Below are 112,264 nucleotides of genomic sequence, written 5' to 3'. Positions count from 1 at the left end.
GCAATCACGGTAGCGCCCGGCGAGGACGCAGCCGACGGCCGGGCGACCCATTCCTGGCGACCCGAAAGGGCGGTGTTCGACGCGCCCAAGCGGTCTCGGTAGACTCCGAATCCGTTGCACCTTGCAACCCTTCGAGGAGTCCAATGCCACAGACCTTCGACATCGTCTTCCTCGGGACGGGGAGCCCGCTGCCGAGCATGGACCGATGCGGCGCCGGCCAGGTCGTCATCGCGGGCGATACGCACATCCTCGTCGACTGCGGTTGGGGTGCTGCCCGCCGGATCCTTCCGGCCGGGATCTCGGCCGGGCAGATCGACACCGCGATCTTCACCCACATGCATACCGACCACATCACGGACTTCCCGGACTTCCTCTTCCTGCGCTGGACCTGGGGGGCGACGAAACCGCTCCGTGTCTACGGGCCGGAGGGCACGCGCGAGATGGTGGAAGGCTTCCTGATGGCGCTTCGGCGCGACATCGGGTTCCGCCTGAAGCATCACGCAGGGAAGCTCCACCCGGACGGTATCAAGGTCGAAGTCACCGAGATCCCGACGACGCCATCTCCGACCCGCTTCCTGGAGATGGGCGGCCTCCAGATCGAAAGCTTCGAGGTCGACCACTTCCCGGTCGTCCCCGCCTTCGGATACCGGGTGTTGTGGGACGGCCGCAACGTGGTCCTTTCGGGGGACACCTCGTTCTGCGAGTCGCTCGTAGCGGCGGCTCACGGTGCCGACGTGCTTGTGTGCGAAGCGATGAACGCCGAAATGCTCCAGGCACGCATTACCGGGCTGCGCGGGATGGGCCGCGAGCTGCAGGCGTCGCTCTTTGAGGATGTGCCCAGCTACCACCTGCCCACCGCCGACGTCGCCCGTCTCGCGAAGGAGGCGGGAGTCGGCAGGCTGGTCCTTTCGCACCTCATCCCGCCTATCCCGAACGACGGCCCGATGGTGGGCCAGTTCACCGCGGGTATGGACGCCGTCTACAAGGGCGTGATCCACGTCGCGAAGGACATGGAACGCGTGACGATCGAAAGGAAGGCAACCTCATGAGCACCGAGGAGATGTTCGTCGCCTCGCTCCGGAACCGCATCCGCGCCATGAACATCCTCTGGGAGCGGGCGGCCAGCGACCTCACGCTCGCCCAGGTGAACCATCACGAACGCGAAGGCGTGTTGCCCATGGCGTTCAGCTTCAGTCACTACATCAAAGCCCAGGACCAGGCGATCAGCCGGGTCTTCCTCGGCGAAGAGCAGCTCTGGATCAGCGGCGGCTGGGCGGAGAAGGTCGGCGTGAATATCGATGTCCTCGGCCGCGAAGAGACGGTGGAGGAGATGCAGCACCTCCGCTTCGGCGACTTCGAGCAGTGGAAGGCGTACCAGTTGCGCGTGATCGCGCGGACAGCGCACGCGCTGGACGGGATAAGCGCGGGTCTCCTGGCGGAGGTGCTCATGCCGCAGCTCCCGCCGAACATGCAGAACATTTTCTGCGCGATCGTCATCGGCCCCGGAGCGCCGCTGCGCAAGCTCGAAGTGCTGGAATGCTTCGTCTACCAGCATGGTCTGCGTCACATGGGCGAGATCGAGCACGGACGCGCGCTGGTGGGCCTGCAGGGGATGACGAGCTAACCCCCGCGCCGCGCTCCGCGCTGTAGACTCCGGCGCATGCCTCTTGAACTGCCCGCCCATGGCCGCCCCTGGCCCGAACTCCGCGACGAAATGGCCGCAATGCGCGGCAACGACCTGGACTGGAAGCACGGCCGCCACGGCGCGTATGTGTGGTATGCCAGCGACGAACTCGAGGATGTCCTCCGCGAAGCGTTCGGCATGTTCCTGGTGGAAAACGGCCTGGGCATGCGCGCCTTCCCCAGCATCGCCCGGATGGAGAACGAGACGCTGGCGATGGTCCGCAGCCTGCTCCACGGAGACGACGAGACCGCGGGCATCTTCACCAGCGGCGGGACGGAAAGCATCTTCCTGGGAGTACTGGCGATGCGGGAATGGGCGCGGCACGAACGGCCGGGCATCGTCCGCCCGGAGATCGTCGCGCCGCATTCCGCCCACCCGGCGTTGAACAAGGCAGCCCACCTGCAGGGGCTGACCGTGAGGCGCGTGCCCGTGGGGCCGGACTTCCGAGCCGACCCGGCTGCCCTCGAAGCAGCAGTCAACCAGAACACCATCGGCATGTACGCATCGGCGCCAACCTACTCGCTGGGGATGGTGGACCCGATCGAGGCGCTCGGGCCAATCGCAGAGCGCCGCGGTCTCTGGCTGCACGTCGATGCCTGCGTCGGCGGCATTCTCTCGCCATTCGTGCGCGACAGCGGGTACGCGGTGCCGGCGTTCGATTTCGCCATCCCCGGCGTGTCCTCGATTTCGGCAGACCTGCACAAGAGCGGCTTCGCGGCGAAACCTGCGTCGACCGTGAGCTTCCGGACGCGGGAACTGCGGGAGTTCGCGCGCTACACGTTCGACGACTGGCCGAGCGGGGTGTACAGCTCGCTCACGTTCACCGGCACGCGACCGGGCGGGGCGATTGCGGCCGCCTGGGCGGCGATGAACTTCCTGGGCCAGGAGGGTTATCGCGAAATAGCCGCCGCGAGCATGCGGGCGAAGCAGAAGACGATTGACGGCCTGGCGGCGATCGAAGGCGTGAAGGTACATGGGGCGCCACCGCTCTACGCCTTCAGCTGGGCCGCGAGTGGCGTGGACATGGGCGCTGTCGCGGGGGCGATGGCCCGGCGAGGGTTCATGTGCGGCCAGACGACGAGCCCGGCCGGCATCCACTTCATGGCCACGCCGGTGCACGAGGCGGCTGCCGATGCCTATGCGGCCGCCGCGGCGGAATCGATCGCGGAGGCGCGTGCCGGCGGCGCCGTGGGCAAGGCTGCCGCCTACAATTAGGCACGCGCGGATGGCCCGGAGAGGGCCGTCGGCGGGGGCGATGCGGCAATCTGCGCGCGCGCATGACAAGGTGCTCGCGGCGCCCGGAATTTGCTTGACGCGACCGAACAGGAATCCCTAGCATCCGCGCGCCGCAACAAAGGAGAAACGTATGAATCAGGGAATCATCAAGGAGTTCCGCGACTTCCTCTTGCGCGGGGACCTTATCTCGTTGGCCGTCGCGTTCATCATGGCGGGCGCCTTCGGCGCGGTCGTCGCCGTGTTCACCGACGGCATCATCATGGCCTTCATCGCCGCCATCTTCGGGAAGCCGAGCTTCGACAGCATCGGTCTCGATATCGGCGACGGGCGACTCGCAATCGGCTCGTTCCTGACTGCGGTGGTGAACCTGGTGATTGTCGCCGCGGCGGTCTTCTTCTTCATCGTGAAGCCGGTCCAGGCGATCAAGGACCGCCAGAAGAAGGAAGGCGAAGTGGTCCCGGACGCGGACGACATCGCGCTCCTGAAGGAGATCCGCGACCTCCTGAAGAACCGCCCCTAACAGCCTCCACCAACGGCGCCGGAAGACAGGGACACTTCAACGGAGCGGGTGTCCCTGTGTCTCCGCGCCCGCTTGGTGAATAATCGGCCTGTGCCAAGGCCCCGCCCAAAGCCCAACTCCACCCCGGACGACCTGGCGTTCGGCATCAACGCCTGTTCGATGGCGCTCGACGCCGGCTATGCGAAGTCGTTGCTGTATTTCGCCGAGACGAAGAACGAGCGCGTCTTCGAACTCGTGGAGAAGGCGAAGGACAAAGGCATCGCGGCACAGCCCGTCGACGTCTTCCGGCTGGACCAGCTCTCGGGCGAGGGCGTCCACCAGGGGGTTCTGGTCCGCCTCCGGGATGTCGAGCCGGTGGACCTCCGCCAGGTGGCGCGCGACGCCGGGAAGGCGTCACTCATCATCATCCTGGACCGGGTGACCGACCCCCAGAACCTGGGCGCCGTGTTGCGCACGGCGGTCGCCGTCGGCGTTAGCGCGGTGGTGCTACCGCTGCGGCGAGGGGCGCTGCTGACGCCCGGGGTGCACCGCGCCAGCGCGGGCCTGAGTTTCATTGCGCCGGTAGCTGCGCCCCAGAACCTGGCGATGGCGATCAAGACGCTGAAAGAGGCGAACTTCTGGGTGGTCGCGGCGGCGGCCGGCGAGGGTTCGCAGTCAGCCACGTCATTCGATTGGCCGGGGCGTACGGCCCTGGTGATGGGGAGCGAGGGCGAGGGCGTCGGCCAGCTCCTCATGAAAGAAAGCGACTTCTCGGTGGCCCTGCCGATGGACCCGCGCGTCGAATCGCTCAACGTCGCGGTGGCGACGGGAGCGCTGGCCTACCTGTGGCGGAGGCAGTGGCCGGGGTAGTTCGGGCCCCGGACCGTCCCTTTCGGCGGAAAGTTCGGGCCCATCCGGACGTGTACGCAGTCACGCCGCGGGCATACGCTCATTAAATGAGCGAAGCCGCCATCGAAACGCGCGGGCTGACACGGTCGTTCGGCGATCAGGTCGCCCTGGATCACCTGGACCTGCGCATCGAACGCGGCGAAATCTTCGGGTTCCTCGGCCCAAACGGCGCCGGCAAGAGCACGACTATCCGGCTGCTCCTCGACTTCCTGCGGCCCACTTCCGGGAGCGCTTCGGTCCTCGGGTTCGACTGCCGGCGGGAGTCGGTGGAGGTGCGGCGGCGCACCGGCTACCTGCCCGGCGAGTTGCGCCTCTACGGCGGGCTGACCGGCAACCAGACGGTCGCGCTCTTCACCGGGCTGCGAGACGGCAGGGTGGATCCCGCGCGCGCAAAGCGAATGGCGGCCGAACTCGAACTCGACCTGACGAAGAAGGCCTCCAGCCTCTCGAAGGGCAATCGCCAGAAGCTGGGCGTGTTGCTCGCCCTGCTTGGCCAGCCGGAGGTGCTGCTGCTCGACGAGCCGACCTCCGGCCTGGATCCACTGGTGCAGCGGGTGGTCTGGGAGATGCTCCGGCGCGAGGCCGAGCACGGCACGACCGTCTTCTTCTCGTCCCACGTCATGAGCGAAGTCGAAGTCACCTGCGAACGGGTGGGCATCCTCCGCGCGGGGAAACTCGTGGCTGTCGAGCCGGTGACGACGCTGAAGGGCCGCTCCGGGCGGCACGTCGAGGTGAGTTTCGCAGGGACGGCACCACCGCCGGCGGTGTTCACCGCCGCCGGGGTGCGCGAAATCCGGCGCGAGGTATCGACGCTTGAGTTCGAGCTCGCCGGCGAGATCGACCCGCTCCTGAAGGCACTCGCACCCTACCACGTGGTCGACCTGCGGACGGAACAGGCGACCCTCGACGAGATTCTCCTGCACTACTACGAGAAGGAAGCTGTGCGATGAACCGGCTCGTCCTGGCCCGGAAGGCGTTTCGCGATTCGCGGGTGACGGCGATCGGCGGGGGCATCCTGAGCTTCGCCCTGGCGCTGATGTACGTCCTGCTCTTTCCTTCGATCCGGGAGAGCTTCGAAGAGATGGACCTCCCGGAATACATGGAAAGCTTCGCCGGGGCGGCCGGCTCCTATTCGACCCCGGCCGGGTATCTCGCGACCGAGTTCTTCTCGGCGGTGCCCATCACGTTGATCATCTTCGCGATCGTCGCCGGGACGGCGGCGACCGCTGGGGAGGAATCGGCGGGGACCATCGACCTGTTGCTCGCCCAGCCGATCCGCAGGTGGCGGATCATCGTGGAGAAGGCGCTGGGCATCGCGGCTGCGGTGAGCGTCGCGCTGCTGGCGGGCCTTCCCGGGATCTTCCTCGGCCAGCGCTTCGTCGACTTCGACATCGGCCCGCTTCGGCTGGTGGCGGCGATGCTGGCGACCCTTCCCCTGCTCTTCCTGTTCGCGGCGCTTGCGATGCTTCTCGGGGCGGCGCTGCCAACGCGGGCGATGGCGGTTGCCGTGGCTACTGCCGGAGCGGTACTCGCGTACGTCGTCCACACGCTCGGCATACTCGTGGACGAGCTTTCGGAAGTGCGGAAGCTGACCCCGTTCTACTGGTCCGATGCATCGAAAGCGCTCATCGGGGACTTCGAAGTGTGGCGCTCGCTGGTGCTACTCGCGGTCGCCGCCGGACTCGTGGCGCTCGCGGCTGTCGCGTTCGAACGGCGGGACATCGCCGGCGGAAGGGAAGGCGGCTGGTGGAAGCAGTTCCGGAGAAGGCGAAAGGGCAGGGAGCACGCGCCTGTTGAGGCGGCGGGGTGAAGTCAGGTCCGGCCGCGAAGACGGCCGGCACTCGAAATCCCGTCGTCACACCGCTTTGCCACAATAGTGCGGGCGAAGGCGCCTCCCACCGCTTCTGGCCGTAGCGGCGCCAAGACCCGTACCATCGGACGTGGCGCCCGACGGGCCGAAATGGACAATAAGTGACATGAACATCCTCGTTTGCACCGATGGCTCGACCGGTTCGCTGGCGATCCTTCCCCACGCGGCCCGGCTCGCACGCGCGCTCGGCGCCCGGATCGTGCTGTCGCGCGTCCTCGATCCACGAGTCGACGCAGGCGACACGGTGACCCCACGGCTTGAGGACGCCGTCGCTCGCGTGAAAGACGAGTGGAGTGACTGGCTGCGGCAGACACTCGCCCGGGAAGGCATCGAAGGCGAGGTCCTCATCCCGGAGCGGGAGTGGGGCAAGGAGATTGCGGACGCCATCAGCGATGCGGCCGAGGAGACATCGGCGGCCATCGTTGCGGTTTCCTCCCGCGGGGCCGGCGCCATCCGCCACGCGCTCTTCGGGAGCGTCGCCCTCGGGATCATCTCCCGGGCGGACCTGCCGGTCCTGACACTCGCCGGGTCGCACCCGGCCAAAGCGGGCGTCGGCGCGTACCACATCGTTATCACTTCGGACGGCTCGCCGGATTCGCGGAGCATCTTCGGCGGCCTGGAGAAGCTCCTCGTGCCCGGTAAGACCAGGGTCACGCTGTTGGAAGTCGTGACGATGAAGGCCCAGGAGACCGAGGCCGAGGCACAGGCCCGGGCACTGCCCTATCTCGAATCCCTCCGGAGCCGGATCCCCGGCGGTGTGGAAGTCGCGATCGTGGCGAAAGCAGCACCGGCGAGTTCCAGGGTCGATTCGGTGATTGTCCAGGCCGCCAAGGAGTTCGGCGCAGACGCCATCGCCTCATCGACGCATGGGCACAGCGCCCGGCGCCACCTGGTTGCAGGAAGCACCGCACTCGGGATGGTGGAGAAAGCCGGGATGCCGGTCATCCTGGTCAAGAGCCAGCCGGTCGATTAGCGGCGGTGAGTCACCAGGGGCGGCGCCACTTGTTCCAGTTGAACGGTTCGATCCCGGTCTCGGTGAGCTGCCAGATCGTGGCGTCAGCCTTGCCCCCGTCGATCTCGAGGAAGCCGATGGTGCCCAGCTGGGTATCGAGGTTGCGCGGGTAGGTTGGCGAACCGGGATTCACACAGAGGACGCCATCGATCGTGTCGATCGCCTCGACGTGGGTGTCGCCGTAGATGAGGACATCGAGTTCGGTGGTGCCGAAGTAGCGGATCAGGGCCCTTTCCAGGGTCAGGTTCGGCGGGTACTGCGGGATCGGCACATCGTGGGTGAGGCCGACCTTGAGGCCGTCGAGGTCCAGCAGCCACGATTCGCGCAGGCGGTGGTGGTCGGGCTGCACCGGGCGCCCGCCGGAACCCTCTTCGCCATTGCCGCGAGCGGCCCAGGTCGGGGCGATGTCGTGCAACTGGTCGATGACGACGAGGTCGTGGATATCGCCAGCGTGAAGGATGCAATCCACACCCCGGAAGGCATCGAAGACCTGGGGCCAGAGTTCGTAGCGGGCTTCGGGGATGTGAGTGTCAGAGATCAGGCCGATGCGCATAGGTGTATTCAGGCATGAGCGAGGAGCAACGAGCAACGGGGAGACGGGAGCCTCTGCCCGGCCCGACGGCCGATGGCTTCCACTTTCACGGCAAGGACCACGCCCTCATCGCCGGGCGCTCGAAGGGGTGCTACGCGGGCGGGCCTGGACCGGGACGAGTTCTGTCGAAGTTCCTACAAAGCGCGTCACCTTTCCTTTCGCCATGCCATTTGTGTGGTAATGGCCACGGAAACTCTTGACACGCGAGCCACGGCGAAACAGCCTTCCCGGACTGGTATGGCCACACCTCACCTCGTCCTCGCCGGATACGGTATCTCCGGCGCCCTCCAGATCAGCGTCGAAGCGCAACGAATCCTCGCGCGTTACGGGGCCGCCTACACGCTCGGGCTACCGGCGAACCTCGCCGCGTTCCTCAAGTCGCAACGGGTGAAAGTGACCGACATCACCTCGCGCATCGCTCCCGGGACGGATTACGCCGAGTCGTACCTCGATATCGCGAACTTCCTGATCGGGCGGACAGAGCACGAGCGGCCGGTGGTATTCCTTTCGCCGGGCCATCCGTTGATGTTCAACGCCATCGGGCGGTACCTCGCGATGGAGGGCAGGCGACTCGAGCTCGGGGTCCAGGTGGTACCGGCGGTTTCGCCGCTGGAGACGATCATCGGGGGCATCGGCCTGGACGTTTCGACCTTCGGCCTGCAGGTGTTCGATGCGACGCGGCTGGTGGCCCGGCGCATGCCGATCAGTGCGCTTGTGCCGGCCGTCATCATGCACGCGGGAGCGTTCGGGATGACCGCGGCGCCCGCGGCGGAGGGCACGACGCCGGACCTGGCCCCGCTGGCGAATTACCTTTCGATGTCCTACCCGGCGGACCACGCGGTGAGCGTGATCAACATTTCGGAGCGCGGCCTGGGCGTCGCCTCGGTGGCGCTCGCGGCCCTGCCCGGCGCCGCCGCCCAACTCCAACCCGGCTCGCACCTCTTCCTCGACCTGGTGCGGCCACAACAACCTATGGGGAACCCGGCCTGAGAAGGGCCGTCCTGACCACGCGAATTCCCGGAGGAGGGAACGGAAATGGCAATCAATCTTTCGAAACTGTTTGGGCGGGGTGGCGACAACATAGACGGCATCGACCGGGACACGAACCAGGACGGGCTACCGGAGGCGCAAAGCGCTATCTCGGTCGACGTCTGGGAGCACGCAGCGACGGGCTCCGGGCCGGGAGCCGAGGCATCTCTTGGGATGAACGTCGTCGATGCAGCCGACTACACGGTCTGGCGCGACAACCTTCGCAGCTCGACCCCTCCTCCCGGCATCCTGGCCAACATCGAGCAATCCAACCTGGTTGGCGACGGGAAGTTTACGGCGTCGGAGGACCAGATCCGGACACTGATGGGGAACCTGGAGCAGCGCGGGCTCATCGATACGAGCACCGGAGAGATCGTTTGGGCAGACGCGGCGAGCCCGAGCTTCACCGGCTCCGACGAAGAACTCGGGGCGCTCGTCGCCTGGCTGCGGACCACACAGCCAGGGGGCAACGGTTCGGGCTTGGACGCGGGATTCACGATCGCGGACGACCTCATCAACGAGGCGCGTGCTGGACGTGGGCACATCGGCGAAACCGAAAAGAACGTGCTGCCGCCGGGCGACGGCGATGACGCCGCTCGCTCGATGCAGCCGGGCGAGCAGGGCTTCACCGCCGCAGAGGGCCGGTCGATGTCTTTCGAGCTGTTTTCCGGCGGTGGGCCGGAGGCCGACCCGGGGGCCTACACCCTCCCGGAAGTCGGCGACCAAGTCATCGTCTCGATGCTGAACAACAAGAATCCGGAGTTGGCGCGGTTCGAGGCCGCCGGCGCGGAAGCGGCCAGCCACGCCAACGCCGACGGCATCTACGCCAGCAATCCGGGCGGGGGGCTGCTCGGCGTCCGGGGCGACGAGCCGACGCAGATCTCCGAAGCGAATGCGCTGTGGCAGCTCATTGAGAGCGTGAAGCCCGGGGAGGGCGCTGCGGACGGGGGCGCCGCCGCCCGTTCGATGCAGCCGGGCCACGAGGGCGATGGCTTCATGATGCAAGACGGCGAACTCTACCCGCGGGGCCTGCGCGACATGGAGATCGAACTCAGGATCGGCGGCGGAGGCGAAACGGCTAACCCCGCTGAGTCGCCGAACATCATCTCTACCGGCGACCACGGCTACACGGCCACGGACGACCTCTGGCAAGTCCGCGGCGAAGCTCGCGGCGGCGAGCACATCGGAGAAACAGAGAAGAACGCCCTCCCCGGGACGCACGGCGATGGCTTCATGATGCAAGACGGCGAACTCTACCCGCGGGGCCTCCTCCTCCCCTACATGGAACAGGACAACCTCTACAAAGGCAGCGACCAGCAGATGACCGAACTCGTCGGCCACCTGCGCGAGCGCGGGCTCATCGACACAAGCACGGGCGAGATCGTCTGGGCCCATGGTGCGGCTGCGGAAGCGAGTTCTGACAGCGAGATGGGAGCCCTCATCAGCTGGCTGCACGGGAACAACCTGATCGACACGAGCACGGGCGAAATCCTGTGGACGAGGCAACCTGCCGGGGCGCGCTGGTTCGTCCCGGATATGGACTCGGACCAGAGCGCGATGGCCACCGGCGGCGGTTCCGCCAACGCGAGGAGCGTGGGAGCACACGAATCCCGACCGAGCCCGACGGGGGACGGCACTACCGAACACTTCTTCGTTTCCAACAGCCACCAGGGCTACACGGCCACGGATGACCTCTGGAAGATCCGCGACGGAGCCCCGGGCGGAGCGGGAACCGACAGCACCAACCGCTCGATGCAGCCGGGCCGCGAGGGCCAGGGTTTCATGATGCAGGACGGCGAGCTCTACCCGCGGGGCATCAACGAACAGACGCCTGCCGACTGGACTGACGTGCAGGTTGCGCGCCGGGCTGAAGGGTGGGCCGGCGCCGGGGCCGAGGGCACGGGGCGGAGCGCGGCTCCGAACTCCGGGAAGTGGGAAGGCCCGGACTTCGACGCAGGAAAGAACGAGGTTTCGATCGAAACGCTCGAACTCCGCGGTGGCGGGCTCCACATCGGGGAAGAGACAGGCGAACGCGGGGCAGGAACGAACCTGAAGACCGAGTGGATCACCAGTCTGCGCGGAGCAGACGACGACGGCCCTTCGACGCTGCTGAACGCTCCGCATGCTGGCGACGGCGGGATAACACCGAACGAGTCGCTCTCGTTGAACTTCGAGGAATTCAAGGTCTCGTTCCGCGATGCCCACCCACACGCCGGCAGCCACGACGCTGACGGTCCGGACCTCGACTCGGTGGATGCCGACCTCGACGTGCCGGACTAGTCAGCGGCATCTGTGGAGGCAACGCCACCTCTGGACCAGGTCAGCAGCCAGGCGGTAAGCCGCCTGGCTGCTGAGCGTGGGCTGGCGGCGGCCGTTTCGCCGGCCGGCGAGGAAACGGTCCGCAAACCCGGCCGAGGCTGGAAGCGCTGGCTGCCCTACCTGTTCTTTGGGCTCAGCCTGTTCGCGCTCGGGAGCATGGCACTCGGCTTCTCCGCGTTGGCCGACGACGGCTGGAGCTGGACTGATGCTGTCGAGCTGGCGCTGATGGTGATCCTCGTCGTTGGTGTTGTCTCGCAGGCGAGGACGATGCTACGGCCGACGCGCGCAGGTCGCTGGCTTGCCGCCCGGCGGCGCTCGGTCCCTGAAACGAGCAACCCTTCCCGGCCGCACACAAGCTACGCGCTCGACGCGGTGAGTGCGGAGTACCTCTCCGCCATCGGGCCGGCCAACGCGGCCGCGATGCGCAGGGGCACAGCGCTCAAGCACGCGGGCAGCCGCTGGTTTGACCGCGCTGCCGTGGTCACGGTCGTCGCGCTGGCGACTCTGGCCTTCCTCGGCATGCTGTTCGTCCTGGGCTGGATCGTGTACACCGCCGGGCCGTCCGACCCGTCGTTGTGGCTGACGGCGCCGTTCACCGGCCTGAGCGGGTTCGCCACCTGGCAGCTTTTCGGCTCGGCCCGGATGATGTCCTTCCGCGGACGCCCTTACGCGCTTGTATCACGCGCTTTCCGGGACACCGTGCGCGTGTGGGGCAGCGGCTCGATAGCGACGAAGGTGGCGCTGACCACGACAGCCACGGCCTCGGTCGCGGGGGCAGCGGTAGCGCCATCGCTGGTGGACCGCGACACGAAGTACGACATTTTCGTGGTCGACTCCGCCAGCGCCGCCTTTTACCGCATCGACTTGCAGACGGATGTCTCCGTGCGGGCTCCCCGCGAAACGGAAGCGTTAAGTCCGGTCGCGATCGCAACGACAACGACGCCGGTGACGACGCGGGACGGGAAGAAGCTGCTCAAGGGGAGCATGATCGTCATCGTCGCCGCGAACGGTGGCGGGGTGCAGGGAATCGCCGGTCTTGGGCCGGGCGGCGCCGCACCGGTTTCGATTTCGCGCATCGAGCCAGCGATCCCGGGAGCGTGGTTCACGGGCGGGCCGGGCGTGCTTCACGCGGTGCAGCCAGATGGCGCGTTCTGGCAGGTGGACATCCGCAGCGGTGCGGCGACGAAGGTCGGCCAGCTCTCCATCCCGGCGGGCCCACTCACCTATGAGCACGCTTCGAAGTCGCTGGTCATGGTCTCTGGCGCCGGTCTCGCGTGGCTCGAACCGGCATCCGGGGCGGTGCTGGCCGTCGCCGCCGAAACGGTCCCCGCCGGGAAGCGGGTCTGCGGCATCGCCGATGGGCCGGAGGACCTCCTCTTCTTCTCGATCGAAGGGCAGCCGGACCTCCTGGTTGCGAGGACGAAATCGCGGACAACGGCGCCGCTGGTCCCCCTCGGGGAGCCTCCACCGAGCCCGTGCCAGCTGACTGTCGCCATCCGGAAGTGAGGCCGGCGGCGACACCGCGGGGCAGCGCCCGCCCACGATCCACCCAAACGTGGTACGCTCGATCTCGAGCCGCGCGGAAACCGCGCATCGTGCCCTACTCGTTTCTCCCTTCTTGTGCGTTAGTCGTTGTGCGTTTGCGGGGAAGTTCAGCCGAGATCAGGCCACACCCATTCGCTCGCACACTGAGAAACTGGAGTACCTCCTCAACTTGTCACTTACCCTGAATCGTCCTTCGACGAAGGACGCTGATAGCGCCATCGTGCGCGCCACCCCGCCCGAGATCACCGCTCCCGAAGAGTCCCCGGCCGAGGCCGGCCCGAGCTTCCGCGAACTTGGCCTGAACAAGGCGATCGTCGCGACGCTGGATAAGCTGGGGATCGCGACGCCCTTTCCGATCCAGTCGATGACCATCGCCGACGCACTCGCCGGCCGCGATGTCTGCGGCAAGGCGAAGACCGGCTCGGGCAAAACGCTCGCATTCGGGCTTCCCGTCATCCAGCGGACGACGACGGCGAAGAAGCGCCGGCCGCGCTCACTCATCCTGGTGCCCACGCGCGAGCTGGCGAACCAGGTCGCGGATGCGCTGACGCCCTTCGCGGCCGCCACCGAACTGTGGGTCACGGCCATTTACGGCGGCGCCTCCATGGTCCGCCAGATCAAGGCGCTGCATGCCGGCGTGGATATCGTGATTGCTACCCCGGGCCGCCTCAACGACCTGCTCGAACGCAAAGAGATGTCTGTCGATGACGTGACCATCGTGGTGCTCGATGAAGCCGACCAGATGGCCGACATGGGCTTCCTCCCGCAGGTACGGGAAATCCTCGACCGCATCCCCGGCGAACACCAGACACTGCTCTTTTCGGCGACTCTCGATGGTTCGATCGGTGAGCTCGTGAGCCGCTACCAGCACGACCCGGTGACCCATGAAGTCGCTTCCGAAACCAGTTCGGTCGACACCCTGGACCAACGGTTCATCGGTGTTGCGCGCCACGAACGGGTGAAAGTCGCGGCGGCGATCTGCGGCGCCTCGAAGCGGACGATCGTGTTCGTCCGGACGAAGCACGGCGCGGACAACGTGGCCCGCCAGTTGAGCCAGCAGGGCCTGGACGCACAACCGATCCATGGTGGCCTCACGCAGGGCCGCCGGGAACGGACGCTGGCAGCCTTCGCCGCCGGCCGGGCGCCAGTGCTCGTCGCGACGAACGTCGCCGCCCGCGGCATCCACGTCGATGGCATCGATACCGTCCTCCACTTCGACCTTCCTGAAGACGGGAAGACGTACCTCCATCGCTCCGGACGCACGGCACGGGCCGGGACCGACGGACTCGTCGTGACGCTCGTTTCGCCGGACGAGGCGCACGACGCGCGGACCCTGCAGCGCGAAGCTGGCATCAACCTCGCCATCGTGCCGATGGAATCGGACGATGAGCGACTGCGGGACCTGGCGGCCTTCGAACCGCCGGCCGCGCCCTCGCTCGAAGAGCAGCGGAACACGTTCCACAACAACCGTGGGTCGCTGCCCGCCGCCGGTGGACGCCCCAACGCGCGCCGCTCCTTCCGGCCGCGCGAAGTCAGCCCGGCCGAGGGTGGATCGCGCCGCCACAACCGGTCATGGAGTGGCCCGCGCACCCAGTCGGCCAAGCCAGCGCCGAACCGCCGCGGCGACCGCTCCTAGGCGGCAACTCCGAACCAGCGAAGGGCGATGGGGTAAAACACCCATCGCCCTTTTTGGCGCCCCGGCGGCCGGGCACTCCCGGGACGCGGCCTGGGGGCTCCGCCGTCTGGTAGAGTGGCCCGGCGGGCCTCGGTCCGCGAAAACCCCGGGAGCCGTCACGATGGCCCAGGCGCCGAACCTCCAGGATCCCGCATTCCTCGAAAACCCCTTTCCTTTCTACGAGATGGGCCGCCAGATGAGCCCGCTCTTCATCCCGGCCGCGGGGATGTGGATGGCCTTTCGCTATAGCGAATGCGTCGGGATCCTCAAGGACAACGAGTCGTGGCTTTCGGGCATCGGGCCGGCCGAAACGGCCGACGCGGAACCGACGATGCTGAGCTCGAATCCGCCGCGCCACACTCGCCTGCGCGGGCTCGTGAACCAGGCGTTCACTCCCCGGATGATCGAACAACTCGAACCGCGGCTTCGCCAGATCGCGGGGGAGTTGCTGGATGAGGCGGCAAAACGTGGTGAGTGCGACCTCGTGGAGGCGCTCGCCTACCCGCTTCCGGTCATCGCCATCGCCGAGATCCTCGGAGTGGACCCTGCGCGGAGGCAGCAGTTCAAGGACTGGTCGGACCGCATCGTCGCGAGCCTCGGCGGCGGAGGCGCCGAGGGACCGGCCGCCTCGGGGGAGATGCGGGAATACTTCGGCGAACTCTGCGCGGAGCGGCGCGCACGGCCGCGCAACGACCTCATCAGCGGGCTGGTGCAGGCAGAGATGGAAGGCGACCGGCTCTCGCTCGAAGAACTCCTCCAGATGCTCGTCCTGCTGCTCGTCGCCGGGAACGAAACGACAACGAACCTGATCGGCAACGCGATGCTCGAATTCATGGCCCACCCGACCGAGCTGGCGAAAGTAGAGGCGGACCGGTCGCTCATCCCCTCCGCCCTCGAAGAGGTCTTGCGCGTCAGCTCGCCGGTACAGGCGACCGTGAGGCGTGCAGCACGGGATATCGACGTCTCCGGTCAGCGGATCGACGAAGGCCAGCGGCTTGTCGTCTGGCTTGCCGCCGCCAACCGCGACCCGGAGCAGTTCCCGGACCCGCTGACCTTTGACGTGGCGCGGACACCGAACCGCCACATCTCCTTCGGGATGGGCATCCACTTCTGCCTGGGCGCACCGCTCGCCAGGCTCGAAGCGAAGATCGCATGGGAAGAACTGCTGAAACGGGCCACGAACTTCCGCCTGGTCACAGACGCGCCACTCCCGCGGGTGCCCACTTTCATCATGCGCGGTGTGACCAGCCTGCCGGTGGCGTTCGACCCGCGGTAGCTACCCGGTCCACGCGATCGCGAACGCCGGCGGGAGCGCCATCACTTTTCGCTATGCTTGTGCCATTGCTGTTCTGAGGGGCGAGAACCGGAGGACAAGCGACATGGCAACAAGCAAACTCGGGAGACTGTTCGGGAGGACCGAGACCGTCGACCACAATGAGAACCGGTCCATCCATGCAGAGAAGAACCAGGACATCGAAGTCGAGAACGACGAGACGCACGTGCTGATCGCGCCGCGGGCGGCCGCGGGGAGGTGGGACGACGCCGACATCGTCCATGTGGTCGGCGACGACGGACCATCCACTCTTCTTGAGGCCAGTCACAGCGGGGGAGGCCTCCACACCATGACGCCGGGTTATGTGGGTGGAATCGTTGGCGACTGGGATGGCGATGGCCGCGACACCGTCGGCTTCAGCGGCGGCGCCGGCGATGCGGATGCGGACGGAGACATCGACGGGACGGACTTTCTCTAAGCGGGGCACAACGAGCGGTCAGGCAGGGGGCTGTTCGCCGCCCGCGCCGCTACCGCGGCCCCGCCGGTTTCGCCGCCGGCCCGACCGCTGACCTCCATCGGCCTGTACGGGCGGGGTCTCGTTCGAGGGTGGCTGGGCCCCGCGCGGCGGGCGTGGTTCGCGGGCCGGGCGCTCGGTTGCCCCTTCGCCCGCCGGGCCGCCGGTGCGCTTGAATACGCGCCCTTCGCCGAGGTTCGCCGGCGCCGGCTGTTGTCCCTGGGGCCGGCGCTCCGGGCGTTCGCCCCGAGGCTGCTGTTCACGTTGTTGCTGTGGTTCCCGGGGGGGCCGGGGTTGGGCTGCGCGTTCCGGCCCACGCGGAGGGCGGCGGTCTTGCTGGCGCCCCTGCGGGCGCTCCGGCTGCTGTTCCCCGCGGGGTGGGCGCGCCGGGACATTCTTGCGGGGCCCGCCTCCGGGGAGGCGGCCGCGGCCCGGGCCGGGCTCGAAGGACGGCCGGGCATCGATCCAGTCAGGCTCGGCGGCGGCACGGTCTGCCGCCATCCGGTCTTCCTCGGTCTCCTCGATGAGCCCCTGGGCGATGGCGTCCACCCGCGAGATGCTCGGCGGAGGGTCGCCGCTCTTGCTGGCCGTATCCCAACGCACCACGGTGCCGAGATCCCGGTCGGAAACATCGATGCGCTGACCGTCGGCGAACAGCGTGATCGAACGGCGGAGGATGTTGATGCCGATGACCTTGCCCTCGCCGGTGGGGGTGCTGCAGCGCTGGCCAATCTTGGGCAGCGTCTTGCGCATCTCCTTGTAGCCCTCTTCTTCGTAGCTCAGGCAGCAGAGCAGGCGGCCGCAAAGGCCGCTGATCTTCTGCGGATTGAGCGGGAGCTCCTGTTCCTTGGCCATGCGGATCGAGATGGAAGGGAAGGTCGTCAGCCAGCTGGCGCAACAGAGTTCGCGTCCGCAGATGCCGTATCCGCCGGCCATCTTCGCGCGGTCACGCGCGCCCATCTGGCGCATATCGACACGGGTGCGGAAACGGTCGCCGGCGCGCTTTACGAAGTCGCGGTAATCGAGCCGCTCATCGCTGGTGAAAGCGAAGGTCAGCCGCCTTCCGTCGAGGGTGAATTCTGCCCCGTCGATGTGGGCGGGAAAGCGTAGCTCCTCGCCGAGGCGTCGAGCCTCGGGGAGCAGTTCCTCCGCCTGTTGTCGTAGCTGGTCGGCCTTCCGGATGTCGCTTTCGGTGGCAAGCCGAAGGATGGGCTTCAACTCTTCGCGGCCGAGCTCGTTCACCACCACCTGGTCCGGGGCGATGACGACTTTCGCGACTTCGGGGCCACGGACGGTTTCGACCACGACGAATTCGCCGGGGTCGAGTCGCATCCCGGCGGTATGGAAGTAGAAGATCCTTCCGGCGTTTCGAAAGCGTACGCCGGCGACGCGAGGCAATTCTTCAGGCATGGGCCACCGGTTCTTCCTCGGGGCTAACGGCCAGTGTAACGCGGGGGAAGCTCAGGAGCATGAGTTCGAAGGCGGTGCGCGGGATCACGTTGGTCTGGAGGTCCTCGCGCGCCTGGCGGATTGCCCCGAGCGCTTCGACGTAGCCGGCGAGGTCTGTGCTTCGGCCGCCTTCGGAGGCGCCGTTGCGAAGGCGCTCCTCCCAAAAGCCCTCCCACACATCGATCTCGACGAGGACGGCAGCGCGGTCCTTGCGGAAACGTTCGGCAAGGTCGCTGGCGTAGCGGAAGCGTCCTCCGGTCCCTTCGGCGGCGACGGCGGCACAACGCTGGGCAAGGCGGGCGCGGTCGCCCATCAGGTCGGGCTGGCGGGCGAACTGGATAGCGCGTCCGGGCTTTCCATGGCTGGCCTCGGCGGCGCGCGCTGCCAGTTCGGGCTCGACACCCCGGGCGATGAGGCCGGCCTGGATCTCGGCGCGGGGCACGGGCTGGACGTCGATGCGGCGGCAGCGCGAGATGATGGTCTCGAGAAGTGCTTCGGGCGCGGCGGTGATGAGTGCGAAAACGGTGTGTCCCGGCGGTTCCTCGAGCGTCTTCAGGACGGTGTGGGCCGCCTCGCGCGCGAAGCGGTCCGCCGGGTCGATGATGATCATCCGGTAGCGGGCCTCGAACGGGTAGCGAGAGGCAAGGTCGATGATGCCGCGGACCTGGCAGATGCGGATGTCGCGCGAATCGGGATGCTTCGGATGGCTGCTATCGCCATCGCGCGGCCGGCAGAGCGTATCGCCCGGCCCCAGCGTAATGATGTCGGGGTGCGCCCCTTCGTTGATGAGCCTGCAGGGTCTGCACTCTCCGCACGGAAGGAGGGAGGAGGGAGAGGCCATGAGCGAGGAGTCATCGCCGAAGAGCGAAGCGCCGGCCGTTGCAGGAGCGTGCAGGCGCTCGCAGTTGAGGAGGAGCGCATATTCGGTGGCGAGGGCGGTGCGGCCCGTTCCCTCCGGTCCGGCCAGGAGGAGCGCGTGCGGCGGCTCGTCGCTCGCGGCGAGCGCCTGCAATTCGCGAAGGATCCCGGCGTGGCCGATAAGCGGAGGCATCGGTCGATTGTCGATTGGCTATCGCCGGTTGTCGATCTGCCGCAGCCAGCGGAGGGCGGCGCCCGTTTTCACAGCCCGTGGCCGGCCGGAGTTAGAATCGCGCGCATCACCACGCGAAGAGAGACCCTTCATGCCGGATTCTGAACCCCACGTCCTCCTCGAAAAGCGCGGGCGGGTGGGCATCATCACGCTCAACCGCCCCGAACGCCTGAACGCCTGGTCACGCGATATGGCCCGGCTCGTCCGCGAACACATCACCGACTGCAACAACGATGAGGGCATCGGCGCCGTCGTCCTTACCGGCGCCGGTCGCGGCTTCTGCAGCGGCGCCGACCTGCAGCGGCCGCAAGCCGAGGGAGGGCAGCGACCGCCGCCAGAACCGGAGCAGGAGTCGTTGCCCGAGTTCCTGCAGCGCTCGAAGCCGTTGATCGCGGCGATCAACGGGGCAGCGGTCGGTGTCGGGTTCACGCTACCGCTGGCCTGCGACATCCGGATCGCCTCGGAGAACGCTCGCGTCTCGATGCGGTTCGTCCGGATCGGACTGACGCCCGAACTCGGATCGACCCAGATCCTCCCGCAGGTGGCGGGGCTCGCGAACGCCGCCGAGATGATGCTCACGGGCGCATCTACAACGCCCAGGAAGCGCTGCGTCTCGGCGTCGTGAACAAGGTAGTGGCGCACGACACACTGCTGGCCGAGGCGGTCTCCCTCGCGGAAGAAATCGCCTTCAACCCGGCCACACACGTGCGCTGGGCGAAGCGGATGCTTCACGCCAACGCGGTGAACGACAACATCCGCGCCGTCCTGCGCATGGAGGACGAGATCTTCGGCCAGGCTGCGCGAAGCCCTGCGTTCGGCGAAGCGGCACGGGCGTTCGTCGAGAAACGCGACCCCGCGTTCAACAGCTGACCCGGAGGCGGGGTCCGTCCGCTCAGGTTTGCCGGTCGTATTCCGCGACCAGCTTCTTCGGAGCGGCCCGCCGCCAGGCCGCTTCGAGCATCTCCGACAGGCGCCGGTCGGTGACGACCGGCAGCCGGACGAGGACCGCCGGCCAGCCGGCGTAGTGCGGCGTCTCGAAGTAGACGCCTGGTTCGGTGGCAATCAGGAATGCCTTCTCATCGACGCTTTCGGTGGGCACAACAAGCGTTTCGCCGTCTTCCTTGAGGCGCGCGACGAGCTTCTTCCGAACCTTCAGCGCGGGCGTGCCGTAGGAGGTTGACTCCTCGACGCCGGGGAGCGCGAGTCCGATGCGGGCAACGCGGGCGAACAGGTCTTCGGACATCGCAGGGAGGATAGCAGGTGCTCGGGGTTGCCGGCCTAATGCTGATTGGGGTAGCGGGCCCTGCGCCGCCGGGAATTGCGCCGCCGGGCCCGCTCGGCAAGGGAAGGACTGCCACCCGTTAGACCGTCAGCGCGGCGGAATCTTACACGGCCCCGCCGGCCGATCCCGGGTGCGTCACGAGCGCCGGGCGCTATACTCCCTCTCCCCGAATGTGGGCGAAGGAGCACGAACATGGCCGACTTTCTCGTGATCTATCACGGTTCCGGCAACCAGGGCGCGACGCACGAAGAGCAGCTCGCCCGGATGGAAGCATGGTTGAAATGGATGGGAGGAGTTGGGGGCAACGTGAAAGACGCGGGCCACCCCGCGGCCCGTGCGTGGACCGTCAGCAAGGATGGGACCAGCGAAGATGCGGGCGCCAACCCGGTTTCGGGCTACACGGTGCTGACTGCCGGCAGCATGCAGGCAGCGCTCGAAATGGTGACCGGTTGCCCGCACCTCGCTGAAGGCGGAAGCATCGAGCTCGTGGAACTGATGCCGGAAGGGCACGCTTCGATCCGCTGACGAGACTGGTGAGGAGTGGCTGGGGCGTGGTGGGACCGCTCCCATAGCCGCAGCCTATGACTCTCCCGCCTGCCATCCACTGGCACCGCCTTCTTCCCATCCGTACAATGGCGAGACTGTGCCGCCACCGCGGCCGCCGATCGGCGCCCGGGCATTCACGCACTACAGGATTGAACACATGGAAGATGTCGTCATTACCAGTGGCGTCCGGACTGCCATCGGCAAGTTCCAGGGCTCCTTCGCGGATGTCCCGGCCTCGGACCTCGGCGCCCACGTCATCCGCGAGGCCGTCGCCCGAGCGGGGATCGCCCCCGAGAGCGTAGACCAGGTCATCATGGGCATCGTCGGCCAGGCGGCGGAAGATGCTTACCTTTCGCGTCATTCGACGGTGAAGGCCGGCCTTCCGATTGGCACCCCGGCGATGAACGTCAACCGCATCTGCGGCTCGGGACTGGAAGCGATCAACACGGCTTCGCGCATCATCCAGAGCGGTGACGCCGATGTCGTCGTCGCGGGCGGCGCCGAAAACATGACACGCATGCCGTTCTACCTGCGCAAGGCCCGGGGCGGCTACCGCCTCGGCCACGACAGCATCGAAGACGGAATCATCCACATGCTCAGCGACCCCTTCAAGGGCTATCACATGGGCATCACCGCGGAAAACCTCGCCGAGCAGTTCGAAGTCAGCCGCGTCGCCCAGGATGAGTTCTCCGCCGAGAGCCAGCGCCGGGCCATCGCCGCCATCGAGGCGGGCCGTTTCGTTGACCAGATCGCCCCGATGACGGTGAAGATCGGCCGCGAAGACAAAGTCTTCGATGTTGACGAATATCCCCGCGCTACGACACCGGATGCCCTCGGCAAATTGCGCCCGGCCTTCAAGGAGGGCGGTGTGGTCACGGCCGGCAACGCCAGCGGGATCAACGATGGCGCCGCAGCCGTGACCGTTATGAGCGCCTCGAAGGCGAAGGAACTCGGCGCCACGCCACGCCTGCGCATCGTCGCGCGGGCTGAGGCGGGCGTGGACCCGTCGATCATGGGCAGCGGCCCGATCCCTGCAATCCGGAAGGCACTGGCCAAGGCCAGCATGAACCTCGACCAGATCGACTGCATCGAACTGAACGAGGCCTTCGCCAGCGTCTCCTGCGCCTGCAGCAGCGAACTCTCGCTGGACCCGGCGAAGGTGAACCCGAACGGCGGCGCGATCGCGCTGGGTCACCCCCTCGGCGCGACGGGTGCGATCCTCACCGTGAAGCTCATGTACGAGCTCGAGCGCACGGGAGGCCGCTTCGGCATCGTCAGCCTGTGCATCGGCGGCGGCCAGGGGATCGCGACGATCTTCGAGCGCGTCAGTTAGGTCGTTCGCGCAGACAAACCCAGGGGAAGGGGAGCCGAAAGGCTCCCCTTCTTTGTTGACCCGCAGCCCGGCCCGAACCGCTAGACTGGCCCGGTGACGCGGCCCCCGAACCCCTGGCTCGCGACGCGTTCGCGCGATGGCGACGCCTACGACGAACCCTATGAACGACGGGCCGCCGCGGGCGAGGACGTCCACGGCGAGGCGAACTTCGTCTCGTCCTACGGCGTCCGTTCGGTGCTCGACGCGGGCTGCGGCACCGGACGGGTTGGACGCGAACTTGCAAGGCGCGGCATCGACGTCGTCGGCGTGGACCTCGATCCCACGATGCTCGCCACCGCCCGGCGGAAGGCGCCCGGCATCGCGTGGCACAACGAGGACCTGGAAACGATCGACCTCGGCCGGACGTTCGAGGCCGTCGCGATGGCCGGAAACGTGATGATCTTCCTCACGCCGGGGAGCGAGGGCCGGGTAGTCGCGAACATGGCGAACCACCTCCAGCCCGGCGGGTTGCTCATCGCCGGCTTCCAGCTCGCGGCTGGCAAGCTCACGCTCGCGCGGTACGACGAACTGACGGCGGCGGCGGGATTCGAACTCGCCGAGCGCTTCGCGACCTGGGAGCGGGAACCGTGGGTGGGAGGCGCCAGCTACGCCGTCTCGGTCCACCGGAAAGGCAGGACGAACCAATGACGCGCGTGACGCGGACCGTGAGCACCGAGAGTCTTCGCAGGCTGCTCGACCATCCTCCCAGGGCGACGCTCGCGTTCGTCAGGGACGGCGCTATCGAAGTGCTGCCCGTGGCGTTCCGTCTCGTCGATGGCCGTTACCTGTTCGGGGCCGACACCGCGGGCGGGCCACTCCCGGCGAAGGCGAAGCTGCTGATCGACGATGGCCCATGGTACTTCGACCTTCGCGGCACCTGGATGCGCGGTGGCATCGGCCGCTGCGAGCCCCCGTCCGGTGGGGACCCGGCGCTGGACTGGTACGAACTCGCCCCGGAAAAGACCGTCGCCTGGCACTACGGCGAACTGAGGGACTCATGATCCGGCAGCCAGACGACCGTGCGGTCCAGCTCTTCATCAAGCGATCGATGATCGTCCGGATCGCGTCGCTCTCACCGAAAGGCAACGCGGACGTCATTCCGCTCTGGTTCCTCGCGGATCGCGGACGCATCTACATGGCGACGCGCTCCGAGAACCCGGTGGCGCGCGACATCATGACCAACCCGGAGGCGGTGCTGCTGTTCCACGGCGAGCGCGGACCGCGGAAGGACCGGGTACTGCGCATTCGCGGGAGTGCGGCGTGGCGCACCGATCCGGCGCTCCTTCGCCGCATCCAGATACGGGCTGCGGCGCGCTACTACCTCACGCCCGGCGGGATGTGGGACACGATCAAGAACATCCGCAAGCTCCCGGTCTGGAACCGGTATCACCAGGAACGCGGCGGCGGCGGGCTCATCGAAGTCACTCCCGAGACGGCCGAGTTCCTGCGCGCACCCTGAAGGCGCCGTCATCCTCTCCGGCGCTTCGCCTGGAAGGCGGCTTTCGCCCTCTCACCGGCATGGGCTTCCGATGCGGTCGCTATCACCGGCGGCGCGTTCACCTGTTCCAGGTAATTGCTGTAGCCGCCCGCGAAGCTGCGGATGCGGCCGTCGCGGACCTCGATCACCCGGTCGACGAGCCGGTCCAGCAGGTAACGGTCGTGAGAGACGACGATAACCGTACCGGGGAAGCTTTCGAGTGCTTCTTCCAGGACTTCGGCGGCAGGGATGTCCAGGTTGTTGGTGGGTTCATCCAGCACGAGGCAGTTGGCGCCGAGCTGCATGAGGCGGGCCAGCTGCACACGAGATTTCTCGCCGCCGCTGAGCTTCGCGATGGGCTGGGAAGTGGCCGCGTAAGGGAGGAGGAAGCGCTGCAACTGCGCGACCGCCTCGCCTTCGTACATGGGCTTCACTTCCCGGATAGCTTCCACCGGTGTCTGGCGCATGTTCAGGGTCTCGTGCTCCTGCGCGTAGTAGCCGGTGCGTACGCTGGGGCCGACCCAGACCTCGCCAGAATCGGCAGGCAGCTGCCCGAGGATCAGTTTGAGCAGGACCGACTTCCCCGCGCCGTTCGGCCCGACGATGCCGATGCGCTCGCCGTTGAGCACGACTTCGTCGGCATCGCGCAGGATGGTTTTCGCGCCGAATGCTTTCGCCAGGTGGCGCAGTTCGAGCGTCTTGGCGCCGCCGCGGTTGGACGGCCGGAACGAAAGCCGCATCTTCCGCCGCTCCAGCACCGGCCGCTCGACCTTGTCCATGGAGTCGATCTGTCGCTGCTTGTTGCGCGCCTGCTTGATGTGACGCTCATCGATGACGATGGATGCCCAGAGTTTGAAGCGCGCGATCGCTGCTTCGAGGCGTTCGATCTCTTTCTGCTGGGCGACGAACTGCTGTTGCTGGCGGAGGAGGGCGAGCTCTTTCTGGCTGACGTAGCTGGTGTAGTTGCCTTCCCAGCGGCGAAGGACGATGCCTTCTTCGCGTGAGTAGTCAAGCTCGCAGATGACATTCGCCACCTCGTCGAGCAGGTAGCGGTCGTGCGATATGACGACGGCGCAGCCGGGGAACTGGCGGATGACCTTTTCGAGCATCGTCTTGCGTTCGAGGTCCAGGTGGTTATCCGGTTCGTCGAGCAGGAGCAGGTCTGGCTCGGCGAGCAGGCAGCGGGCGATGCCGATGAGCTTGCGCTGGCCGCCGGAGAGCAGCTCCATCGGGCGGGCCCAGGCATCCTCATCGAAACCGAGCGAACGGAGGAGCGCCTCGGCGCGGTTACGCACGGCGCCGCCGCCGGCCTTCTCGTACCGTTCGAGCAAGTCGGCATGTTCGTGGAGCACGCGGTCGAAGGTGTCGGGATCTTCCAGGGTGGCGGGGTCGGCGAGCTGCTGTTCGGCGGCAGTGCAGGCCGCTTCCAGCTCGGCGATGTCGGCCGATGAGGCGAGCAGTTCTTCGAATGCGGTGCGCCCGGGTTGCCCGGCGAAGTCCTGGGGAAGGTAGGCGACCCTCGCGCCGCGACGGAGCGTGACGGCGCCGGCGTCGGGTGCATCCTCGCCGGCCAGCAACTTGATAAGCGTGGTCTTGCCCCAGCCACTGGGGCCAACGAGGCCGATCTTCTCACCATCCTGGAGCGACCAGGAGAGGCCCCTGAAGATGGTGCGGCCGCCATGGACACGCGAAACCGAGGCAAGGTCGGCGACGATCATGCCAACGATTGTGCGCGATTGCGGCGTTTCCGTGGATCTGACCGCAAAGGAGACAGCGCACGACCTACGGCGGTATCGCCGAGGGCACTGCCCTGAACCGCGTTTCCCTGGCGCGGGTCGCCGCTTCCAACTCGTCGATCCGTTCATCAAGGTCGAGTGCGTCGGAGAGCGGAAGTTGCTCGTCGAGCGCCGGCGCCAGGGTGGCGAAGGGGATAATGGTGGACTCCCGGAGGAATCGGACGCCATCGCGGTACAGGCGCCACGTCCGGTAGGTGAAGCCGTCGGCCGAAAGGGCGGCTTTGAGTGCATCCGCGTTCGGGACGACGACAAGATTCGCGTAAGGCCCCGAGGCAGTCCCATCGCTCCAAACAATCGTGGGCGGCAGCTCCCAGCCAGCGACCGGCCGGCCCGGAACAGCCACCGTCCCGGAGACCTGGCCCGAAGCCGAGGTAAAGTCATCGACATCGCCGGGGATATTGTTGATGACGATGCTGCCCTGCAGGCCGGGGGACCAGACCTCAGAGCCGGGCACGGCGAACTGGAACGGTGGGCTACCCGGCTTGCCCAGGACAAACGAGTAAGTGGAGGGCCTTCCGGGGACGGTGTTGGTGTTGATGACGTTGGCGGCGAGCCTGAAGGCGCCAGGCGCCGTCTGATCGAGAGACAGGTCATCCAGGAACACGGTGTTCTTCGGGCCGCCGATCGCTGCCTCCATCCAGAGATCATCAATCGCAGGCCCGACTATCGAGGGCCGTTCGGGCTGGCAGTCGAGCCAGCTCGTGAACCCCTCGAAAACCGTCTCCGCCGGGTTGTAGCCGTAGCCGTCGGGGAAGAAACGACCGATACCGAGGGTCCCATCGGCACACGTGCCGGTAAGCCAGAGATAGGGAGGCCAGGCCGGCGGCTTCCCACCGGTATGCGCCACCACGCTCCACCTGTTGCCGGCTCCGGACGGGAGGATGCTGCCCGCATCGAACTCAGGGGAGTTTGCATCGTTCCCATTCGCGTCGACCGTCAGGGCGCGGGCCCCGGCGATGAGATCGTCCCAGACCTTACCGGGAGCACCGGCCACTTCGACCGTCGGGTCCGGCAGGACAGTGAGCGATGGCGTGTACCACATCGCGGTGAGGAATCCCCTCTGGCCGGGGCCGATCACGCTCGGGAAGCCCCCGGCGGTCGCGTCGATGACTTGCCCGCCTCCCGAAATGGACAGGTCGAGAACCGGCGGGACAATGGGGGAATCACAGGGGTTGGTGAACTCGAACACGACGAGCCCGGTCTTTGTCCCCGCGATGATGCTGTTTCGGACCACCCTCAGCGCGCCCTGCTGACCCAGGTAGCTGGGGACGTCGCCCTCGCAGAAGCTGGCGAAAGCCGGATCCGCGCTGTCGCTTGCGACACCGGGAACAAACTGGCGAAACAAGGGCGCATCGCCGTGAGCGCGCCGGGCCGGGCCGCCGCCCCCGATGAGCGCCGCCGCCACGGCGAACATGACGAGCAGGCCGCCAAGGAAGAACGGCGACTCGCGGCTACGAATGGGCATCGCGGCACCTCCCAACTCGTGAAGCCGGGATTGTAGTGATTCCGCGATGTCGTTGCCCAGCCCTCTTTACCGGCAGGCCGTGCCCGGGCCGGGGAGCCTACCGGACCGTGATCGCCGCGTTGGAGATGACTGCGGTGCCGCGTTCCTTCGACTTCGACTCGACCAGGATGGTGTTGCCGTCTTTCCAGTACGAGGTGACCATCGTCTCGCCCGGGAAGAACACGCCGGCGAAGCGTGCCTGGTAGCGGGCGACCTTCGAGGTGTCGCCGCCGAGCGCGTTGTCGACGACGGCCTTGCAGACAATGCCGAAGGAGCAGAGCCCGTGGAGGATGGGCGTATCAAAGCCGCCCATCTTGGCGAAGCCCGGGTCGGCGTGGAGCGGGTTCTTGTCGCCGCTCAGGCGGTAAAGGAGGGCCTGTTGGGGGATGGTCGGCGACTCGACGACATTGTCGGGGGCACGGTCGGGAGCGGCATTGCCCGCAGCCGGACCGCTATCGCCGCCGAAGCCACCTTCGCCGCGAAGGAACAGGGAGAAGCGGTTCACGAAGAGCGGGTCGCTCTCGCCTTTCACCTTCGTCTCGGTCTCGATGACGACGAGGGCGGCCTTGCCCTTGTCGTAGATGCCGGCGACCCGGCCGTTGGTCTCGACTTCGGCCTCGACCGGGATAGCCTTCTTGATCTCGAGGTCCTGTTCGCCGTGCAGAAGCATCATCGGGTTGAACGAGAGGCCGGGGACAGCTCCGAGGCCGCCCATCGAGGCGAATGCAGGGATGACGCCGAAGCTGGGGAGGACCTTCAGGTCCTTCTCATAGGTGTAGGCGAGTTCGTTCGGGTCCGTCTGGGGGACGCCGGCGCCGACACCGAGGTGATAGAGGATGACCTTGTCGCGGTCCCATTTCGCGGTCCCGCCGGAGATCGCGGCGCCGAGGGCTTTCGAGGGGTCGATGGGCACGGGAGGGCCTCCTGGTTTTCGTTTTGGGGGTATGGATTGAGCCCGAATGGGGTTCGGAGTTTCGGATGTAGGGTACGGGATTCGCCCTCATCCCCCAACCCCTTCTCCCAGGCTTGGGAGAAGGGGCAGAAGGGCCAGGCGCTGTGAAGTCTGACCCGATGTCCGGATCGGTTCGCGACTGAGGGTGAGACATGTCTGGGGCTGGCCAGAGCTTCGCCAGGACGAGCGTCGGAGCCGTACTCCCTCATCCCCCAACCCCTTCTCCCAAGTCTGGGAGAAGGGGAGTAGCAGGGCCAGGCGCTGTGAAGCCTGACCCGATGTCCGGATCGGTTCGCGACTGAGGGCGAGACATGTCGGGGGCTGGCCAGAGCTTCGCCAGGACGAGCGTGGGCCGTCTCCTTCCACCCCTCTCCCAAGTTTGGGAGAAGGGGGAGTAGCAGGCTCGCTTCGGGTTGATGTGCGGGGACCTGACTCGCCAAGTCTCGAATCCAGCTTCGGTCAGCCACCCAGCCGCTGGTGCCGCTTCGTCGTTTCCTGCTGCTCTTCGGAGCCGGTGGAAAGGTGCGTGGGGTCGGGCGGGCGGATGGTGCGCGCCTGCTCGGCCTGGGCATCGCGTTCCCTGCGCCAGTCATCGAGAGAGTCATCGCGCCAGGTGGGGGTTTCAGGCTTCGTCGAATCGCTTTTCGACATGCGCCATGCGGCGATGCCTCCAATCACCATGAGCAGGGGGAAGGCGACAGCGGAGACGAGCTGGAGGTCCACGCCTCCAGTGTTGCCTCCCGCGGGAGAACGGGGAAGATGCGCGTCCTTTCCGTCCTGGAGCCGTATAGTCCGGACCTGCCAGGTTGGCACGGTGATGCGTTCGCTGGTGCGGTGGCGCTTCTCGGGGTGCTCCTGCGGCCGGCGCCCGCCTGCAGATACCGGCGGGAGGGGCGGCCGACTTCGTCACGCTCGCCACGCGGCGTATCGCGGCCAACGGCGACCTGTACCTGGAACCTCGGCCGCTCCACGAGTTCACGCGCTACCTGGTCCGCGAGCATGCGGTGCTGCTGCATGGTTCGCCACGAGCGCTGGACACCATCGAGCCTGCCCGGCAGACCGATTCCAGTGGCACGCCGGTGACGGCGGTGTTCGCCACCGACGACGGGATCTGGCCGTTGTTCTTCGCGACGCTCTGACCCAGTGTACCGTACGACTGGCCGGCGGCGACCTGCGCGAATCGCGGTGATTCGCGAGGGGTCCAGGGGGATGGCGCTACCTGGTTGTTCCACAAGCCTGACGTGCCTGACTTAACCCTCGACCGGGACTCCAGCCAGGCCAACCGCTTTGGTGCCGGGTCGTTTCCTGCATGCTCTTCCGCCGGTGGAGAGGTCCAAGGTCCAGCCAGGGGATCGTCGCGCTTGCTCGGCGTGGGGAGCGACAGTTCCCTGCGCCAGTCATCGAGAGAGTCATCGCGCCAGGTGGGGGTTTCAAGCTTCGTCGAATCGCTTTTCGACATGCGCCATGCGGCGATGCCCCCAATCACCATGAGCAGGGGGAAGGCGACAGCGGGGAGCTGGTTCCCGCCCTCGTGTGCCTCCCGCAGAGGGGGCGGACGCGGCGGGATTCCCTCTGGGCGAATTCTCAGGATATTCCCGATCCCGATTAACCTTTCCCTTCTGAACCCGTTATCTCTAGTACAGAACGCACATCCGTGCTTATGGTGAAAGGAGGACGGTCGGCCCGCAGGTTCCGGCACGGCCCAGGGGGCTGGTTTGGGGAATACTACGGTAGGCGAGCTGGCGCCGGATTTCGACGAACAAGCTGTCGTCGATGCGGCGCAACAGGGGGATCATACGGCGCTGAGCGCGCTGTACGATCACTACTTCCCTCGCGTCTACCGCTATGTCTCCGTCCGGCTTTCCTCGACGGAAGACGCAGAGGATGTGACCACGGAGATCTTTCTCCGGATCATCGAAAACCTCCGCTCCTTCTCCTGGCGAGGGCTCCCCTTCGGTGCATGGGTCTTCCGCATCGCACGTAACGAGGTTGTCTCGCACGTGCGCCGCCAGAAGGTCCGGACCACTACCGCGCAACTCACGGAATCTATCCAGGACCCGACGCCAGACCACGTGGACACCATCGTGACGGCCTTCACCGTCGCAACCGTCCGCGAGGCCGCGGAGAGGCTCCCCGAAGCGCAACGGCAGGTCATCGCCCTCCGCTTCGGTGCAGGCCTTTCAGTAGCGGAAACGGCGAAAGCCCTGGGCAAGACCGAAAACAACGTGAAAGTCCTCCAACACAAAGCCATCGCCAAACTCCAGGTCATGGTGCGCCACGAGTGATCACCAGGCTTTTCGAACGTAAGGCAAGCTACCAGGCGGAAGTCCTCGCAGAGGCGCAGGCCCTCGTTGATGACGGCCTCGAGCTGGATTTCGTCCTGGACCTGTTCCCGGATGACGCTGAGTGGCTCACGCCGTTGCTCGATACCACCAGCGGGATCACCGCTGCCCTGGACGGTGAATCCGCCAGCTACTACTTCGAGGCATCGCTGAAATCGAAGTTCCTCGGAGCGACGCGGGAAACGAAACCCGTCGTGCCCGTTGTCATCCCGGCTCCGGCTTTCTCGCCCCTGCGCACGGCTGTCGCCACGATGTCGGTGGCGAGCGTGGCGGCGGCCGTCGGCGTCCTCTCGCTCGGATTCATCACCGCCGGCGATTCGGTCCCCGGCGATTGGAACTACACCTTCAAGCTCGCAAACGAACGCTTCGAATACTCCATGTCGCGAGGCGACCACCGCATCGACCTCCAGGTCCAGCAGGTCCAGGCACGCGTGGTGGAGCTGAACAAACTGAGCGAGCGGGGCGATGTCTCGCAAGCGCAGCTCGAACGCATCCAGCGCGAGTTCGAGGACTTGCGCCAGGTGATCCGCAACCAGGAACTCGATTCCATGCGCAAGGCGCAGATCGATTCGGTTGGCCGGAGCGCAGTCGCCGTGATCAACGACGTGACAACGAGGCAGCCAGACCTGGCGCCACCTGCGGAAGCGGCCGCCGCTACCATCGGCGACACCGTCACCGCACTTGCGCCGCCGCCCGCGACCCCCACGGCTACACCGTCCGCCACGGAGACGGCCACTTCCACCCCGCCAGCGACGCAGACGCCAACGTCCACCGCCACTCCGCCCGCCACACCGACGGGTACCCCGACTCCACCGCCAACCGCGAGCGCCACGCCTGATCCGAGCGCGACCAGCACAGAGCAGCCCGCCCAGGCCGAAACCACCACGCCGAGCGTCACGCCCGCCCCCTGAACCACCGGTTAACCCGCCGGTTTGCCCTGTACTACGCCGCTGCCTACCCTCAGATCTGCCCCCTCCCTGGAGAGAACTGATGAGACGACTCTTGTTGGCCTCCGTCCCGCTTGCGATCCTGTTTGGAGCGGCCGCATGCGGCGACGGTGCAGACGAAGACCCTGGCGTGGAGCCAACCGCGACCGTCTTCGCGACGCCGACGACCGGTTCGAACGAACAGCCCCAGGTGCCGGACACTCCAGTCGCGCAACCGACGCCCATCCCGGACCATCTGCCGATCATCCAGGTCGCCTTCGCGGGCAAGCTTTACGCCCCCCTGCGAAGCGAGTTCCTGGCCCTGCCGAAAGAGAAGATCACGGTAGGTGGCAAGACCTATGAAGGCGTGAGCCTGGCAACGCTCGGCGAGAAGGCGGGCGCGAGGGCGGGGGCGATCGCGACGATCAACGGCACCCGGATGGATAACCTCCGGCTGGGCGCAGTGCGCTTCACGCTCACGGAGATCGGCGCTTCGACGGTCTTCGTGATGGATGACACCGGCCGGATCACCCTCGCGAGCAGCACCATCCCCACGGATCAGTGGCTCAAAGACATCACGGGAATCGGCCTGAACTAACTCGTCCGAGGCCGCGCTGGCGCGGCCTCTCCGGCCCGCCAACGGCAACCACAGGCGCAGTATTCGCCGGGCGGATGGCCGAACCATCCCTCGATCGGTGTCCAGTGGCGCAAGTCCTCGAGCGTCTTCTCGTCGAAGTGCTGTTCGGCCACGGTCCAACCGGCGCCGTCGCGCGGGGCGATACCGTGAAGGATGCCGCCCAGGACAGCGGATTCAGCGATCGCGGCGGCGCGGTCTCCCGGTTCGTCGCCGAGCGCGAGGATGACCCGCATCATCGATGCCGCCGGGGCGGCGAGCTTGACGAAGTCGGCACTGTGGCGGAGTTCGGAGAGGTATGCCCAGACGGCGCGGCGCAGGTCGTGCTGTTCATAGGCCTGCTCTTCTTCCGGCGAGAGCACGAGCCGCGCGGATGCATCGTCTGGTCCTGGCATCCTTCCACGGTTGCCGGGCGGAACCGCCGCAAGCGAGCCGCCGATGGCACCGCGTCAGGCCCTGGCGCGGGCCCGCGCTGCCGATGGCCAACCGCTGTCGACATTTGCGCGACGGGTTGTTGCGCTGTTGAAACTGTAGAACATTCGTTCTATTCTCCTCGTCACAACAGACCGTGATCGGAGATCCGCCAGATGGAAGTCCTGGAACTGCCCGCCCGCAGCGATGCGCTGCCGGAACACGTCGACTACCGGGATAAGGGATGCGACCTGTATGCATCCTGCCTGCGCTGTCCGTTGCCGCGCTGCCGTTACGAGATCAACGGCGGCGCGACGACCATGCTTCGCGTCGGGCGCGATGCCAGCATCCTGGCGGCAGCGAAGCGCGACGGCACGACCGTTGACGACCTGGCGAAGATGTTTGGGCTTTCGCGGCGCACGATCTTCCGCGTGCTGGAGCGGCACCGGGGAAAGCGCGGCGGGAGAGGCTGCTGAGAGGTGCTTCAGCCGCCTACTGGTCCCAGTCTTCCGGCAGATGGAGCGGCCCCCATCCAGCGTCGGGACGCCAGTCCGGCCAGGACTCCCCAAAGGGCGCGGCGCCGGAGCGAGCCTGTTCGAGTACGCCAAGGCCGTACGCTTTCATCTGCTCCAGTTGTTCGCCGGTGTACCAGCCGAAGGCGATGCCGTTCTCGAATTCGTCTTCGTCTTTCCATTGCCAGGCCTGGCGGTCGGGCGCGATGAGCATGTCGAGGGTGAGGTCCATCGTTTCGAAGCCGCGCGCTGTGCGCCGGAGCGGCTCCTGGAAGTTGATATACCAGCACCGGAACTCCCACGTGGCTTCGCGCCAGAAGAGCACCGTCGCATGGGCGTCGCCGAAGCGGATGAGCTGGAGCGAGTGGTGTTCCACCCAGGTGCTCGGGACGACGCGGGTCGAAGCAAAGAAGTCCCGCGTCGGCCGGCCGTTCGCATCGCCCATGTGGACGTAGGTGTCACCCGGCCGGGTATACAGAGCGACGAAGTCGCCGCGATCCTCGACGACACGCATCGGCGCGGCCCAGCGATAGGCATCCCGGCGGTGCCGCATCAGGACGGGCTCGCCGGGGGAGAAGAGGTGCTCCGGCATCGGGACACTGTAGCGCGCGTATACAACCCGGCCAGGGCATTGCCTTAACCTTCGGAAGTTCTTTACTATCCGCAGCGCCATCGGCAGAGGGGGATTTACCAGTTGGACACGCATGCCGCGCGACCCGTCCTGTGGCCCGAGATCCGGGCACTCTTGTTGGCGGCGATGGCCGTCTTCACTTACACCATCACCATCGGGATCCTGAACGGGATCGACGCTATCGAATTCGACCAGCGCCGAATCCTTGGCCACGTCCACGGCGGAACCCTGGGCTGGCTCACGCTGGCCGTGTTCGCCGCTTCGCTCTGGCTGTTCGGCGAAGGCAAACCACTCACGCAGCGCGAGCGCATGTTCGCCCGCTGGCTGGCCGTAGGGGCAATCGTCGCCTTCGCCGCATATGTGCTCGCATTCTCGCTCACATATGGCAACTGGCGCCCGGTGCTTGGCACCATCTCCACGATCGTGATCGCCGGCCAGTTCCTCTGGGTGCTTGCACGGGCCCGCGGCGTCGAACTCGGTGTGCCCCACTGGGGGTTCCTGGCGGCCCTGGGAACGTCCATCGTTGGGGGCATTCTTGGCATCCTCTGGGGCCTGCAGCTCGCCACGGGCGATAAGTACCTGCCGACCGATGGCGAAGGAGCTCATCCCGCAACGATGGTCGTCGGCTTCCTGGTCCCGGTCGGGTTAGCGATGAGCGAGTGGGCGTTTTCCTTCCCGCACCCGCCGAGGGCGACCCGCCTGGGGATCATCCAGATGGTGTTCCCTTTCGCCGGCGGGGTGTGCCTGATGCTCTCGATCCTGCTCGACATCATCCCGCTCGCGCCGGTCGCGATCCTTCTCCAGATCGCCGGAATGGGGATCTTCATCAAGCGCATGTGGCCGCACTTCCGAAGCGTCGACTTGATGCAGCCGAGCCCGGGGCGGCATGCACTCATGGCCGCCATCGGCCTGCTCTTCGTCATCGGCCTCGCTCAGTACATCGTCATCAAGTACGAAGGCGACTTCGACCTGGCCCCTGAGAACCAGCTGCTCGCCCTGGACCATTCGCAGTTCATCGGCCTCATGACGAACTCGATCTTCGCCATGCTGATGGCGGCCACCATCGGCAAGCGCGGGAACCGGCTGGACCAGGTGATCTTCGTGGCGGTGAACCTCGGAATCATCGGCTTCGCCGCGGGCCTGCTCTCCGACGCTACGTTCCTGAAACGCCTCTCGACGCCGGTGATGGGCGCGGGCCTCTACCTTGGGCTGGCGGTGTATGCGCTTCGGCTGCTCGAAATCCAGGTGGCGGGAGTCCTCGACAGACCGGCAGCGCAGGGAGCACCCGGCAAGTAGGCCATCGTAAATTTCCGATGATCTGCTAGACTGCGGCGGTGGCCATCACCGTCTCGCGCAGCCTGGAAGCCGCGTTTTCGCGCCGCTGGCTCCAGGTCTTCGCCGCGGCGATGCTCATCAATACCAGCTACGGCACGCTCTCCTACGCCTTTAGCGTGCTCGTCACGGAATCAGGCCCCGGCGGCGAATTCGGCGCCGGGACGGTATCGCTCGGTGTCGGCCTCGCCCGGCTCGTCTCCGGAGTCGCCGGCATCTTCGCCGGCACCGTGGCGGACATCCTCGGGAGCCGCCGACTGTTGGCGGGGGGCGCCATCCTTGGCTGCGCCGGCCTCTCCCTGCTCGGCGCGGTGCAGTCCGACTGGCAGCTCATCCTGGTGCTGGGATTCGTCTGTGGCCCGGCCATGGCAGCGACCTTCTACGAACCCGTCTACGTCCTCATGAACCGCTGGTTCCCGGCCATCGACCGGCCGCACGCCTACGGTGTGCTGACGCTCATGAGCGGGTTCTCGATCACGATCTACACGCCGCTGACGCGCTACCTGGTGGACGAATTCGGATGGCGCCAGGCCGTGGTTATCCTCGGCCTGCTCCTGGCTGCCGTGGGGACGCTCGTGCCGGCGCTCCTGCACGAGCCGTTCGAGGCGCGCGAGGCAGGGCCGCGCCTGACGCCGCGGCGGTTCCTCAGCGAGACGCGCGAGGGCCTCGGCCACGCCGACACGCGCTTCTGGATGTTCACCCTGGCGTTCTTCGGCGCTTCCATGGCGATCAGCGGCTTCTCCTTCCATATGATCTCCCAGCTGGAGACGCGCGGTTTCGATGAAGGGGCAGTCGCCAGCGCCATCGCGGTCACCGGCATCGTCAGCCTCCCGGGGAGGCTCATCCTGCCGATGCTTTCGGGCCGAGCCCCGAGTGCGACGCTGCTGGCGGTGTGCTTCGGCCTCCTCGCGGTGGCGGCGTGGCTCGCGAGCAGCGCGGGCGAGTGGTGGCAGGTCTGGGTGTACATCGCGGTCTTTGGGGCCGTCTTCGGGGCCGTCTTCCCGCTCCGCGCGCTGGTGAACTCCGAGCGATTCGCCGGCCCCTACTTCGGCCGGATCATGGGGTTGCAGGCGCTGTTCCTCGCGCTGGCGGGCGCTTCGGGGCCGATCGTCATCGGCATGATTGGCACGAGCCAGGCGGGATACGAGGCGGGTTTCCGCGTGGCCGCCGCTGTCCTCGCGGCGATGGCGGTGCTCACCTGGTGGACGATGCGCGAGCGGCACGCCTAGCGGTAGGCATCCAGCACGGCGAGCATCGGCGCGTTGAGGGCCGGGTTCGAGGCGAGGACGTAGCCCTCTTCGAACGTGTACCCGTGGAAGCCGCGAGTGACGGCGCCGGCCTCCCGCGCGATGATCCCGCCCGCGGCGATGTCCCACGCGTTCAGCTGGAACTCCCAGTAGCCATCGAGTTGCCCGGAAGCCACGCGGCAAAGGTCGAGCGCGGCCGAACCCATGCGGCGGACATCGCGGATGTGCGTCATCACGCGGTCGTAGAACTTCGCCTGTTCCCCGCGCCGGTGCGGGTCGTAGGCGAAGCCGATGCCCCAGAGCGAGGCCGAAAGGTCGGCCCTGGCGGAGACATGGATCGGCAGGCCGTTGAGGTGGGCGCCACCGCCAAGCGAAGCCGTGTAGGCCTCTTTCAACGCGACATCGTGGACGACGCCTGCAATCACCTGGCCGTCTCGTTCGACGCCGATGGAGACGCTGTAGGCCGGGATGCCGTAGACGAAGTTCGTTGTGCCGTCGATCGGGTCGATCACCCAGCGGATGCCGGAGGCGCCTTCGCGGCTGGCGCCTTCTTCGCCGAGGAGGCCGTCGTGCGGGCGCGCCGCGAGGATGGCGCGGACGATGAGCGCTTCGGATTCGCGGTCCGCCTCGGTGACAAGGTCGGTGGGCGAGGACTTTGTCTCGATGGCGTAGGTGCGTTCAGCCGCGTACTTGGCGACGATGACCGCGGCCTCGGCGGCGATTTCGACGGCGAGCGCGAGCAGGTCCCGGCCCTGGGGATCGGCGCTCACCGGAGCTGCCGCCCGCCATCGACGACGACGATGCTGCCGGTGACGTAGCGCGCGGCATCCGAGGCGAGCCAGACGGCGGTACCGCCGATGTCATCCGGGGTGGCGGCGCGGCCCATCGGGATATCGGCGAGCAGCCCTTCGCCGTGGCGGCTTTCGAGCAGGCTGCCGGTCAGTTCGGTGTTCACCCAGCCCGGGGCGATGGCGTTGACGCGCACGTTGCTGTCGGCCCATTCGAGCGCCATCACCTTGGTCAGCTGGTGGACGGCCGCTTTCGTGGCCGCGTACACGCCCTGGCGTTCGACCGGGACGATGCCGGTGACAGAGGTGACGTTCACGATGCAGCCGCCGCCGGTTTCGAACATCCGCTTCGCCGCTTCGACCGAGGCGAAGTAGGTGCCGCGCATGTTGACATCGACGACCGCATCGAAGTCTTCGACGGTGACGTGTTCGACACGCTTGAAGTAGGGGCTGATGCCGGCGTTGTTGACGAGGATATCGATGGGCGCGAGGGCGGCGACACGCTCGACCATGGCGGCGATGGCGGCCGGGTCGGCATTGTCGCAGCGTTGGCCGATGCAGTTCGGGCCGAGGCTGCCGGCGGCTTCGTGGAGCTGGGTTTCGCTGCGGGCCGTGATGACGACGCGCGCGCCGGCATCGATGTAGGCGCGGGCGATTGCGTAGCCGATGCCGCGCGAGCCGCCGGTCACGACTGCGGTCTTGCCTGCCAGCGAGAACGGGTCTGCCACAGTGGGAGCGTAGCGGGAACGGGGAACAGGGAACAGGCGGGCCTCGTGCGCGGGTTTCCGCGGGCCGTCCGTGTGCTTCCGGCCACGCGGGCCATGACTGGCCCGCCTCCCCAACGCACCCACCGAGGCGAGGCAGTCATGCCTCGCGTGCGTGGCACCCCGACACCCCCGCCCCCCCCCCCCCCCCCCGGCCCCCCCCCCCCCCTCCCCGGGCGGCCGCCCGCGCGTGGCATACCACGACCCCCGCGAGGGCCCGCCCGCCCCGGCACCCCGGCCACGCGGGCCATGACTGGCCCGCCTCCCCAACGCATTCATCGAGGCGAGGCAGTCATGCCTCGCGTGCGTGGCATACCGCGACACCCCCGGGCGCGGGGCGTGCACGGGTTTCCGCGGGCTATCCGTGTGCTTCCGGCCACGCGGGCCATGACTGGCCCGCCTCCCCAACGCATTCATCGAGGCGAGGCAGTTATGCCTCGCGTGCGTGGCATACCACGACCCCCCCGGGCGAGAGCGCGCACGGGCTTCCGCGGGCTATCCGTGCGCTTCCGACCACGCGGGCCATGACTGGCCCGCCTCCCCAACGCATCCACCGAGGCGCCCCCCCCCCCCCCCCCCGGGCCCCCCCCCCCCCCCCGCGCGGCCGCCCGCCCCCCCCCCCCGCCCCCCCCGCTCCCCCACCCCCCCGGCCACGCCGGCCGCCTCAAAGGGGCCGGGTTGGGGGACAAGACGAAGGCCCCGGTTTCCCGGGGCCTTCGTGGTGGTTGGCGGTACCGCTAGCGGTTAGCGGCGGCTCTTGCGGCCGAGAGCGACGAAGCTCAGGCCACTGGTGAGGGCCAGGATGCCCGCGATGATGAGGACGAGGTTCGTGCCGCCCGTGGCGCCACCGATGATGCCGCCACCGGTGCTCGGGGCGATCGGGGTCGCCGAGGCGCCCGGCGTCTTTTCACCGGCGACCTGCGTCACCGGAGGAATGACCGGCGGGATCGGGGTGGTCGTCGGCGGGACGACGGTCGTCGGAGGCGTCGTCGGGGTGGTCGGCGTCGCCGTGCTCGGGCCGCAGTTCACCGTGCAGCGCGGGTCCTCCGCGTCCTTGCGGTTCTTGAAGGTGATGGTCTGGCCGTTCGGCGTCTGGCCGCTGACCGAGACCGGGCTTACCGGGTTGAAGCCAGGCGAGGACGCGTTGACCGGGTTCTCGCTGACGACGTAGTCGGTGCAGAGCGGCAGGCCCGCGAAGACCGCGTTGCCGTTCGCATCCGTCTGCTTGCTGATGTTGATGCCGCACTGGGCCGAGGAGACGGTGATGGTCCAGCCATCGTCGTCGTTCGGGGCATCCGTCTCAGGACCGAAGCCCTGCCGGGTCACCGCCACCTTGTGGACGATGATCGAGCCCTGCGGCTTGTTGTAGAAGCGGACGATGGTGAAGCCGCCGTTCGGGACGGCCGCGCCGGCGAAGGTGGAGGCGCCGATGGTGACGCCGTTCACGGTGGCATTGGTGACGGTGTAACCCGCGACCGTTGCCTCGGTGAGCATGTAGACGTCGCCGGTTTCGAGGCCGAGCCAGCTGTAGGTGCCATCGGCCAGGTCGAAGGTGCCATTCACAACGGGGCCGGCAATCGTGACGTCCCAGCCGGGGATGAGGCCTTCGCCGGTGTCGTTGGCATCGCCGTCGCCGTTGATGTCGAGGTACTTCTCGACGCGGATGGCGCCGGTCGGTTCGTTGTTCTGGTCGTCATGGTTGCGGAAGGTGACGGTGCAAATCGGGTCGCCTTCCGTGACAACGGTCACGACGCTGATTGCCTGGCGGACGAGGCCGACGAGCGTGCCAACGAGCCGCTCCTCGGTGTCGAAGCAGCCGTCCGAGCTCAGTTCGAACTCGACGGTGCCGCCGGAACCGCTGGAGGCCGGGTTGTTAATCGTCCAGCCCTCGGCGGTGAAGCCCGCGGTGAGCTGTTCGGTGATGTTCACCAGGCCGTTCGTCACCTGGAGGAGGATGCAGGCAGGGGTGAGGTTGCCCTCGGTGATGTTGTTGATGTTCACGAACGTGCCGTTGACGCTGAACGTGAAGTTCGCGTTGCCATCCGAGATCTCATTGAGCGTATCGAACGCCCAGACCTTGCAGAGGCGGATGACGCTGTTGCAGAGCGCCGGGTCGCCCTTCTCGGTGTAGGTGCCCGTGCGGCTGTTGCCGGTCGTCCGGGACGCGTCCTATCTGATATCAGGCGCACGACGGTGTTGGAAACGGTCTGGTCCTTCGCACTTGACGTCCGGCCGGTCCGTGTGGAGCGTCACCGTGGTGTTGCCGTTCGCGACCGCGACTTGCAGTCCTCGCGGCACGCTGCCGAGCAGCGCCGCAGGTCAGGCCCGGGTTGTCGAGGTTGGTGCCGGAGCCGGCGTCCGGTAGCCGTCGCTCATGGCGACCGTCGCGGGGGGCCGCTGTTGTGGAACGTGACAGTCCAGTCAACCTTGTTGCCGTTCGCGACGCCCTTCGACTTCTCGACAGTGATGCAACCGCCATCCGCGGTGGCCGGGATGGAGATGTGGTCGAGGTCTGGAGCCCCGCCCGGCGTTTGGGAGAGCTGGGCGCCAGCGGCCGTAACCACGGTGGCTGCGTTATCCAGTTCGCGGCCCGTGCAGAGGGAGCCAGGAGTCGATGAGAGCGGCACGCGCAACCGAAGGGTGGTGGTGCCACCTGCGGTGACGCTGCACGTCCAGGGGCCGGTGCCGGTGCTGGGAGCGCAGGAACCGGGAGGCGAAACCGCATGGACGTAGGCGTTCGCGTACGTCGTGTCTGTCACAACGAGGCCTGTCTGCGCGACCGCGCCGGGCTGGTTGTTGTGGATTGCGATCGCCCAGTAGGCGTAGGTCGCGTCGTAGCTCGTGTTTTCCTTCACCTTGACGAAGGTGGGGTCGGGAACCACGGGCGGCGTGTAGGTATTCTTGAAGCAGACCGTGACGGCGTCGCCGTTGTCGATGTTGTTCAAGAACACTGGGCCGGGCGGTGTCCCAGGTGGCAGCGGTCGAGGTCATCAGGCCGTTGGTGCACCGGAGCGGATCGTCGGGCCATCGGCTGGCCCAGGTTGGGCGGCAGGGTGATCCTTCGTCACGGCGGAAGGCGGCCCCGTCCTCATCCCAGGTCTGGCGTTACGGGGGCGACTGGCTGATGTTCGTCGGGCTATTCTCAAGGTTGGAACCGTCCAGGTTCTCGCTGCTGGCGGTTGAACGAGTCGCGCCGCTGGGATACCGGCGCCCGCCGCCGGGAAGGACCTTCTTCACTCAGAGCTGGGCCTTGACGCCCATTTGCCGGAAGCATCCTCGGTGACGGCGTCCTCGTCGTCAACGTCGGAGGTCGCGGGTCGCCGGCGAGCCGAGGTGAAGCCGTTCGTCTGGTTGCCGCAGCCGGCGTTCCCGATGCTCTGGTTGTCGACCGGCAGGAACTGCGTCTCGGCCCCGTGGCAGCGGCTTCAACTACCTGAGAAGTCGTGAGATTGCCGTCGCTGGGGCGTCGCCGGTCGTGACGTCGAGGATCGTGTTCGGGGGCCTTCAAGGCCGCCTCCGAGAAGGAGCCGCGTGTTGCTCGAGTGGTTGGCCGGTCTTCTTGACGTCGCCGTGGCCGCGTCGCGGTCCAGTGATCTTGCCGTCGGCGTCTTCAGGCGATGATCTTGCGCTCAGTCCCGGAGAGGCACCTGGTCGGCGCTGTTGTTGGAATCCACGAAACCGCAGGCCAGGTCGACGAACGATAGCGAGTTGTTGATATCCGGGAAGCGTCGGGTCCAGCAGGCGCGGTTGATTGCTTAACGTTCAACTCGACGCCGGGGACGGTGCCGGATGGAAGTCGGATGGTCGCCCATCGGGCCGTTGTCGAGTACGCCGAGACCTCAGGTTGACGCTAGTGGCGTGCGCGGTGGTGCCGCTTAGCATTCTGGAGCGACTTCCCGGATCGTCCAAGCACCATCCGGTCGTTCTGGCAGGTGGGAAGTCCTGTCGTATTCGGTTGTTGTGCGAAAGCCGTGCCGATCATGGCGAACGCCGCCGATGGCAGCGACCATGATGGCCATGAACGCCGAGAAGATGAGTCCTCCCTGGCGTTTCCGGCTCTTTCCGTAAAGGGCTAGAGTCATATGGGTCTCCGTCCTGTGTGGGGCCTGCATTCCCGATGCCGGCCATTGCGAAGATTCGAGCTCCAGTTCCTCCCCGAGCTCTCTTCCCCAGTGGTCATGTGTTCCGCTACTTCCCTAACCCTCCGCTACTCCGAGTGCTCCATCTCCCGGTATCCGACAGGTGGCTCCAGGGTTTCTTACAAACCGGCCGGGCATTCCGGTTTGCTAACGCGCTGGCCACGGAGCATCCACTTTCGACGCCCTTTGGGGGACGTACAGTGAACATCAAGGGAAGGATAGGGGAAAACCCTACTTCCCGTCCGTAGAAACTCTGTATGAGCACCAGAAGTTAACGGTGGACATGCAGTGGATCGACGGTGACGGAGGATAGTGCTTTACATAGAGCGATAGCAAGGCGTTAAGGGCGAGAAAATGTGGCCGATCGCACATTTACCGGGCGGGGCGACGGGGGTGGCGGTGGTCGGAGGCGCGTCCGGGAGGGCGCGCTCGTGCCGGGAGGGCACGGGTGGTTGGCGTGAGCGTGTGTGGTGGTGGTGGTCGGACGCCGTGGTGGTGTGGGCGTGAGCGCGCCCTGCCGGACGCGCCCTGATGGTGGTGGTGGTGGATGATGCCTGGCTGGTGTGTGGCGAGCGCGCCCTGCCGGACGCGCCTCGGATGGTGGTGGTGGTGGTGGCCGGGCGCCGTGGTGGTGTGGGCATGGGCGCGCCCTGCCGGACGCGCCTCGGATGGTGGTGGTGGTGGATGATGCCGTGCGCCGTGGTGGTGTGGGCGTGGGCGCGCCCTGCCGGACGCGCCTCGGATGGTGGTGGTGGTGATGGTCGGAGGCCGTGGTGGTGTGGTCGTGAGCGCGCCCTGCCGGACGCGCCTCGGATGGTGGTGGTGGTGGTGATGGCCGTGCGCCGTGGTGGTGTGGGCGTGGGCGCGCCCTGCCGGACGCGCCTCGGATGGTGGTGGTGGTGAGGAGGGTATACTGGCGGGCATGCCGCCTGCCGCCGCGATGTCTGCCCAGATCATGTGCCAGTTCGGTGCGGCGCCGGGTGTGCTTGTGGTGGTGCCGAAGGGCGCGCCGGTGAACCTGGAGAACAAGTTCGCGGCGACGATCATGGATTTCGTGCCGATGACGAACATCATGCCGTTCGGGATCTGCAATTCGCCGATGAACCCGGCTGCGGTGGCGGCCAAGGCGGTCGGGGCGACGGCGCCGTGCATCCCGATCACCACGCCGTGGACCCCGGGGGCATCGAAGACGATGATCAACAACTTCCCGGCGCTGACGGCCACCAGCAAGTGCAGCTGCACCTGGGCGCCGATGGGGATCTCGATCGTGAACCCGGGCACCACGAAAGAAATGGCGAACTAACCCCACCCGATCCGCCCCAGGGGGGCCGGAGCGGCTTAGCGGTCCTCGTTGTCCGCGCGCAGGCCGTCGACCAGGGGTTGGCGCGCGGCTTCGAGGAGCTTGCGGGCGGAGACATCGCGGATGATGGTGAGCATGCGGACGGGGACGCCACGGTCATCGAGCACGAATGCGGTCTGTGATTCGGCCCAGAAGCTGGAGCCATCCTTGCGGCGGAGGAGGTGTTCGAAGATCTCGACGACGCCGCTGCGGGTGTACGGGGCGCCGGTCGCGCGGCTTTCGGAAACGTAGCGCTGGAGAAGCTGGATGGCGCCGGGCAAGGCATCGGCGGCGACCAGTGCGCTGCCGCTCAGGCCGCCAGCAACATCGCCGGCCGAGTAGCCGAACATGAGTTCCGCCTGGCGGTTGAGGTAGAGCACCTGGAACGAATCGAGGTTGACCTCGACCAGGGCATCCGGCAGGAAGTAGCGGAAGTCGTTGTATTCCCGGCGCAAGGCTTCGAACTCCGGGTGGTACCCACGCGACGGATGCGACATATACGGGAGTATTCGGCAGGCGGTGGCTGGCCGCACAGCCAGTCGCCCCCGGGACAGGCGCCCGTCAGCGGCCGGGGCGGCCCCGGGCGAGGCGGGCAGGCCCTGTGCCCCGGGCGGCGCGAAGGCAGAGGGCGAGCGAAGCGACGCAGTCATCGTGAAGGCCGGGAGGAGCGCCCCAGGAGAGCTGGCCGCCGGGTTCGGGGTCCGCGCGGCAGGCCCGAAGTTCGTCCCAGAGCGTCTGCAGGCCGGGTGTCAACGGCGGGGCGATGCGGAGCGCACCGGTCGATGCCGCGGCGATGAGGTCGAACCCGAGGGCGGATTTCTCCGGGCGGCTGAAGGTGAGCGATTCGACACGCGGGCCGAGCGCTCGCCGCAGGCCCGCGGCGAGCGGTGCGCCCATGCCGGTGGCATCGCAGACGAGCCGCTCGAGCCGCCACTGGCGGGCAAGTGCCTGGACTTCGGCGGCGAGGAGTTCGAACGGCTCGCCACGCCACACCGTCACGGCGACGACTTCGGCCCCCTCATCGCCGATGCGGGCGATGGTCAGGACGGTGGCGTCGCCGCCGGGGCCTTCGCCGGCGAAATCGAGGCCGCCGGTGTAACGCTCGCCGGGGAGCGGCGCCGCCAGCGGGCCGAAGGCGCCTTCGAGCGACCAGACCTGGGCCAGGCTGAAGAGCCGCCGTTCGGCCTGGGCTGCAACGAGTTCGTACTGGCTGAGGAAGACGGGGTGGTCCGCGCCGAGGCGGTCGCGTTCCTGGTGCACGTAGCGGCCATAGGCGGGGAGGTGCCCGGCCACGTCTCGCCAGCTCGCCTGGTTGTGCCACGGGTGGAATGCGGCGCGGGGGTCCGTGGCGGCGTCATCGTGGCGGCGGTTGGCGGCGACGGCCTTTTCGAGCAGCGAATCGCCCTGCCAGGGTGTCCCGAAGAGGACGGTGGCAGCACCGGTCGATGCGGTCATCGGGCGGAACTGGCGGTTGAACCAGTCCTCGTCGAGGTCCTGCGCTTCGTCTCCTATTAAGAGGATGGAGGCGGTGTGGCCGGCGACGTTGGCGGTGGGCGAGCCGCTGAGGAAGACGGCCGAGGCCGAGCCGCAGCGCAGCGTGTGCCCTTCGATGGCGAAGGCGAGGCCGAAACGCTTCGCACCAGCGCGGAGGTGGGCGGCGGTGCGCTCGAAGCTGATGCTCGCCTGGGGATAGAGGGTAGGGGCGCAGACGACGATGCTGCCGCCCTCGGCCTGGCGCGAAACCAGGAGGTTGGAGACGAGCGCGGCCGAGACTTCGTTCTTGCCGGCTTGCCTGGGGAGCATCACGGTAAAGGTTTCGCCCGGGGAATCGCGGATGTTCCAGAGCAACGAGAAGAGGATGCGGGCCTGGTAGCCGCGGAGCGTGCCGGTGTGCTGCATCGCCCCAGCGTCGGGATGATCCCGGGCGAACGGCGATGCCTCGATGTCAGCCGCGGCGCCAGGCGAGGGACTACGCGCGGGTAAGCGGTCCCCCCGGGACGGGAAGGACGATGAAGAACGAAGCGCCGGCGTCCGGTTCCGTCGCCACGGCGATGGAACCGCCGTGGCTGCGGACGGCGCCGAGGACTGACGCCAGCCCGAGGCCGTGTCCCGAAGGCTTCGTCGTGAAGAACGGGTCGAAGATCCTGGCGATGGTTTCCTTGTCCATGCCGGGGCCATCGTCGCTCACCTCGAGGACGACGTAGGAAGCCGCCGGGCGGGGTTCGAGGAGGAGGTCATCCGGGAGGTCGATCGGGTCGAAGACGGTGAAGGCGCGGACGTGGATGGAAGAGCCATGCTCGCGGGTGGCATCGAGGGCATTGACGAGGAGGTTGAGGACGAGCTGGCGCAGCTGGGTGGCGTCGGCCACCAGCGCGGGCAGCGGGAGCGGGATGGAGGTCTGGATCGGGGTGTGGTGGCCGGGGATCTTGCCGGCAAAGCGCGCCATCTCGAGGACGAGATCGGCGAAATCCACCGGGCCGGTGGCGCTGTCCTGGCGGCCGGAGAAAGCGAGGAGCTTGCCAACCAGCTCGGCCGCCCGCCCCGCGGCATCGCGAGCGTCGCCGAGTTCTGCCGCAACGTCCGGGTCGCTCACGGCCAGCTGGGCGAGTTCGATATTTCCGACGATTGCGGCGAGCAAGTTGTTGAAGTCGTGGGCGATGCCGCCCGCGAGCAAGCCCATGGACTCCAGGCGGAGGGACCGCATGCGCACCTCTTCGAGGCGCTTCTGCTCGGTGATGTCCCGGACGGTGATGGCCGCCCCCAGGACCTCGCCGGCCGGGCCGCGAACGGCCGAGTAGGAAAACTCCCACCATGCGATGCCGTCACGCGCCGCTATCGCGCGTGGCGGAACGCCTGCTTCGCCGGCGAGCGTGCGGGCGACATCGGCCATCACTGGCCGGTCGGGATAGAAGGCGGGAACGTTCTGGATGGACTCGCCTTCGACGAGTTCGTAGGCGCCCAGGCGCCTGACGAGCCTCAACGCAGCGGCGTTCGCCCGGATCAACGTGAGATCCGGGGCCACGACCGCAAGCCCGTCGGTGGAGCTGCGGAAGACCGCATCGAGCTCGGCGTGGGACTCGGCGAGGCTGGCCTCCGAGCGTTTCAGTTCGGTGATGTCGTTGTAGACGCCCAGCATCCGCAGCGGCGCGCCATCGGCGGCCCGTGCCGTCACCTTCCCGCGCGAGAGCAGCCAGTGCAGCTCGCCCGATGGCGAGACCACCCGCCAGACCGCCTGGTAAAACGGGGTCTCCCCGGCGAGGTGAGCGCCGAAGGCGCTCGACATGGCCCGCCTGTCGTCGGGGTGGACCACCTTCAACATGTCCCTGGTGTTCGCGAGGGACGCGGTACTGTAGCCGTACTGTTCCCAGAAACCGTCCTGGTAGACGGTCACGTCAGTCGTAAGGTCAGTCTCCCAGAGGCACACGCCGCCGCATTCGAGCATCTCCCGCAGCACCGGGTTGTTCGTCAGCGCTCTCTCGGGGAGAGTCTCGGCCATCGGGTTCCTTCCCTGGCAGGTGCGTGGGAGTTATACGCCCCGGGGTGCCGGGAGTGTACAGATCTTTCTCTCGTCTGCAGATCAGGAAGAACCCCGACCTGTGGCGACTCGGCAACGGATCCGCGCGCATCCGGTTGAGCCCTTGGAGCCGCCCGGCACAGCCGCTACGCTCGTCCGATGATTGGCAAAGAGGACCTGATTAAGTACGCCACGAACGTCCATGCGCGCACCTACGAAGCGGTCGAGCGGCTGCGCGATGAAGATGTGGACTGGCGCCCCGCCCCGGGCGAGTTCAGCGTGGGCGAGCTTGTGACGCACATCGCGAACACACGCTTGATGAACCTCGGCGGCATCCAGACGGGCGAGATTCACTACCGGGGACACGTCGTGAGGCCGGGGACCGATGCGCTCGCGCTTCGGCGGCTCATCCTGCGGACGGGGAAGAAGGTCATCGCCGGGCTGGTGGATGCGGACCTGGAGAAGTACATCCCGCAGACGATCGGGGAGCCGTTCCCGGCCTGGCGCCGGGTGATGGGCGGCCTCATCGAGCACGAGACGCACCATCGAAGCCAGCTTTGCGAATACCTGCGCCAGCTGGGCCTGGAACCGCCACCGCTCTTCGGGCTGCACGCGGAACAGCTTCCCCGCTGATCCACGCGGTCCGCGGCCGACTGGCACCGAGGAGTGGCCGACCCTACTATCGCAACTCATGCCTCACCAGATGCGAGACGCCCTTTCGCACATCGAAGTGACCGTGAGCGGCGTTGTCCCCGGCGCCGAAATGCTCTCCCCGGAGGAGTGGGCGGCGGTCTTCAAGCGGCGGCGCCTCCTGGTGGACTTTTCCGGCGTGACGAAGTGGGAGATACCGCCGGAAAGGCTCGTCCCTCACCACCGCGAAATCGTCAGCCGGAAGGTGCGGCTCGCTGCCTACGCCCCGGAGGACTGGCAGTTCGGCGTGGTCCGGCAGGCATGGCTCACGGCCGGGGTCCCGGAGGACGAGATTGCCTGCGTCTTCCGCGACCGCGATGAGGCACTTGCGTGGCTCCTCCGGCGCAGAGCGTCAGCGTGAGACGGACGGCAGGGAATCTGCGGCGCTGGTGGGCGTAGAATCGCGCAGCATGACCTGGTTCGATAGTGCGCGATTCGGCATGTTCATCCACTGGGGGCACTCCTCGCAGCAGGGCGTCGAGCTCTCGTGGCCGATGGTCGGTGGGAACGCGGCCCTCCCCGAATCCGACATGACTGTCGCCGCCTACCAGTCTTCGGCGGCGACCTTCAACCCCGGACACTGGGACCCTGCCGCCCTCGCGCGAACGGCGAAGGCACTTGGCATGCAGTACGCCGTCTTCACGACCAAGCACCACGACGGATACGCGATGTTCCACACGAAGACCTCGGACTTCGGCGTCGAACACTCGCCCTTTGGCCGCGACATCGTGAGGGAGTTCGTCGACGCGTTCCGGGCCGAGGGCCTCCGTATCGGCCTCTACTTCTCATTGATCGACTGGCGCCACGCCGACTACCCGGCGTTCATCGACGAGGACAAGCCTTACCGTTTCGGCCGGTCCCGGCCGCCTACCCCGGAGCAGTGGGAACGGTTCCTTGCGGACATGTTCGAGCAGGTGCGGGAACTCCTGACGAACTACGGCAAGATCGATGTCATCTGGTTCGATGGCGGCTGGGAACGAGCTCCCGAGCAGTGGAAGGCGGTCGAGCTGGAGGCACTCATCCGCGGGCTCCAGCCGGAGATATTGATCAACGACCGACTGCCGACGGTGGGCGACTTCGAGACACCGGAACAGTTCGTCCCCGCCCAGGCCCCGGCGCGCACGTGGGAAACCTGCATGACCTTGAACGAAAGCTGGGGCTACAACCCGTCGGACACGGCATGGAAGTCTCCGCGCCAGGTAGTGCACACGCTGTGCGAAGTCGCGGGACGGGGCGGCAACCTTCTCCTGAACGTAAGCCCCATGGGAGATGGCAGCATCATGCCCGAACAACGCGCCATCCTCGGGGCGATGCAGCGCTGGCTCAGCGGCAACGGTGAGAGCATCGCCGGCACCGAGCCAGGCCTGGAGCCGTGGCAGTTTTACGGCCCGAGCACGAAGCGAGGGAACACCACCTACCTCCACCTGCTGATGCGGCCCTACGAATCCGTCACCGTTCGCGGGGTGCCAATCAAGCGGGTGAAGCGCGTGACGGTGCTCGCCAGCGGCCAGGAACTCACGTTCACCACGCGCTGCTCCATCGTCGATTCGTGGTTCAACAGAGACCCCAAGGGCGAGGTGACTATCGCCCTGCCGGAAGATGCCATTGACTCGCTGGCGACCGTGCTGGCGCTGGAGATGAGCTAGGCTGAACAACCGAGCGCGTCGCGTCCAAACCGGGACTACGCGCCCGCTATCGCTGGCAACAGTGCACGCGGCAGCACCAGGTGCTTTTCACCAAGCTCGCCGTGGTCCTCGAAGGTCCAGAGCGCACTGAGGACACCCTGCGCGAAGGCCCAGCGCTTCAGCCGCTCCCGGTCGACCCCCAGGATCTCGGAGAGCTGGGCGATGCGCCGCAGCGTCAGCTGGAGCACGTCCTCTCCAGCGTCGAGCCTGTTTCGGAGCAGCGCCCCCACCTCGTAAGCGGGTTCGCCGGCGAGGCCCTTCGGGTCGATCGCCAGCCACGGCTCGCGTTCTGCCCGGAGGATATTCCAGTGGTGCAGGTCGCCGTGGAGGAGCATCGGTTCGTCCTGGCCCGCGCCGAGTTCGAAGTAGATGCGCTCGGCGGGGTCGAAGAGCTCGGGCGGAAAACGGCCGCTGCCGCCGTCGTTCGCGGCGCGGACGCGCGCAAAGGCCTGCCCCCAGCGCTCGATCGTTGGGAAGGAGTGTCCTGCCGGGAGCGGACGGAAGAGCCTCGTGAACGACTGGCCGGCGATCTCAGTCGCCAGGATGTCGTCGTTGAGTTCGGCGAGGGTTGTTCCAGGTTCCAGTCGCTCGAGCAGGAGTGCCGTGGCAGCGGGGTCCGAGGCGAGGAGTTTCGCCGCGCCGCGCCCAGCATAGATTCCCAGTGCACCGATCTCGCTGGCGAACTCCTTGTCGGGGGGCGCGAGCTTGAGCACGGCTTTGCCGCCGTTCGCGAGGGTGACCGGCGCGACCCAGGCGTAGCCCACATACGGGAACGTCGCCCCGATACCGGCGAGGTCCCACTCGCTGCGAATTCGGTTGAGGAGTGCGGGAAATCCGGCTATCCAATCCCGCCCCGAGTCTCCGTAAACGCTGGTTAAGCGCTCGCTGAGGATTGGAGAAATCTCATGTTGTTCCAATTTGGGCCAAACCCCCCGGGCGCATCCTCCGCAGTGTGCACCGCATCACAGTTTCCGACTTTCGGGGGAGCCCGCGTCACCCGGTGGTCGGGAGTGGCGATGTAAGGGTGTACCTACTATCTGGTCAACACAGAGAGCACCCCGGGCGGACCACCCGGGCAACCAGGAGACACCTGAAATGGAAGCTACGATCCACGAAATCACTCCCCGCGCCGAGCACGCGCACCACTGGCTGATTGAAGAAGCCGCGGGCCCGGTCTCGATGGGCCGCTGCAAGCGCTGCGGCGCGACGAAGGCGTTCAAGAACTGGCTGGAAGACACGGACTTCATCACGAACGAAGAACACCGGACCGCTGCCTGACGGCTGGCCGGTTCGGCCACCGAATTCGGCTCTTCCGGCCACCCGGTAGTGCCCGTTTGGACCACTACGGTCGTCATCACATTGCCGAATACTGCCGTGCGACCACAACAAGGAGTTTTCACATGCATGCCAGGACGCCCGAACAGCCTTCTACCCGGGCAACCGGGGAACAGCACATGCATCACTGGATGATCGAGGAGGCGAACGGCCCCCAGAGCCCCGCTGTCTGCAAGACGTGCGGCGAGTACCGGCTGTTCAAGAACTCCCTGGCCGACGGCGACTTCCTGACGAACGAGGAGCGCCGCTCCGCCGCCTGACCCGCCTTCCAGCCAGGCCCCATCGCCCGAGGCACGGAGTCCGCTCCGTGCCTCGCTGCATCCCGGCAACCGGAGGGAGCGTGCTTCGTTTGCCGCTACAGCGCCGTTAGCGCCCAACCAGCCCAGGCCGCTACCAGCACCAGCAGCAGTCCGGGCCAGACCTGGAAGGCGTACCCCCGGCCACCGGCCGTCCAGGCGAGGACCGCCTTCGTGAGGGAGTTGGTGGTGAACGCGGCGAGGATTGGGATGACCGCGTCCTTCGCTTCGAGGTTGCCGGACGCGACCAGCGAGGCCACTGAAATTGCCGCCGAATGCGTATCGGCGAACCCCGCGGCTGCCGCCGAAATCGTGGCCCCGGCCGTCCCGAAGACATCGTTCAGGAACGCTGAGGCGAAGAGGATCGCGCCCACGGCGAGAGCGAAGAGCACGGCGGTCCTGGGTTCGAAGGCCCGGCCCCTGGCGATGGCGTTCTCGCCGTCGTGGCGGAGGGCGCGAAGCCCGAAGACGAGGCCATAGCCAGCGGCCGCGACCCCCGCCACGGCCATGGAGGGGCCGATTTCGCGGAGGGCGTGGCGGTCCGTCGCGCCGACGACCAGGACCAACTGGACGACCGTCGCCAGCGTGGAGAGCACCGCTCCAGCGACCGCCGGACGCCTGATTGACGGGTCTTTGCGAGCGCGTGCACCCATCGCCCCGATCGTGGCCGAGCTCGAAATGAAGCCCGAGGCGAACCCGGAAACGGGCAGCCCCAGGCGGGCGCCGAGCAGCCGCACCGCGATATAGCCCACCGCCCCGACGGCCATTACGAGGACCACCAGCCTCCAGATCGTGAACGGGTTGAAGGCGTCATACGGCCCGATAGCTTCATCCGGGACGAGAGGCAGGATCACGAGCGCTGCCGCGCCGAGCAGCAGCCCGTCGTACAACTCCTGCTCGCTCAACACACTCGCGACGAACCGCTGGAGGTATTCGCGCGCCGCGAGCAAGATGGCGACGACGACTCCGAAACCGGCCGCGAGCGACGGCTCTTCCTGGGCGAGCGCCCCGAGCAGAAACGCGACCCCCAGCGCCACCTCCGTGGTCACCCCCGGGTCTGAGCGGTCGCCGAGGGCGTAGGCAACGACCGCGATAGCGGCGACGAAGCCGAGGCCCACGGCAAGGACAGCGACACCCCCGATGGCCATGGAGATCCCGCCAAACAGCGCAACAAGGGCAAAAGTCCGGATCCCTGCGGGAGCACGCGACGGACCGCTACCCTTGCGCCGTTCGCGTTCGAGGCCAAGCAGGAGCCCGATGCCGAGTGCGACGGCAAGCCGCCAGCCCTCGGTATCGGCCGCGAAAGCCCCGAGGTCCACGGTTAGAACCAGCCGCGGCGGTGGAAGAACCAGGCCATGCTGCCCGCGGCGCCGAAGATGCCAGTCATCATGAGGGCGAAGCCCCAGTTGCTGTGGAGGCCTGGGACGTTATCGAAGTTCGTCCCAAAGACGCCGGTGATGAGCGTCCCCGGCAGCGCCAGGGCGGAGACCACGGCGATCACCTTCATGACCTCGCTCAGGCGGTTGTTGAGCGAGCTGAGGTACATGCTGAGGGCGACCTCGGTGTCCTCGCGCAACTCCTCGAGCGCAAGGTCCACCCGCAGGAGGTGGTCGTAGACATCGCGGAAGTAGGGGATTTCGGTGCGATCGACGACGGAGGCCTCGCCGCGCCCCAGGCGAAGGAGGAACTGTAGCTCCGGCGTGAGCAAGCGGCGGAGGTTCCCTGCCAGCGCTCTCCGGGCAAGCACCCGCCTGTGGTTTTCGCGGACGTCGCTCCCGGTGAAGATGCGATCCTCGATGTCGTCCAGTTCGGCCGCCATGGCAGTAACGCGCGGGATCATCGCATCGACCGTCCGATCGGCTACCTCGTAGAACAGCCCCGAGACCCCCGGCCGCACCGAGATCCCCTGCTTGATGGCGCTGTAGAGCGCCTCTATCGCGGGCGGGGTTTCGGGCCGGTCGTGGTAGGTGATGAGGAAATCGCTACCGACGAAGACATCGAGCTCCTCAACCAGCGGACCATCCGGGCCGTCCGCCATATCGGCCAAGACGGCGAAGAGGTAGCCGTCGAAGTCCTCCAGCTTGGGCGTGTGGACGTACGGCGAGAGGCAGTCGTCGATGGCCAGGTGGTGCAGGGCGAAGCGCCGGGCGAGGTCGCGGAGGGCCTGTTCGTCCGCGCGGTGCAGGTCGAACCAGAGCGGCGTGCCCGCGTGTTCGCCTTCGTTCCAACGCCCTTCGGCGAATGACCAGACTCGCATGTGGGGATGGTAGAGCCTCGCTCCCGCGGAAGGCGAACGACCGAACCGGGAGCGATGGCAGACTGCTCTACTTCAGCAGGCTGTCCAGCAGCTTCTTCCACGCTGCGAAGTCCTCTGGCGTGGGCGTCACCTGGCCGTTGATGACGAACGAGGGCGTTCCCGGAAGGCCGAGTTCGTTCGCCTTCTTGAGGTCGGCCTGGACGGCGTTCAGGGCCGTATCACCGACAACGCAGGTCTCGAAGCTTGCAGGATCAAGGCCCGCGTCGGCGGCGATCTTCTTGAGATTCGCCAGCGCGAAGGCCTCCGTGAGGCTTGGCCCGGTCCTCTCGGCTGCCTCGGCCTGGGCGATGAAGAGCGCCCGGTGGAAGGGCCAGAACTTGTTCTGTGCCGAGGCGCACTCCGCCGCGATGGCGGCCCCCGCGGTGAGCTGCCGGAGGGGGAAATACCGGTACTCGAACGCCACCTTGCCCGAAGTCACATACTCCTGGAGGATCCGGGGCTCGATGTTCGCGGTGAAATCGAGGCAGTGCGGGCAGCCGAAGTCCTCATAGGCTTCGATGACGACCTTCGCATCGGCGGCGCCCAGGCGGCGCCCGTTCGCCATGGACTCGGGCACCGCGGTCTCGTTGATCTTCTTTCCGAGGGCGCTCTGGGCAGCCACATTGCCCTTCACGGAGGTGGCCGTTGCGGTCGCTTTCGAAGGGGACCCATCCGCCGTATCGCCGTCGTCATCGTCGCCGCAGGCGGCAAGGCCGAGCACGGCTGTACCGAAGACCAGGGACGTCGCGACGAATCGCAGGAGGGGAGCTTGAAGGGACAAGGGCGGCCTACTCATTGAGGAATGCGTTCACGTGCTCCATGAACACGTCGAACTGGTCGTGGTGGACCCAGTGGCCCGCGTTGGCGACTTCTACCGAGCGGTAATCGTGGAACGAACTGAGATCGAGCACGCCCGAACGATTCCCCCAGCTCTCCTTGCCCCAGAGGATCAGCATCGGGCAACGGATCTGGTTCCAGAGGTCGCGAGCATCCTCCATGTTGAACTCGTAGGGCGAGCCGGCCCGCGTGTAGTTGTCGAACTTCCAGGTGTAACCCTCGTCCGTCCGGCGGACACCGTGTTCAGTCAGGTGGCGGGCGAGTTCGGGCGTCAGGTGGCGGTTCGCCGAGACCATGCGTTCCGTAGCCTCCTCCAGCGAGGAGTAGACATGCAGGCTGCGGCCTTCCAGGCGGTGCATGCTTTCGACCCAATCGCGCATGCGCATGTGGGCGGGCCGGCGTTCGCGGCCCCAACCCAGGCCGCCAAGGCCCTCGATGGTGATCACCCGGCTCACCTTCTCCGGGAAGGTGCCCGCGTATTGCAGGGTCACGCCGCCACCCAGCGAGTGGCCGACCACCGTGTAGGGGCCGCGACCGATGGCCTCGCCGAGAGCGTGGAGGTCGAGTGCGTAATCGATGATCGAGTAGTTCCCGCCGAGCGCCCAGGCGGAATCGCCGTGGCCCCGCAGGTCCGGGGCATAGACGCAGTAGCGGTCGACTAGCGCCTCGGCGACGCGGTCCCACGAGCGGGCATGGTCGCGCGTCCCATGGACGAGGATCAGCGGCGGTTTGGACTCGTCGCCCCAGACTGCGTAGTGCATCTCCAGGCGCTGGGAGGAATAGAAGCGGGAGTGCGGATGCATGGAGGCACAGGGTACAGGAGGTTGGATGCAGAGGGGAGGAAGGTGCGCGGGCACGGATGGCATGCTGGCCCCTATGCGGGAGTTCCCTCATAGGCGAGCATTCGCACTGAGGGCGAAACTCAGTGAATGGCGATGGAACCGCGATCGCATGGACCTTTCTGACCAGCTCTCGGCCGAACACCGCGACCTCCTCCTCGATCTCTCGCTGCAGATCAGCGAACGGCGCGGCGTCGATGAACTCTTCATGCCTTTCGCACGCCACATCAGCGCGAGCATCACGTTCGACTACGCAACCCTGCTCGTCGCGACGGCCGACCCCGAGTTCCTCCTCTCCGTCGGGAGCGTCCCCTCGCTCTGGCGCGAGACCACGGCGGGATCGCTCATCCGCAGCGAGGCCGTCGGCCTCGAAGGGATGAAGGCTTTCCGGGAGGGTTCCGAATACATCCCTGCGCGGCTCGAATTCGAAGGCCCGAAGCAGATGGCCGAGTATGGGTTCGAGCGCGCGTGGACGGCGCCCCTGCTCGACGGAGACTCGGTCTACGGGTTGCTCACCGTCGCGAAGTTCGCAAAGGGCCCGTTCCCGCCCGAGCATCTCGCGTTCCTCCGGGCGGCGGCGCGCCTGCTGGCGCAGGCAGTACGCCAGGGCATCGAGCTCGAACGGGCGCACCTCAATGCCGCCCGCTCGAGAGCCGCCAGCACACTGCTCTCGGCTCTCCAGGCCAACGAGCCGCTCGATTCCATCTTCGAACGGCTCCCGGCGATCCTCCAGGGCTGCCTCCTCGTCGACTACATTGGCCTGGTCGCGGACAACGAGGGCGACTTCAGAGTCCAGGCCGAAGTGCCGGCGAACACCCACATAGGCGTCACCGCATCCGCGGAATCGGACGCCTGGGTCCGCGACCTCGCGACCGGCGAGGACTTCATCCAGATCCGGCCCGATGAAAGCCGGGGGGCAACGCTCAGCCAGCATGGATACCACCGGGCAGCGCTCTCGTTCCTGCGTGATGGCCCGTTGCTCTTTGGCATGCTCGTCTTCGCTCGCCGAAACGGCCGCAAGTTCGATGACGACGAACAGGCGTTCATCGCGGTCCTGCGGTCCATCCTCTCCCAGTCGATCACGAGCCAACGCGGCCGGGAACGCACCGAAGTCGCAGCTGCGCGCGCGCGGACGCTGAACGAAGTCGCCGTCCTCCTCAACGCGGGTGAACGCATCGAGGGGATCTTCCAGAGGTTGCTGAACCTGCTGGAACGCGCACTCCGCGTCGACTATGCCGCACTGCTGGAACGAGCGGATGAGCCGGAGACGCTTCGGGTGGTGGGGTCGTGGCCGGAATTCGCGAGCCTGACTGGCTCGACGGTCACGTTCCGCGATGCCGGCGGGCCGGACCAGCTGGCAGCAGAGAGCCCGGTCGTGCAGTTCAGGCCCGGGTCTCTTCCAGAGTCGACGCCGTTCATCGGCCTGGTGCGCGAGGCCGGGATCGGGCGCCTGGTTTCGACAGTCCTCCAGCAAGACGGAGAAGTGCAGGGGCTCATCGCTTTCGGGCGCAAGGCCGAGGCGCGGTTCAGCGACGACGAAGAGAGCTTCCTGCGGACGCTGAGCCTGATGCTCGCGCAGGCGATCGCGAACCGGAGACGGCTCGCACGGAGCGAGGCCGAAGCCGAGGAGCAGGCGATCATCGCCGAAGCGGCGGCGGCCGTTGCCCGGAAGACCGACGCGAACGGGATCTCCCGGAGCCTCCGCGACGCGCTCGAAGGCTTCATCCCCGCTCCGTTCGTGAGCTTCGGGTATATCGAAGGCGACAGTGTCGTCTTCGCCGACGCTGCCGACTCCGTGGTTACCCTGCCCATCACGCCGGTCTTCCGCTCTGCCATCGAGACCGGGCAGCGGGCCGTCGGGAGCGACCATCGTCCGGCGGTCCCCGAGGCGCGCCGCGAAGCCGAACGCTATGGCCTCCGGGCCTTCGTGGTCACGCTTGCGAAGTCCGGGGGTATGCCCGTGGGTCTCCTCCTGGTTGGCTCGCGCGACGAGCAGTTCGTTGCCGGCGAGCGGGAGTTACGACTGTGGCGCCAGATTGCCGGCATTGTGGGGCCGGCAATGGCGAACGCCCGCGCCGCGGCACGGGAACGGCAGGAATCCGAGGACCAGGCGATCATCGCGGCCGCAGCCGCCGCTGTCGCGCGCGAAGGGAGCCCGTCCGCGATCGCCGTCAGCCTGGGAGAAGCGGTCGCCCGCTTCGTCCCCGAACCATTCGTCCGCTTCGGGCATTACGAAGATGGCAAGGTCGTCTTTCGGGAGAACGACGGCTCGCGCGACCGGCAGGCAGTGGGGCCGCACTACCGTGCCGCGCTTGAGTCTGGGCAGTCGGTCGTCCCCGGCCTCGAGGCGCGCGAGGCGGCGGGAGAAGTGGGAGAACGCATCTCATCCGCCCGCCGCGCCCGGCTCCAGGGCCATGTCCTCTCCAGGGCCGACTCGGCGAGCACCGTCGTCGGCTTCCTGCTCATCGGTTCGCGCGACCCCTCATGGTCGCCCGGCGAGCGCGTCTTGCGGCTCTGCCGCCTCTTCGCCGACATCATCGGCCCGGCGATGGCCAACGCCCGGGCAGCAGAGCGCGAGCGCGAAGAAGCAGAAGACCAGGCGATCATCGCCATAGCGGCTGCGGCGGCCGCACGCGAGATCGAGCCTCTTCGAATCGTGCTCGCACTGCGCGAGGCCGTGGCCCGGTTCGTCCCGCGGCCATTCGTCAACTTCGGATACCTCGAAGGCGACGCCTGTCTCTACCCATCGCGCACGGGACAGCAGGAACGCGTGCCGAACGGCCCGCGATTCTTGCGCGCGCTGGAGGATGGCCAGGCCGTCGTCCCCGCACAGGAACATCGCAGCGGGGAGTGGGCGCTGCGGCCGGACGGCCTTGGCATCGAAGCGCACATTGTCACCCGCGCGACTTCCGGCGGTGCAGTGGTCGGCATGCTCATCGTCGGTTCACGGGATGCCGCGTTTTCGCCGGGCGAACGCGACCTGCGGCTGTGCCGGCTCATCGCCGATATCCTCGGCCCGGCCATGGAGAACGCTCGGACGGCGTTCCGTGCCCGGCTTGATGCGGAAGAGCAACGAATCCTGGCGGAAGCCGCCGCCGCCCTCGCCAGTGGAACGAGCGAACAAGCGATCATAGAGGCATTGCACGCGCCCATCCGGCGTTTCATATCCGACGCCCTGGTGGACGCGTTCTTCCTGGCGGCTCCGGGCGCAGAAGAAGTCCATTCGCCCGAAGGCGTAGGGGGCCGGTTCGGGCCGCAACTGCGGAGGGCGATGGAAGAAGGCCAGGTGGCCATTGCGCGGCCATGGCCAGACCTTGGGCCGGCCGGCAGGGAGATGCTCGAAGCCGCCGGCGCGGAACGACTCGCCCTTACCTCGCTCAGCGCGGCGGGCGAAAGCCGCGGCATGCTGGCAGTGGCCACGCGCGGCGAGGTGATTGATGCTCGGGAACTGCGGCTGCTGCGACTCATCGCCGACATGGCCGGCCCCGCCTTCGCGAACGCCCGAGAAAGCCGGAGACGCCAGGAGGACGCAGACGAGCAGCGCGTGCTCGCGGAGGCCGCCGCGGCGCTCGCCACCGGGTCGACCGAAGGCGACCTCCTGAAACGGCTGGCGAAGCCGATCCGCAGGTTCGTCCCGCAGGCACGAGTCGGGTTCAGCTACATCGAAGGCGACGAGGTCGTGCTCTGGGACGGGCGCAACCGCCGCCCGATTCACCCGCTTACCCGGCATTCGATCGAACAGGGACAAACGGAGGGCGACCTCGATTCACCCGTCACGGAGGCGACGCTCCAAATCATCAAGTCCGTGGGCGTGGTCCGCTACACCGACACCGTCGCGACCTCCGGTGGTGTGCCTGTCGGCCTCCTCTTCGTTGGTACTCCCGTAGCGGATCACGTGTTCTCCGACCGCGACAAGCGCATGCTCCGGCTCATCGCGGACATCACCGGCCCGGCGATGTCCAACGCCCGCGAAAACCGGCGGCGGCGCGAAGAGGCCGACGACGACCGCATCCTCAGCGAGGTCGCGGCGGTAGCAGCGCGGGCGGCATCGAGCTTCGACATCACCGATGCGATCCCTGCCGCGATCGCCGCAGTCGTGCCCAGCGCGTTCGCGAACTACGGCCTGATCGAGGGCGACGCGTTCGTCTTCCCGGTGAAGAGCGACCGGGCGAAGCGCGCACTGGGCACGGACACCGTCGCTCTGCCGATGACCGACGCCGGCCTCCAGGCACAGCGCGAGGGCCAGGGAGTGGGCCGCCCCGAGAACCTCCCCGATATGAACAGGACCGCCCACGGGAGCCTGCAGGAGTACGTCCTCACCACCTACCATGCGGCCGGAGTCCCGGCGGGCGCGCTGTTCATCAGCACCTGGGATCGGGATTACCACTTCGGCGAGCGCGCCCTGGCGCTCTTGAGGCGCATGGTCCAGTTCGTCGGGCCTGCCGTGGAAGCCGCCCGGGCCGAGGCCGAGCTGGTGCAACAGGCGGCCGTCTACAGCCTCATCCTTGGCAGTCTCTCCGAGGGCGTCATCGTCTCGGACGGCGAGGGACGAGTCCTCTTCGCCAACGGACTGGGGCGAAAGATTCTCAAGACCGTCGACCCTGCTCAGCGCGCGACGACCTGGCGCGAAATCACCGGAAGCCTTCCGGAATCGGCGCAGGAAGGCTTCCGCGCCGTGTTCGAAGAGGGGACGGGTTCGCGCGGGCGCGCATCGATTCCGATCGACGGGAGGCCGGTCTGGTTGGACTACGAAGTGGTCCCCCTCAACGACCCGGTCATGAAGGTGCTCCTCGTCGTGACCGACGTCTCGGCCGATGTCGCGCGGGAGGCGGAGCAGGCCCGCCACCGCCAGGAGATCGAACAGGCTTCCCGGCTGGCGGCCCTCGGTGAACTTGTCGGTGGCGTTGCTCACGAACTCAACAACCCGCTTACCGCCATCCTCGGTTTCACCGAAGTCATGACCCTTTCGTCCCACGCTGCACCGCTTTCAGAGGAACTCGCGATCGTCCAGAAGGAGGCCCTGCGGGCGCGGAACATCGTCCGCGACCTGCTTTTCGTGGTGAAGCCGGGCGACACCACGCGCACGGTCATCCCTGTCGCAGACCTCGTCGCCCACATCGAGCGCTTGCGGCGTGCCGCCTGGACGCAACAGGGCATCCGCTGGGACATCGCCATCGAGCAGCCGTGCATGGCGTGGGGCAACGAACAGCAGCTCACCCAGGTGCTCCTCAACCTGGTTACGAACGCCGAACAGGCGCTCACCGGCCGGCCTGAGCGGCACATCCGCATCCGCGCCACCAGCCGCGACGGCCGTACGCAGATCAGCGTCTCCGACACAGGGTCGGGGATGGACGAGGCCACCCGGAGCCGCGTCTTCGAACCGTTCTTCACCACCAAGCAAGGGCAGGGGACGGGCCTCGGGCTTTCGCTCTCCCACTCCATCGTCCAGTCACACAACGGCGAGCTTCGCGTCGAATCTTCTCCCGGCGTTGGAACGACCTTCACGTTCACCCTGCCGGCCGCGGCGGATGAGCCCGCGCGCCCGCGCCTGGACTCCGCGCCCGCGGCGGCCGGGACGATCCGCGTCCTCGTCGTCGACGACGAGCCGAGCCTGCGGAAGGTCTGCCAGCGCCTCATCGCGAGCATGGGCCACGAATGCGCCACGGCGGATACCAGCGCGTCCGCGGTCGAACTGGCGGCTCACTCGGAATTCGACATGGTCCTCTGCGACTACCGCCTCGGAAGCGAGACGGCCGGCGATGTCGTCGCCGGCTTGGAACGCGTCGCGCCGCAGCTCATCTCGCGCATGGTCATCGCCACGGGAGCGACGACCGACGCGGGCGTCATCGAGCTGACGGAGAAGCACGGGCTGCGCCTGATGGCCAAGCCGTACGGCGTGAACGAGTTATCCGCGATAATCCGGGAAGTCGGCGGGGCCGCCCGGTAGGCGACCTCGTCGCGGCAGCCTCACTTCAACACTTGGTTGAGAACTTGAGTTTGAGCGGCTTCGCGGGGGCGGCCGGATCCATCACGTCGCCATCGAACGTCACGGACTTCCCATCGATTTTCAGCTTGACGCCCGCGGCTATGTAGCCTTTATCGCCTTTTGTCACCGCGATCGCAACGAGATCCTCGATCCCGGAAGCGCTGAAGTCCGTCAGCGCGTCACCGCCCTTCAGTTTGCCAGCGAGGACCGTGAGCTTCGAGGCACCGTCGCTGATGAGGCACGTCTCCATGTCCATCGTGTATTGCTTACCATCGAACGCGAGGGTGCCGGTAGCGTTGCTGCTATCCGTGCGGCCGTCGTCTGTGTCGTTGGTCGAACCACCGCCGTCGTCGTCGTCGTCGTCATCATCGCCACCGCCGCAGGCCACGATGCCAAGGAGCATCACCGGGAGTAGAAGTACTGCAAACCAGCGTTTCATGACGACACTCCTTGCGCGTTATGCCCGCGCGCGAAATCGCGCGGATACTAGCAGGTTGCGGGGGAAGCGATAGCGGGCCGCTTTGAAGACCGAACACCGGCCCTCAGGCCGGCATTTCCGGCTGGCAGGCGCGGCAGAAGCTCGTGATCCGCTGGTTCGCCGTGATCTCGCTGATCGTCGTGCCGCAGCGTGGGCACGGCTTGCCGCCCAGCCGGTGGACGCGCATGAAATCGCGCCGTTCTTCGTAGTCGAGCACGCCGTCCTTCACCATCGCCCCGGCCACCAGCGGCGTCGCCCAGGCCATCACTGCCAGCGCCGCCCGGTACAGCGTGCGCAAGTCGTCCTCGGTCAGCCTGGTGCGAGGGATGTACGGGTTGATCCGGGCTTCCCACAGGATCTCGTCGCTGTAGGCGTTACCGATGCCCTGCACGAACTCGGCGTTGGTGAGCACGCTCTTGATCTGGCCACGGTACTTCTTCGTGCGCGCCACCCACTCGTTTTCGGTCAGCGCCGGATCGAGAAGGTCCGGGCCGTTGGTCGCCCAGTTCGGGATCGAGGCCATCTGTGCGAGCGGGACGAGGTAGACCTTGCCCATCACGCGCTCGTCCGAGTAGCGGAGCGAACGCCCCCCTTCGATGCCGAGGACCAGGCAGGTCTTCGCGCGCAATTTGGTCTTGGGGTCCACGTACTGGAAGCGCCCGGTGAGCATGGGGTTGATCGCGAGCACCCGCTCCGAAGCCAGCGGAAACAGGAGGAACTTCCCGTGGCGCTGCACCGGCCCGAAGGTATCGCCCACCAGCGTCTCGCGGATCTCCTGGGCCGGTGTGCGGAACACGAACGGAATGCGGGCCTCGGCCGAAGCGATCGACTTACCCGCGATCTGCCCGGTGAAGTAGCTCCGGATGGCTTCGAGTTCGGGGATCTCGGGCATGGGACGCGCAGGGTACCACGGCCCCGGGGCCGAAGGGGTAGCCCCGTTACACTCTCCGCACTTCGACCCGTGAGCCGGTCCCGCCCGGTCAGCTGCAGAGCCCCGACGACGTGACCAGGAAGTTCGTGGAAAGCTGCCGCGTCGCTGTCCAGACCGTCGCACTCGCCGTCGAGCCGGTGGTGATGGGGGCAAACGGGATGACCGCAACGCCGACATTCCCGTTGAAGACGAAGTTGGCCGCCACATTCAGGTAGGTGGCGGTCCCGGAGAGCGTTTCACCGTTCGCGTTAAGCACGGTCACCGTCACCCGGAGGTTGCCGTTGGGGAAGACCCAGCATCGCTGGGTGAGCCCCGAGAATTGCAGCGGGACGGGCGTCGCGGTGGCGGTCGGGCTCGGGGTGGCCGTCGGGCTGGGGGTTGAGGTCGGGCTGGACGTGGCTGTCGCCGTTGGGCTGGGGGTGGCGTCGCGGTAGCCGTCGGCGACGGCGTGGAGGTGCTTGTCGCGGTGGCGGCCGGCGTGGGCGCCGGGGTTAGGGTGGAAGCCGGCTCCTGGGTCGCGGCCGGGTTCGTCGCGGCCCCAGTCGTTGCGACGGCAGACGGCGAGCCGGCGGCCGTGGGGGATGGGGACCCGGCCGGGTCTCCGGCCGGCGTTCCCGTCGAGCCGGCGCCGCTGCCCGTGGCCGGGGAGGGCGTGGGTGTTGACGCCGTCGTCTCTGCGGTGGGCGGTTCGATCGGCGGCGAATTGTCGTCGTCATCGAGGACGCGGAGGGTTGCAACACCCGACAGCGTCGCCAGCAGCAGCCCCCCGAGGGCGGCAACTGCGAACAACGCGACCTTTCGGGCCGGGCCACCACCGGCACCCCCGTCCCGCCGGCGTCGGGAGGCAGGCCGCCGGGCCACTCCACGAGGCTGGTTCGGATGCGTTCGCGCAGGCCCTCCGGCGGCGCGGCGAGCGCCAGCCCGCTGAACATCGCCAGCGGCATAGGCAACCGCTTCTTCTTCTCGCCACATCGCGGGCAGTGCTTCAGGTGGCGTTCGATGGCCTTCCGCGCCTCTGGCGAGAATGCCTTGATGTTCGCCCGGGCCAGTTCCTCGCGCAGGCCCGGGCAGTTCTGGACGCCATCCCGGTAGATGAAGTAGTCGCCCGCCGACTCGCTGAAGGCAGCCTTCGTGCGATTCACCATGACGTAGGCGTTGTTGCGGGTGACGCCGAGGACCTCCGCCATCTCGGCGGCGTCGAGTTCCTGGCGGACCGAAAGATCAAGCACCGTGTACTGGCGGGCATCGAGTCCCGCTGCCACGGCCCAGACCATCGCCGCCAATTCCGATCGCTCGGCCGCCTCCTCGGGGGCGCCGGCGATGTCTGTATCCGGTACGAGTTCGGAGAGCGTGGCTTCTGGCTCATCCGTCTCGGCGTAATCGAGGCTCAGCACCTGGCGGGCGCCGCGAATGCGCGAGATGGAGAGGTTACGGGCGACCGTGAACAACCAGGACTTGAAGACTCCTGGATTCGACAGCGTGGAAATCGATGCCATGGCCTTGATGAACACCTCCTGCGTCACGTCGGCCGCATCGGCCTCGTTGCGGAGGGTCCTGCGCACAAAGTCGTAGATCCGCTCGAAATAGCGGTCGTAGAGCTGCGCAAAGGCTTCGCGGTCGCCGCCCTGTGCCTGTCGCACAAGTGTGGCTTCATCGAAGAGGCTGGCTGCGGGAGCAGTCATGCGTCGGTACCTCCGATGGCGTCCTTCCCTGGGGGATGAGTATCGCCATGCCAGTCAAGACGCGTCCCGCGCGCGAACTCTTACATCGCGGGCGGGACCGCTCTCGCCCGCGACCTCCCTCGACGCGAAACCACCCGTCCCTGGCCCCGGGCGGCGGGCGAAAAGATCTTTGGTAAAGACGTGTAAGACCGTCCCGCCCCGGTGCGTCTGGGAGGGCAGCAAGGAAAGAGGAGTCCACGACAATGTCCAGCAACACCAACAACAACACCACCCGCACCATCGCCATTGGAGCCATCATCGGCTTCGCCGTCTCAGGGGCACTCGTTGCCGGTCTCATGGTCGGCACTCGGTCCGGCCCCACCACGAACACCAGCGCCGACAGCGCCGGCAGCATCCCATCTATGAACGCTGCTGCCGCACCGCAGTCCACGGGCCCGGGCGAAGACGCCGGCAAGCCCGCCAGCGACACCCCGTCCACGAACCAGGCAAGCGCGCCTGCCCCGAGCGTCGACCAGGCGAGCGTCCCGCCGAAGACCGACACGACCGCACCGGAGCCGGCTCCCTCTTCGAGCAGCAGCACGGCTCCCGCTCCGGCGCCGGCCGGATCGACTGCGCCAACGGCTCCCTCGGTTCCGACTCCGGCCGGCGCCGGCAGGCAGCAGCACAGGCACTGGCAGCGGCAGCGGCTCGACCGGCACTGGCAGCGGCAGTGGTTCGACGGGCACGGGCACGGGCAGCGGCACCGGCGTGACTCCCGGTACGGGCACCGGTCCGGTCCTCCCCGGCATCACCATCCCGCCGTGTGTCATCATCAAGTGCATCAATCCGCTTCCCACCATCCCCGGCCTGACCCTCCCGCTCACGCCGGTCCCCGCTCTCCCGAGCCTTCCCGTCCATCCCGGCCCGATCGTCGCCCCCGTGCCGACAATCGTCCCTGCCGCTCCCGCCACCTGCGTCCTCCCTCCGCTGCTCTGCGCGATAACTGGCGCCATCGGCTCCGGTGGCCTCCACCCATAAACCCATAGCCCCGGGCAGAACCAGCCCAAGCGAAAGCGCCCCACTCGTTGAGTGGGGCGCTTTCTCACGTCTGCGGAACCGGACCAGACGGTCAGGCGGCGCGCACGCCGGTCAGCCTTGCCAGCTTCACGGTGTTAAAGAGCGCCAGGCCGGCGTACCACTTCACCCGGATGCGGCTCGCGTCCTTGGCCTCGAGGCTGCCGACCCGTTCGACGGTAAGTCCTCCCGGCGCCGTCAACCCGCTGAGGGCCCCTTCGCCGAACTGCATCGCGTAGACCGAGCTGCAGTCCGAACTGGTGCCCACCGTCTTCGCGTCATCGATGTAGTCGCAGATGCCGATAGCGATGCCATCGTAGAACTGCAGCATCTGCCCGAACTCGTCGCGGTCCGCTTCGAGGAATCCTCCCGAGCTCCGTGCGAGTTCGTTGAGCGTCCGGCGGGTGCGGCGGCTCATCAGGAGCATGTCGGGCTTGCCGCCGCGCACCTTGTCGATCATCTCGTCGAGCTTCGCGAGCGTCAGAGTCGCACCGTTGGTGCCCATGCTGACGGACTGACCGGCGGCACAGAGCACGTCGATCCCGTCGAAGCTCTTGGTGTCGACGCTGTCGTCGCCGTTCACGAACGTGTCATCGAAGAGCGACTGGACGGCACGAGCCTTGAGTTGGACGACGGCCGCCTCCAGGTCCTGGATGTTCGAGCGGGTGGACTTGAGGAAGTTGTCGACATCGGCGTCGCCGCCGAGGATGCGGAGGGTCGCAGTCGCCTGGGTGAAGGTCGGGGTGCTTTCGTCCCAGTCGTCGCCGACATCGTAGAAGCCGGCGGTGGGGGCGGCGTTTTCGCGGTTGTAGGTCAGGCCGTTGCCCACAATTTCGATGAACGGCAGCCGTTGAAGGACGGGGCTTTCCTGCGCGATCGTTTCGATCACGCCAGAAAGCAGGGTGTCGTTGCTGAGCTTCGCAGCCTCGACAAGAGTGAGGGCCATACGTTGCCTCCATTGGTGGATTGGCACCGATGGTCTCGGGGCGCACGGAGAGAGCGAAGGGGCGAATGACATCGCCGGCCAGGGAAGCGGTCCCGGGGGCGGCTATTGCTGCGGGACCCTCAAAGCGAGACCATCGAGCAGGCAATCCAGCCCGAACTCGAACCAGTCTTCTGGCGACGGCTTCGTGCCGCCCCGCAACCGGGAAACGTTGGGGTAGCGGCCGGTGGCGAAAATCTCGCTGAGCAGGCCGGCCTGTTCGCCCCACCACTGCTGCGGCGCCAACCCCGATCGCCGCCTGTCTCGCGCTTCCGTGGCGAACTGTCCCGCTGCACCGTGCACGTAAGCGGCGATGACGAGGTACATCCGGACTTTGTCGACATCTGGAATGCGGACGTCGCGAAAACCTTCGAATGCCCACTCCATTTCGCTGATGCCATTCGGGCCAAGGCTGGGGCGCACCAGGGAAATGGCCGAGGCGATCCACGGGTGACGCAGGTAACAGCGCCACTGGCGTCGCGCGGACTCGTGGAGTCGCGCTCGCCAGTCATCCGCAGGGAGTTCCTCGAACGCTTCTTCGGCGAACACCGCGTCTGTCGCAAGTGCCAGGAGCCGGTCCTTGTCCTGAACATGCCGGTAGAGCGACATGACCGGTCGACCCAGCCTGTCGGCGACCCGGCGCATCGATACCGCCCCGAGGCCATCTTCATCGGCGATGGCGATGGCGGCGTTCACGATTGCGTCGAGGTTCAGGCCGCGCCGTCCCGCGGGACCGGCAGCAGACGTATCCGCGGGTTCTTGCTGCATGGCATGCAGCATACGAGTTGCGTGCACTGTACGCAGATAGCCCGCGAGGCGTACACTGTACGCAGGCTCCAAAACGGCACCGGATACGCGACTATGTCCGCCTCACGCACCACCGGCGAAACCCCGGACTACGGGACATGGATCCGGACACGGCCGCTCGTCGTGTTCGCGATCCTGACCGCGTCGTTCCTCGGCCTGTCGCTGCTAATGGTCATCACGCCCTGGGCGTTGCTGCTGCTGCTACCCGCGGGCGCCTTCGGCTACATCACGCTCATCCTCGCGCTGGCACGCCACCGCTTTTCGAACACCGGCGGGCAGTACCAGCGCCTTATTCACGAACTCATCCGATCGCATGCCAGGGGAGAACGCGTCCTCGATATCGGCTGCGGGAACGGCCACCTCGCCATTGCGGTCGCGAAAGAGAACCCCCAACGCCTGGTTACCGGCCTGGATTACTGGGGTTCGGCCTGGGAATACTCGAAGCAGGTCTGTGAGCGGAATGCCCAACTCGAGGGCGTAGCCGGACGAGTCGCGTTCATGAAGGGCTCCGCGGCCGCGATGCCGTTCTCTGATGCCGAGTTCGACTGCGTCGTGAGTTGTCTCACCTTCCACGAAGTGCGCGAGCTCCAGGACAAAACCGAAGCCGTGAGCGAAGCGCTCCGCATCCTCCGCCCGGGCGGCAGCTTCGTGTTCCTCGACCTGTTCTCTGACCCCGGCGCATACTCGCGGCAACAACTCCTCCGCCAACGACTCGAAGAGGGCGGCGCGGTAGACATCTCGGATGTGCCGTTGGCTTCGCTCATGAGCCTGCCATTTCCGCTGAACGGTAAGCGCGTCTTGAAGCATGCCCGTCTCGTCTCGGGCCGCAAGCAAGCCGGCTGAACCGGCCGCTGGCCCAATTGGCCGAAGATTCCGGCGCGATCGGCCCTCGCAGCGCGGAGCTGCGCAGTCCACAATCCCAGCCGAACCAGCGGGGAGGAGCCCTGTGACCGACGAATCTCCGGCCCAGGCGACCGCCAACCAGGCCAATCTCGAACGGGCAGCCGCCGACCGTGCCGTAGCTGTCGATGGGCTCACGAAGATCTACGACCGCGTCCGCGCGGTCGATGGGGTCTCGTTCGACGTCCGGGCCGGCGAAATCTTCGGGATTATCGGTTCCAACGGCTCCGGGAAAACGACCACCGTCGAGTGTCTCCAGGGTCTCCGGCGCCGCGACGGAGGGGCCGTCAGCGTTCTGGGGCTTGATCCCGGCGCCCAGCGAGACGCCCTCCGCCACCGCATCGGCAGCCAGTTGCAGGAGTCGGCGCTCCCGGAGCGGCTGAAGGTTTGGGAAGCGCTGGATCTGTTCGCGGCACTCTCTCCGCGAGCGCGAGATTGGCGCCGGCTCGTCGAGGAGTGGGGGCTTCACGAGAAGCGCCAGGCGGCCTTCTCCGACCTCTCCGGGGGCCAACGCCAGCGGCTCTTCGTGGCGCTCGCACTCGTCAATGACCCGGAGGTGGTGTTCCTCGATGAGATGACGACCGGGCTGGACCCATCGGCGCGCCACGCCGCCTGGGACCTCGTGCGCCAGGTGAGGGAGCGCGGAACGACAGTCGTGCTCGTCACCCACTTCATGGACGAGGCCGAAGCGCTCTGCGACCGCATCGCGGTTTTCGAATCCGGGAAGATCGCCGCCATCGATAGCCCGGCGGCGCTTGTTGCCCGGTTTGCCGACCAGAGCATCGTCCACTTCAGCCACGATGGGGACGACCTCCCGTGGCTCGACGGCTGCCCGGGCGTCCAGTCCGTTGCCCGGCATGGCACGCGATACACGGTCACCGGCGAGGGCCCACTGCTCGCGTACGTCGGGGCGGCCCTCGTTGCCCACGGCATCGCGCCGCTCGACCTCCGCGGCGAGCGCGCCACCCTCGAAGAAGCATTCCTGCGCATCACGGCGAAGAAAGCGGGCGCCGCATGAGGGGAGTGCAGAAACTGGCCTGGGTGGAAGTCAAACTCTTCATCCGCGAGCCGATCGCGCTGGTGTTCGCGTTCGCCTTCCCATTCTTCATGCTCTTCGTGCTGGCGGGGGTCTTCGGGAACGATGTCGATCCGGCGGATGAGGAGAACCTCCGCGTGTGGCGTGGCGTCGGCCCGTCCGACTACTACGTCTCAACGTACGTCGGGCTCGTGATGGCCTCGGCGGGGCTCGTGACTCTCCCGCTGCGGCTGGCTGCCTATCGCGATGCAGGGGTCCTGCGGAGGTACCGTGCGGCGGGCGTTTCGGTACCGGTGGTCCTCGGCGCGCAGGTCCTGGTGTCGCTGGGCATGTCGGTGCTGGCGGCGGCGGGCATCATCGTCGGTTCGACGCTCGTCTGCGGACGGCCTCCCGGAGAGCTGGCCGCTGGTTATCGCCGGCATTGGCCTTGGCCTGCTCACCTTCTCATGCATCGGCGTGCTGCTGGGGGCGATCCTTCCATCCGCCAGGGCGGTGCAGGGGCGGGCCTCACGCTCTTCTTCGTCATGATGATGATCTCCGGTTCGGGCCCTCCTCTGGAGGTGCTCACCAGCGCCATGCGCGCCGTCAGCAACGCGATGCCGCTCACGCACCTCAACCTGGTCGTGCAGGATGCGTGGCTGGGCTTCGGATGGTCGTGGGCGGAGTCGCTCATCACGCTGGCATTCGGGGCGGCGAGCGGGATCCTCGCCGTCCGCTTCTTCCGCTGGGAGTAGCCCCGGGCTTGAAAGGCATGGCGGGAACGGCGAGAGTGGCCGCACGGCAATCGCATCCAGGGAGTATCACGATGGGAGAGAACACCGCCTGGGACGAAGTCATCATCCCCGGTCGCTTCGAAGGGCAGACCGTGATCGTCACCGGCGCCGGGTCGGGGATCGGCAAGGCAACCGCGCTCCGAATCGCGAAGGAGGGCGGGCGCGTCATCGCGTCTGACATCAGCCGGCCGCGTCTTGAGGAGCTCGTGGCCAGGAACCAGGACCTGGACCTCGTCCCGGTCGCGGGCGATGTCAGTCAAGAAGCGGACGTCGCCGCGATCGTGGCGGCCGCCGGCCCAACGATTCACGCGCTCGCGAACGTGGCGGGCATCATGGACGACTTCACTCCGATCCACGAAGTGAGCGACGCCGTCTGGGAGCGAGTGTTCCGCATCAACGTGGAGGGCATCATGCGTCTGACGCGCGCGGTCGTCCCCCGGATGCTGGACGCTGGATACGGATCGATCGTGAACATCACCTCGGAGGCTGGCCTGCGTGGCTCCGCAGCGGGCGTCGCCTACACCGCATCCAAGCATGCGGTCATCGGCATCACGAAGAGCTCGGCCGTCATGTACGGGCCGCTCGGCATCCGCGTGAACGCCGTCGCTCCGGGTGCGACGATCACGAACATCGAAGCGAAGTTCGCTTCCCAGCTCGCGATGCAGCGGCTCGGGCCGCTGATGCAGGCGGTGATCCCGAAGCCGGCCCAGGCGAGCCAACTCGCCGCGTCGATCACCTTCCTCTTGAGCCGGGACGGCACGAACGTCAACGGCGTAGTGCTGCCATCCGACGCCGGTTGGTCAGCGATCTGAGACGACACCGGTTCGAGGCGAGGCAGTCATGCCTCGCGTGTGCGGCGGACCGATTGGGCCAGCGGTAGCCATTCAGGCGTACGCCTGGCGCCCCGCGTGATTCACCCACGCGCGGGCCATCGATGATCTGCCTCGGTCGTGCGGCGGACCGATTGGGCCAGCGGTATTCAGGCTTACGCCCGGCGCCCCGTGTGATTCACCCGCGCGGGCCGTGACTGGCCCGCCTCGGTGTGCGGTGGGTGCCGGCAGCGGGCTATTCAGGCTACGCCTGGCGCCCCGTGTGATTCACCCACCCGGGCCATGACTGGCCCGCCTCGGCACGCGTATGGTTCGCCAATGGCCGAACCGCTGGCGTACTTCATCACCGCCTCGGCGTATGGCAACCGTCTTCATGGCGACGAACGCGGGACCGTCGATCGCGATCACAACACCGTCGGTACCCCGTTCCGCCAGCCCGAGCCAGGCCTGGCGGCGTGGAGCGCGAACGCATGGTCGGTGATTCAGTCCATTTCGACGCCGCTCGCCGAGCCTGCGTTGAAGGTTCGTTCCTGGCTACCTGTATGCATCGTGGATGGACGCTACGCGGTTCACTGCCGCACCAACCACACTCATGTCGTTCTGACGAGCGATGCCTCGATCGAACGAACAGCGCACAGCTTGAAGTCCTACGCAACGCGGGCGCTTCGGCAGGCGGGTCTCGTGGGGCCGCGCCAGCCGGTTTGGGCACGATCTGCGAGCATGAAGACGCTCACTTCGGACCACGCGGTCGCCTCGGCTGTCAACTACACGCTCAACGCACAGGGCGCGACCTCGGCGGCACGTACGCGAAGCGCACGCGCGACCTCTGGGAGGACGATACGAGCGCCGAGGCGGGGCAGTCATGCTCGCGTGTGCGGCGGACTGATTGGGTCAGCGGCAGCCATTCAGGCTGACGCCTGGCGCCTCGTGTGATTCACCCAAGGGCCATCGACTGGCCCGCCTCGGTCGTGCGGCGGACCGATTGGGCCAGCGGAGCCGGCTACGCCCCGATGCACCCAGCGGGCGACTGGCACGCCGTGCCGGACCGATTGGGCCAGCGGCAGCTATTCAGGCTACGCCCGGCGCCCCGTGTGATTCACCCACGCGGGCCACTGACTGGCCCGCCTCGGTAGTGCGGCGGACCGGTTGGGGCCAGCGACAGCTATTCAGGCTTACGCCCGGCGCCCCGTGTGATTCACCCGCGCGGGCCAGGGACTGGCCCGCCTCGGTAGCGCTACGACAACCAGGCGTTGAACTTCGGTTCGCGCCGCTCCCGGAAACGCGGCCACGCCCTCCGCGCGTCCGGGTGATGGTCGCTGATCGCCGTCTTTGCCGCGATATCGTCGAGCGCGTGGGCCCAGGTCATCTCGGCGGCGTTGTAGATGGTCCGCTTCAGCAGCCGCATCGAGACTTGCGGGCCGTTCGCCAAGCCCGTGGCGAGCGCCATCGTCCGCTCCATCAACTCCGCGCCTCGACCACCTCATGCACGAGGCCGAGGATAGTGCTTCCTCCGCGGACACGATCTTCTTCCGCATCAGGAAGTCCATCGTCTTCGCGACGCCCATCAGCTGGACGAGGAGGTACTGGCCGCCTTCGTCCGGCAGGAGGCCGAAGCGCAGCGTCGCGCTCCCCAGGCGCGCCTCCTTCGAGGCGATCCGGAAGTCGCAGGAGAGCGCGAGCGACAGCCCGGTCTGGATGGCGATGCCGTTGACGGCGGCGATGCTGAGCTTGTCCAGGTTGCGGATGGCCGAGTTCACCGTCTGGCTGTGGACGCGCAGGCCCTCATAGGTGCCGATCGCCTCGCGGTGCCCCGGAAAGATGTCGGGCATGAGCTGCGGCCCGCCTGGGAGCGGTCTGCCGGTGACATCGTCGCCGGCAGAGAACGCTCGCCCCTGGCCCGTGAAGACCACGACCCTCACCCGGTCGTCCATCTGCGCCTGGGTCAACAGTTCGATGAGGTCGCGCTTGATCACCTGGTGGCCGGTCTGGAATGCCAAGGGGTCGCTCCAGGGGATGAGGTGGCGGGATTATAGGGCGAGGCGATCGCTTCGCGTGGCGCACGCACGTGGCGGAACAAGGCACTTGCCCGGCTATACTTCCCTTTCATAAGCTACTACGCTAGAGTAGCAGCATTAGCTCTGAACCCGGAGGTTCACCCCCAGGATGACAACCACACCTTTCGAGATCGGTGTCTCTTCTTTCGCCGATACGATGGCGGACCCCAAGACCGGCGCGACCATCTCCAGCGAGCAGCGCATCGCGAACCTGATGGAGGAGGTCGAACTGGCCGACCGCGTCGGGCTCGATGTCTTCGGCATTGGCGAGCACCACCGGCCGGACTTTGCGGCTTCGACGCCTGCCGTCCTCCTCGCCGCCGCCGCCATGCGCACGAAGCAGATCAGGCTGACCAGCGCGGTCACGGTGCTCAGCACGGACGACCCGGTGCGCGTCTTCGAGGAGTTCGCGACCGTCGACCTGCTCTCACGCGGGCGCGCCGAACTGACCGCCGGGCGCGGTTCGTTCACGGAGAGCTACCCGCTTTTCGGCTACGAGCTTGAAGACTACGACGAGTTGGCCCAGGAGAAGCTCGAGCTCCTCCTAAAGGTCCGCGACGGCGAGAAGGTCACCCTGGTCCGGAAGTTCCGTGCGCCGATCCACAACCGCGGGGGCTATGCGCGGCCGGCCCAGGAGAAGCTCCCGGTCTGGGTGGGTGTCGGCGGGAACCCGGCGTCCGTCGAACGGGCCGGGCGGCTCGGCCTGCCGCTGATCATCGCCATCATCGGCGGCGGGCCTGCCCGCTTCGTCCCGCTTGTCGAGCACTATCGCGAATCGGCGGCCGCGGCCGGGCAGGACCCGTCGAAGCTGAAGGTGGCTATCAACTCGCACACGCACCTCGCCGAGACCTCGCGCCAGGCCGCCGACGAGTTCTTCACCCCTTACGCAACCCTGATGAACACCGTCGGCCGCGAACGCGGCTGGGCGCCGATGACGCGCAACCAGTACGAGGCACTTCGCTCGCCCACCGGCGCGCTTCACGTCGGCTCGGCCGATGAGGTCATCGAGAAGCTGCTCTACGAGTACGAACTCTTCGGTCACGACCGCTACGTCGCCCAGATGAGCGTCGGCCCACAGCCTCACGAGCAGACCCTCAAAGCGATCGAGCTGCTCGGCACGAAGGTCGCACCTGTCGTGCGCGAAGAGATCGAGAAACGGAAGGCGAGGATCGCGGTCACCGCAGGCGTTTAGCCTGGGCCACCCTTGAGCAAAGTCTCGATCTGGGCGAGGTGCGGCAGTTCGTGAGCCACCAGGTACTTCGCGCAGTCGAGCACTGTCTCGGTGCGGCTGCCCGTGAGGTCCAGCGCCCTCATCCACTGTCCCGCGCTCAGGCTGCGAAGGAGTTGGACGAACCCGGCGCGGTCCGCGGCGAACGTGGTTAGCGATTGCTGGAACGGGAGGTCGGGGTAGTTCGTCTTGCGGATGTAGGTCCGGGGCGAGACGTAGCGGGCAACCGGGTGGTTGCGCGTGAGCATCTCGTTCACCAGCGTGCCGCGGACATCCTGGCAGGCTCGGAGGTGAGCGAGGACGTCGTTCGCCGACCAGGGTTCGGCGACGGAGCGCCGGCTCAGCACCTCATTGGGGACACCGGCCGTAACCGCCGCAATGCGCCCAGGCGCGACCTCGAGCAGGTCGCCCAGGCGCCTCGCTTCGGCTGCGATCTCCACGAGGAAAGCATAGACCAGCCTGACCGGCGGCATCCCCCTTGGCGCCGGGATGACTAGAACCCGAACGAGCGCTCCATCGGCGTAGGCTCCTCGTATGCAGACCGCCCGATGTCGGCGATGGCGGCGGTGACGTCGAGCCGCGGCACTGCCTGGGGCTCCGTGCAGTACACGAACGCCGTCGCGCAGTAGTCGTCCACCCGCTCGGCGATGCCGCGCGCAAGCATCCCCGGCGAGGGGTTCATCGCCCAACCGGGACCGGCCGCGGGGTTGGTCCGGCTGTATTCCGCGAACCGTTCTTCGTGGCCTTCGCGGAAGGAAGCGAAACCGATCTGCTGGATGGTCACCCGGCAGTCCTCCCGGAAGACGATCGGGTCTGGAATGTGCCACCGGTAGAAGGTGAGGAAGTCCGGAACGCCGCGCCGCTGCACGGGGTTCCGCACCTCCAGCGGCGAACCGGCGTACTGGGCGAAGTGTGCACCCATGCCCCAGGCGCTCCCGGCGTAATCTTCGAGGCCGGTCCCGCAGATTGTCGGCAAGTCCGTATCTCCGTCCAGGAAGACTTTCACCTCGCCCTCGCCGTACCAGTCCGCCCGGTCGATCGTGCGGATGCCGACGGCGCATCCGAGGAACCGGCCAGGGCCGCGCAGGCCATCGGCGATGACGAAGTCTCGCCGCAACACGGTCGGATTTTCGCGGCGAAAGGTCACGTGCAAGTAGCCCGCCTCGAAAGGCAGCTCCCGCTGCAGGGTGTAGTCAACCTGGAAGTAAAACGGCAGCACCCGGCTCGAGCTGTTCGTCACCACGAGGCGGGCCGATCGGCGGAACGGCATCGGGTAGTAGCTGTTGAACCCGCGCCCCTCCTGGGCGGAGGCCATGGCCGAGTGATAGGCAACCGGACGCCCGAGCGGCATCCCGAAGAAATCGAGACAGGACACGGAAATCGAGGGTTCGCTGGAGCCGTCGTAGAAGACCTCCATCCAGAGCGCACGCATCGTCTCGGGCGGCGCCGGCGGAAGGTCATCCAGATGTGGCGGATGGTGCCCGGGCCTTCGATGTTTGCCAGTTCGAGCGTTTCGCCGGGCGCGAGGTTCCGTGACGGCGCTCCCTTGCGTCCCCCGTGCGCTCTCCCGCCCGCACCCCGCTCGCCGGAGAGGTTCTCGAAGGTGATGGCGCGGGAGTCCAGGGAGAGGTCAATTCGGGAGGGATCGTCGTGCATCGGCGGTTTGTAGCCGATGTGGCAGGGCTTGTCGAGTCAGGGCGCTGCCCCCAGCACCGGCTCTTCGTTCGGTGCCAGGCCCCAGGCGCTGCGCGGCCACCAGCTGGCCATCGCTTTGCCCACGATGTCCTTTTCGTCGACGAGGCCGAAGGAGCGGCTGTCGTGGCTCCCGTTCCGGTTGTCGCCCATCACGAAGTACTTCCCGGCGGGGATCCGGATCGGCGCCAGGTCCGATGACCAGGGCGACTGGATGTATGGCTCTTTCAGTTCGCGGCCGTCGATGAGTACCGTCCCTCGCTGGATTTCCAGGACGTCGCCAGGGATGCCGATGATCCGTTTGACCAGGTCCCGTTCGACTCCCACCCGCTGGTGCAGGATGACGATGTCGCCACGCTCGGGCCCGTGGAAGACGTGGCGGACGCCGGGTTCGCCGGGATCCCAGAAGGGCACCCACTTACCCACCTTCTCCAGGTCCACTTCGGAGTAGACCAGTGAGTTCACGAGCAGGAACTCGCCGTCTTCGAGCGTTGGGTCCATGGACAGGCCTTCGACGCGGTAGTGCTGGACACTCGCGCGGACCGAGAGGAAGACCAGGATGGCGAGCAGGCCGGTCTCGACGAGTTCGCGCAGGAGCGTGCTCGTCCGGTGGCGAGACGCCGCCATGGCCGGGGCCGCTTCCACCGCCTGGTCCTCTGCGTCATCGACGGGTACGGCGGGGATGTGAGGTTCAGGGAACAGGAACGCGCCAGGCAACGCCGAGTCGCTGCGCCCCTCAAGGCCATGTTGTGGCGCCCAGCGCCGCTCGTCCCGAAATACCGAGTCAAACGTGAGCGGGTCAAATTCAGGAGCGGGTTCGCCATTGTCGGGAAGCCAGTGGCCCTCCGGGTCGACCACATCCCCGGGCTCCTCTTCGAGTCCGTTCTCGTTCCACGGCCATTCGAGCCGCCTGGGGGGTTCGGGAGCATCGCTCATAGGCGAATTAGCGCACACCTGTAGTAATCGGTCATCTCAATCGTAAGGAACACGGAGGAAGTACGTGCCGCCCCGCGCCACGGCGGCAGGGGCGCCGAAGAAGCACTGGACGGGACTAACATTCTTTACCTCCGAGTTTTCGAGATTTCCAGAAAGGCGAAGCTGATGGGGGTTGGTAGCCGATCCTGCACCGGCTAGGATGGAAAAGCGAGGACGCAGTGTCGTACACGTTTCTCCTGCACGAACAGTTTGCGGAAGCCCACCTTACGGGTGTCATGGAAGCACCGGAGCGGCTTCCTGCCAGAAGAGCTTGCGGAAGTCCTCCGCCTCGGCGCGATGCTCTACGACTACACGGACGTCGAGCGCCTCGCGTTCGACGCCTGGGCAGTGGGCGATGCGGCTCGACGGCTCGCCGAGCGCGGCGTGCGCATTGCGGCCTGTGCGCCGCGGGCGGAGTGGTTCGGAGTCGGGCGGCAGGCAGCCCAGATGGGGAACCTCGAAGGCCCGAATTTCCGCCTCTTCCGCACGCGAGGAGAAGCTGTGGCGTGGCTCATCCACCCTGAGTGGAGCGCGGCCAAGTAGCCGGAGCGGAGGGTTTCGGCCCGGCGGCGCCGCGGCGCCCACCTGCCCCCGGACCGTCCGTTGGCGCAGAATGTCCTCCCGGACACATTCCCTCTTACAATCTTTACCATCGGGTAGGGCTGTTTCGCCCGTGGTTTCCTACGGTAAAGTTCATGACTGTGACATCCCAATCGCCGATGCGCACCACCCGTGAGCCCGAGTGGACGCCTCGACAGCGCGAAGTTCTCGACCTCCTCGTGCGGGGAAGGACCAACAGCCAGATTGGCGACCAACTGGGCATCAGCCTGGACGGCGCCAAGTGGCACGTCTCCGAGATCATCACCCGCCTCGGTGTCGAATCGCGCGATGAGGCAGCCGAATACTGGCGCCACCACAACGGCCTCCGCTTGCGCTTCAGCCGCCTGTCCGGCGGGTTCTTCGGCTGGAGCGCCCTCAAGTGGGGTGCCGGCGCCGCGCTCGTTGGCGCAATCGGGATCGCCGCCGCGGTGGTGCTCCTTGTCCTGCGCGAAGGCAGCGGCGGCGATCCCGACCAGGGGCCGGCCCCTGGCCACAGAAACACCCACCCCGGACGCCTCACCTTCGGCCACGGCAACTCCGCCGCCGGGCTTGACTCCGCTCCTTCCGGCGAGACCGTCGCCGGAGTGCCCGTGGGCGCCATGTCATTTGGGAAGCCCGGGTCACTCCCGGTGCCGCTTTCGGTCATCGTCGAACGAGGCTGCTACCAGTGCGACGGGCCGGCGGAATCGTTCGACCGCGTCACCCTCGATGTCAACGGCCAGCTCAAGGTCGAGACGCTCTTCAAGCCCTCCTCGGGCTACATTTCGGCAAGCTACTGGGACCCCGCAGGCCGCGAGCATTACCTCTCGATCTGCTCGCGCGGCTATTGTGGCGGGGTCGGACCGATCTCCACGGATGCCCAGACCACGATCCACCGCTCGAAAGACGGTGGTGTAACGTGGCAGCCGCTCACGACGCTCGATGGATTCGTCTCGGTTGCCGGCTACACGGCGCAAGGCCCGGTCCTGAACCTGAGCAGCTACACCGCGCCAGGCGTCACCGACTGGAAATTCCAGGTGCTCGGCCAATCCCAGGTCATCCGGCCGCCGGCAGGCGCCGAACCCGTCTTCAGCGACAACCGTCTCATCGGATGGCGGAAGACCGGTTCGCGCGACGTGCTGAACATCGACGGCACTCCCCTCGTCACACTCCCGGACGTCCCCACCGTGAACGGGCGGCCGGTCCAGATCGAAGGCTTGCTGGGCAACGGCACGATCCTCATCTCGTGGCTCGCCGGGCCGGACTCACGCAGCTACAGCACCTACCTGGGCCTGATGAAGAACGGCGCACTGGTGAGCGTCCTCAAGGGCGACTCGTCGCTCAACATCGGCAGCGTCCTCACCCAGGCTGCCGCCTTCGGGAATGTCTCCGCCTCCCCGGCCGACATCGACCCCACGAGTCCGGACAAGAACGAAAAGTACCTGCCCGCCTACGTTGCGCTGGACACCGGCCAGATCACACTGCTCGAACTCGACGGGCCGGTATTCAGCAGTGCCTATGACTTCCAGCGCAACATCATCCGGCTGGTGGAACCCGGCCCCTTCGTCCGCGTGAAGGGCGCCGGGGACTGCCTGAACGTCCGCCAGTCTCCCTCGACGACGGGCGCCCTTCTCGGATGCTTCGCCGATAACGTCCTTCTCAAGAACCTCGGTGAAACCCAGCAATCCGGCGGCATCACCTGGTGGAAAGTTCAGACCCCAGACGGCACGCCCGGCTGGGCAAGCGCGGAATTCCTGGAAGGCTCGCAGCCGCGCCAATAAGGCGCGACCGGCACGCGGGCGAGGTCGCGGCGCCGCTGCGGCCCAGTGGCGCTCCCCGGCGTAGAATCCCGCCCACACCATTGAGGGGTCAGCCACATGCCCACCGTCCGCGAACTCTCCGAACAACTCTGGACCGGCCAGATCACCACCCAGGAGTACCACCCGGTCGCCTTCAGCACGCGAGCCGGCGAAGAGATCGCGGATGGTGTCCTCTTCTACAAGGGGATCGCCAGCGCCAACACCATCGACACCGGCGATGGCCTCGTCATGCTCGATACCGGCCATGTCATCGACACCAGCGCGCTCCACGAAGAGGTCCGGAAGTGGCGTCCCGGCGCGCCCCTTCGCGCCGCCGTCTTTTCCCACCACCACGTAGACCACATCTTCGGCGTCGGCCCGTTCGAAGCGGAGGCGCAACAGCAGGGCTGGGCTCGCCCGCTCGTCTACGGCCACGAGGGGCTCGGCTGGAACTTCGACCGGTACAAGCGGACGCTCGGCTGGAACGCGGCCATCAACCGGCGCCAGTTCGCCATCGACGCTCCCCAGTTCAAATGGCAGGAGCAGTACCGCTACCCGGATGTGACCTACCAGAAGCGTATGCGCTTCACTTCCGGCGACCTCTCCTTCGAACTGCGCCACACGCGTGGTGAGACGGACGACGCGACCTGGACGTGGGTGCCGGAGAAGAAATTGCTGGCGCCCGGGGACCTCTTCATCTGGGCCGTGCCGAATGCCGGGAACCCCCAGAAGGTCCAGCGCTACTGTGGCGAATGGGCCGCCGGGCTTCGCGAGATGGCCGCGCTGGGCGCCGAAATCATGCTGCCCGGCCACGGACTCCCGATTTTCGGGGCAGACCGCATCGCCGCAGCCCTCGACGATACCGCCGAGTTGCTCGAATCGATCGAGGCTCAGGTCGTCGCCCTCATGAATACCGGCACCACCCTGGACCACGTCATCCACGAAGTGAAGTTCCCTCCCCACCTGCTCGAGAAGCCGTACCTTCGCGGCGTGTACGACGACCCCCAGTTCCTGGTCCGGAATGTCTGGCGCCTTTACGGCGGCTGGTACGACGGAGAGCCGGATAATCTCCTGCCCGCCCCCCGCGCCGAACAGGCCCGCGAGTGGATCGCTCTCGGCGGTGGCCTCGACCGCATCCTTGATCGCGTCCAGGAACTGCGCGCGGCGGGCAACCTGCGGCTTGCCTGCCACCTCGTCGAATACGCCGTCATCGCCGAGCCTGCTTCGAAGCCGGCGCACGCCCTTCGAGCGGAGGTTTACGCTGCGCGCGCCCAGCTGCAGGAGTCCTCGATGGCCCGGAACATCCTCAATCACGCCGCCCTCGCCAGCGCGCAGGGGAAGCGAGACCTGGCCGGCGATTACTAAGGGGTTGCCCTGATCTTGGCTGGCCGCGCAGGTTCAACATTGGTGCAAACCAGTGAAGATTCCGAAGCTGACGGCCCGCGAAGGTGGCAGCTTCGAGCGCGAAGGGGCATGATCGATGGCATGGCAGGGAAAGCGCCTCTCCTGCTGGCCTCGGTACTGTTCGCAGTCGGTGCCGTTGGTCTCGCACTCACCTCGGCTGATCAGGCGAGTTGGGGGCCTTTCGAGCCCCGTCCGCCGCAGGCGGAACAACGCGTGATCATCGTCGACGTTGGAGGGCCCGCGCCCGAGATACCGTCTCTGGTCGACCTCCTGTTGCCTCCTCCCACTGCACCCGCGGTTGCGGAACCGGAGACGGCGCCCCAGGCGAGCGCGGCGCAGCCCGCTCCACAGCCCACCGCGACGCCGGTCCCGCCGCTCAAGATCTTCGGGATCTCCTCCGATGACGGCGGAGTGTCCGCGGCCGCCGCCACCCCGGCGACACCACCACCGCTCCGCATCGTCAATGTCGCCAGCGATGACGACGGCGAGCCCGAGGCCGCGGGAACGCCGGCGCCGGAAGCTTCGCCCGCCGCGGAGGATTGAGCGGGGACGCTGTGCGGGGTGCACCAGCCTTTGCTTCGCGCCGCTTGCAACGCCCGCGTGCAATCATCACACTCTGCCATCGCCGGGGGTCTCGACCACATTCATCCCGGCTGGAGTGACCACACCATGATTACCGAACGCCTGACTTTCCGCGCCCGCTACGGGCAGGGCGACACGCTCTCAACGCTGCTCAAAGAGTCCGTGAACGTCATGCCCACCGAGGGCATCGTGGGGGCGCGCTCCTACACCGACTTCACGGGGACCTTCTTCACTTGCGCCTTCGAGTTCGACTACGCCGACCTCAACGCCTGGGCGGCCGCATCGCAGCGGGACATCGCGGAGTACGGAACGCCGGACTTCCAGGAATGGTTCGCCAAGATGGTGGCCTGCACCGAGACCGGCGAACGCCAGCTGTTCAACTCTGAGAAGGTCATCTAAGAACGGGGCCGGCCCCGCCAGGCCGGCCACCTCGGCGCAGGGTTCAAGCGGGGAGCACCTTCGCCCCCGGCCCGAAGATGCGAAGTTCGACACCCGTCGCGGCGGCGTTCGCGTTTGCCCTTTTTCGGCGGAGCACCGGCGCACGGAGCATCCGGCCAGGCCACTACAGGCCCGCGTCTCCTTTCGACCACGTTGTCAGGTCCGGGACGCCGCGCCCAGTCTCATGGTGGTCAAATATTCGTTGCCTACAGTGCAGGGAGATTCCCACCCCGGAGGCAGTCCCGTGATGAAGCCCCTCGCCCTTGCCGCGCTCGCCGGAGCGCTGCTCCTCGGCGCCTGCAGCGACAAGTCGGATTCAGACTCCGGCGCCGCGACCACCGCTCCGACCTCCGCCGTCTCGGCGACAACCGGGGCCAGCTCCGCTGCCAGCGCTGCGGCGACGGCGACGGCGACGAAGCCGGCCGCCAGCGCGACCGCCGCGGCCACGGCCGCGGCGACCCAGGCAACCACGAAGGTTTCGGCGAACAACGCCACCCGCGCCCAACTCCAGGCAGCCTTCGAAGCGGCGGGAATCCCGAACGCCTCCCAGTGGGCGCGCGAAGTCGAAGAATACCGGCCCTACGCCACCACTGATACGAACATGACCAAGCTGCGCGGCGAACTCGCGAAGTACAACCCCGCCGCCGGCGTCGTCGACAAAATCGTCGCCACCCTCTCGCTCCCGTGACCACCGGCACTATTCCGGGCGAGGAAGTGGGCATCGCGCGCCGGCTCCTGCTGGCGCTCGCCGCCCTTGCCATGGCCGGCACGAGCGTGGAGCTTGCGCTCGAACGCCACTGGGACGACTTCGTGAAGCTCATCCCCTGGTTCGCTCTTGGCGTCCTTGCCGTCGCGCTCGCGCTCGTTGCCTACCGCCCGGCAGCCCGGCGGATTGCCATCGCCCGCCTGCTCTGCGTGCTGGTCATCGCTGCCTCAGCGATTGGCGTCTACAAGCACATCGAAGAGAACCACAAGGCCGGCCCCCTCGACTACCGCTACTCCGAAACCTGGGAGTCGATGTCCTCGGCCGAGCAATGGTGGAAGGCGGCTACGAAGGCAGTCGGCCCGGCGCCGGTGCTCGCCTCGGGCGTCCTTGCCCAGGCGGCTCTCGGCATCATTGCGGCAACCGTTGGCCACCCGGCTGTACGACGGCGTTGAGCGGCCTTATCCCAGGTCCTTGACCATCAGGATCCGCCCGGCCACACCGGTAACCCGCTCGAACCCCGGGTCCGTCCGCGACTCCATCACGCGGAACCCGTGCCGCTCGTAGAGACGCCGCGCAGGGTTGCTCGTCGTTGTCGTCAGCGACATCTGCCGAGCACCCGCCGCCCGCGCCATGCGCTCAGCCTCGTCCATCAGCGCTCCACCGGCGCCCAGGCCGCGGGAGTACTCGGCCACGTGGATCTCGGCGATGTGGTACGTGTTCGGCGGCGCCGGGATGGTAACCCGCCCGCGGAGGCGATCCCGGCGCAGGAACCCGATGATACCCGGGAACCCGAACACGCGAAGGACCTGCCAGGCGAGCCGGGGCGTGATCGCGGCGGCCTCTTCCGTTCCGCTCTGCACGAAGCCCACGACCCTTCCCTCGCTGAGGGCGACGGTCATGCGACGCAGGCCGGCGGGCGCCCAGAGCCCGCTCATCGCGATCGCACGGAACCGGCGCGCACGGAGCGTGTCGCCGCCAGCCAGCCCCACCTGCTCGTCGGAAGGCTGTGCGTCCAGGACAGCGCGGACAGCATCGGCATCCGCTTCGGTCGCAGGGCGAAAGGTGATGTCCACTTCGCGAATCCCCCACAAGTAGCGGCCTCCGGGCGGACGAAGCACCTCCCCGCCCGTCCCGGACATGTCGGGATTATCACCCTGCCGCGACCGTGCCCGGAAGCCCCCTCCACCCTCGCCTACGGTTTCACGATCGGTCCGGTATCCACCACTTCGAATGCTGAACCGGGGACGTTCTTGAGCTGGTTCAGGTCGTCATCGTCCCAGCGGCTGTCGGTCGCCCCGGTGATAAACCAGTTCGATCCGTTGTCCGCCACGATCAGCCCGTACTTCTTCAACGCCTCCAGGATGACCCGTGAGTCACCCGTGTATCCCGAGGTGTCGAAGTCGGCGCGCAGGCGAAGGCGGGCGCCCATCGGCAAGAGGTTCCCGTCGGTATAACTGCTCGCCCAGTGTGTGGCCGGCAGCACGTAGCCCTTCTGCGTCCGCGAAACGGTAAAGCGGAGTGCGTGGGTAATCTTGCCGCTCTTCACTTCGTCATAGCGAACGAGGCCCGGGAGGATCGGCAGGCCGGCGGCATCGGCCGAAGTCCAGCCCGCGGGGCGAAGCGCGCCCGTGTTCAGGTTCCAGACGGCCCCGGAATCGGCGTTCCAGCCGCTGCCGTTGAAGAACGACCGGTACAGTTCGTACAGCTTGCAGGTCCCCTGTTGGAGGACGAGCACGTGGCGGTCACCCGTCGAGGCCGCACCGCCCTCGATTGGCGCGTTCGCGGGGACGGGGTACGGGCCGGGGTCGCTCTCATCTCCGTAAGCTGTGAAGGTGATGGGGACCGCCGGCTGGGTAGACGGCACGACCACGTAGGGGATGCCGTAGGTGGGGTCGGAACCGAAGTCGGCGTGCAGCTTCTGGTTCCCGCCGAGCGCCGCGATACGGCTGATGTAGTTCGCCGAGTTCGCGTGGAGTGGCGCCGCCGAGACATCCTGGTTCCACGCATTGTCCTGCGGGAACACCTGGCACCCGCCGATCATCGGCGCGGTCACGGAGCCCGTGGGCGTCGTTGGTGTGGCCGTCGGGGGAATCGCCGTCGGCGTCGCGGTGGCTGGGCGAGGGGTGCTGGTTGGGATCGGGGTCGCGGGGCTGGGCGTCGTCGTCCCTGCGGCCGTGGGCGCGGTCGTCGTGGGGGTGTTCGTGGGGTTCGAAATCGTGCCGCACTTCGCGACGACCTCGGAGTTCGAAACGCGGGACGTAGTCAGACGCGCCCCGTTGCACTTCAGGCGCACCTGGTCGCCCGGTTGTAGCGTCGTTGAAGAAGTGGCGGCGAACGCCGCGACCACCCCCAGGGCGAGGATGAGCGCGGCGCCGATGGCGCCCGGAAGGAGTTGCCGGCGCATGTGCCATGCTCCTGGTCTGAATTCCCCCGGGGCGGGGAGTCACTGGCACATTCGACCCTCTCGGGGAGACGTACGAGCGCGTTTCGGTAACCCGTGCGTAAAGAGTTCGGTGCCAAGGCGGGAGCAGGGAGGCTGGCGCAGGGAGAAGCGGTGACAGCGTGGGTGTTTTCCGCCCCGGTGCCAGAGCCTACGAGGAGCGTGCTTAGGCGCGACGGCGCGCCGCGCCGTCTACTTGGCGCACTGGCCCGCACCCTGGCATTCCTCGGGCGGCTCGTCCGGCTTGATTCGCGCGATGCACAGTTCCGAAAGGATGCAGGCTTCGTCGGTCATCTGCGTCCATTGTTGGCTTATCACCTGCTCGACGGTTTCCGGACCGTAGCTGAAGAGGACACGCGACAGGTCGCTAATGTTGACGTTCGACATCCCGTCGACCTGCACGCCGTTGGCGATGAACTTCCAGGTTTCGGTCGCGGTGTTGCAGAGCTTCTGCTTGTCCGGCAGCGTCAGGCAGGTCCGCGGAGAGTCGATCCCCGGGAACGACGGGTCGGTGAGCGTGAAGCCGATCGAGGTGAAGAACTCGTCCCAGGTCGTGAGTGTCGTATGCACGTGGACGACGGTGTAACGGAAGTCGTGGATGTGGACGTTGCCGCTCTGCACTTCTGCTTCGGCGTGCGAAACGAGGCCCGGCTGGTTGAAATCGAACTTCTGGCCACGAATGAACAGCAGGAAATCGGCGTGTTCGTGGGTAGGCACACGGCCGTTTCCGCTGCTCGCCGCCGGGTTTCCGCCGCTGTCGTCGCTGAGGTTCAGGGCGAGCAGTACGGAGAGCCCGATGATCGCGAGCGAGAGCACAGCGGCAAGCGGGAGCCACTGCTTCGGGCCCAGGCGGCCGTCCCAGCGCGACGCTTCGGCCATCGGCCTTTAGGGGGCCTTCGTCGCGGTCGCGGTCGCCGTCGTGGCAGCGCCCGCGGTGGCCGAAGGCGTGCCGGCGTTGGCCGTCGCCGTGGCGATAGCGTTCTCCACGTTCGTCACGATCTGCCGCCAGTCCTCGATTCCCGAGGGCGTGCCCGCCCCGAGCGGTGTGCCGTTCACGAGGAAGCCGGGCGTCCCGGTGATGCCGAACTGGTTCGCCTCGCGCTGCTGGTTCGTCACCAGTTCGAGGTGCTCGTTGCTGTCGAAGCAGGTGTTGAACTTCGCCGTATCGAGGCCGAGCTCAGAGGCATACTTCTTCAAGTTGTCGTCGCTGAACCGCCCGACGTTGAGCTTCTCCGAGGTCGCCTGGCCAGCCTCGGCCTGGACGATGAAGAGCTTGTGGTGGTACTGCCAGAACTTCTCCTGGTCCGCGGCGCACTGGCTGGCCGTGGCCGCGCGGACGGATTCGTTCTTCAGGATCGGGAGATGCCGGTACTCGATCTGGACTTTCCCCGATTTCACCAGCTCGGCGACGATCTGGGATTCCTGTTGAGCTGTGTATTGCAGGCAGAACGGGCACTGGAAGTCTTCGTACGAGACGATCTTCACCGGGGCTTCGTCCTTGCCGATCTTCGTGCCCTTGATGAGGTCCAACGGGAGTTCCGCAGTCGCCTTCTCCAACTCCGATGCGAGATCCGCACTCTCGTCGTCACCGCCCGCAAAGGCGACCACGACGGCGATCACGACCACCGCCACGACGGCAAATCCGGCCATTGCAAGCAGGAAGCCGCGGGAGAAGATATCGGAGCCGCCACCGGTGTTGCTCGGGCGCTTCGATGGTCCGGCGGAAGGGCGGGTGGTGCGGGGCGCGCGGCTGGTGCGCGCTTGCTCTCGGCGGGCCTGGCGGTTCGACATGCTCGGTGCGGTTCCTGGTGGTGAGTTTGGGGCGCGGCCTTCGGTCCCGGCCGGCGGAATTACGTGCGCCTGAGCATAGCACCGCGCCGCCTACGAGACAGATGAAGGTTATCCCGCTTTTCCTATCGGACAGTGGGCTCCCATCGCCGGGCGCGCCGGCTGCCGGTCACTGGCCCGTGTCGCCGAAGAGGGCGTCGGTCCCCCCGGACTGGGCGCACTGGGGGATATTCGCGGCCGCTTCGGCAAGCCGGTCACGCACGGTACCCGGTGGCAACGGTGCGCCCTTCGAGATGCCGGCCAGCTCCTCCGGCGTAACGACCATCCCGCCCTTTGCCTTCGTCGCGATGGTCTTCACCCGCTCGACGAGGGCGTCGTGGAAGTTCGCCATGTCCTTTGGCGGCTTCGCTTTATCCAGGTCCTTCGCGAACGAGTCGAGGATTGGCGCCGCCGTCTTCAAGAGCCGAGCCTGGTCCGAGAACAGGCTCGGGTCCCGCTGGGTCGCACTGTTGAACGAGCTGAGGTAGCGCGAAAATGCGCTGCAAACCGAGCCGATATAGGCGCGATCGACTTCCGAGACGGCCCCCCGCGTCGGCGTCGGGCCGGGGGTCGGCGCTTTCGCCATCCCTCCGCCACCCGTACAACCCACCAGCAGGACCGCAAGCACCGGCAACCAGAGCAGTCTCATCCCTGTAGCCTACGGTGCGCCGCGCCCTGGGCGAACCTGCTTTTCGCTTCTCGCTCCGTGTAGACTCCGCGCCGCGGAGGTACGGCAATGCAGGCACGACGCAGCTTTTGGGCATGGGGTCTGGAAACCGACGAACCAACGGAGGCACAGCGCCAGGAGACGGCCGCGAGGCTCTCCCAGCGGTGGGGCCGCGAAATCAGCGCACCGCCTCTGCCGAAAATCGAGGACATCCAGCTCCGCCCCCCGCGCGTATCCCCGCCAGGTCCACTCGCCGCCATCTGCACGACGGAAACGCACGACCGCGCCGCCCATAGCTACGGCAAGAGCTACCGCGACACCATCCGCGCCGTCCGTGGACAGTTCCCAAACCCGCCCGATGTGGTCGCCTACCCGCGTACCGAGGCGGAAGTCGTCGCGGTCATGGAGTGGTGCGATTCGGGCAACATCGTCGCCATCCCGTTCGGCGGCGGCTCGTCCGTTGTCGCCGGTGTCGAACCGCCCGGCGGGGACCGGCCCTGCGTCAGCATCGACCTGCGAGAGCTGAACCAGGTCCTCGAAGTCGATGCCACCTCGCGCGCCGCCCGCATCCAGGGCGGCGTGCTTGGGCCTCACCTGGAAGACCAGCTGCGCCCCCACGGGTTCACCCTCCGCCATTACCCCCAGAGCTTCGAGTGGTCGACGCTCGGGGGCTGGATCGTCACCCGCAGCGGGGGGCACTACGCGACGAACCACACCCACATCGATGACTTCGTCGAATCGACCCGGATGGTGACCCCGAAGGGCATCATGGAGTCGCGGCGCCTGCCCGGCAGCGGCGCCGGGCCCAGCCCCGACCGTCTCGTCCTCGGCAGCGAAGGCGCCCTCGGCATCCTCACCGAAGCGTGGATGCGGATCCAGGCCCGCCCGGTTTTCCGAGCCAGCGCCGGCCTCACCTTCGATAGCTGGCAGGCCGGTTACGAGGCCGCCCGCCAGGTCGTCCAGGCGAAACTGTGGCCGGCCAACCTCCGCCTCCTGGACCCGACCGAGGCAGGCTCGGCCGCGGGCCTCAAAGGCGACGAGGCGCTCCTCATCATCGGCTTCGAATCCGCCGAGGTCCCCCAGGACTGGCCCATCCGCCAGGCCGTCAGGCTCGCCCGCGAAGCCGGTGGCCGCATCGAGGACGAGGCGATCCGGATCTCCGACGGCTCCGACGGCTCCGACGAGGAAGTCGGCCGCCAGGGCGCCGTCGGGGCGTGGCGCAACTCGTTTGTGCGCGCTCCTTACCAGCGCAATCTCACTGCGGGTATGGGTGTCGTCGGCGACACCTTCGAGACATCGATCACGTGGGACCGGTGGCCCAGTTTCGATGCGAACGTCCGCGCCGCGATGACCGGAGCACTCCAGCGCGTGTGCGGCGGCGGCACGCTCAGCTGCCGCTTCACCCACGTCTACACTGATGGCCCGGCGCCCTACTACTCGTTCAGCGGTATGGGCCGCCAGGGCGCTGAAATCGAGATGTGGACAGAGCTGAAGAAGGCGGCGAGCGATGCCGTCATCGCCAACGGCGGTACCATCACCCACCACCACGCAGTCGGCCGCGACCACATGCCCTGGTACCGCCAGCAGCGCCCGGAACTGTTCCATTCCGCGCTCAAGGCGGCGAAATCAGCCCTCGACCCGAAGGGCATCCTGAACCCGGGCATCCTCGTCGACTGAGACCAGTCCCGCTCTTCTCGCAGCCGGCTACCGGCTCGCCAGGAAGGTATCGACCTGCGCGCGCAGCGCCGCTTCATCCGCGACTGCTCCAAACCGTCCGAGTTCATTGCCTTCGGCGTCCAGCCAGACGAAACCGGGTGCGCTTTCTACTCCCAGCCGCGCCGCTGCGGGCTCGCGGCCCATCTCTTTCTCCATGAACACGAAGTCCTTGCGGAAGTCTTTCATCACGGCGTGCGCGAAGCTTTCCTGTTCGCATTCGGCGCAGGAAGTCGTGGTGAACCAGACCAGCGTCGTGCGGCCGTCTTCGCGATGCGCCTTTGCTTCCGGCAGCGGGTCGTTCGCGTGGTAGACCGTGTGCTCGGGCCCCGTGATCGCGGTGACGAAGCCACGCGCGTTCGCACCGGCGAGGGCGAGCGTCTCCGGGTCGATAGTGGTCTGGCCGCCAGCCTCGCCCCGGGTCCAGAACACCGCGGCGAAGGCCAGGAGGAAGACGGCGGTGACGGCCGCGCCGAGCTTCCAGTTCCAGCCGCGGCGCCACGACGCAGCCGTGGCAGACGGAGTCATCGAGATGTTCACACGAGTAGTTTCGGCACGAACAGGACCGATCGAAAGCGCCTACTGGACCGCTTCTGCACGGCGGGCAAGCACGGCGAGCTGGAACCTCGGGTGCCACATCAACAGCCAGGTGACGGCGCAGAGTGCGCCCAGCGCGCCCAAAGTCGAGCGCGCTCCGAGGAGTTCGGCGGCCACGCCGGCGAAGAGGAGGGGAAATACGACCAGCGCATCCGCCACCGTTGCCTGCACGGCGAACACCCGCGACTGGATGCCCAGCGGTGCGGCCGCCGTGAGGGCCGAGCGCGAGCTCACCATCGAGACGCTCAGGGTGGCGCCGATGAGGAACGCGACCGGCATCGCGATGACGACCGTCATGTTCATCGCCGCCTCGAAGCGGACCAGCGGGGGAACCTGGCTATAGGCGAAGGCGAAGTTGACGCCGTAATCCAGCGCGGCCAGGGCGAAGACGGCGACGGCCATTCCCAGGATAGAGAGGCGCATCGCCCGGACTGTGCCATCGAGGGTGAGCCCCGTGGCCGCCCAGAGGAGGCCTACCGCGGCGCCGGCAATCCCCGGGACGAGCAGGACAGCGGCCCCCTGTGCCCCAAGGCTAAGGTCGTGTTCAACATAGAGCGGGAACGCGACAAGGATGACCTGGGCCACTAACGACTTCAGTGCCTGGACGGCAAGGGCATCGCGCGCCGGCTCCGACCGCGCGAAGACCGAGAGCGTCTCGCGAAAGCCTGATCGCTGGCAGCCGCCCGAAGCCGGGTCGGCATCTCGCCGCAGCCGGACAGCGAGGACGTTGGAAAGGATGAGTTGCCCGCCGACGATGAGCAGCGCCCCCGCGAGCGCGGCTTCGGTGCCGCCCAGGAAGTACAGCGAAGGGGCGAGCACCAGGAACCCGAGCGCCTGGCCGCCGTACTGCATCGCGACGAGGAGCGAGTGCATGCGGCCGGCAGTCCGGTCTCCCAGGACTTTCACGAGCGCCATCTCGGACGGGTTGTGGATTTGCGAAACGGCCGCGTAGGCGAATCCGATGACGACGACGGCGGCCGGCGATGTAGCCCATACCAGCGCGAAGCCGATAGCGAGCACGCGAAGGCTGCTCCCCAGGGCGAAGCCGCGTCCCGGACCGAGCCGGTCGGCCACTGCGCCGCCGGGGATACCGAAGACCATGGCCGAGATCGTGGTGGCCGCCATCACCGAGCCAAGGCCCACGGCAGCGTGGTCACCCGTCCCGGCGATGAAGAACAGCGTGGCGATGAAAAGGTTGTGTCCAACCTGCCCGAACGCACGGGCGCCAAGGTAGAGAGCCAGGTCCGATCGCATTGCCGAACGCCTTCCCAAACCCCCCGCGCCTCCCGAGTTCCTCATACCTTGATTAACGGACGGCCTCGCGCTCCGGCCACCCTCTGTGAAGAACCTAACACCCGAAAACTGGGGATCACCCGTTTCTTGCGAAAAGCTTCACAAACTTTGGCAAAGATGCGGGAAACCCCTGACGCCCGGCCCTCAGCGCCTCCGGCCGGTTTCGATATCGAGCCGGTGCCCCGAGAACAGGGTCACCGTGCCATCGGGCTCCGCGATCGAGGCGAGGTATGCCTTCGGGAGTTTTCGCAGCATCGCCAGGGCACACTCGACACAGATCCCGTGCGAGACGGCACCCTCAACGCACGCGGCCGGGCCCGCGCACCAGGCGCACACGATGTTCATCTCCGCGCTCATCTCTCGAATCTAGCACCGCCAGCGATGGAGAGCGGCGGCTGTAACGGAGATGTCACCCGATTGCCACCGGGAGCGTCCTTGCCATCGCGCCGCCAACCGGGCCGTGACCCGTGCCAGGCAGGGCACTCCCCGCCACTGCGGACCGGACGCCCCGGACCCGCATCGGCGCGGCCGTCCAGACGGCATCCCATCCGGGAAGATTCCCGAATGGGACCATTCCCGGCGGGGTTCCCAAATGAGACGTTTCCCCTTCACCTATCGGGAGAGTCCCCGATGCAGCCGCGGACGGGTCCCTGCGAACCTTCGCCTATGAACGACGACTTCCCGATCCTCGCGGCGGTGGCGGCGAACCCCACTCACCCGTACGCGCTGCTGGAACACCTCCAGGCGCTGGGCCTCCACGTCAGCCGGAGCACCCTCTACCGGCGCGTCGAGGCCCTCGCCGCCCAGGGATGGCTCGATGCTGATGACATCCGCGGCGAGAGCGGCCACTACCGCAGGGCGCTCACGCTCTCCCGGGAAGGCCTCACGCGCATTAATGCCGAAGCGGCGGCTATCCTCCGCTCCGAACCGCTCGAGAGTCCGTTGTTTTCTCTTGCTGTGGCCGTGGCCGAACGCCTGGACGCCCGTTCGCTGACTGCAGCCCTCAAGCCGCGGATGTCCGTCGCGGCCCGCCAGCTGACCGAAGAAGAGCGCTTGCTCCGCCCCGGCGGCGCCGAACCGTGGTCGCGGGCAGCGCGCGATCGCCGGATCGCCCACCTCCAGGCCGACATCGCCTGGCTGCAGGGACTAATGGGCCGGCGCAACGTCGCTGGGGGCGCCTTCAGGCAGAGCGCCTGAAGCGCGCGCCAGGCCCGCAGCGACCGAACGTCAACCGCGCGGCAGGCCCAGCCCCCGCATCGAGATGATGTTCCGCTGTACCTCGCTCGTCCCGCCGCCGATAGGGCTGGTAGTGCTGTGCATGTAGAAGCGAGCGAACTTGCCGCCCATCGCGCTCGCGTCATCACGGTCCATGATCTGGCTGAAGAGCCCGCCGAGGTGCATCGCCGTCGACGCCAGCCGTACATCGAGTTCGCTCGAGTACAACTTGGCGATCGAGCTTTCCTTGTTCGGGATTTCGCCGCGTTCCTGCATCGAGATGATGCGGTAGCAGATGAGCGCCTCAACCTGTGCTTCGATCGTCCGGTCTGCGAGTTCATTTCTCACTGCTCGGCTGGTAGCCACCGAGTGGCTACCTACCTCGGATTCCTTCGCGTACTTCACCAGGTCCCGTGCGATCAGCTGGTGCGCGACGCTGGTTGCGATGCCGCTGCGCTCAAAGTCGAGTGTCGTCGTCGCCAGGTACCAGCCGCGGTTTTCCTCGCCGAGCAGGCTGGTCGCGGGTATTCGGACATCTTCGAAATAGACCTCATTGAACTCGTGACTGTTCAGCATGTTGATCAGTGGCCGCACCTGGATGCCTGGTGTCTTCATGTCGACGAGGAAGTAGCTGATACCCCGGTGCTTTGGAGCATCGGGGTTGGTCCGGGCGATGAGGATGCCCATATGGGCGTGCTGCGCGCCCGAAGTCCAGATCTTCTGGCCGTTCACTACGTAGTCGTCGCCGTCGCGGATCGCGCGGGTCTGCAACGAAGCGAGATCCGAGCCTGCGCCGGGCTCACTGAAGAGCTGGCACCAGATGTGCTCGCCCGAGATGATCTTCGGGAGGTACTCGGCCTTCTGCTCCTCGGTGCCGTAGACCATCATGGTCGGCCCGGCCCAGCCGTGGCCGATGCCGCCTGAGCGGGGCGCCCGCCGCCAGGCGAACTCTTCGCTGAGGATGAACTGCTCCTTCACGCTCAATCCGCCGCCACCGTGTTCTTTTGGCCACGCCGGCGCGCCCCATCCTCGTTCATTCAACTTCGTGTTCCAGCTCCTCATGAACTGGACGAAGCCTGCTTGTGCACGCCCGGCGCCATTGAAGAGACCCCATTCGGAGGGCCGTTCTCCAAGTTCGGGCGGGAACTCGGCATCGAGGAATCCCCGCACCGCCTGGCGGAACTCGGTTTCCTTCGGGCTATCGCGGAACTCCATGGCATACCTCCGGGGCTAGTCGGCGGGAGGATTGTGGATTTTGGGTTCCGGATTGTCCAACACGACGGTTCGAGCGCGACGTGCCACCGGGCCGGTCCGCCGCGGATTCAGTTGCTACGAAGTAGCCACTTTCTTCCAGAACACCGTCGTGCTGCACGGCCTCCCATCCGGGAAGAGCGCGTAGTCCGGGATCACGCCGCAGACGTTCCATCCGCCCCGCAGGTACAACCGCTCGGCATCGCTCCCGGTCACCGTGTCGAGGACGAGCAATCTGCGGCCAGCGCGGGCGGCCGCGGCCTCGACCTCGCGCAACAGCGCTTCGCCGATACCCTGCCGGCGCGCCCGCCGGTGGACCAGCATCTTCGTGACGTCCGCACGATACGGCTGGTTCTCGGGCACGGCTGTGGAGAGGTGGACCGTCCCGCAGATCCCCTCTGCATCGCGGGCCGCCAACAGGATCGCCTCGCCGCGGGCGGCTTTCGCGGCAACCCCCTCCCAGAAGGCGACCGCCTTCTCGCGGGCAAAGGGCCACATGAAGTTCACGGAGGCGCCGCCCTCTACGCAGTCGACGAGGATGTCCGCCAGGCCTTCCACACACTTCGTGGCCTCGCCGGCACCAAGGGTTTCGATGACGTAGTTGCTCATCCTGGCTCCTGGATCACGAGATACTCCGCAGGGGACGTCCCCGGGACTTCGAACCGGGTGGGCCGGTCAACGATCGCAAACAGCGAATCCCCCGGGCCCAGCTCCGTCGTCTCGCCGCCGATGGTGAAGACGAGCTGGCCGGAAAGCATCACGATGTGCTGCCGGATCCCGCGAGCCGGTGCAAGGCTGTACTCGACCACCGTGCCGACCGGGAGCTTCAGCCGCGCGATCTCCACCTGGCTGAATGGCGAGGCGGCCGCCACGAGTGTCCGTTCGAGGCCGGTGGCCGGGTCGCGCCACGTTGGCTGGCGCGCCGCCGGCTGGTGGCTCACTTCCGACGCCTCCGCCTCGATCATCAACGTTGAGAGAGTCACTCCCAGCCCCGCGCAAAGCCGGCCGAGCAGGCCCGCCGTCGGCGATGAAAGGCCGGACTCCACCTTCGCGATCATTGCCTTGCTCACACCGGAGCGGGCGGCCAGCTGCGCGAGGGAGAGGCCAAGTTCTTCCCGCCGCCTGCGCAGGTTCGCTGCAATCCGGCCCTCGATGGGATCATCGGTAGGCATTCGTCCACTATAGTAGACGCCTCCGTACTCCGCTACCGGTCGTCTCCTCAGCCAAGGGCGTGAACTCGCGCTCCGTCGAGGGACGCGGAAACTTCCGCGCGGAACCGGGAATTCTGAATTGCGCCCAGGTGGCCTTGGTGCAGGAGCGAGATGAAACTGGCTGCTCGCCCTTGACCATAGAAATGCAATTCCGGTATTCTGACAGCAGTCATGGGGGAGTAACCACCGCGCCATCCCCGGCGCACGCGCATGGTCGTCAGTACGCGCTGACGCGCCGGCCATGCGGGCGAGGCACCTCTCGCCTGGTGAGACCCTGGCACATCCATTTGTGGATGCGGCCAGGCGTGCTCGATGCCAGGACCGCGGAGGAGGTACTCATCATGGATCTCTTCGAGCTCTTCGAACCCGAAAACGAACGCCGGAACCAGCGGCAGCCTGAGGACGCGCCACGCCAACGGGGCCTGCGCGGGTTCTTCCGGCGCTGGATGGACGCCGTCCAGGAAGATGACGACCGGCGCACGCCTCGCGATAGCTCCCGTCGCCGCTCGGGCGACGACTGGGATTAGCCACCAGGCCCCCCAATCCGCTTCACCATCGCCGAGGCGAGGCACGGTTTCCTGGTAGGTAACCGTGTCGCCGCGCGCCCTTCCCCTCTCTGGAGCTATCCGTGTTTCTTGAACTTCTTCCCTGGGCTCTCTTCATGCTGTTCGTCTGCGCGATGCTTGCGCTGGACCTCGGGGTGTTCCACAAGGACGCGCACCAGGTCGAACGCCGCGAGGCGCTCGCATGGAGTGCCGTCTGGATCGGCCTCGCCATCGCCTTCAACATCGGGATCTATATCTTCCGCGGCACCGAAGACGGCCTCGAGTGGACGACCGGCTACCTCGTAGAGAAGACGCTCAGTGTCGACAACATCTTCATCATCCTGCTGATCTTTTCCGCCTTCGCCGTCCCCCAGGCGTACCAACACCGGGTGCTCTTCTGGGGAATTGTGGGAGCGCTCGTCATGCGCGCCGCGCTCATCGCGGTCGCAGGAGTCCTGCTCAGCACTCTCCACTTCGTGATCTACATTTTCGGCGCCTTCCTTATCTTCACGGGCATCAAGTTCCTGCGAGAACAGGATCATCAGCCCGACCTCGAACGCCACCCGGTGGTGCGGTTCGCCAACCGCATCTTCCGCACCAGCCACGAATACGACGGGCAGAAGTTCTTCACGCGAAAGAACGGCCTGCTCTATGCAACGCCGCTGTTCGTCACGCTCCTCCTGATCGAGGCGACCGATCTCGTCTTCGCTGTGGACTCCATCCCGGCGATCTACGCCATCACCGATGACCCATTCATCGTCTTCACATCCAACATCTTCGCCATACTCGGCCTCCGCTCGCTCTACTTCGTCCTCGCCGGCTACCTCAGCGGCCTCGCCTACCTGAAGCCGGCGCTCGCCGCCATCCTCGTCTTTGTCGGCGCGAAGATGCTTGTCATCGACTTCTACAAGGTGCCGGCGCTGGCGAGCCTCGCCGTTATCGCCACCATTCTTACCGTCGCCATTGCGGCTTCGCTCATCGTCGCCCGGCGCCGCGCCGCGGTCCTCGAAAAGGCCCCGGCGCTCGCACCCGAAAGCGGCCACTAAGCGCCGTTCCCAGCCGGGGCCGGCTGTTCCTTCCCCGTTGCGGCCGGCCCTGGCGACCCCACTCACCCCCAGAGAAAGGACTCTGAACGTGTTGAAACGGCTCTCCGCCATCTTCCAGGCCAAGGCAAACAAGGCCATCGACCACATTGAGGACCCGCGCGAAATGCTCGACCTGAGCTACGAGAAGCAGGTTGCCATGCTCCGCGACGTGAAGCGCGGCATCGTCGAAGTCACCGCCGCCCGGAAGCGCCTCGAACTCCAGGCGCACGAACTCCGGGAGTCCCTCCCGAAGTTCGATGCCCAGGCACTCCACGCCATCCAGGCCGGCCGCGAAGACCTCGCCCGCCTCGCCCTCGAGCGCAAGGCTCAATCCCAGGCCGAGATCGATGGCTTCGATGCCCAGGTCGAGCGGCTCAAGGCGGAGCAGGACAAGCTCGTCCAGGCCGAAGCCCGGCTCGCCGCCAAGGTCAACGCCTTCCGCACCAGGAAGGAAGTGATGAAGGCCGAATACACCGCTGCCAAAGCCACGGTCCGGATCGGCGAAGCCGTGACCGGCCTCTCCGAGGAGATGACTGACGTCGGCCTCGCCATCCAGCGCGCCGAGGACCGGACCGCCCAGCTCAAGAGCAAGGGCGCCGCCATCCACGACCTCATCGAGAGCGGCGTCCTCGAAGACCATCTCGGCGGCGGCAGTCAGCTCGATCGCGAGCTGGAGGCGCTTGGGCGGTCCGCTTCCGTTGAGTCTGACCTCGAACGGTTGCGGGCCCAGGCAGCCATGACCACCGCCTCCCAGGAGGTGAAAGCGTGATCGTCCGAATCATGGGAGAGGGCCAGTGGCGCATCGATGACGCCCTGACCAGCGACCTCAACGTCATCGATGCCCTGCTCGACGCCGACCTGACGGTGGGGACTGAATCGACCCTGGCCGCCCACATCCAGGCCATCCAGGCGCTGATCAAGGAGCGCGGCACGCCGGTCGGCATCGAGGAATTGCTTCCTTCCGATGCGGTCGTGCCGTTCTCCGGGATCTCGGTGGCGGAACTCCGCGAGTTCATCGGCCAGGAAGGATTGATACCGGGCTGATGGTCGATGAACTCTTTGAGGTGTTCGAAGACCTCTTCGAACGCCGCGGCAAGAAGAAGAAGGACAAGAAGGCGCAGGGGAACGAGGCGGCGGTCGCCGCCCCGCCTCCGGCGCCGCCAATTCACTGCATCTCCTGCGGCGCGCGAAACGAAGGGGCGGCCAAGTTCTGCCTCGAATGCGGCGAACTCCTCCCCTCTCCCGGCGAGGAGTTCCGCTGCGTGAAGTGCGAGACCACCCTCCCGCTGAAGGCGAAGTTCTGCCCGCGATGCGGGGCTCGCGCCGGCTAGGGAGCCCCCTCCACCGGGATACGGGGTTGGCCTCCCGCGTGGACGATCGAGAGCAGCACCCGGATCTCCGTCTCCCGTTCCAGCGGATGGCGCAGATGGAGCTCCGGGTGCACGACATACACGTTCCGGCGCCCGTTGCGGACCTTCGAGAGGTACCCCGCCTCCACCAGGTCCGAGACGATCCCGAAAACGGTCCGCTCCTTCACGCCCACGCGTTCGGCAATCTCGCTCAGCCGGACCTGCGGGTTCTGGGCGATGCACAGCAAGACGTGCGAGTGGTTGGTGAGGAATGTCCAATCGCTCATGGCCGCAGTCTGAAAGGGCGGTCCCACTCGCTCAAGCGCCCCTGAGCCGGTCGCTGGAGATTGGAGGCGGGTTAAGGCGCGCGCCCCGTTCCTTTCCCGGGCGGCCGGCCCTTTCTTCCGCCATACGGGGCTGCTTGATACATTCCGGTTACATTCGCCCCCGGGGAGCCACCAATGCCAAGACGGCTATTACTGGCCGCTTGCGCCCTTGCCGCCGTGCCCGTCTTCGCCGCCTGCGGCGATGACGACGATGCGGATGCCGGCGCGGGCCCCGGAACTTCCACCGCTTCGGCCCAAACCGCCGGGGCGACGAACTCGAACGACTCGCCAACCCTTGCCACGCCGGCCAGCAAGTACTCCGTCAGCATCGACGACATCGGTATCGCCTGGCTCACCGACATCGCGAACACCTACATCATCGATGCTACGGCCTACGGCAAGCAGCCGATGCTCTTCGGCAACGAGGCCGAAGGCAAGAAGCTCCTCACCGACTGGGGCTATCTCGAGGGCTACGAGACCGCGTATATACCCGAAGGCCGCGACACTTCGGTCCTCAAGGGCGCGTATTACATCAAGGTCGAAACTCACCTCTTTAAGGACGAGGAAGGCGCCAACAAGGCCTTCAAGTACTTCGCTGACTACGCCGCCACGAGCGGCGCCTCGCCCGTGAACATCCAGCCTGTCGGTAACGTTTCCGTGGCGTTCGCCACGTCGTACGGCACAATCGGCAGCACGAATGTCAAAGCGCTCTACCACCAGGTGGTCTTTCGGCGAGGCAACGTCATCACGATTCTCCTGACCAAAGGCGCCCAGGGGTTCATGACGGTCGAACCCGCACGGGAACTCGCCCTCATCGCCGATGAGAAGATCCTCGGCGAACGGCCGGCCGTCGAACCGACGCCAACCAGCAGCTACAAGACCCCGACGCCGGCGCCCAAGCCATGAACAAGCGGAACAACCAGCCCCTGCTCATCCTCGCCGCCGGGCTCGTCCTGATCGCGATGGGCGCTGTCGCGGCCTTCCTCTTCCTCGGCGGCGGCGATGACGACGGGGGGACCTCCGCGCCCTCGGGCGCCCTCCGCGAGAAGACACCTTCGGCCAGCACGCGCGGCACTACCGGCGGCCCCGAGCCCGTGGTCACGATGACGCCTTCGAAGGCGAGCCTGCTCCTCGGCGAACTGCCCGACAACTACGAAGTCGATGTCAGTTCGACCTTCACGATGACGGTCTCCACCTTCACCAGCTCCTACTGGTTCCGAAGCAACAAGGAAGGCGAAGAGAAGTCCGCCGAGTGGAAGATCGTCGACGGCTACCAGGTGTACTTCCAGCCCAAAGGCCTCGCGGCCGAGGTGCTGCAGGGCTCCCCCTACATCCACGTCGAGACCTACCAGTTCGCGACGATCGACGGGGCGAAAGCCGCCTGGGACTACTTCGATGGCTTCCTCTCGCGCACACCGGGGAGCGAGGCAGTCGAGGCGAAGCCGCTGGCCAACGAGTCCAGCGCCTACCGTTTCATCGAAGGCACCGTCAGCGTCTCCGAAGACCTGGCCGTCTACCACCGCTTCAGCTACCGCCGGGGCAACATCATCGTGACGGTTGTAACGTGGGGCGCGGATAAGTCGATGAATATCGATCCAGCGCGCAACGTTGCCGCTACTATTGACGACAAACTCCTCGGTACTCGCCCAGCTGTGGAGCCAACACCGATCCCAACACCGAGCTTTCCTGGGCTCGGTAACTGATGAGCGACTGATCGCGGGGAGGTAGCGTGCGCAGACGATGGCTGGGCCTTGTCGCCATAGTCGTGGCACTCGGCGCGGGAGCGGTCTCGGAAGTGCAAGACCACCCCGCCGCCGCCGAGGCGCCTTCCGGCTACGTCGATGTTCAGTTCGACACCGGCGTAACGATCCAGTCGCTGAACGCCGACGGGACGACCCCCACTCTCGCCCAACAGGGCTTCCAGACGTTGCCCATCCCTCCCGGGAAGACCAGCGGCGAGTTCCTCGATGAACTCCGCGCCAGGCCGGACATTCTCACCGCTGAAGCCGCGACCCGCGTCCACGCCGCGCAGCTCCCGAACGACCCGTACTACGACTACGACGGCGTGAACCAGGCTCAGTACCTGGCGCAGATTGGCGCGCCGGCCGCGTGGGACCTCTCGACTGGCTCGAGCCAGGTCATCGTCGCCGTCCTCGACTCCGGCATTGATTTGGGCCACCCGGACCTCGGCGGAAGGCTCTGGGAGAACCCCATCGACAACCTGAGCGACGGGATTGACCGGGACAACAACGGCTACCCGAACGACCGTTACGGCTACCGCTTCGTCGACCTTACAGCGAAGAACATCGCGCTTTGCGGCTACACCGCCACGCGCGGCCCGAATGTCCAGGACGACATGGGCAGCACCGGCGACCCGCGCGCCCACGGCACCCTCGTATCCGGGATCATCGCCGCCGCCGGGAACAACGGCCAGGGCGTCGCCGGCGTCGCCTGGAACACCCGCCTGATGACGGTGAAGGTCCTCGATTGCGAAGGCAAAGGCTGGATGGCAAACGTTGCCCAGGGGATCGAGTACGCCGTCAAGAACGGCGCGCGCATCATCAACATCAGCGTCGCGTCCGATGGCAGCATCACTGCGAACGAATCGTCAGTCCTCCGGGCCGCACTCCAAATGGCCCAGAACGCGGGCGTCATCGTCGTGGCGGCGGCAGGCAACGAAGCGCGCACCGGCGATGTCGGGACGCGGTATCCAGCCGCCTACACCGATTTCCCCAACTTGATCGGCGTTGGCGCTTCGAACAACCTGAACGGGAACGAGTGGGCGACCTACAGCAATTACGGGCCGGCCGTCGATTTCGCGGCGCCGGGGAACCGCATTGTCAGCACCACCCGCTCGGACCTCGGGCTCACCGCACCCTACGCCGAGGTTGGCACGGAGGGCGGTACGAGCTTCTCCACGGCGCTCACCTCGGGAATGTTCGCCCTGATGATGGCGCGAAACACGCGCCTGAGTGCCGCCGACTACATCCAGATCGCGCGCGATGCGGCCACGCCCGCCACGCCCGCCGCGCATGGCCAGAACTGGGCCGGCGCGGGAATCATCAACATCGGCGCGGCCGTGGCCCGCGTCCCCATGTCTATCGAAGGCGCACCGCTCAAGGACTGGCGGGATGTACCCGCCGGCACACTCATCGAGGCTGTCATCGATGGCAACACGTGTGGCAGCACGACATCCCAGTCGTTCGGGTTCCTGGGGCGGTACTCCATCCGCGTCAAGAGCACCGCCGACCAGGCGAACTGCGGCCAGCCGGGCAAAACGGTCCAGCTCTACGTCGGCGGGCTTCCGGCCCTGCCGACATTCACCTGGGGTGCGCCAAACCAGGACCTCGGCCTGCGCGATAAGGAAGTCAGCAGCGTCTCCCCTCCGCCGGGGAGCCTGGTCGTCCAAACGCTCACGGGCAGCTGGGCGAACATCGCCCATCTCGAACCAACCGGGCAGCTTCCAGGGGCCGCTTCGGGACTGCCGACACCCTGGACGGCGATCTTCAAGTGGGATGCCGTGAAAGCCACCCTCGGCAACAATGGCGCTTACCGGCGGTTCTTCCGCGGGCTGCCAAGCTACACCAGCGACTACCCGGTCATCACCCAGTACGACGCCTACTGGGTCGATGCCCCGGCGCCCAATGTCGCCAGTCCGAATCCCTACCCTCCCGCCGGCCGGGCCGTTTCGCTCCAGGCGGGCTGGAACAACTTCACCTACACGGGGACCAGCCGTTCAGTCGACGATGCATTGAGATCGATAGGCGGCCAGTGGCTCCAGGTGCTGGAGTACGACAATGCCAGCGGGCAGTGGCGTTCCCACCTTCCCGTGACGGCGACTCACCCGCGCGTCCTCAACGACTTCGGCGGGCTCTTCACACTCAAGGTCTACTGGGTGCTGATGAAGGATGATGCGTCGCTCGTGATGGACTGACGCCGGCGCCCCGCCGAGCTTCCGCGATGCGATGGACCTACCCTGGCGATACCGCCGGCTCGATGATGGCCGACATGCTGCCCTTCGATTCGGGCATCGCCGGATCCGCGCCATAGCCGTGGACCTGGTCCTGCTTCAGCTTCACCCGGTCGAGGCCGCCAGTCATCAAGATCGCCCGTCCTTCGCTATCGACCACGCAGGCAATGGCGAAGCCCTTCTCCGGCGCGTAGCCGAAGACGCTCCCCAGCATCGCGATCACGTACTGGTAGGTGTGTTCGTTGTCATCCAGGAGGATGAGGTGGTACGGCGGCTCGACGGCCGAGCCGGTCTCTTCGATCACGCGTGTCGCGGGTGTGGGCAGCGTCATGGACGTTCGATTCTACCGGCGGACCCGAACCTGCGAACAGCGGCCCGGAATGCAGCCATCGGGCTATCTCTTAGGGGATTCGCTTAGTGCCGGAGGGGGAGGCCGGGGGTACGATCCGGTGGCCGCCAGAGCCCGCCTCGCCAGAGGGTCCCCCGTGATTCGAGACACAGCATCATCGAGCCCGGCCGCCGACGCGGAAGAGACTGCGGCGCTGCGTGCTGAGTTGAAAAAGGCGCGCGCGGAACTCGAGCAGTTTCGGCTGCATCTCCCAGAGGCGTTCGTCGAGGTTGCTTTCCCGTCGTTCCAGGTTTCCTACATGAACCAGCTGGCGCGAAGCCTGCTCGGCTACACCGCAGAAGACGTCGCAGCGGGCATCCACAGCTATGTCCTGCTCGATGAACCCAGCCTGATCGAGGTGGTGGATGTCGCGACCCGCCACATGGCTGTATCTACCTGGATCGGCCAACCCTACGAGCGCGAGGGCCAGCGCGTCTTCCAGTTCTGCCTCGTGCGCAAGGATGGCTCGCACTTTCCGGCCGATGTCCAGGGCTCCTACATCCTCGATGAACAGGACAACCCGTGCGGCGTCCGCTACATGTTTCGCGACACTACCGCCCGCCGGGAAGCGGAACTCGAGCGAGCCCGGCTCGCGGCCATCGTCGAATCCAGCGACGATGCGATAGTGAGCCGCGCACCAGACGGCAGGGTCCTGAGCTGGAACCGCGGCGCCGAGAAGTTGTACGGCTGGACGGCGGAGGAGATGGCCGGCCAGCCGCTCGAAACCATGGAGCTCCCGCACGCTTCCGGCGAGATGGCGGACACCAACCGCCGGATCCTGGAGGGTACGCAGGGAGTCATCGAGACCAGGCGACCGACGAAGGATGGCCGGGTCATCGAAGTCTCCATCGCCCTTTTCCCGGTACGCGATGCCAACGGAGAGGTCTTCGCCACGGCCGGCATCAGCAGGGACATCGGCGACCGCAGCGCGACCGACCGGGCTCTCCGCCGCTCGAACGACCTCCTCAGCGCCCTGACTTCCGCCCAGACGGACTTCATCCGCGAGCGCGACGCCCGCGCTGTCTTCGAGGGCCTCCTGCCCAGCCTGCTCACCCTCACCGGGAGCGAATACGGCTTCATCGGCGAAGTCCTCTATCGCAACGGCGCGCCGTACCTGAAGACACACGCCGTCTCGGACATCGCATGGGACGAGTGGAGCCGGAAGTTCTACGACGAGAACATCGACGAAGGCATCGAGTTCGTGAACCTGAAGTCGCTCTTCGGCGAGGTTCTCGTCACCGGAGAAACGCTCATCGCGAACGACCCCGCCAGCGACCCCCGGCGGGGCGGCCTTCCACCGGGCCATCCCGCGCTCAACGCCTTCATGGGCATGCCGATCCACCGGGGGGACCGTCTCGTGGGGATGATCGGCATCGCGAACCGCCCCGGCGGATACGACGACGAAGTCGGCGAGTTCCTGCAACCGTTCGCCACGACCTGTGGCACGCTCCTCGAAGCGATCCGCATCGAGAAGGCGCGACTCGCCGCTGAGAACCGCCTGGACCTTGCCATGCGCGGCGCGAACCTCGCGCTCTGGGAATGGGATGTGCGCAAGCGCGAGATGACCGTCCAGATTCCCGAGGGCGGGGACCACGGATTCGACCAGGGTGACGCCCAGGACTCCGACTGGCTGATGACGCGGGTACACCCCGACGACCGGGAACTCGTCTCGGCAACTTTCAACGCCCACTTCTCCGGCGAGACCGCCTTCGTCGAGTGCGAACACCGCGTGATCGACGGCCGCGGAGACTACCGCTGGCTGCTCACTCGCGGCACCACGGTCTTGCGAGATGGTGCCGGGCGGCCCCTCCGCGCCGCCGGGACATTTCTCGACATCACCGACCGGAAAGCCGCCGACGACGAGCGCGAACGGCTCGAGCAACAGATCCGCCAGAGCCAGAAGCTCGAAAGTCTCGGGGTGTTCGCGGGCGGAATCGCCCACGACTTCAACAACCTCCTCACGGCGATCCTCGGGAACCTCTACCTCCTCAACCAGGAAATGCAGGACGGCCCCCAGACCGAACTGCTGAACGAAGCGAGGCATGCCGCCGAGCGAGGCGCGGAACTCGTCCGCAGGCTGCTCACGTTCGCGCGGCCGGAAGTCGAACGGGCCGAACTCGTCGACCTCGACCGACTGATAGATGAAACAGCCGCCCTCGCCCGCTCGGTGCTGACGCCGAGCGTCCGCCTCGTCGTCCGGCGCGGCGCGGGCCACACTGAAGTGCTCGGCTCGCCGATCTCCCTCCAGCAGATTCTGATTAACCTCATGGTGAACGCTCGCGACGCTATGCCCGGCGGCGGCACGATCACCGTCTCCCACAGGGTCGTCACCGTCGGCCCCCGCCACCGCTGGGCGCCGCCCGAACTTCCCCGAGGCCGCTACCACGTCGTCTCTGTCGCGGACACCGGCCAGGGCATGCCCGCCGGCCTGGTCGAACGCATCTTCGACCCGTTCTTCACGACAAAAGGGCACGGCCGGGGCTCGGGCCTGGGTTTGCCCACCGCCCTGGGTATCGCCCGCGCCCACGGTGGCTGGCTCGCGGCCGAAAGCACCTCCGGCCAGGGAAGCACCTTCCGGCTTCTCCTCCCGGCAAGCTGAGGCAGCCCGCGCGGCCCCTCACACAAATCCGGCAATTCGTGCGGCGAGATTGGCCCGGTCGACCCTGACCCGCACTCTGGCGTACAACCTACCGTTATGGCCGGCGGCGGCTCCGCGGCCGCCAAGGAGAGTGGAGCGTGGCAGACCGGTTCGAGATACCCCGCTACTGCGGGCGCTGCGGTGAGATCTTCGATGGCAGGGCCACCACCTGCCCCGAATGCGGCGGCATCTGGCCCGAAGAGCTCCCGCGGGACCTGATCGCGGTCTACGCGCTCCTGCTCACGGAAATCCACAACCTCCGCCGGAATGGCGCCATCTCTGAAGCGACCTTCGCCCAGATGCGGCGCGTGTACGAAGAGCGCCTCCTCGCCGTCCGGCCGGCGCGAAGGCGGGCACCCGAACCCGAGCCGGTGGCGCCCCTGGCAAACGTTGTACCGGTCCCCGACGCTGCGGTCGTGCCTGTTTCTGATGTACCGGCTCCCCCGGTCGCGCCAGCTCCGCCGCCGTTCAGGCCGCCGCGGCCGGCTGCCCCGCCGAAGCCCCCGGGCCATGTCAGGCTCGATCTTCGCAACTGGGCCGCCCGCCGCCAGGCCGACCTTGTGCTTTACCTGGGAGCGTTCTTGCTCTCCATTTCCGCGCTGATCTTCGTGAGCTACACCGGCAGCGGCGGTGGGGCGAAGAGCGCCCTCTTCGGCCTCTACACCCTCCTCTTCCTGGTCCTCGGCATCCAGCTGCGGAAGTGGGAGCGTGTGCAGGAGGCGGGGCCGGTCTTCCTCGGGCTCGGCGCCGTCCTCGTACCCCTCAACTTCGTCGCCATCTACACCAACGTGCTTCGCCACGAAGACGTCTCCCGGGAGTACGTCTGGCTTGCCGGAAGCCTCTCGACCGCCTGGCTCTACTCGCTCCTCGCGTGGCGGGACTTCGGAAAGTTCTACTGGCTCCCCGCCGCAGGCGCCTACCTCGCCGCCTACGCCTCGCTTGGCGCCTGCCTGCACTTCGCATCGGAGTGGTACGGCCCGTGGTTCGTCGCCCTTGGCGCGGCTGGCGTGGCCGCTGCCCCGCGCCTCCCGGTCCCGCCACGCGCTCGCGGCTTCGTCGAGGGCGGCTCCTACGCGCTCGTCTCCGCCGCCCTGCTCTATACGCACCAGGCCGTCGCGTTCGAAGAGGGCGCACACGCAGCCATCCCCGTCGCCTATGCGTTCACGGCCGCGGCGATCGCGCGCTCCGCGTTCCCTTCCCGCCGGCCCATCTTCCTCGGTCTCCTTCCCCCGGTTTCGGTCATGACCCTCGCTTCCGCGGGATGGGCAATCGACCCGTGGGCAAAAACCGTCGTCACATGGTCACCGGTCTCACTCCTGGCCGTTGCCGCGGGGTACCTCGCTGTCGCAAAGTTCCAGCCGCGCCATGGTCCGGCATGGCGATCTCTCGCGCTGGCCTTCGGCATCGTCGCCCTGGTCCTCGCCCACGGCCGCGCCGCCGAAGGCGATAGCCGATGGCTGCTGCCCGTCGCCTATGCCCTCTCCTCGCTCATTGCCGCAGGCTGGTACGGCGCTGGCCGGTATGTCCCGGCGCTGGCGTTCCTCCCGCCACTCCTCGCAGCTGCCGCCGCCTCGACGTTCTGGGCGGCCGACGCGCTCGCCTACGAGTGGCTGGGGACGTTCGCTGTCTTCGCAGCGGTCGGCTATGCCCTCATCGCGCGGCGCCGGCCAGCGGAGGCGGAGGTATGGGGCATGCTCGCGGCCTCCAGTGGCGCCACCGCCATCGCCATCTCTCACGCCGCAACGGCCTTCTCGGGGATAAACCGCTGGGAACTCCCCGCGGTCTACGGCCTCGCCGCCGGTGGCGCCGCCTTCGATGCGTTCCGCTTCCGGCCGTCCGCCCTGCTCGGCGCCTTCGCCCTCGCGATCGGCGGCGCGGCAGCGCTCTGGGCGTTCGAAGTCGACCGGGCATACTGGGCGTTCCCTGCCATCGGGATCAGCCTTGTTATCCTGGCATCGGAACGAGCGTGGGTCCGCGATGCGGGGCTCGCAACGCTCGCCTGGCCCGGCGCCCTCATCCTCGCTGCCACCCCCGTCCTCCTGGTCGACGCGTACACCGATGAAGCGTGGGTGGGCGCCGCTGCATTCGCCGCTGCGGCCATCGCCATCTTTGGGTTGGCGCTCCGCACGAACGGCGCGTTTGCCGCGCTCGCCGGGCACACCTCGGACAGGGCCTCGCGAATCGAACAGCAGATGCTGGCGCGCGGCGGCGCCTGGGCGCTCTTCGCCTCCGGCGGGATGGTGGACGTCGCGCTCGAACTCTCGGCGATTGAGAGCGCCTGGACCTTCGCCATCGCGGGCATCGCCCTCTGGCTTGCCGTCGCGGGGCTCGGCAAGTGGTTAAGGTCGCTCGATGAGGTCCTTGGCCCGGTCGGGCTGAGCGCCTTCGCCCTCGCCGTCCTCCTCGGCCACGAAGGGCCGGGGCACGTCTCGATGATGCTCGGGCTCGGCACGGTTGCCGCCTCGCTGGCGGTCCGGGGCCGCTTCGCGATGGCGTGGCGGGCGGCCTATGCCGGCGGCGCGTGCCTCGCGCTGCTCTTCGCCCATCTCCACGCCGCCGAGGCAGGCGCCGATGCCTGGCAACTGCCCGCGGCGTACGGGCTCACCATCGTCGCCCTTCTCTGGGACGGCGCCTGGAATCGCTACCAGCCCGCCATGCTCTTCGTCCCCGCCGTCGCCACCGTCGGGGCCGGGACCGCCGTCTGGTGGCGAGGGTGGCCCGACCAGCACATGGCCTGGACACCTCTCGCCTTCGCCCTGGGCATCGCCGCGACCGAACGCCTCTGGATGCGCGGCAGCGTCCTCCGGCCCGCTGCCTGGCCGTACGTGCTCGCGCTCGCCCTTGCTCCGCTGACTCTCACCAGTTCGTACGAGGCAGCGCCCTGGTACGGGGTCGCGGGATTCGCATTGGCCGGAATCGCGTGGTTCGCCACCGTCGTCCGCAGCAATGGCGCCCTGCGCATCGGCGCCAGGTTCGGCCTCACCCGCGAGCGGCAGGCATTGGCGTTCGGGGGCTTCAGCCTGAGCCTGGCCACCGTGGGCTACCTCGTCTTCGCGCTCGAACAGCCGCGGACCACCTCGGCATGGGCGTTCGCCGGCCTCACGATCACGGCGTGGGCAGTGGCCGGGGGCTTGCGCCGCCGCCTGCCCGCGTTCGAGGAGGTCATCGGGCCGGCCAGCCTCACGGGCATCATCGTCGCGGTTTTCGCCGCCGCCCCGCACGAAGACCACACCTCGATGCTCCTCGGCCTCACAGCCGTGGCGGCGGCACTCGCTGTCGGCGGGCGCTTCCCGATGCCCTGGCGGATCGTCTATGGCGGGGCCGCGGCGGGCTCCATCGTCTTCGCCCACAACCACGCCGAGCTCGCCAGCACGGGGGCCTGGCAGTTGCCCGCAGCCTATGGGCTCGTCCTCATCGCGCTGCTCTGGGACAGCGCCTGGAACCGCTGGCAGCCGGCGATGCTCTGCGTCCCGGCGGCCGCGGCGGCCACCGCCACCGCGTTTGCCTGGTGGCGGGAGTGGCCCCTGTACCACATGGCGTGGGCTCCGCTCGCCATCGCCCTTGCGATTGCCGCATCCGAGCGGCTCTGGTCCCGCGGCGATTTGGTCCGCCGGGGAGCCTGGTGGTACGTCCTCGGGCTTAGCCTGGCACCATTGGCCGCCCTCGAGGAGTACGAGTCCGAGGCATGGGCGGGCGCCGTCGCCTTCGTCCTCTCCGCCCTGGCCTGGGCTATCGGGTCCTGGCGAAGCAAAGGCTCGCTCGGCGAACTCTTCGACCTGAAGGCATCCGTGCCGCCGCGCACCGAACGGCACGGCGTCGCCCTCGGCGCCTTCGGCCTCGCCATGATCTCCCTCGGCTTCTTCAACCGGACGATCGAACTATCGCTGGCCGCCGCCGGATGGACGTACGCTGCCACCGGCGCGGCCGCAATCTTCACGACCTGCCGGACTCACGTGCGCGTTCGAGATTGGCTGGGCCCCCTCACCGTGGCCGGCCTCACCGCGTTTGTGATCGGGGCGGACGCCGCCGGGCACCACACCGGCGAACTCTCGGCGATGTTCGGAGTAGCAGCCGCAGCTTTCGTCGCCAGCGGCCTGGCGAATCGCTCCGACAACCGGGTGATCGGCGGCTTCGTCTCGGCGGTGGCTTCGGCTGCGCTCGCCTGGGCGTGGCAGGATTGGCCTGCCTGGTCGCTCTCACTGGTCTATGGAGCGACGGCCGCTATCCTCTTTTTCGCCCTGGCGCCGTCGCGGAAGGAGCCCGGCGTCGTCCCCAGGGCGGTAACGTTCCTCTCGGTCGCGCCGGTGCTCCTGGCGATTGCGGGTTCGGTCTTCGCGCTCAGCGCGCTCAATGGCACAACTCCATTCGACGGTAGTCCGGGCTCGAGCGGCGACCCGCTCGTCCGGACGCCCGAGTGGCTCTCGGCCGTCATCAACATCGCCATCGCGGGGGCGATGCTCGTTTTCGAAGGCATGTACCGGAAAGGCCGGCTGGCGGTTGTCGCCGGAGGAGCGGTGCTCTTGCTCTCGCTCGAAATGGCGATCGCGACGTTCGAATTCGAGAACATCCAGGTCTACACGGCGCCGGTCGCGATCTGCCTGATCGGACTCGGGCTCTCCATCCGCCGCTCGGAGCCCTTGTTGGGCCACCACATGCTCCTGCACGAAGGGCTCTTCATTCTCGGCGCGGCCGTGCTCGTGCTCCCGCCCGCGGAACAGAGCTTCGAACCCGGCGGGGCGAACTGGGGTTTGCTCGTGATTCTCGAGGGCATGGCCCTGCTCGCCGTGGGGCTCACCCTCTTCCAGCGCTGGCTCGCCGTCGCCGGGGTTGTGACCCTGGTGGCCGTCGCGGCCCGCTATGTGGTCGACAACACGGCGAACGGGAACATCCCGTACTGGGCGATGCTCGGGGTCGCCGGGCTCCTCCTGCTCGGAGTCGGCGTGCTGATGCTCCTCGAGCGCGAGTGGTGGGACCGCACCAAAGCCCGGATGGCCCGCTGGTGGCTCGAACAGGAAGACTCCGGGCCCGGCGACGAGCCGCCGGATGCTGAGCCGGCGCCGCAACCGTGAGACGTCAGTCCTCGATCCGCCGCCACTTCCGCAGGCTCGTCATTTCGCGGGCCGGGTCCTGGCGGCTGCCGACCTCGGTGTAGGAGACTTCCGCCACGTAGACATCGCCCCGTGAATCCACGGCAATGCTGTGCGGCCAGAGGAATTGTTCCGCCCGCTCGCCCGGCAGAGGGGCGCCGAAGCGGCCCTGCAACTCGCCCGAACGGTTGTAGATCGACACGCGGTGCCCCAGGTTCGGGACGCCGTGCTGCACCGGGGGCGGCCCTTGTTCGGCGACGTACACGTTGGAATCCGTGCCCCGCCCACCGACGACCGCGACGGCGTGGTGCACGTGCCACTGGGTGCGAAACTCGCCCTCCAGCGAGAACACCTGGACACGATGGTTCTCGCGGTCGGCGACGATCACCCCGTCCGCGCCGAACATCGCGATGTTGTGCGGCAGGCTGAACTGGCCGGGGTCGGAGCCGGCCTCTCCCCACGATTGCAGGAGCCGGCCTTCCCGGTCGAAGCGGTGGATCCGCGAGTTCCGGTATCCGTCCGAGACGTAGATATCACCGTTCGCCGGGTTCACCGCCACATCCGTCGGGCGGTTGAACGGTTCGCCACTCTGGGCCGGGGCTGCTTCGCCGTTTCCCAGCCGCAGAAGCTCGCGACCGGACCGGTCGGTCTTCGTGATCGTGTGTCCCAGCACATCGACCAGCCAGAGGTTGTCTTCGTGATCGGTTCGGATCGAGTGGGCGCGCAGCCAACGGTTCCCCGGCCACGTCTGCAAGGCGTTCCCATAGGCATCAGTGATGAGCCGGGTACCCGATCCAGGGTCGTCGTTGCCCCACATGTCGATGACGTTGCCGTCGCGGTCGAAGACCAGCACCGGCATATTCCCACGGTTGAAAACGTAGACCCGGTCGGCCGAGTCCACCGCCACGGCGGTCGCTTCCTGCAACCAGATGCCGTGGGGTACTTTCGCCCAAAACGGGACGGGTTCGAAGCGGGTGGACATCGATAGGGCCTCCGCGGTGCCGTGGCGCGCTGGTCTCGCGCGCCCGTTGGCGCTGCCGGCCGTATTCTCGCACGCGCGCCGGGAGGCGCCGGGGGGAGTGTGGAATCGACGGTAATCCTCGTGCCCACGAAGGGACGGCCGCATCACCTGGAGCGCTGCCTGCGTTCCATCGAGGAATGCACCCCCAACCCCCGGATCGTGGTCATCGACCAGGACCCGGATGCGGGCGCGGAGCGGCTCTGCCAGGGCTTCGCCGGTCTCGCGCTCGACTATCTCCACCATCCCGCGGGCGGAAAGAGCGCGGCCTTGAACGCCGGCATCCGGGCGAGCGGCTCCACCTTCATCGCGTTCACCGACGACGACTGCACGGTCCCCGGGGATTGGATCGGGGCCGGGACCCGCGCCTTCGCGGGCGCCCCCCGCCTTGCGATCGTCTCGGGTGGCGCGGTCGCCTGCCCGCATGACCCACGCAGGGAGTTCGTCCCCGCCCACATTCCAGGCAGGCGCGAGGTCCGCCGGGGAGGTCGCGCGGTCGCGCGGATCGGTGCGCTCGGCGGCAACATGTTCGCGCGTCGCGACGCGTTGGAGCGGCTCGGCGGGTTCGACGAGGCCCTCGGGCCCGGTTGCCACTTCCCAAGCGGCGAAGACCAGGACCTCAACAACCGCGCGCTCCGGGCCGGGTACGACGTCCTCTGCGATCCCTCCATCCTGGTCACGCATTGGGGCGGACGCGCCTACGGCGACGAAGCCACCCGGCTCCTCCGCGGCTATTCCCGCGGCATTGGGGCGCTCGCCGCCAAAGACGTGCGGCTGGGGTCCGTCACCGGGGTGTACCCGCTCATCCGCGAACTCAGCGTCGAGCTTCGCTTCGCCGCCGCGGCTGTCGTGCGTCCCGCCGCGGCCCCATTTGTGTTCCGGAGCCCGTGGCTCATCCAGGGTCTCTGGCAGGGCATGAGAGCGCCCCTGGACCGGCGGGCCGCCTTGTTCGGCCCGGAACGAGCGACCTGACGGCGCCCCCGCCGATTCGCTGTTAGGCGCTCCCGGCGGATCATCCGGAACTGAGCTTCGAGAGGTCCTGGTTGTCTCTTCGCCACATCTATCGCGACTTTCTGGTCCGGCGGTGCCTTCGACGAGGCACGGCCTTCGACGAGGCGGCCCTCAGGCGCCCCGCCTTCATCCTCGCACCACATCCGGACGACGAGACGTTCGGCTGCGGGGGCACGATCGTCCGCAAGCTGGCGGCCGGGGCGACGATCCATGTCATCGTGATGACCGACGGAAGTCGCGCGCCGGCTTCGGCTGCCCCGGCCGACCTTGCGGAAGTGCGGTGGGCCGAGACCCTGGAAGCCGCCCGCGAGTTGGGCCTCGACGCAACCTACTGCCACTTCCTCGACTCCCCTGATGGCGCGCTCGCAGCCCACCTGGGAAACGCCGTTGAACAGCTCGTGGCCCTCTTCGAGGAGTGGCCGGCCGAACAACTCTTCTTGCCCTACCGCGCCGACGGCCACCCGGACCACATCGCCACCGCTGAGGCTGGCTTCCGCGCGGCACGCCTCGCCGGGCGCAGGTTCGAAGTCTACGAGTACCCCGTCTGGGCCTGGCGGCACTGGCCGTGGGTGGGTTTGCGACTCCCATACGGACACGAATTCTCCCCCTGGCGAACATCTGTGAGGTTCGCCTTTGGGCTCCGCTTCACGAGCAGCTTCACCACGGTCAGCGACGTCCGCGCCGTCGCAAGTGCCAAGTCCGCCGCAGCCCTCGCCCACGGATCCCAGATGCGTGAAGGGGTCCCGGCGGGTGGATGGTCAATGCGAATCGTCAGCCGCGGCGACCTGCTCGAGACGCTCCTCGGCCCGATCGAGGTGTTCAAGCGGTCCACCGTTGGCGATGACGCCTGATGGGGCGGCGGGCTAGTCCACCTTCGCCTCGGCCCTGATGACCTTCAAGATGGCGCGGGCCGCCCTGTCGCCGCCTTCGCGGACGAAGTGGACGCCGTCGGGGTTGCGCATCAGCCTTGTTTCGCCATCGTCATCCGCGATGTACGCGTTGTAATCCCCTTCTGAATCCACGAACAGCGGCCAGAGGTCCACGAACCGAACCCACGGGCGACTGGCCGCTTCTTCGCGATACACCTGGTTCATCATCGCCATATCGTCCGAGAGTCCGTCGGACCGCATGACCGGCTGGCCCACCCAGACGACCAGGCGGCTATCCGCCCGCAGCAGGTCCATTACGCCCGCCACTCTCCGCCGGTACTCGGCCACCCAGCCCGCCGACCCCTCGACCTGGTGGATCGTCCCGTTCGGTTCGATGATCCCCTGTGCGTCGTTCGCCCCGAACATCACGACAAACACGTCGTACCGGGGCTGCACCGAAGCCAGGCGGTTCAGTTCCCGCGGCCAGTCGAAGAAATCCGGTCTCGTCAGGCCCGATTCGAGCTGCGGCTCATGGACCGGGTCGAACAAGCCCGAACCGCCGGCCTCACGCACAAACGATTCGCCCAGAACTTTCATCATCGAGTCGCCGCCGATCCAGATCCGCAACGGCTCTTCCGCGCTGGGCGTCCGGACGAGTTGCGCCGGC

Annotated in this window: 113 protein-coding genes (1 of these 113 only partly in view); 65 read left to right on the top strand and 48 right to left on the bottom strand. The window is 67.2% G+C overall.

The window, feature by feature from the left end; genetic code table 11:
- Positions 1-143 precede the first annotated feature (143 nt).
- From IPG14_RS15725 to IPG14_RS15690, 8 genes are all read left to right on the top strand, one after another.
- A complete protein-coding gene (locus tag IPG14_RS15725; protein ID WP_343392451.1) occupies positions 144-1,049 on the top strand; it encodes an MBL fold metallo-hydrolase in 906 nt (301 codons plus the stop codon).
- Positions 1,046-1,624 (top strand): hypothetical protein, encoded by a 579-nt coding sequence (locus IPG14_RS15720; RefSeq protein WP_343387113.1) that lies wholly within the window; start codon positions 1,046-1,048, stop codon positions 1,622-1,624. Before IPG14_RS15725 ends, IPG14_RS15720 begins: the two co-directional genes overlap by 4 nt.
- Before the next feature lie 36 nt (positions 1,625-1,660).
- Complete coding sequence (locus IPG14_RS15715) at positions 1,661-2,899, top strand: aminotransferase class V-fold PLP-dependent enzyme (RefSeq protein WP_343392450.1); 1,239 nt, start codon at positions 1,661-1,663, stop codon at positions 2,897-2,899.
- Between the two features lie 151 nt (positions 2,900-3,050).
- Positions 3,051-3,440, top strand: a complete 390-nt coding sequence (gene mscL, locus IPG14_RS15710; RefSeq protein WP_343387115.1) for a large conductance mechanosensitive channel protein MscL — start codon at positions 3,051-3,053, stop codon at positions 3,438-3,440.
- Positions 3,441-3,530: 90 nt separating this feature from the next.
- Positions 3,531-4,289 carry a 23S rRNA (guanosine(2251)-2'-O)-methyltransferase RlmB gene (gene rlmB / locus IPG14_RS15705; RefSeq protein ID WP_343387116.1) on the top strand — a complete coding sequence of 253 codons (759 nt, stop codon included), beginning with the start codon at positions 3,531-3,533 and terminating at the stop codon, positions 4,287-4,289.
- An 86-nt stretch (positions 4,290-4,375) separates the two neighbouring features.
- Positions 4,376-5,278, top strand: coding sequence for an ABC transporter ATP-binding protein (locus tag IPG14_RS15700; RefSeq protein WP_343389226.1), 903 nt, complete (start codon positions 4,376-4,378; stop codon positions 5,276-5,278).
- Positions 5,275-6,138: an ABC transporter permease subunit gene (locus IPG14_RS15695; RefSeq protein WP_343392449.1), complete on the top strand. Its 864-nt coding sequence runs from the start codon at positions 5,275-5,277 to the stop codon at positions 6,136-6,138. The genes IPG14_RS15700 and IPG14_RS15695 overlap by 4 nt, the downstream gene beginning before the upstream one ends.
- 166 nt (positions 6,139-6,304) lie before the next feature.
- Positions 6,305-7,171, top strand: coding sequence for a universal stress protein (locus IPG14_RS15690; RefSeq protein ID WP_343392448.1), 867 nt, complete (start codon positions 6,305-6,307; stop codon positions 7,169-7,171).
- 10 nt (positions 7,172-7,181) lie between these two features.
- Here the strand turns inward: IPG14_RS15690 and IPG14_RS15685 are convergent, their stop codons facing one another.
- Positions 7,182-7,763 (bottom strand): metallophosphoesterase family protein, encoded by a 582-nt coding sequence (locus IPG14_RS15685; protein ID WP_343389223.1) that lies wholly within the window; start codon positions 7,761-7,763, stop codon positions 7,182-7,184.
- Between the two features lie 276 nt (positions 7,764-8,039).
- Here IPG14_RS15685 and IPG14_RS15680 point away from each other — a divergent pair, with 276 nt between their 5' ends.
- From IPG14_RS15680 to IPG14_RS15655, 6 genes are all read left to right on the top strand, one after another.
- The gene (locus IPG14_RS15680; RefSeq protein WP_343392447.1) at positions 8,040-8,792 is read left to right on the top strand and encodes an SAM-dependent methyltransferase; all 753 of its coding nucleotides are present in this window, start codon (positions 8,040-8,042) and stop codon (positions 8,790-8,792) included.
- A gap of 45 nt (positions 8,793-8,837) precedes the next feature.
- Positions 8,838-11,111: a hypothetical protein gene (locus tag IPG14_RS15675; protein WP_343392446.1), complete on the top strand. Its 2,274-nt coding sequence runs from the start codon at positions 8,838-8,840 to the stop codon at positions 11,109-11,111.
- A 12-nt stretch (positions 11,112-11,123) separates the two neighbouring features.
- A complete protein-coding gene (locus tag IPG14_RS15670; protein ID WP_343392445.1) occupies positions 11,124-12,656 on the top strand; it encodes a hypothetical protein in 1,533 nt (510 codons plus the stop codon).
- Between the two features lie 208 nt (positions 12,657-12,864).
- On the top strand, positions 12,865-14,331 hold the full coding sequence (locus tag IPG14_RS15665) for a DEAD/DEAH box helicase (protein ID WP_343392444.1): 1,467 nt from the start codon (positions 12,865-12,867) through the stop codon (positions 14,329-14,331).
- Positions 14,332-14,491: 160 nt separating this feature from the next.
- Positions 14,492-15,646: a cytochrome P450 gene (locus IPG14_RS15660; protein WP_343392443.1), complete on the top strand. Its 1,155-nt coding sequence runs from the start codon at positions 14,492-14,494 to the stop codon at positions 15,644-15,646.
- A 103-nt stretch (positions 15,647-15,749) separates the two neighbouring features.
- The gene (locus IPG14_RS15655) at positions 15,750-16,121 is read left to right on the top strand and encodes a hypothetical protein (protein WP_343387127.1); all 372 of its coding nucleotides are present in this window, start codon (positions 15,750-15,752) and stop codon (positions 16,119-16,121) included.
- 18 nt (positions 16,122-16,139) lie between these two features.
- On the opposite strand, the gene ricT is transcribed toward IPG14_RS15655, so the two are convergent.
- Together ricT and IPG14_RS15645 are read right to left on the bottom strand one after the other, a co-directional pair.
- The gene (gene ricT, locus IPG14_RS15650; protein ID WP_343389216.1) at positions 16,140-17,567 is read right to left on the bottom strand and encodes a regulatory iron-sulfur-containing complex subunit RicT; all 1,428 of its coding nucleotides are present in this window, start codon (positions 17,565-17,567) and stop codon (positions 16,140-16,142) included.
- Entirely contained in the window at positions 17,560-18,657 is a 1,098-nt protein-coding gene (locus tag IPG14_RS15645; protein WP_343387129.1) for a hypothetical protein, read from the bottom strand. Before IPG14_RS15645 ends, ricT begins: the two co-directional genes overlap by 8 nt.
- 130 nt (positions 18,658-18,787) lie before the next feature.
- Here IPG14_RS15645 and IPG14_RS15640 point away from each other — a divergent pair, with 130 nt between their 5' ends.
- Positions 18,788-19,321, top strand: coding sequence for an enoyl-CoA hydratase/isomerase family protein (locus IPG14_RS15640; RefSeq protein WP_343392442.1), 534 nt, complete (start codon positions 18,788-18,790; stop codon positions 19,319-19,321).
- Between the two features lie 8 nt (positions 19,322-19,329).
- Positions 19,330-19,566, top strand: a complete 237-nt coding sequence (locus IPG14_RS15635; RefSeq protein WP_343392441.1) for an enoyl-CoA hydratase-related protein — start codon at positions 19,330-19,332, stop codon at positions 19,564-19,566.
- Between the two features lie 22 nt (positions 19,567-19,588).
- Here the strand turns inward: IPG14_RS15635 and IPG14_RS15630 are convergent, their stop codons facing one another.
- On the bottom strand, positions 19,589-19,939 hold the full coding sequence (locus IPG14_RS15630; protein WP_343387131.1) for an MmcQ/YjbR family DNA-binding protein: 351 nt from the start codon (positions 19,937-19,939) through the stop codon (positions 19,589-19,591).
- A gap of 231 nt (positions 19,940-20,170) precedes the next feature.
- Between IPG14_RS15630 and IPG14_RS15625 the strand changes: the two genes are divergently transcribed.
- From IPG14_RS15625 to IPG14_RS15605, 5 genes are all read left to right on the top strand, one after another.
- Entirely contained in the window at positions 20,171-20,503 is a 333-nt protein-coding gene (locus IPG14_RS15625) for a hypothetical protein (RefSeq protein ID WP_343387132.1), read from the top strand.
- Between the two features lie 178 nt (positions 20,504-20,681).
- Positions 20,682-21,857, top strand: coding sequence for a thiolase family protein (locus tag IPG14_RS15620; protein ID WP_343392589.1), 1,176 nt, complete (start codon positions 20,682-20,684; stop codon positions 21,855-21,857).
- Between the two features lie 93 nt (positions 21,858-21,950).
- Positions 21,951-22,544, top strand: coding sequence for a class I SAM-dependent methyltransferase (locus IPG14_RS15615; protein ID WP_343392440.1), 594 nt, complete (start codon positions 21,951-21,953; stop codon positions 22,542-22,544).
- Complete coding sequence (locus IPG14_RS15610; protein WP_343392439.1) at positions 22,541-22,897, top strand: hypothetical protein; 357 nt, start codon at positions 22,541-22,543, stop codon at positions 22,895-22,897. The genes IPG14_RS15615 and IPG14_RS15610 overlap by 4 nt, the downstream gene beginning before the upstream one ends.
- Positions 22,894-23,355, top strand: coding sequence for a pyridoxamine 5'-phosphate oxidase family protein (locus tag IPG14_RS15605; RefSeq protein WP_343387135.1), 462 nt, complete (start codon positions 22,894-22,896; stop codon positions 23,353-23,355). Before IPG14_RS15610 ends, IPG14_RS15605 begins: the two co-directional genes overlap by 4 nt.
- An 8-nt stretch (positions 23,356-23,363) precedes the next feature.
- On the opposite strand, the gene abc-f is transcribed toward IPG14_RS15605, so the two are convergent.
- The 4 genes from abc-f to IPG14_RS15585 all read right to left on the bottom strand — a co-directional run bounded on the left by abc-f (position 23,364) and on the right by IPG14_RS15585 (position 28,348).
- Positions 23,364-25,091, bottom strand: coding sequence for a ribosomal protection-like ABC-F family protein (gene abc-f / locus IPG14_RS15600; protein WP_343392438.1), 1,728 nt, complete (start codon positions 25,089-25,091; stop codon positions 23,364-23,366).
- A 64-nt stretch (positions 25,092-25,155) separates the two neighbouring features.
- Positions 25,156-26,634: a hypothetical protein gene (locus tag IPG14_RS15595; RefSeq protein WP_343392437.1), complete on the bottom strand. Its 1,479-nt coding sequence runs from the start codon at positions 26,632-26,634 to the stop codon at positions 25,156-25,158.
- 97 nt (positions 26,635-26,731) lie between these two features.
- Entirely contained in the window at positions 26,732-27,586 is an 855-nt protein-coding gene (locus tag IPG14_RS15590; protein ID WP_343387138.1) for a MaoC/PaaZ C-terminal domain-containing protein, read from the bottom strand.
- A 498-nt stretch (positions 27,587-28,084) separates the two neighbouring features.
- A complete protein-coding gene (locus IPG14_RS15585) occupies positions 28,085-28,348 on the bottom strand; it encodes a hypothetical protein (RefSeq protein WP_343392436.1) in 264 nt (87 codons plus the stop codon).
- 281 nt (positions 28,349-28,629) lie between these two features.
- Here IPG14_RS15585 and IPG14_RS15580 point away from each other — a divergent pair, with 281 nt between their 5' ends.
- The 4 genes from IPG14_RS15580 to IPG14_RS15565 all read left to right on the top strand — a co-directional run bounded on the left by IPG14_RS15580 (position 28,630) and on the right by IPG14_RS15565 (position 31,491).
- On the top strand, positions 28,630-28,764 hold the full coding sequence (locus tag IPG14_RS15580) for a hypothetical protein (protein WP_343392435.1): 135 nt from the start codon (positions 28,630-28,632) through the stop codon (positions 28,762-28,764).
- A gap of 576 nt (positions 28,765-29,340) precedes the next feature.
- Positions 29,341-29,910 (top strand): sigma-70 family RNA polymerase sigma factor, encoded by a 570-nt coding sequence (locus tag IPG14_RS15575; protein ID WP_343387141.1) that lies wholly within the window; start codon positions 29,341-29,343, stop codon positions 29,908-29,910.
- Positions 29,907-30,878 (top strand): hypothetical protein, encoded by a 972-nt coding sequence (locus tag IPG14_RS15570; RefSeq protein ID WP_343389206.1) that lies wholly within the window; start codon positions 29,907-29,909, stop codon positions 30,876-30,878. Before IPG14_RS15575 ends, IPG14_RS15570 begins: the two co-directional genes overlap by 4 nt.
- A gap of 79 nt (positions 30,879-30,957) precedes the next feature.
- Positions 30,958-31,491, top strand: a complete 534-nt coding sequence (locus IPG14_RS15565; protein WP_343392434.1) for a hypothetical protein — start codon at positions 30,958-30,960, stop codon at positions 31,489-31,491.
- Here the strand turns inward: IPG14_RS15565 and IPG14_RS15560 are convergent.
- Positions 31,488-31,922: a hypothetical protein gene (locus tag IPG14_RS15560; RefSeq protein WP_343392433.1), complete on the bottom strand. Its 435-nt coding sequence runs from the start codon at positions 31,920-31,922 to the stop codon at positions 31,488-31,490. The genes IPG14_RS15565 and IPG14_RS15560 overlap by 4 nt on opposite strands.
- 192 nt (positions 31,923-32,114) lie before the next feature.
- Here IPG14_RS15560 and IPG14_RS15555 point away from each other — a divergent pair, with 192 nt between their 5' ends.
- Positions 32,115-32,414, top strand: coding sequence for a hypothetical protein (locus IPG14_RS15555; RefSeq protein ID WP_343387145.1), 300 nt, complete (start codon positions 32,115-32,117; stop codon positions 32,412-32,414).
- Between the two features lie 16 nt (positions 32,415-32,430).
- On the opposite strand, the gene IPG14_RS15550 is transcribed toward IPG14_RS15555, so the two are convergent.
- On the bottom strand, positions 32,431-33,042 hold the full coding sequence (locus IPG14_RS15550; RefSeq protein WP_343387146.1) for a DUF402 domain-containing protein: 612 nt from the start codon (positions 33,040-33,042) through the stop codon (positions 32,431-32,433).
- 102 nt (positions 33,043-33,144) lie between these two features.
- Here IPG14_RS15550 and IPG14_RS15545 point away from each other — a divergent pair, with 102 nt between their 5' ends.
- Both IPG14_RS15545 and IPG14_RS15540 read left to right on the top strand, forming a co-directional pair.
- Positions 33,145-34,377: a hypothetical protein gene (locus IPG14_RS15545; RefSeq protein ID WP_343392432.1), complete on the top strand. Its 1,233-nt coding sequence runs from the start codon at positions 33,145-33,147 to the stop codon at positions 34,375-34,377.
- A 38-nt stretch (positions 34,378-34,415) separates the two neighbouring features.
- A complete protein-coding gene (locus tag IPG14_RS15540) occupies positions 34,416-35,642 on the top strand; it encodes an MFS transporter (RefSeq protein ID WP_343392431.1) in 1,227 nt (408 codons plus the stop codon).
- Here IPG14_RS15540 and IPG14_RS15535 read toward each other — a convergent pair.
- The 5 genes from IPG14_RS15535 to IPG14_RS15515 form a co-directional block, all read right to left on the bottom strand.
- Positions 35,639-36,430, bottom strand: coding sequence for an inositol monophosphatase family protein (locus IPG14_RS15535; protein WP_343392430.1), 792 nt, complete (start codon positions 36,428-36,430; stop codon positions 35,639-35,641). The genes IPG14_RS15540 and IPG14_RS15535 overlap by 4 nt on opposite strands.
- Complete coding sequence (locus IPG14_RS15530; RefSeq protein ID WP_343392429.1) at positions 36,427-37,176, bottom strand: SDR family oxidoreductase; 750 nt, start codon at positions 37,174-37,176, stop codon at positions 36,427-36,429. Before IPG14_RS15530 ends, IPG14_RS15535 begins: the two co-directional genes overlap by 4 nt.
- 780 nt (positions 37,177-37,956) lie before the next feature.
- Entirely contained in the window at positions 37,957-39,213 is a 1,257-nt protein-coding gene (locus IPG14_RS15525) for a hypothetical protein (protein ID WP_343392428.1), read from the bottom strand.
- A 371-nt stretch (positions 39,214-39,584) separates the two neighbouring features.
- Positions 39,585-40,163, bottom strand: a complete 579-nt coding sequence (locus IPG14_RS15520) for a hypothetical protein (protein ID WP_343392427.1) — start codon at positions 40,161-40,163, stop codon at positions 39,585-39,587.
- A 924-nt stretch (positions 40,164-41,087) separates the two neighbouring features.
- Positions 41,088-41,294 (bottom strand): hypothetical protein, encoded by a 207-nt coding sequence (locus tag IPG14_RS15515; RefSeq protein ID WP_343392426.1) that lies wholly within the window; start codon positions 41,292-41,294, stop codon positions 41,088-41,090.
- A gap of 588 nt (positions 41,295-41,882) precedes the next feature.
- Between IPG14_RS15515 and IPG14_RS15510 the strand changes: the two genes are divergently transcribed.
- Together IPG14_RS15510 and IPG14_RS15505 are read left to right on the top strand one after the other, a co-directional pair.
- Positions 41,883-42,254 carry a hypothetical protein gene (locus IPG14_RS15510; RefSeq protein WP_343392425.1) on the top strand — a complete coding sequence of 124 codons (372 nt, stop codon included), beginning with the start codon at positions 41,883-41,885 and terminating at the stop codon, positions 42,252-42,254.
- A gap of 19 nt (positions 42,255-42,273) precedes the next feature.
- Entirely contained in the window at positions 42,274-42,654 is a 381-nt protein-coding gene (locus IPG14_RS15505; protein WP_343392424.1) for a DUF4280 domain-containing protein, read from the top strand.
- 35 nt (positions 42,655-42,689) lie between these two features.
- Here IPG14_RS15505 and IPG14_RS15500 read toward each other — a convergent pair whose 3' ends face one another.
- The 3 genes from IPG14_RS15500 to IPG14_RS15490 form a co-directional block, all read right to left on the bottom strand.
- Complete coding sequence (locus tag IPG14_RS15500; protein WP_343392423.1) at positions 42,690-43,187, bottom strand: PAS domain-containing protein; 498 nt, start codon at positions 43,185-43,187, stop codon at positions 42,690-42,692.
- A gap of 64 nt (positions 43,188-43,251) precedes the next feature.
- Positions 43,252-44,589: a hypothetical protein gene (locus tag IPG14_RS15495; RefSeq protein WP_343392422.1), complete on the bottom strand. Its 1,338-nt coding sequence runs from the start codon at positions 44,587-44,589 to the stop codon at positions 43,252-43,254.
- A 70-nt stretch (positions 44,590-44,659) separates the two neighbouring features.
- Positions 44,660-46,186: an ATP-binding protein gene (locus tag IPG14_RS15490; protein WP_343392421.1), complete on the bottom strand. Its 1,527-nt coding sequence runs from the start codon at positions 46,184-46,186 to the stop codon at positions 44,660-44,662.
- Positions 46,187-46,363: 177 nt separating this feature from the next.
- On the opposite strand from IPG14_RS15490, the gene IPG14_RS15485 reads away from it, so the two are divergent.
- Genes IPG14_RS15485 through IPG14_RS15475 form a run of 3 tightly spaced genes read left to right on the top strand, consistent with a single transcriptional unit; the run spans position 46,364 to position 48,540 of the window.
- Positions 46,364-46,837 (top strand): DinB family protein, encoded by a 474-nt coding sequence (locus IPG14_RS15485; protein ID WP_343392420.1) that lies wholly within the window; start codon positions 46,364-46,366, stop codon positions 46,835-46,837.
- A gap of 58 nt (positions 46,838-46,895) precedes the next feature.
- The gene (locus IPG14_RS15480; RefSeq protein ID WP_343386441.1) at positions 46,896-47,255 is read left to right on the top strand and encodes a hypothetical protein; all 360 of its coding nucleotides are present in this window, start codon (positions 46,896-46,898) and stop codon (positions 47,253-47,255) included.
- A 49-nt stretch (positions 47,256-47,304) separates the two neighbouring features.
- A complete protein-coding gene (locus tag IPG14_RS15475) occupies positions 47,305-48,540 on the top strand; it encodes an alpha-L-fucosidase (protein ID WP_343392419.1) in 1,236 nt (411 codons plus the stop codon).
- Between the two features lie 35 nt (positions 48,541-48,575).
- Here IPG14_RS15475 and IPG14_RS15470 read toward each other — a convergent pair whose 3' ends face one another.
- Positions 48,576-49,496: an aminoglycoside phosphotransferase family protein gene (locus tag IPG14_RS15470; RefSeq protein WP_343392418.1), complete on the bottom strand. Its 921-nt coding sequence runs from the start codon at positions 49,494-49,496 to the stop codon at positions 48,576-48,578.
- Positions 49,497-49,674: 178 nt separating this feature from the next.
- Between IPG14_RS15470 and IPG14_RS15465 the strand changes: the two genes are divergently transcribed.
- Both IPG14_RS15465 and IPG14_RS15460 read left to right on the top strand, forming a co-directional pair.
- A complete protein-coding gene (locus IPG14_RS15465) occupies positions 49,675-49,857 on the top strand; it encodes a hypothetical protein (RefSeq protein ID WP_343386438.1) in 183 nt (60 codons plus the stop codon).
- A gap of 122 nt (positions 49,858-49,979) precedes the next feature.
- Complete coding sequence (locus tag IPG14_RS15460; protein ID WP_343386437.1) at positions 49,980-50,174, top strand: hypothetical protein; 195 nt, start codon at positions 49,980-49,982, stop codon at positions 50,172-50,174.
- Positions 50,175-50,269: 95 nt separating this feature from the next.
- Here the strand turns inward: IPG14_RS15460 and IPG14_RS15455 are convergent, their stop codons facing one another.
- The 4 genes from IPG14_RS15455 to IPG14_RS15440 all read right to left on the bottom strand — a co-directional run bounded on the left by IPG14_RS15455 (position 50,270) and on the right by IPG14_RS15440 (position 54,146).
- Complete coding sequence (locus IPG14_RS15455) at positions 50,270-51,529, bottom strand: DUF4010 domain-containing protein (protein ID WP_343386436.1); 1,260 nt, start codon at positions 51,527-51,529, stop codon at positions 50,270-50,272.
- 2 nt (positions 51,530-51,531) lie between these two features.
- Positions 51,532-52,467: a magnesium transporter CorA family protein gene (locus IPG14_RS15450; protein WP_343392417.1), complete on the bottom strand. Its 936-nt coding sequence runs from the start codon at positions 52,465-52,467 to the stop codon at positions 51,532-51,534.
- Between the two features lie 67 nt (positions 52,468-52,534).
- Positions 52,535-53,287, bottom strand: a complete 753-nt coding sequence (locus tag IPG14_RS15445) for a thioredoxin domain-containing protein (RefSeq protein WP_343392416.1) — start codon at positions 53,285-53,287, stop codon at positions 52,535-52,537.
- A 7-nt stretch (positions 53,288-53,294) separates the two neighbouring features.
- A complete protein-coding gene (locus tag IPG14_RS15440) occupies positions 53,295-54,146 on the bottom strand; it encodes an alpha/beta hydrolase (protein ID WP_343392415.1) in 852 nt (283 codons plus the stop codon).
- A 148-nt stretch (positions 54,147-54,294) separates the two neighbouring features.
- Between IPG14_RS15440 and IPG14_RS15435 the strand changes: the two genes are divergently transcribed.
- Positions 54,295-60,129, top strand: a complete 5,835-nt coding sequence (locus IPG14_RS15435) for an ATP-binding protein (RefSeq protein WP_343392414.1) — start codon at positions 54,295-54,297, stop codon at positions 60,127-60,129.
- A gap of 25 nt (positions 60,130-60,154) precedes the next feature.
- On the opposite strand, the gene IPG14_RS15430 is transcribed toward IPG14_RS15435, so the two are convergent.
- The 3 genes from IPG14_RS15430 to IPG14_RS15420 form a co-directional block, all read right to left on the bottom strand.
- Positions 60,155-60,607 (bottom strand): hypothetical protein, encoded by a 453-nt coding sequence (locus IPG14_RS15430; protein WP_343392413.1) that lies wholly within the window; start codon positions 60,605-60,607, stop codon positions 60,155-60,157.
- Between the two features lie 103 nt (positions 60,608-60,710).
- Positions 60,711-61,538: a DNA-formamidopyrimidine glycosylase family protein gene (locus IPG14_RS15425; protein ID WP_343386428.1), complete on the bottom strand. Its 828-nt coding sequence runs from the start codon at positions 61,536-61,538 to the stop codon at positions 60,711-60,713.
- An 88-nt stretch (positions 61,539-61,626) separates the two neighbouring features.
- Positions 61,627-61,839 (bottom strand): hypothetical protein, encoded by a 213-nt coding sequence (locus IPG14_RS15420; RefSeq protein ID WP_343392412.1) that lies wholly within the window; start codon positions 61,837-61,839, stop codon positions 61,627-61,629.
- Between the two features lie 19 nt (positions 61,840-61,858).
- On the opposite strand from IPG14_RS15420, the gene IPG14_RS15415 reads away from it, so the two are divergent.
- Positions 61,859-62,011 (top strand): hypothetical protein, encoded by a 153-nt coding sequence (locus tag IPG14_RS15415; RefSeq protein WP_343392411.1) that lies wholly within the window; start codon positions 61,859-61,861, stop codon positions 62,009-62,011.
- Between the two features lie 57 nt (positions 62,012-62,068).
- On the opposite strand, the gene IPG14_RS15410 is transcribed toward IPG14_RS15415, so the two are convergent.
- On the bottom strand, positions 62,069-63,259 hold the full coding sequence (locus IPG14_RS15410) for a sigma-70 family RNA polymerase sigma factor (protein WP_343392410.1): 1,191 nt from the start codon (positions 63,257-63,259) through the stop codon (positions 62,069-62,071).
- 747 nt (positions 63,260-64,006) lie between these two features.
- Between IPG14_RS15410 and IPG14_RS15405 the strand changes: the two genes are divergently transcribed.
- A complete protein-coding gene (locus tag IPG14_RS15405) occupies positions 64,007-64,276 on the top strand; it encodes a hypothetical protein (protein WP_343392409.1) in 270 nt (89 codons plus the stop codon).
- 91 nt (positions 64,277-64,367) lie between these two features.
- Here the strand turns inward: IPG14_RS15405 and IPG14_RS15400 are convergent, their stop codons facing one another.
- Positions 64,368-65,258: a major capsid protein gene (locus IPG14_RS15400; RefSeq protein WP_343386425.1), complete on the bottom strand. Its 891-nt coding sequence runs from the start codon at positions 65,256-65,258 to the stop codon at positions 64,368-64,370.
- Between the two features lie 102 nt (positions 65,259-65,360).
- Entirely contained in the window at positions 65,361-66,062 is a 702-nt protein-coding gene (locus IPG14_RS15395; protein WP_343392408.1) for a TetR/AcrR family transcriptional regulator C-terminal domain-containing protein, read from the bottom strand.
- A gap of 93 nt (positions 66,063-66,155) precedes the next feature.
- Between IPG14_RS15395 and IPG14_RS15390 the strand changes: the two genes are divergently transcribed.
- From IPG14_RS15390 to IPG14_RS15370, 5 genes are all read left to right on the top strand, one after another.
- Positions 66,156-66,944, top strand: a complete 789-nt coding sequence (locus IPG14_RS15390; protein WP_343392407.1) for a class I SAM-dependent methyltransferase — start codon at positions 66,156-66,158, stop codon at positions 66,942-66,944.
- Positions 66,945-67,047: 103 nt separating this feature from the next.
- Positions 67,048-68,019: an ABC transporter ATP-binding protein gene (locus tag IPG14_RS15385; protein WP_343392406.1), complete on the top strand. Its 972-nt coding sequence runs from the start codon at positions 67,048-67,050 to the stop codon at positions 68,017-68,019.
- A complete protein-coding gene (locus tag IPG14_RS15380; RefSeq protein WP_343392405.1) occupies positions 68,016-68,771 on the top strand; it encodes an ABC transporter permease in 756 nt (251 codons plus the stop codon). Before IPG14_RS15385 ends, IPG14_RS15380 begins: the two co-directional genes overlap by 4 nt.
- Positions 68,772-68,842: 71 nt before the next feature.
- Positions 68,843-69,622 carry an SDR family NAD(P)-dependent oxidoreductase gene (locus tag IPG14_RS15375; RefSeq protein ID WP_343392404.1) on the top strand — a complete coding sequence of 260 codons (780 nt, stop codon included), beginning with the start codon at positions 68,843-68,845 and terminating at the stop codon, positions 69,620-69,622.
- A 336-nt stretch (positions 69,623-69,958) separates the two neighbouring features.
- On the top strand, positions 69,959-70,573 hold the full coding sequence (locus IPG14_RS15370) for a hypothetical protein (protein ID WP_343392403.1): 615 nt from the start codon (positions 69,959-69,961) through the stop codon (positions 70,571-70,573).
- 239 nt (positions 70,574-70,812) lie between these two features.
- Here IPG14_RS15370 and IPG14_RS15365 read toward each other — a convergent pair whose 3' ends face one another.
- On the bottom strand, positions 70,813-71,637 hold the full coding sequence (locus IPG14_RS15365; RefSeq protein WP_343392402.1) for an enoyl-CoA hydratase/isomerase family protein: 825 nt from the start codon (positions 71,635-71,637) through the stop codon (positions 70,813-70,815).
- A 166-nt stretch (positions 71,638-71,803) separates the two neighbouring features.
- On the opposite strand from IPG14_RS15365, the gene IPG14_RS15360 reads away from it, so the two are divergent.
- Positions 71,804-72,886 (top strand): LLM class flavin-dependent oxidoreductase, encoded by a 1,083-nt coding sequence (locus IPG14_RS15360; RefSeq protein ID WP_343392401.1) that lies wholly within the window; start codon positions 71,804-71,806, stop codon positions 72,884-72,886.
- On the opposite strand, the gene IPG14_RS15355 is transcribed toward IPG14_RS15360, so the two are convergent.
- From IPG14_RS15355 to lepB, 3 genes are all read right to left on the bottom strand, one after another.
- Positions 72,883-73,362 (bottom strand): DinB family protein, encoded by a 480-nt coding sequence (locus tag IPG14_RS15355; RefSeq protein ID WP_343392400.1) that lies wholly within the window; start codon positions 73,360-73,362, stop codon positions 72,883-72,885. The two genes, IPG14_RS15360 and IPG14_RS15355, sit on opposite strands and share 4 nt — an antisense overlap.
- Before the next feature lie 53 nt (positions 73,363-73,415).
- On the bottom strand, positions 73,416-74,354 hold the full coding sequence (locus tag IPG14_RS15350; protein ID WP_343392399.1) for a glycoside hydrolase family 172 protein: 939 nt from the start codon (positions 74,352-74,354) through the stop codon (positions 73,416-73,418).
- A gap of 260 nt (positions 74,355-74,614) precedes the next feature.
- Positions 74,615-75,550 carry a signal peptidase I gene (gene lepB, locus IPG14_RS15345; protein WP_343392398.1) on the bottom strand — a complete coding sequence of 312 codons (936 nt, stop codon included), beginning with the start codon at positions 75,548-75,550 and terminating at the stop codon, positions 74,615-74,617.
- Between the two features lie 270 nt (positions 75,551-75,820).
- Between lepB and IPG14_RS15340 the strand changes: the two genes are divergently transcribed.
- The 7 genes from IPG14_RS15340 (at position 75,821) to IPG14_RS15310 (ending at position 81,549) form a co-directional block, all read left to right on the top strand.
- Positions 75,821-76,132 carry a hypothetical protein gene (locus IPG14_RS15340; protein WP_343392397.1) on the top strand — a complete coding sequence of 104 codons (312 nt, stop codon included), beginning with the start codon at positions 75,821-75,823 and terminating at the stop codon, positions 76,130-76,132.
- A gap of 152 nt (positions 76,133-76,284) precedes the next feature.
- The gene (locus IPG14_RS15335; protein WP_343392396.1) at positions 76,285-77,949 is read left to right on the top strand and encodes a LuxR C-terminal-related transcriptional regulator; all 1,665 of its coding nucleotides are present in this window, start codon (positions 76,285-76,287) and stop codon (positions 77,947-77,949) included.
- 96 nt (positions 77,950-78,045) lie between these two features.
- Positions 78,046-79,332: an alkyl sulfatase dimerization domain-containing protein gene (locus IPG14_RS15330; RefSeq protein WP_343386411.1), complete on the top strand. Its 1,287-nt coding sequence runs from the start codon at positions 78,046-78,048 to the stop codon at positions 79,330-79,332.
- Between the two features lie 120 nt (positions 79,333-79,452).
- On the top strand, positions 79,453-79,914 hold the full coding sequence (locus IPG14_RS15325) for a hypothetical protein (RefSeq protein ID WP_343392395.1): 462 nt from the start codon (positions 79,453-79,455) through the stop codon (positions 79,912-79,914).
- A gap of 126 nt (positions 79,915-80,040) precedes the next feature.
- Complete coding sequence (locus IPG14_RS15320; protein WP_343386409.1) at positions 80,041-80,352, top strand: hypothetical protein; 312 nt, start codon at positions 80,041-80,043, stop codon at positions 80,350-80,352.
- A gap of 286 nt (positions 80,353-80,638) precedes the next feature.
- Entirely contained in the window at positions 80,639-81,079 is a 441-nt protein-coding gene (locus IPG14_RS15315; protein ID WP_343392394.1) for a hypothetical protein, read from the top strand.
- Positions 81,076-81,549 carry a hypothetical protein gene (locus IPG14_RS15310; RefSeq protein ID WP_343387193.1) on the top strand — a complete coding sequence of 158 codons (474 nt, stop codon included), beginning with the start codon at positions 81,076-81,078 and terminating at the stop codon, positions 81,547-81,549. The genes IPG14_RS15315 and IPG14_RS15310 overlap by 4 nt, the downstream gene beginning before the upstream one ends.
- Positions 81,550-81,555: 6 nt before the next feature.
- Here IPG14_RS15310 and IPG14_RS15305 read toward each other — a convergent pair whose 3' ends face one another.
- From IPG14_RS15305 to IPG14_RS15285, 5 genes are all read right to left on the bottom strand, one after another.
- Entirely contained in the window at positions 81,556-82,236 is a 681-nt protein-coding gene (locus IPG14_RS15305) for an N-acetyltransferase (RefSeq protein WP_343392393.1), read from the bottom strand.
- Between the two features lie 53 nt (positions 82,237-82,289).
- Entirely contained in the window at positions 82,290-83,138 is an 849-nt protein-coding gene (locus tag IPG14_RS15300) for a hypothetical protein (RefSeq protein WP_343386466.1), read from the bottom strand.
- Positions 83,139-83,729: 591 nt separating this feature from the next.
- Positions 83,730-84,416 carry a hypothetical protein gene (locus tag IPG14_RS15295; RefSeq protein ID WP_343392392.1) on the bottom strand — a complete coding sequence of 229 codons (687 nt, stop codon included), beginning with the start codon at positions 84,414-84,416 and terminating at the stop codon, positions 83,730-83,732.
- A 6-nt stretch (positions 84,417-84,422) separates the two neighbouring features.
- Positions 84,423-85,328, bottom strand: coding sequence for a thioredoxin domain-containing protein (locus IPG14_RS15290; RefSeq protein ID WP_343386403.1), 906 nt, complete (start codon positions 85,326-85,328; stop codon positions 84,423-84,425).
- Positions 85,329-85,494: 166 nt separating this feature from the next.
- Positions 85,495-86,013, bottom strand: a complete 519-nt coding sequence (locus tag IPG14_RS15285) for a hypothetical protein (protein ID WP_343387197.1) — start codon at positions 86,011-86,013, stop codon at positions 85,495-85,497.
- An 87-nt stretch (positions 86,014-86,100) separates the two neighbouring features.
- Between IPG14_RS15285 and IPG14_RS15280 the strand changes: the two genes are divergently transcribed.
- Positions 86,101-87,708 (top strand): FAD-binding oxidoreductase, encoded by a 1,608-nt coding sequence (locus tag IPG14_RS15280; RefSeq protein ID WP_343392391.1) that lies wholly within the window; start codon positions 86,101-86,103, stop codon positions 87,706-87,708.
- A 27-nt stretch (positions 87,709-87,735) separates the two neighbouring features.
- Here the strand turns inward: IPG14_RS15280 and IPG14_RS15275 are convergent, their stop codons facing one another.
- The 3 genes from IPG14_RS15275 to IPG14_RS15265 all read right to left on the bottom strand — a co-directional run bounded on the left by IPG14_RS15275 (position 87,736) and on the right by IPG14_RS15265 (position 89,991).
- Positions 87,736-88,284, bottom strand: coding sequence for a hypothetical protein (locus IPG14_RS15275; protein ID WP_343392390.1), 549 nt, complete (start codon positions 88,282-88,284; stop codon positions 87,736-87,738).
- A 39-nt stretch (positions 88,285-88,323) separates the two neighbouring features.
- Positions 88,324-89,595, bottom strand: a complete 1,272-nt coding sequence (locus IPG14_RS15270) for an MFS transporter (RefSeq protein WP_343392389.1) — start codon at positions 89,593-89,595, stop codon at positions 88,324-88,326.
- A gap of 183 nt (positions 89,596-89,778) precedes the next feature.
- Positions 89,779-89,991: a hypothetical protein gene (locus IPG14_RS15265; RefSeq protein WP_343386398.1), complete on the bottom strand. Its 213-nt coding sequence runs from the start codon at positions 89,989-89,991 to the stop codon at positions 89,779-89,781.
- Between the two features lie 309 nt (positions 89,992-90,300).
- Between IPG14_RS15265 and IPG14_RS15260 the strand changes: the two genes are divergently transcribed.
- Positions 90,301-90,831: a hypothetical protein gene (locus tag IPG14_RS15260; RefSeq protein WP_343386397.1), complete on the top strand. Its 531-nt coding sequence runs from the start codon at positions 90,301-90,303 to the stop codon at positions 90,829-90,831.
- A gap of 30 nt (positions 90,832-90,861) precedes the next feature.
- Here the strand turns inward: IPG14_RS15260 and IPG14_RS15255 are convergent, their stop codons facing one another.
- The 3 genes from IPG14_RS15255 to IPG14_RS15245 all read right to left on the bottom strand — a co-directional run bounded on the left by IPG14_RS15255 (position 90,862) and on the right by IPG14_RS15245 (position 93,272).
- A complete protein-coding gene (locus IPG14_RS15255) occupies positions 90,862-92,064 on the bottom strand; it encodes an acyl-CoA dehydrogenase family protein (protein WP_343392388.1) in 1,203 nt (400 codons plus the stop codon).
- A 114-nt stretch (positions 92,065-92,178) separates the two neighbouring features.
- Positions 92,179-92,709: a GNAT family N-acetyltransferase gene (locus IPG14_RS15250; protein WP_343392387.1), complete on the bottom strand. Its 531-nt coding sequence runs from the start codon at positions 92,707-92,709 to the stop codon at positions 92,179-92,181.
- Complete coding sequence (locus tag IPG14_RS15245; RefSeq protein ID WP_343392386.1) at positions 92,706-93,272, bottom strand: XRE family transcriptional regulator; 567 nt, start codon at positions 93,270-93,272, stop codon at positions 92,706-92,708. Before IPG14_RS15245 ends, IPG14_RS15250 begins: the two co-directional genes overlap by 4 nt.
- A 380-nt stretch (positions 93,273-93,652) precedes the next feature.
- On the opposite strand from IPG14_RS15245, the gene IPG14_RS15240 reads away from it, so the two are divergent.
- The 5 genes from IPG14_RS15240 to IPG14_RS15220 all read left to right on the top strand — a co-directional run bounded on the left by IPG14_RS15240 (position 93,653) and on the right by IPG14_RS15220 (position 96,272).
- The gene (locus IPG14_RS15240) at positions 93,653-93,838 is read left to right on the top strand and encodes a hypothetical protein (protein ID WP_343386393.1); all 186 of its coding nucleotides are present in this window, start codon (positions 93,653-93,655) and stop codon (positions 93,836-93,838) included.
- 101 nt (positions 93,839-93,939) lie between these two features.
- Entirely contained in the window at positions 93,940-94,902 is a 963-nt protein-coding gene (locus IPG14_RS15235) for a TerC family protein (RefSeq protein ID WP_343392385.1), read from the top strand.
- 88 nt (positions 94,903-94,990) lie between these two features.
- Positions 94,991-95,710, top strand: a complete 720-nt coding sequence (locus IPG14_RS15230) for a PspA/IM30 family protein (RefSeq protein WP_343392384.1) — start codon at positions 94,991-94,993, stop codon at positions 95,708-95,710.
- Positions 95,707-95,985 (top strand): hypothetical protein, encoded by a 279-nt coding sequence (locus IPG14_RS15225; protein ID WP_343386390.1) that lies wholly within the window; start codon positions 95,707-95,709, stop codon positions 95,983-95,985. The genes IPG14_RS15230 and IPG14_RS15225 overlap by 4 nt, the downstream gene beginning before the upstream one ends.
- Complete coding sequence (locus IPG14_RS15220; protein WP_343386389.1) at positions 95,985-96,272, top strand: zinc ribbon domain-containing protein; 288 nt, start codon at positions 95,985-95,987, stop codon at positions 96,270-96,272. The genes IPG14_RS15225 and IPG14_RS15220 overlap by 1 nt, the downstream gene beginning before the upstream one ends.
- Here the strand turns inward: IPG14_RS15220 and IPG14_RS15215 are convergent.
- Complete coding sequence (locus tag IPG14_RS15215; RefSeq protein ID WP_343386388.1) at positions 96,269-96,577, bottom strand: MarR family transcriptional regulator; 309 nt, start codon at positions 96,575-96,577, stop codon at positions 96,269-96,271. The genes IPG14_RS15220 and IPG14_RS15215 overlap by 4 nt on opposite strands.
- A 174-nt stretch (positions 96,578-96,751) precedes the next feature.
- Between IPG14_RS15215 and IPG14_RS15210 the strand changes: the two genes are divergently transcribed.
- The 3 genes from IPG14_RS15210 to IPG14_RS15200 are packed head-to-tail and all read left to right on the top strand — an operon-like array spanning position 96,752 to position 100,550.
- Positions 96,752-97,522, top strand: coding sequence for a hypothetical protein (locus IPG14_RS15210; RefSeq protein WP_343386387.1), 771 nt, complete (start codon positions 96,752-96,754; stop codon positions 97,520-97,522).
- Positions 97,519-98,319 carry a hypothetical protein gene (locus IPG14_RS15205; protein WP_343392383.1) on the top strand — a complete coding sequence of 267 codons (801 nt, stop codon included), beginning with the start codon at positions 97,519-97,521 and terminating at the stop codon, positions 98,317-98,319. The genes IPG14_RS15210 and IPG14_RS15205 overlap by 4 nt, the downstream gene beginning before the upstream one ends.
- A gap of 26 nt (positions 98,320-98,345) precedes the next feature.
- On the top strand, positions 98,346-100,550 hold the full coding sequence (locus IPG14_RS15200; protein WP_343392382.1) for a S8 family serine peptidase: 2,205 nt from the start codon (positions 98,346-98,348) through the stop codon (positions 100,548-100,550).
- 37 nt (positions 100,551-100,587) lie between these two features.
- Here IPG14_RS15200 and IPG14_RS15195 read toward each other — a convergent pair whose 3' ends face one another.
- Positions 100,588-100,917, bottom strand: a complete 330-nt coding sequence (locus tag IPG14_RS15195; protein ID WP_343386384.1) for an ATP-dependent Clp protease adaptor ClpS — start codon at positions 100,915-100,917, stop codon at positions 100,588-100,590.
- A gap of 154 nt (positions 100,918-101,071) precedes the next feature.
- Here IPG14_RS15195 and IPG14_RS15190 point away from each other — a divergent pair, with 154 nt between their 5' ends.
- Both IPG14_RS15190 and IPG14_RS15185 read left to right on the top strand, forming a co-directional pair.
- Positions 101,072-103,573, top strand: coding sequence for a PAS domain S-box protein (locus IPG14_RS15190; RefSeq protein ID WP_343392381.1), 2,502 nt, complete (start codon positions 101,072-101,074; stop codon positions 103,571-103,573).
- Positions 103,574-103,710: 137 nt separating this feature from the next.
- Positions 103,711-108,681 (top strand): hypothetical protein, encoded by a 4,971-nt coding sequence (locus IPG14_RS15185; RefSeq protein ID WP_343392380.1) that lies wholly within the window; start codon positions 103,711-103,713, stop codon positions 108,679-108,681.
- A gap of 4 nt (positions 108,682-108,685) precedes the next feature.
- On the opposite strand, the gene IPG14_RS15180 is transcribed toward IPG14_RS15185, so the two are convergent.
- Positions 108,686-109,681 (bottom strand): peptidyl-alpha-hydroxyglycine alpha-amidating lyase family protein, encoded by a 996-nt coding sequence (locus tag IPG14_RS15180; protein WP_343392379.1) that lies wholly within the window; start codon positions 109,679-109,681, stop codon positions 108,686-108,688.
- Between the two features lie 99 nt (positions 109,682-109,780).
- Between IPG14_RS15180 and IPG14_RS15175 the strand changes: the two genes are divergently transcribed.
- Both IPG14_RS15175 and IPG14_RS15170 read left to right on the top strand, forming a co-directional pair.
- Positions 109,781-110,689 (top strand): glycosyltransferase, encoded by a 909-nt coding sequence (locus IPG14_RS15175; RefSeq protein ID WP_343392378.1) that lies wholly within the window; start codon positions 109,781-109,783, stop codon positions 110,687-110,689.
- A gap of 71 nt (positions 110,690-110,760) precedes the next feature.
- Complete coding sequence (locus IPG14_RS15170) at positions 110,761-111,579, top strand: PIG-L deacetylase family protein (protein ID WP_343392377.1); 819 nt, start codon at positions 110,761-110,763, stop codon at positions 111,577-111,579.
- A gap of 12 nt (positions 111,580-111,591) precedes the next feature.
- Here the strand turns inward: IPG14_RS15170 and IPG14_RS15165 are convergent, their stop codons facing one another.
- A protein-coding gene (locus IPG14_RS15165) for a DUF459 domain-containing protein (RefSeq protein WP_343392376.1) crosses the window boundary here: on the bottom strand, positions 111,592-112,264 show its 3' portion. The gene runs 335 nt beyond the window's last position; the window shows 673 of its 1,008 coding nt (coding positions 336-1,008); its start codon lies beyond the right edge, outside the window; the stop codon is at positions 111,592-111,594.

It is taken from the genome of Candidatus Amarobacter glycogenicus (genome assembly GCF_016704105.1).
Lineage (GTDB): Bacteria > Chloroflexota > Dehalococcoidia > Tepidiformales > Tepidiformaceae > Amarobacter > Amarobacter glycogenicus.
The sequence above is the reverse complement of the archived record's forward strand: the minus strand, read 5'-3'. Positions and strand labels throughout refer to the sequence as shown.

Excerpts from the sequence above, each read along its gene's own strand:
- IPG14_RS15725 (WP_343392451.1), top strand. The coding sequence starts at position 144 with ATGCCACAGACCTTCGACATCGTCTTCCTCGGGACGGGGAGCCCGCTG.
- IPG14_RS15720 (WP_343387113.1), top strand. The coding sequence starts at position 1,046 with ATGAGCACCGAGGAGATGTTCGTCGCCTCGCTCCGGAACCGCATCCGC.
- IPG14_RS15715 (WP_343392450.1), top strand. The coding sequence starts at position 1,661 with ATGCCTCTTGAACTGCCCGCCCATGGCCGCCCCTGGCCCGAACTCCGC.
- mscL (WP_343387115.1), top strand. The coding sequence starts at position 3,051 with ATGAATCAGGGAATCATCAAGGAGTTCCGCGACTTCCTCTTGCGCGGG.
- IPG14_RS15700 (WP_343389226.1), top strand. The coding sequence starts at position 4,376 with ATGAGCGAAGCCGCCATCGAAACGCGCGGGCTGACACGGTCGTTCGGC.
- IPG14_RS15695 (WP_343392449.1), top strand. The coding sequence starts at position 5,275 with ATGAACCGGCTCGTCCTGGCCCGGAAGGCGTTTCGCGATTCGCGGGTG.
- IPG14_RS15690 (WP_343392448.1), top strand. The coding sequence starts at position 6,305 with ATGAACATCCTCGTTTGCACCGATGGCTCGACCGGTTCGCTGGCGATC.
- IPG14_RS15685 (WP_343389223.1), bottom strand. The coding sequence starts at position 7,763 with ATGCGCATCGGCCTGATCTCTGACACTCACATCCCCGAAGCCCGCTAC.
- IPG14_RS15680 (WP_343392447.1), top strand. The coding sequence starts at position 8,040 with ATGGCCACACCTCACCTCGTCCTCGCCGGATACGGTATCTCCGGCGCC.
- IPG14_RS15675 (WP_343392446.1), top strand. The coding sequence starts at position 8,838 with ATGGCAATCAATCTTTCGAAACTGTTTGGGCGGGGTGGCGACAACATA.
- IPG14_RS15660 (WP_343392443.1), top strand. The coding sequence starts at position 14,492 with ATGGCCCAGGCGCCGAACCTCCAGGATCCCGCATTCCTCGAAAACCCC.
- IPG14_RS15655 (WP_343387127.1), top strand. The coding sequence starts at position 15,750 with ATGGCAACAAGCAAACTCGGGAGACTGTTCGGGAGGACCGAGACCGTC.
- ricT (WP_343389216.1), bottom strand. The coding sequence starts at position 17,567 with ATGCCTGAAGAATTGCCTCGCGTCGCCGGCGTACGCTTTCGAAACGCC.
- IPG14_RS15645 (WP_343387129.1), bottom strand. The coding sequence starts at position 18,657 with ATGCCTCCGCTTATCGGCCACGCCGGGATCCTTCGCGAATTGCAGGCG.
- IPG14_RS15640 (WP_343392442.1), top strand. The coding sequence starts at position 18,788 with ATGCCGGATTCTGAACCCCACGTCCTCCTCGAAAAGCGCGGGCGGGTG.
- IPG14_RS15630 (WP_343387131.1), bottom strand. The coding sequence starts at position 19,939 with ATGTCCGAAGACCTGTTCGCCCGCGTTGCCCGCATCGGACTCGCGCTC.
- IPG14_RS15625 (WP_343387132.1), top strand. The coding sequence starts at position 20,171 with ATGGCCGACTTTCTCGTGATCTATCACGGTTCCGGCAACCAGGGCGCG.
- IPG14_RS15620 (WP_343392589.1), top strand. The coding sequence starts at position 20,682 with ATGGAAGATGTCGTCATTACCAGTGGCGTCCGGACTGCCATCGGCAAG.
- IPG14_RS15610 (WP_343392439.1), top strand. The coding sequence starts at position 22,541 with ATGACGCGCGTGACGCGGACCGTGAGCACCGAGAGTCTTCGCAGGCTG.
- IPG14_RS15605 (WP_343387135.1), top strand. The coding sequence starts at position 22,894 with ATGATCCGGCAGCCAGACGACCGTGCGGTCCAGCTCTTCATCAAGCGA.
- abc-f (WP_343392438.1), bottom strand. The coding sequence starts at position 25,091 with ATGATCGTCGCCGACCTTGCCTCGGTTTCGCGTGTCCATGGCGGCCGC.
- IPG14_RS15595 (WP_343392437.1), bottom strand. The coding sequence starts at position 26,634 with ATGCCCATTCGTAGCCGCGAGTCGCCGTTCTTCCTTGGCGGCCTGCTC.
- IPG14_RS15565 (WP_343392434.1), top strand. The coding sequence starts at position 30,958 with ATGAGACGACTCTTGTTGGCCTCCGTCCCGCTTGCGATCCTGTTTGGA.
- IPG14_RS15560 (WP_343392433.1), bottom strand. The coding sequence starts at position 31,922 with ATGCCAGGACCAGACGATGCATCCGCGCGGCTCGTGCTCTCGCCGGAA.
- IPG14_RS15555 (WP_343387145.1), top strand. The coding sequence starts at position 32,115 with ATGGAAGTCCTGGAACTGCCCGCCCGCAGCGATGCGCTGCCGGAACAC.
- IPG14_RS15550 (WP_343387146.1), bottom strand. The coding sequence starts at position 33,042 with ATGCCGGAGCACCTCTTCTCCCCCGGCGAGCCCGTCCTGATGCGGCAC.
- IPG14_RS15515 (WP_343392426.1), bottom strand. The coding sequence starts at position 41,294 with ATGACTCTAGCCCTTTACGGAAAGAGCCGGAAACGCCAGGGAGGACTC.
- IPG14_RS15510 (WP_343392425.1), top strand. The coding sequence starts at position 41,883 with ATGGTGGTGGTGGTGGATGATGCCTGGCTGGTGTGTGGCGAGCGCGCC.
- IPG14_RS15505 (WP_343392424.1), top strand. The coding sequence starts at position 42,274 with ATGCCGCCTGCCGCCGCGATGTCTGCCCAGATCATGTGCCAGTTCGGT.
- IPG14_RS15500 (WP_343392423.1), bottom strand. The coding sequence starts at position 43,187 with ATGTCGCATCCGTCGCGTGGGTACCACCCGGAGTTCGAAGCCTTGCGC.
- IPG14_RS15495 (WP_343392422.1), bottom strand. The coding sequence starts at position 44,589 with ATGCAGCACACCGGCACGCTCCGCGGCTACCAGGCCCGCATCCTCTTC.
- IPG14_RS15490 (WP_343392421.1), bottom strand. The coding sequence starts at position 46,186 with ATGGCCGAGACTCTCCCCGAGAGAGCGCTGACGAACAACCCGGTGCTG.
- IPG14_RS15485 (WP_343392420.1), top strand. The coding sequence starts at position 46,364 with ATGATTGGCAAAGAGGACCTGATTAAGTACGCCACGAACGTCCATGCG.
- IPG14_RS15480 (WP_343386441.1), top strand. The coding sequence starts at position 46,896 with ATGCCTCACCAGATGCGAGACGCCCTTTCGCACATCGAAGTGACCGTG.
- IPG14_RS15475 (WP_343392419.1), top strand. The coding sequence starts at position 47,305 with ATGACCTGGTTCGATAGTGCGCGATTCGGCATGTTCATCCACTGGGGG.
- IPG14_RS15465 (WP_343386438.1), top strand. The coding sequence starts at position 49,675 with ATGGAAGCTACGATCCACGAAATCACTCCCCGCGCCGAGCACGCGCAC.
- IPG14_RS15460 (WP_343386437.1), top strand. The coding sequence starts at position 49,980 with ATGCATGCCAGGACGCCCGAACAGCCTTCTACCCGGGCAACCGGGGAA.
- IPG14_RS15450 (WP_343392417.1), bottom strand. The coding sequence starts at position 52,467 with ATGCGAGTCTGGTCATTCGCCGAAGGGCGTTGGAACGAAGGCGAACAC.
- IPG14_RS15440 (WP_343392415.1), bottom strand. The coding sequence starts at position 54,146 with ATGCATCCGCACTCCCGCTTCTATTCCTCCCAGCGCCTGGAGATGCAC.
- IPG14_RS15435 (WP_343392414.1), top strand. The coding sequence starts at position 54,295 with ATGGACCTTTCTGACCAGCTCTCGGCCGAACACCGCGACCTCCTCCTC.
- IPG14_RS15430 (WP_343392413.1), bottom strand. The coding sequence starts at position 60,607 with ATGAAACGCTGGTTTGCAGTACTTCTACTCCCGGTGATGCTCCTTGGC.
- IPG14_RS15425 (WP_343386428.1), bottom strand. The coding sequence starts at position 61,538 with ATGCCCGAGATCCCCGAACTCGAAGCCATCCGGAGCTACTTCACCGGG.
- IPG14_RS15410 (WP_343392410.1), bottom strand. The coding sequence starts at position 63,259 with ATGACTGCTCCCGCAGCCAGCCTCTTCGATGAAGCCACACTTGTGCGA.
- IPG14_RS15400 (WP_343386425.1), bottom strand. The coding sequence starts at position 65,258 with ATGGCCCTCACTCTTGTCGAGGCTGCGAAGCTCAGCAACGACACCCTG.
- IPG14_RS15395 (WP_343392408.1), bottom strand. The coding sequence starts at position 66,062 with ATGCAGCAAGAACCCGCGGATACGTCTGCTGCCGGTCCCGCGGGACGG.
- IPG14_RS15390 (WP_343392407.1), top strand. The coding sequence starts at position 66,156 with ATGTCCGCCTCACGCACCACCGGCGAAACCCCGGACTACGGGACATGG.
- IPG14_RS15380 (WP_343392405.1), top strand. The coding sequence starts at position 68,016 with ATGAGGGGAGTGCAGAAACTGGCCTGGGTGGAAGTCAAACTCTTCATC.
- IPG14_RS15375 (WP_343392404.1), top strand. The coding sequence starts at position 68,843 with ATGGGAGAGAACACCGCCTGGGACGAAGTCATCATCCCCGGTCGCTTC.
- IPG14_RS15370 (WP_343392403.1), top strand. The coding sequence starts at position 69,959 with ATGGCCGAACCGCTGGCGTACTTCATCACCGCCTCGGCGTATGGCAAC.
- IPG14_RS15360 (WP_343392401.1), top strand. The coding sequence starts at position 71,804 with ATGACAACCACACCTTTCGAGATCGGTGTCTCTTCTTTCGCCGATACG.
- IPG14_RS15350 (WP_343392399.1), bottom strand. The coding sequence starts at position 74,354 with ATGCGTGCGCTCTGGATGGAGGTCTTCTACGACGGCTCCAGCGAACCC.
- lepB (WP_343392398.1), bottom strand. The coding sequence starts at position 75,550 with ATGAGCGATGCTCCCGAACCCCCCAGGCGGCTCGAATGGCCGTGGAAC.
- IPG14_RS15335 (WP_343392396.1), top strand. The coding sequence starts at position 76,285 with ATGACTGTGACATCCCAATCGCCGATGCGCACCACCCGTGAGCCCGAG.
- IPG14_RS15330 (WP_343386411.1), top strand. The coding sequence starts at position 78,046 with ATGCCCACCGTCCGCGAACTCTCCGAACAACTCTGGACCGGCCAGATC.
- IPG14_RS15325 (WP_343392395.1), top strand. The coding sequence starts at position 79,453 with ATGGCAGGGAAAGCGCCTCTCCTGCTGGCCTCGGTACTGTTCGCAGTC.
- IPG14_RS15320 (WP_343386409.1), top strand. The coding sequence starts at position 80,041 with ATGATTACCGAACGCCTGACTTTCCGCGCCCGCTACGGGCAGGGCGAC.
- IPG14_RS15315 (WP_343392394.1), top strand. The coding sequence starts at position 80,639 with ATGAAGCCCCTCGCCCTTGCCGCGCTCGCCGGAGCGCTGCTCCTCGGC.
- IPG14_RS15305 (WP_343392393.1), bottom strand. The coding sequence starts at position 82,236 with ATGTCCGGGACGGGCGGGGAGGTGCTTCGTCCGCCCGGAGGCCGCTAC.
- IPG14_RS15300 (WP_343386466.1), bottom strand. The coding sequence starts at position 83,138 with ATGATCGGCGGGTGCCAGGTGTTCCCGCAGGACAATGCGTGGAACCAG.
- IPG14_RS15295 (WP_343392392.1), bottom strand. The coding sequence starts at position 84,416 with ATGGCCGAAGCGTCGCGCTGGGACGGCCGCCTGGGCCCGAAGCAGTGG.
- IPG14_RS15290 (WP_343386403.1), bottom strand. The coding sequence starts at position 85,328 with ATGTCGAACCGCCAGGCCCGCCGAGAGCAAGCGCGCACCAGCCGCGCG.
- IPG14_RS15285 (WP_343387197.1), bottom strand. The coding sequence starts at position 86,013 with ATGAGACTGCTCTGGTTGCCGGTGCTTGCGGTCCTGCTGGTGGGTTGT.
- IPG14_RS15280 (WP_343392391.1), top strand. The coding sequence starts at position 86,101 with ATGCAGGCACGACGCAGCTTTTGGGCATGGGGTCTGGAAACCGACGAA.
- IPG14_RS15270 (WP_343392389.1), bottom strand. The coding sequence starts at position 89,595 with ATGCGATCGGACCTGGCTCTCTACCTTGGCGCCCGTGCGTTCGGGCAG.
- IPG14_RS15265 (WP_343386398.1), bottom strand. The coding sequence starts at position 89,991 with ATGAGCGCGGAGATGAACATCGTGTGCGCCTGGTGCGCGGGCCCGGCC.
- IPG14_RS15260 (WP_343386397.1), top strand. The coding sequence starts at position 90,301 with ATGAACGACGACTTCCCGATCCTCGCGGCGGTGGCGGCGAACCCCACT.
- IPG14_RS15255 (WP_343392388.1), bottom strand. The coding sequence starts at position 92,064 with ATGGAGTTCCGCGATAGCCCGAAGGAAACCGAGTTCCGCCAGGCGGTG.
- IPG14_RS15250 (WP_343392387.1), bottom strand. The coding sequence starts at position 92,709 with ATGAGCAACTACGTCATCGAAACCCTTGGTGCCGGCGAGGCCACGAAG.
- IPG14_RS15245 (WP_343392386.1), bottom strand. The coding sequence starts at position 93,272 with ATGCCTACCGATGATCCCATCGAGGGCCGGATTGCAGCGAACCTGCGC.
- IPG14_RS15240 (WP_343386393.1), top strand. The coding sequence starts at position 93,653 with ATGGATCTCTTCGAGCTCTTCGAACCCGAAAACGAACGCCGGAACCAG.
- IPG14_RS15220 (WP_343386389.1), top strand. The coding sequence starts at position 95,985 with ATGGTCGATGAACTCTTTGAGGTGTTCGAAGACCTCTTCGAACGCCGC.
- IPG14_RS15215 (WP_343386388.1), bottom strand. The coding sequence starts at position 96,577 with ATGAGCGATTGGACATTCCTCACCAACCACTCGCACGTCTTGCTGTGC.
- IPG14_RS15210 (WP_343386387.1), top strand. The coding sequence starts at position 96,752 with ATGCCAAGACGGCTATTACTGGCCGCTTGCGCCCTTGCCGCCGTGCCC.
- IPG14_RS15205 (WP_343392383.1), top strand. The coding sequence starts at position 97,519 with ATGAACAAGCGGAACAACCAGCCCCTGCTCATCCTCGCCGCCGGGCTC.
- IPG14_RS15195 (WP_343386384.1), bottom strand. The coding sequence starts at position 100,917 with ATGACGCTGCCCACACCCGCGACACGCGTGATCGAAGAGACCGGCTCG.
- IPG14_RS15180 (WP_343392379.1), bottom strand. The coding sequence starts at position 109,681 with ATGTCCACCCGCTTCGAACCCGTCCCGTTTTGGGCGAAAGTACCCCAC.